At 51.2% G+C, this 115343-nt stretch carries 100 protein-coding genes and 1 pseudogene; 35 read left to right on the top strand and 66 right to left on the bottom strand.

Going from position 1 to position 115343, the window contains the following annotated elements; all coding sequences use genetic code 11:
* Positions 1 to 22: 22 nt before the first annotated feature.
* On the top strand, positions 23 to 3259 hold the full coding sequence (locus tag LPW40_RS12075; protein WP_230822505.1) for a DEAD/DEAH box helicase: 3237 nt from the start codon (positions 23 to 25) through the stop codon (positions 3257 to 3259).
* A 579-nt stretch (positions 3260 to 3838) separates the two neighbouring features.
* On the opposite strand, the gene LPW40_RS12070 is transcribed toward LPW40_RS12075, so the two are convergent.
* Positions 3839 to 5524: a DUF2207 domain-containing protein gene (locus LPW40_RS12070; protein ID WP_230822504.1), complete on the bottom strand. Its 1686-nt coding sequence runs from the start codon at positions 5522 to 5524 to the stop codon at positions 3839 to 3841.
* Positions 5525 to 5681: 157 nt separating this feature from the next.
* Here LPW40_RS12070 and LPW40_RS12065 point away from each other — a divergent pair, with 157 nt between their 5' ends.
* Positions 5682 to 5915: a type II toxin-antitoxin system HicB family antitoxin gene (locus LPW40_RS12065; protein WP_230822503.1), complete on the top strand. Its 234-nt coding sequence runs from the start codon at positions 5682 to 5684 to the stop codon at positions 5913 to 5915.
* A gap of 105 nt (positions 5916 to 6020) precedes the next feature.
* On the opposite strand, the gene LPW40_RS12060 is transcribed toward LPW40_RS12065, so the two are convergent.
* On the bottom strand, positions 6021 to 6242 hold the full coding sequence (locus tag LPW40_RS12060; protein ID WP_230822502.1) for a hypothetical protein: 222 nt from the start codon (positions 6240 to 6242) through the stop codon (positions 6021 to 6023).
* 152 nt (positions 6243 to 6394) lie between these two features.
* Here LPW40_RS12060 and LPW40_RS12055 point away from each other — a divergent pair, with 152 nt between their 5' ends.
* Positions 6395 to 6586 (top strand): hypothetical protein, encoded by a 192-nt coding sequence (locus LPW40_RS12055; RefSeq protein WP_230822501.1) that lies wholly within the window; start codon positions 6395 to 6397, stop codon positions 6584 to 6586.
* A gap of 141 nt (positions 6587 to 6727) precedes the next feature.
* On the opposite strand, the gene LPW40_RS12050 is transcribed toward LPW40_RS12055, so the two are convergent.
* The 4 genes from LPW40_RS12050 to LPW40_RS12035 all read right to left on the bottom strand — a co-directional run bounded on the left by LPW40_RS12050 (position 6728) and on the right by LPW40_RS12035 (position 13825).
* Positions 6728 to 7948 (bottom strand): dihydrolipoamide acetyltransferase family protein, encoded by a 1221-nt coding sequence (locus LPW40_RS12050; protein ID WP_230822500.1) that lies wholly within the window; start codon positions 7946 to 7948, stop codon positions 6728 to 6730.
* 16 nt (positions 7949 to 7964) lie between these two features.
* Complete coding sequence (locus tag LPW40_RS12045) at positions 7965 to 8984, bottom strand: alpha-ketoacid dehydrogenase subunit beta (RefSeq protein WP_230822499.1); 1020 nt, start codon at positions 8982 to 8984, stop codon at positions 7965 to 7967.
* 28 nt (positions 8985 to 9012) lie between these two features.
* Positions 9013 to 9999, bottom strand: a complete 987-nt coding sequence (locus tag LPW40_RS12040; protein WP_230822498.1) for a thiamine pyrophosphate-dependent dehydrogenase E1 component subunit alpha — start codon at positions 9997 to 9999, stop codon at positions 9013 to 9015.
* A gap of 193 nt (positions 10000 to 10192) precedes the next feature.
* Positions 10193 to 13825, bottom strand: coding sequence for an LPXTG cell wall anchor domain-containing protein (locus tag LPW40_RS12035; protein ID WP_230822497.1), 3633 nt, complete (start codon positions 13823 to 13825; stop codon positions 10193 to 10195).
* A gap of 172 nt (positions 13826 to 13997) precedes the next feature.
* Between LPW40_RS12035 and LPW40_RS12030 the strand changes: the two genes are divergently transcribed.
* The gene (locus tag LPW40_RS12030) at positions 13998 to 14177 is read left to right on the top strand and encodes a hypothetical protein (protein WP_230822496.1); all 180 of its coding nucleotides are present in this window, start codon (positions 13998 to 14000) and stop codon (positions 14175 to 14177) included.
* A gap of 56 nt (positions 14178 to 14233) precedes the next feature.
* Here LPW40_RS12030 and LPW40_RS12025 read toward each other — a convergent pair whose 3' ends face one another.
* Both LPW40_RS12025 and LPW40_RS12020 read right to left on the bottom strand, forming a co-directional pair.
* Complete coding sequence (locus tag LPW40_RS12025) at positions 14234 to 15166, bottom strand: LLM class oxidoreductase (protein ID WP_230822495.1); 933 nt, start codon at positions 15164 to 15166, stop codon at positions 14234 to 14236.
* Positions 15167 to 15224: 58 nt separating this feature from the next.
* A pseudogene (locus LPW40_RS12020) lies at positions 15225 to 15967 on the bottom strand (tyrosine-protein phosphatase).
* Between the two features lie 168 nt (positions 15968 to 16135).
* On the opposite strand from LPW40_RS12020, the gene LPW40_RS12015 reads away from it, so the two are divergent.
* Positions 16136 to 16567 carry a GNAT family N-acetyltransferase gene (locus LPW40_RS12015; RefSeq protein ID WP_230822494.1) on the top strand — a complete coding sequence of 144 codons (432 nt, stop codon included), beginning with the start codon at positions 16136 to 16138 and terminating at the stop codon, positions 16565 to 16567.
* 73 nt (positions 16568 to 16640) lie between these two features.
* Here the strand turns inward: LPW40_RS12015 and LPW40_RS12010 are convergent, their stop codons facing one another.
* From LPW40_RS12010 to LPW40_RS11985, 6 genes are all read right to left on the bottom strand, one after another.
* On the bottom strand, positions 16641 to 18353 hold the full coding sequence (locus LPW40_RS12010) for a hypothetical protein (protein ID WP_230822493.1): 1713 nt from the start codon (positions 18351 to 18353) through the stop codon (positions 16641 to 16643).
* A gap of 237 nt (positions 18354 to 18590) precedes the next feature.
* A complete protein-coding gene (locus LPW40_RS12005; protein WP_230822492.1) occupies positions 18591 to 19337 on the bottom strand; it encodes a sulfite exporter TauE/SafE family protein in 747 nt (248 codons plus the stop codon).
* 113 nt (positions 19338 to 19450) lie between these two features.
* A complete protein-coding gene (locus tag LPW40_RS12000; RefSeq protein WP_230822491.1) occupies positions 19451 to 19885 on the bottom strand; it encodes a pyridoxamine 5'-phosphate oxidase family protein in 435 nt (144 codons plus the stop codon).
* 572 nt (positions 19886 to 20457) lie between these two features.
* Positions 20458 to 21465, bottom strand: a complete 1008-nt coding sequence (locus LPW40_RS11995) for an LLM class flavin-dependent oxidoreductase (protein ID WP_230822490.1) — start codon at positions 21463 to 21465, stop codon at positions 20458 to 20460.
* A 190-nt stretch (positions 21466 to 21655) separates the two neighbouring features.
* Positions 21656 to 21793, bottom strand: a complete 138-nt coding sequence (locus LPW40_RS11990) for a hypothetical protein (protein WP_230822489.1) — start codon at positions 21791 to 21793, stop codon at positions 21656 to 21658.
* A gap of 62 nt (positions 21794 to 21855) precedes the next feature.
* Positions 21856 to 22272 (bottom strand): hypothetical protein, encoded by a 417-nt coding sequence (locus LPW40_RS11985; protein WP_230822488.1) that lies wholly within the window; start codon positions 22270 to 22272, stop codon positions 21856 to 21858.
* Between the two features lie 285 nt (positions 22273 to 22557).
* On the opposite strand from LPW40_RS11985, the gene LPW40_RS11980 reads away from it, so the two are divergent.
* Both LPW40_RS11980 and LPW40_RS11975 read left to right on the top strand, forming a co-directional pair.
* Positions 22558 to 23985, top strand: coding sequence for a sodium:solute symporter family protein (locus LPW40_RS11980; RefSeq protein WP_230822487.1), 1428 nt, complete (start codon positions 22558 to 22560; stop codon positions 23983 to 23985).
* 2 nt (positions 23986 to 23987) lie between these two features.
* Positions 23988 to 25607: an amidohydrolase gene (locus LPW40_RS11975; RefSeq protein WP_230822486.1), complete on the top strand. Its 1620-nt coding sequence runs from the start codon at positions 23988 to 23990 to the stop codon at positions 25605 to 25607.
* Between the two features lie 48 nt (positions 25608 to 25655).
* Here LPW40_RS11975 and LPW40_RS11970 read toward each other — a convergent pair whose 3' ends face one another.
* Genes LPW40_RS11970 through LPW40_RS11960 form a run of 3 tightly spaced genes read right to left on the bottom strand, consistent with a single transcriptional unit; the run spans position 25656 to position 27856 of the window.
* Positions 25656 to 26456: a tyrosine-protein phosphatase gene (locus LPW40_RS11970; RefSeq protein ID WP_230822485.1), complete on the bottom strand. Its 801-nt coding sequence runs from the start codon at positions 26454 to 26456 to the stop codon at positions 25656 to 25658.
* 2 nt (positions 26457 to 26458) lie between these two features.
* Positions 26459 to 27166, bottom strand: coding sequence for a CpsD/CapB family tyrosine-protein kinase (locus tag LPW40_RS11965; RefSeq protein ID WP_230822484.1), 708 nt, complete (start codon positions 27164 to 27166; stop codon positions 26459 to 26461).
* 15 nt (positions 27167 to 27181) lie between these two features.
* Entirely contained in the window at positions 27182 to 27856 is a 675-nt protein-coding gene (locus LPW40_RS11960) for a YveK family protein (RefSeq protein WP_230822483.1), read from the bottom strand.
* 369 nt (positions 27857 to 28225) lie between these two features.
* On the opposite strand from LPW40_RS11960, the gene LPW40_RS11955 reads away from it, so the two are divergent.
* From LPW40_RS11955 to LPW40_RS11945, 3 genes are read left to right on the top strand one after another with little or no spacing between them, the layout of a single operon-like run.
* Positions 28226 to 29704, top strand: a complete 1479-nt coding sequence (locus tag LPW40_RS11955) for an LCP family protein (RefSeq protein ID WP_230822482.1) — start codon at positions 28226 to 28228, stop codon at positions 29702 to 29704.
* Between the two features lie 20 nt (positions 29705 to 29724).
* Complete coding sequence (locus LPW40_RS11950; RefSeq protein WP_230822481.1) at positions 29725 to 30192, top strand: DUF2538 family protein; 468 nt, start codon at positions 29725 to 29727, stop codon at positions 30190 to 30192.
* Positions 30193 to 30200: 8 nt separating this feature from the next.
* Positions 30201 to 30629 carry a GNAT family N-acetyltransferase gene (locus LPW40_RS11945; protein WP_230822480.1) on the top strand — a complete coding sequence of 143 codons (429 nt, stop codon included), beginning with the start codon at positions 30201 to 30203 and terminating at the stop codon, positions 30627 to 30629.
* 71 nt (positions 30630 to 30700) lie between these two features.
* On the opposite strand, the gene LPW40_RS11940 is transcribed toward LPW40_RS11945, so the two are convergent.
* The 3 genes from LPW40_RS11940 to LPW40_RS11930 form a co-directional block, all read right to left on the bottom strand.
* Complete coding sequence (locus tag LPW40_RS11940) at positions 30701 to 31117, bottom strand: MarR family winged helix-turn-helix transcriptional regulator (protein WP_230822479.1); 417 nt, start codon at positions 31115 to 31117, stop codon at positions 30701 to 30703.
* Positions 31118 to 31283: 166 nt separating this feature from the next.
* Positions 31284 to 32849 carry a hypothetical protein gene (locus tag LPW40_RS11935; RefSeq protein ID WP_230822478.1) on the bottom strand — a complete coding sequence of 522 codons (1566 nt, stop codon included), beginning with the start codon at positions 32847 to 32849 and terminating at the stop codon, positions 31284 to 31286.
* Positions 32850 to 32913: 64 nt separating this feature from the next.
* Entirely contained in the window at positions 32914 to 33420 is a 507-nt protein-coding gene (locus LPW40_RS11930) for a competence protein ComK (protein ID WP_230822477.1), read from the bottom strand.
* A gap of 228 nt (positions 33421 to 33648) precedes the next feature.
* Between LPW40_RS11930 and LPW40_RS11925 the strand changes: the two genes are divergently transcribed.
* Both LPW40_RS11925 and LPW40_RS11920 read left to right on the top strand, forming a co-directional pair.
* Entirely contained in the window at positions 33649 to 34158 is a 510-nt protein-coding gene (locus LPW40_RS11925) for a sigma-70 family RNA polymerase sigma factor (protein WP_230822476.1), read from the top strand.
* 100 nt (positions 34159 to 34258) lie between these two features.
* Positions 34259 to 34438, top strand: a complete 180-nt coding sequence (locus LPW40_RS11920) for a YkvS family protein (RefSeq protein ID WP_230822711.1) — start codon at positions 34259 to 34261, stop codon at positions 34436 to 34438.
* 56 nt (positions 34439 to 34494) lie between these two features.
* Here the strand turns inward: LPW40_RS11920 and LPW40_RS11915 are convergent, their stop codons facing one another.
* The 9 genes from LPW40_RS11915 to LPW40_RS11875 form a co-directional block, all read right to left on the bottom strand.
* Positions 34495 to 35361 carry an IS3 family transposase gene (locus LPW40_RS11915; RefSeq protein ID WP_230822710.1) on the bottom strand — a complete coding sequence of 289 codons (867 nt, stop codon included), beginning with the start codon at positions 35359 to 35361 and terminating at the stop codon, positions 34495 to 34497.
* 11 nt (positions 35362 to 35372) lie between these two features.
* Entirely contained in the window at positions 35373 to 35906 is a 534-nt protein-coding gene (locus LPW40_RS11910; RefSeq protein WP_230822475.1) for a transposase, read from the bottom strand.
* 90 nt (positions 35907 to 35996) lie between these two features.
* Entirely contained in the window at positions 35997 to 36920 is a 924-nt protein-coding gene (locus LPW40_RS11905; RefSeq protein ID WP_230822474.1) for a nuclease-related domain-containing protein, read from the bottom strand.
* A gap of 407 nt (positions 36921 to 37327) precedes the next feature.
* Positions 37328 to 38335, bottom strand: coding sequence for a bifunctional UDP-sugar hydrolase/5'-nucleotidase (locus LPW40_RS11900; RefSeq protein WP_230822473.1), 1008 nt, complete (start codon positions 38333 to 38335; stop codon positions 37328 to 37330).
* Positions 38336 to 38354: 19 nt separating this feature from the next.
* A complete protein-coding gene (locus LPW40_RS11895; protein WP_230822472.1) occupies positions 38355 to 39713 on the bottom strand; it encodes a TrkH family potassium uptake protein in 1359 nt (452 codons plus the stop codon).
* A gap of 90 nt (positions 39714 to 39803) precedes the next feature.
* Positions 39804 to 41648 carry a S1C family serine protease gene (locus LPW40_RS11890; protein WP_230822471.1) on the bottom strand — a complete coding sequence of 615 codons (1845 nt, stop codon included), beginning with the start codon at positions 41646 to 41648 and terminating at the stop codon, positions 39804 to 39806.
* Positions 41649 to 41703: 55 nt separating this feature from the next.
* Positions 41704 to 42501 (bottom strand): TerC family protein, encoded by a 798-nt coding sequence (locus LPW40_RS11885; protein WP_230822470.1) that lies wholly within the window; start codon positions 42499 to 42501, stop codon positions 41704 to 41706.
* Positions 42502 to 43419: 918 nt separating this feature from the next.
* A complete protein-coding gene (locus LPW40_RS11880; RefSeq protein ID WP_230822469.1) occupies positions 43420 to 44982 on the bottom strand; it encodes a peptide chain release factor 3 in 1563 nt (520 codons plus the stop codon).
* 19 nt (positions 44983 to 45001) lie between these two features.
* Entirely contained in the window at positions 45002 to 46483 is a 1482-nt protein-coding gene (locus tag LPW40_RS11875; RefSeq protein WP_230822468.1) for a UDP-N-acetylmuramoyl-L-alanyl-D-glutamate--2,6-diaminopimelate ligase, read from the bottom strand.
* Positions 46484 to 46602: 119 nt separating this feature from the next.
* Here LPW40_RS11875 and LPW40_RS11870 point away from each other — a divergent pair, with 119 nt between their 5' ends.
* Complete coding sequence (locus LPW40_RS11870) at positions 46603 to 47802, top strand: MFS transporter (RefSeq protein WP_230822467.1); 1200 nt, start codon at positions 46603 to 46605, stop codon at positions 47800 to 47802.
* A 505-nt stretch (positions 47803 to 48307) separates the two neighbouring features.
* Here LPW40_RS11870 and galU read toward each other — a convergent pair.
* Together galU and tatC are read right to left on the bottom strand one after the other, a co-directional pair.
* Positions 48308 to 49207, bottom strand: coding sequence for a UTP--glucose-1-phosphate uridylyltransferase GalU (gene galU / locus LPW40_RS11865; RefSeq protein ID WP_230822466.1), 900 nt, complete (start codon positions 49205 to 49207; stop codon positions 48308 to 48310).
* 56 nt (positions 49208 to 49263) lie between these two features.
* Positions 49264 to 50064: a twin-arginine translocase subunit TatC gene (gene tatC, locus LPW40_RS11860; RefSeq protein WP_230822465.1), complete on the bottom strand. Its 801-nt coding sequence runs from the start codon at positions 50062 to 50064 to the stop codon at positions 49264 to 49266.
* Positions 50065 to 50139: 75 nt separating this feature from the next.
* Here tatC and LPW40_RS11855 point away from each other — a divergent pair, with 75 nt between their 5' ends.
* Entirely contained in the window at positions 50140 to 50550 is a 411-nt protein-coding gene (locus LPW40_RS11855) for a hypothetical protein (RefSeq protein ID WP_230822464.1), read from the top strand.
* A gap of 219 nt (positions 50551 to 50769) precedes the next feature.
* On the opposite strand, the gene LPW40_RS11850 is transcribed toward LPW40_RS11855, so the two are convergent.
* The 3 genes from LPW40_RS11850 to LPW40_RS11840 form a co-directional block, all read right to left on the bottom strand.
* Complete coding sequence (locus LPW40_RS11850; RefSeq protein WP_230822463.1) at positions 50770 to 52497, bottom strand: GMC family oxidoreductase; 1728 nt, start codon at positions 52495 to 52497, stop codon at positions 50770 to 50772.
* A gap of 17 nt (positions 52498 to 52514) precedes the next feature.
* Positions 52515 to 53285 carry a gluconate 2-dehydrogenase subunit 3 family protein gene (locus tag LPW40_RS11845; protein WP_230822462.1) on the bottom strand — a complete coding sequence of 257 codons (771 nt, stop codon included), beginning with the start codon at positions 53283 to 53285 and terminating at the stop codon, positions 52515 to 52517.
* 97 nt (positions 53286 to 53382) lie between these two features.
* Complete coding sequence (locus LPW40_RS11840; RefSeq protein WP_230822461.1) at positions 53383 to 54120, bottom strand: M23 family metallopeptidase; 738 nt, start codon at positions 54118 to 54120, stop codon at positions 53383 to 53385.
* Positions 54121 to 54243: 123 nt separating this feature from the next.
* Between LPW40_RS11840 and LPW40_RS11835 the strand changes: the two genes are divergently transcribed.
* The 3 genes from LPW40_RS11835 to LPW40_RS11825 are packed head-to-tail and all read left to right on the top strand — an operon-like array spanning position 54244 to position 57310.
* On the top strand, positions 54244 to 54861 hold the full coding sequence (locus LPW40_RS11835) for a TetR/AcrR family transcriptional regulator (protein WP_230822460.1): 618 nt from the start codon (positions 54244 to 54246) through the stop codon (positions 54859 to 54861).
* Positions 54858 to 55739, top strand: coding sequence for an ABC transporter ATP-binding protein (locus LPW40_RS11830; RefSeq protein WP_230822459.1), 882 nt, complete (start codon positions 54858 to 54860; stop codon positions 55737 to 55739). The genes LPW40_RS11835 and LPW40_RS11830 overlap by 4 nt, the downstream gene beginning before the upstream one ends.
* On the top strand, positions 55736 to 57310 hold the full coding sequence (locus LPW40_RS11825; protein ID WP_230822458.1) for an ABC transporter permease: 1575 nt from the start codon (positions 55736 to 55738) through the stop codon (positions 57308 to 57310). The genes LPW40_RS11830 and LPW40_RS11825 overlap by 4 nt, the downstream gene beginning before the upstream one ends.
* A gap of 50 nt (positions 57311 to 57360) precedes the next feature.
* On the opposite strand, the gene LPW40_RS11820 is transcribed toward LPW40_RS11825, so the two are convergent.
* On the bottom strand, positions 57361 to 58470 hold the full coding sequence (locus tag LPW40_RS11820; protein WP_230822457.1) for an AI-2E family transporter: 1110 nt from the start codon (positions 58468 to 58470) through the stop codon (positions 57361 to 57363).
* 182 nt (positions 58471 to 58652) lie between these two features.
* Between LPW40_RS11820 and LPW40_RS11815 the strand changes: the two genes are divergently transcribed.
* Positions 58653 to 59378, top strand: coding sequence for an alpha/beta hydrolase (locus LPW40_RS11815; RefSeq protein WP_230822456.1), 726 nt, complete (start codon positions 58653 to 58655; stop codon positions 59376 to 59378).
* Between the two features lie 72 nt (positions 59379 to 59450).
* Entirely contained in the window at positions 59451 to 59963 is a 513-nt protein-coding gene (locus LPW40_RS11810; RefSeq protein ID WP_230822455.1) for a YjcG family protein, read from the top strand.
* A 748-nt stretch (positions 59964 to 60711) separates the two neighbouring features.
* Here the strand turns inward: LPW40_RS11810 and fabI are convergent.
* From fabI to LPW40_RS11790, 4 genes are all read right to left on the bottom strand, one after another.
* On the bottom strand, positions 60712 to 61479 hold the full coding sequence (fabI, locus tag LPW40_RS11805) for an enoyl-ACP reductase FabI (protein ID WP_230822454.1): 768 nt from the start codon (positions 61477 to 61479) through the stop codon (positions 60712 to 60714).
* Between the two features lie 143 nt (positions 61480 to 61622).
* The gene (gene mgtE, locus LPW40_RS11800; RefSeq protein WP_230822453.1) at positions 61623 to 62999 is read right to left on the bottom strand and encodes a magnesium transporter; all 1377 of its coding nucleotides are present in this window, start codon (positions 62997 to 62999) and stop codon (positions 61623 to 61625) included.
* An 18-nt stretch (positions 63000 to 63017) separates the two neighbouring features.
* Positions 63018 to 63821 carry an NAD kinase gene (locus LPW40_RS11795; RefSeq protein ID WP_097042702.1) on the bottom strand — a complete coding sequence of 268 codons (804 nt, stop codon included), beginning with the start codon at positions 63819 to 63821 and terminating at the stop codon, positions 63018 to 63020.
* 21 nt (positions 63822 to 63842) lie between these two features.
* Positions 63843 to 64463, bottom strand: coding sequence for a GTP pyrophosphokinase (locus tag LPW40_RS11790; protein ID WP_230822452.1), 621 nt, complete (start codon positions 64461 to 64463; stop codon positions 63843 to 63845).
* A gap of 230 nt (positions 64464 to 64693) precedes the next feature.
* Between LPW40_RS11790 and LPW40_RS11785 the strand changes: the two genes are divergently transcribed.
* From LPW40_RS11785 to LPW40_RS11770, 4 genes are all read left to right on the top strand, one after another.
* A complete protein-coding gene (locus LPW40_RS11785) occupies positions 64694 to 65284 on the top strand; it encodes a CYTH domain-containing protein (protein WP_230822451.1) in 591 nt (196 codons plus the stop codon).
* Positions 65278 to 65664: a globin domain-containing protein gene (locus tag LPW40_RS11780; RefSeq protein ID WP_230822450.1), complete on the top strand. Its 387-nt coding sequence runs from the start codon at positions 65278 to 65280 to the stop codon at positions 65662 to 65664. Before LPW40_RS11785 ends, LPW40_RS11780 begins: the two co-directional genes overlap by 7 nt.
* Before the next feature lie 35 nt (positions 65665 to 65699).
* On the top strand, positions 65700 to 66494 hold the full coding sequence (locus tag LPW40_RS11775; protein WP_230822449.1) for a DsbA family protein: 795 nt from the start codon (positions 65700 to 65702) through the stop codon (positions 66492 to 66494).
* Between the two features lie 106 nt (positions 66495 to 66600).
* Positions 66601 to 67278 (top strand): Crp/Fnr family transcriptional regulator, encoded by a 678-nt coding sequence (locus LPW40_RS11770; protein WP_230822448.1) that lies wholly within the window; start codon positions 66601 to 66603, stop codon positions 67276 to 67278.
* Between the two features lie 591 nt (positions 67279 to 67869).
* Here LPW40_RS11770 and LPW40_RS11765 read toward each other — a convergent pair.
* The 9 genes from LPW40_RS11765 to spxA form a co-directional block, all read right to left on the bottom strand.
* Positions 67870 to 68448 (bottom strand): hypothetical protein, encoded by a 579-nt coding sequence (locus tag LPW40_RS11765; protein ID WP_230822447.1) that lies wholly within the window; start codon positions 68446 to 68448, stop codon positions 67870 to 67872.
* On the bottom strand, positions 68445 to 69077 hold the full coding sequence (locus LPW40_RS11760) for an SCO family protein (protein ID WP_230822446.1): 633 nt from the start codon (positions 69075 to 69077) through the stop codon (positions 68445 to 68447). The genes LPW40_RS11765 and LPW40_RS11760 overlap by 4 nt, the downstream gene beginning before the upstream one ends.
* Before the next feature lie 28 nt (positions 69078 to 69105).
* Positions 69106 to 70749 carry a cbb3-type cytochrome c oxidase subunit I gene (locus LPW40_RS11755; RefSeq protein WP_230822445.1) on the bottom strand — a complete coding sequence of 548 codons (1644 nt, stop codon included), beginning with the start codon at positions 70747 to 70749 and terminating at the stop codon, positions 69106 to 69108.
* Positions 70750 to 70754: 5 nt separating this feature from the next.
* Complete coding sequence (locus LPW40_RS11750) at positions 70755 to 71225, bottom strand: cytochrome c oxidase subunit II (protein WP_230822444.1); 471 nt, start codon at positions 71223 to 71225, stop codon at positions 70755 to 70757.
* Positions 71226 to 71252: 27 nt separating this feature from the next.
* The gene (locus tag LPW40_RS11745; protein ID WP_230822443.1) at positions 71253 to 71411 is read right to left on the bottom strand and encodes a hypothetical protein; all 159 of its coding nucleotides are present in this window, start codon (positions 71409 to 71411) and stop codon (positions 71253 to 71255) included.
* A gap of 382 nt (positions 71412 to 71793) precedes the next feature.
* Entirely contained in the window at positions 71794 to 73593 is a 1800-nt protein-coding gene (pepF, locus tag LPW40_RS11740; protein ID WP_230822442.1) for an oligoendopeptidase F, read from the bottom strand.
* Between the two features lie 35 nt (positions 73594 to 73628).
* Positions 73629 to 74621, bottom strand: coding sequence for a competence protein CoiA (locus LPW40_RS11735; protein ID WP_230822441.1), 993 nt, complete (start codon positions 74619 to 74621; stop codon positions 73629 to 73631).
* Between the two features lie 67 nt (positions 74622 to 74688).
* Entirely contained in the window at positions 74689 to 75348 is a 660-nt protein-coding gene (locus LPW40_RS11730; RefSeq protein WP_230822440.1) for an adaptor protein MecA, read from the bottom strand.
* Between the two features lie 197 nt (positions 75349 to 75545).
* Complete coding sequence (gene spxA, locus LPW40_RS11725; RefSeq protein WP_097042729.1) at positions 75546 to 75944, bottom strand: transcriptional regulator SpxA; 399 nt, start codon at positions 75942 to 75944, stop codon at positions 75546 to 75548.
* Between the two features lie 289 nt (positions 75945 to 76233).
* Here spxA and trpS point away from each other — a divergent pair, with 289 nt between their 5' ends.
* Positions 76234 to 77232 carry a tryptophan--tRNA ligase gene (trpS, locus tag LPW40_RS11720; protein WP_230822439.1) on the top strand — a complete coding sequence of 333 codons (999 nt, stop codon included), beginning with the start codon at positions 76234 to 76236 and terminating at the stop codon, positions 77230 to 77232.
* 431 nt (positions 77233 to 77663) lie between these two features.
* Here the strand turns inward: trpS and fabF are convergent, their stop codons facing one another.
* From fabF to LPW40_RS11685, 7 genes are all read right to left on the bottom strand, one after another.
* On the bottom strand, positions 77664 to 78902 hold the full coding sequence (gene fabF / locus LPW40_RS11715) for a beta-ketoacyl-ACP synthase II (protein WP_230822438.1): 1239 nt from the start codon (positions 78900 to 78902) through the stop codon (positions 77664 to 77666).
* Positions 78895 to 79860, bottom strand: coding sequence for a beta-ketoacyl-ACP synthase III (locus LPW40_RS11710; protein ID WP_230822437.1), 966 nt, complete (start codon positions 79858 to 79860; stop codon positions 78895 to 78897). The genes fabF and LPW40_RS11710 overlap by 8 nt, the downstream gene beginning before the upstream one ends.
* A 114-nt stretch (positions 79861 to 79974) precedes the next feature.
* A complete protein-coding gene (locus LPW40_RS11705; protein WP_230822436.1) occupies positions 79975 to 81873 on the bottom strand; it encodes an oligopeptide ABC transporter substrate-binding protein in 1899 nt (632 codons plus the stop codon).
* Positions 81874 to 82333: 460 nt separating this feature from the next.
* Positions 82334 to 83245 (bottom strand): ABC transporter permease, encoded by a 912-nt coding sequence (locus tag LPW40_RS11700; protein WP_413776011.1) that lies wholly within the window; start codon positions 83243 to 83245, stop codon positions 82334 to 82336.
* 219 nt (positions 83246 to 83464) lie between these two features.
* Positions 83465 to 84427: an ABC transporter permease gene (locus LPW40_RS11695; protein ID WP_230822434.1), complete on the bottom strand. Its 963-nt coding sequence runs from the start codon at positions 84425 to 84427 to the stop codon at positions 83465 to 83467.
* A 6-nt stretch (positions 84428 to 84433) separates the two neighbouring features.
* Positions 84434 to 85369, bottom strand: coding sequence for an ATP-binding cassette domain-containing protein (locus LPW40_RS11690; protein WP_230822433.1), 936 nt, complete (start codon positions 85367 to 85369; stop codon positions 84434 to 84436).
* The gene (locus LPW40_RS11685; protein WP_230822432.1) at positions 85366 to 86415 is read right to left on the bottom strand and encodes an ABC transporter ATP-binding protein; all 1050 of its coding nucleotides are present in this window, start codon (positions 86413 to 86415) and stop codon (positions 85366 to 85368) included. Before LPW40_RS11685 ends, LPW40_RS11690 begins: the two co-directional genes overlap by 4 nt.
* Positions 86416 to 86885: 470 nt before the next feature.
* Here LPW40_RS11685 and LPW40_RS11680 point away from each other — a divergent pair, with 470 nt between their 5' ends.
* From LPW40_RS11680 to LPW40_RS11655, 6 genes are all read left to right on the top strand, one after another.
* On the top strand, positions 86886 to 87071 hold the full coding sequence (locus LPW40_RS11680; protein ID WP_230822431.1) for a DUF2929 family protein: 186 nt from the start codon (positions 86886 to 86888) through the stop codon (positions 87069 to 87071).
* A gap of 71 nt (positions 87072 to 87142) precedes the next feature.
* Positions 87143 to 87679, top strand: coding sequence for a glycerol-3-phosphate responsive antiterminator (locus tag LPW40_RS11675; protein WP_413776009.1), 537 nt, complete (start codon positions 87143 to 87145; stop codon positions 87677 to 87679).
* Positions 87680 to 87823: 144 nt separating this feature from the next.
* Positions 87824 to 88642 carry an MIP/aquaporin family protein gene (locus LPW40_RS11670; RefSeq protein ID WP_230822429.1) on the top strand — a complete coding sequence of 273 codons (819 nt, stop codon included), beginning with the start codon at positions 87824 to 87826 and terminating at the stop codon, positions 88640 to 88642.
* A gap of 22 nt (positions 88643 to 88664) precedes the next feature.
* Complete coding sequence (gene glpK, locus LPW40_RS11665) at positions 88665 to 90176, top strand: glycerol kinase GlpK (RefSeq protein ID WP_230822428.1); 1512 nt, start codon at positions 88665 to 88667, stop codon at positions 90174 to 90176.
* A gap of 46 nt (positions 90177 to 90222) precedes the next feature.
* Entirely contained in the window at positions 90223 to 91884 is a 1662-nt protein-coding gene (locus tag LPW40_RS11660; protein WP_230822427.1) for a glycerol-3-phosphate dehydrogenase/oxidase, read from the top strand.
* A gap of 143 nt (positions 91885 to 92027) precedes the next feature.
* Positions 92028 to 93023: an NAD(P)/FAD-dependent oxidoreductase gene (locus tag LPW40_RS11655; RefSeq protein ID WP_230822426.1), complete on the top strand. Its 996-nt coding sequence runs from the start codon at positions 92028 to 92030 to the stop codon at positions 93021 to 93023.
* 308 nt (positions 93024 to 93331) lie between these two features.
* On the opposite strand, the gene clpB is transcribed toward LPW40_RS11655, so the two are convergent.
* The gene (gene clpB, locus LPW40_RS11650; RefSeq protein ID WP_230822425.1) at positions 93332 to 95923 is read right to left on the bottom strand and encodes an ATP-dependent chaperone ClpB; all 2592 of its coding nucleotides are present in this window, start codon (positions 95921 to 95923) and stop codon (positions 93332 to 93334) included.
* A 145-nt stretch (positions 95924 to 96068) separates the two neighbouring features.
* Between clpB and LPW40_RS11645 the strand changes: the two genes are divergently transcribed.
* Both LPW40_RS11645 and pcp read left to right on the top strand, forming a co-directional pair.
* Complete coding sequence (locus LPW40_RS11645; protein WP_230822424.1) at positions 96069 to 96893, top strand: undecaprenyl-diphosphate phosphatase; 825 nt, start codon at positions 96069 to 96071, stop codon at positions 96891 to 96893.
* A gap of 14 nt (positions 96894 to 96907) precedes the next feature.
* On the top strand, positions 96908 to 97549 hold the full coding sequence (gene pcp / locus LPW40_RS11640; RefSeq protein WP_230822423.1) for a pyroglutamyl-peptidase I: 642 nt from the start codon (positions 96908 to 96910) through the stop codon (positions 97547 to 97549).
* A gap of 192 nt (positions 97550 to 97741) precedes the next feature.
* Here pcp and LPW40_RS11635 read toward each other — a convergent pair whose 3' ends face one another.
* Positions 97742 to 98050: a metal-sulfur cluster assembly factor gene (locus LPW40_RS11635; RefSeq protein WP_230822422.1), complete on the bottom strand. Its 309-nt coding sequence runs from the start codon at positions 98048 to 98050 to the stop codon at positions 97742 to 97744.
* Positions 98051 to 98159: 109 nt separating this feature from the next.
* Between LPW40_RS11635 and LPW40_RS11630 the strand changes: the two genes are divergently transcribed.
* The 3 genes from LPW40_RS11630 to LPW40_RS11620 are packed head-to-tail and all read left to right on the top strand — an operon-like array spanning position 98160 to position 101185.
* The gene (locus LPW40_RS11630) at positions 98160 to 98972 is read left to right on the top strand and encodes a Cof-type HAD-IIB family hydrolase (RefSeq protein WP_230822421.1); all 813 of its coding nucleotides are present in this window, start codon (positions 98160 to 98162) and stop codon (positions 98970 to 98972) included.
* 20 nt (positions 98973 to 98992) lie between these two features.
* Positions 98993 to 99835 (top strand): DegV family protein, encoded by an 843-nt coding sequence (locus LPW40_RS11625; protein WP_230822420.1) that lies wholly within the window; start codon positions 98993 to 98995, stop codon positions 99833 to 99835.
* 3 nt (positions 99836 to 99838) lie between these two features.
* Positions 99839 to 101185, top strand: coding sequence for a CoA-disulfide reductase (locus tag LPW40_RS11620; RefSeq protein ID WP_230822419.1), 1347 nt, complete (start codon positions 99839 to 99841; stop codon positions 101183 to 101185).
* Between the two features lie 206 nt (positions 101186 to 101391).
* On the opposite strand, the gene LPW40_RS11615 is transcribed toward LPW40_RS11620, so the two are convergent.
* From LPW40_RS11615 to LPW40_RS11575, 9 genes are all read right to left on the bottom strand, one after another.
* Complete coding sequence (locus LPW40_RS11615; RefSeq protein WP_230822418.1) at positions 101392 to 102801, bottom strand: alpha-amylase family glycosyl hydrolase; 1410 nt, start codon at positions 102799 to 102801, stop codon at positions 101392 to 101394.
* A 157-nt stretch (positions 102802 to 102958) separates the two neighbouring features.
* Positions 102959 to 103330: a DUF1516 family protein gene (locus LPW40_RS11610; RefSeq protein WP_230822417.1), complete on the bottom strand. Its 372-nt coding sequence runs from the start codon at positions 103328 to 103330 to the stop codon at positions 102959 to 102961.
* A gap of 91 nt (positions 103331 to 103421) precedes the next feature.
* Positions 103422 to 104324, bottom strand: coding sequence for a fumarylacetoacetate hydrolase family protein (locus tag LPW40_RS11605; RefSeq protein WP_230822416.1), 903 nt, complete (start codon positions 104322 to 104324; stop codon positions 103422 to 103424).
* Between the two features lie 60 nt (positions 104325 to 104384).
* A complete protein-coding gene (locus LPW40_RS11600) occupies positions 104385 to 105485 on the bottom strand; it encodes a DUF418 domain-containing protein (RefSeq protein ID WP_230822415.1) in 1101 nt (366 codons plus the stop codon).
* The gene (gene addA, locus LPW40_RS11595) at positions 105475 to 108927 is read right to left on the bottom strand and encodes a helicase-exonuclease AddAB subunit AddA (RefSeq protein WP_230822414.1); all 3453 of its coding nucleotides are present in this window, start codon (positions 108925 to 108927) and stop codon (positions 105475 to 105477) included. Before addA ends, LPW40_RS11600 begins: the two co-directional genes overlap by 11 nt.
* Positions 108908 to 112399 carry a PD-(D/E)XK nuclease family protein gene (locus tag LPW40_RS11590; RefSeq protein ID WP_230822413.1) on the bottom strand — a complete coding sequence of 1164 codons (3492 nt, stop codon included), beginning with the start codon at positions 112397 to 112399 and terminating at the stop codon, positions 108908 to 108910. Before LPW40_RS11590 ends, addA begins: the two co-directional genes overlap by 20 nt.
* A gap of 58 nt (positions 112400 to 112457) precedes the next feature.
* The gene (lepB, locus tag LPW40_RS11585; RefSeq protein WP_230822412.1) at positions 112458 to 112988 is read right to left on the bottom strand and encodes a signal peptidase I; all 531 of its coding nucleotides are present in this window, start codon (positions 112986 to 112988) and stop codon (positions 112458 to 112460) included.
* A 12-nt stretch (positions 112989 to 113000) separates the two neighbouring features.
* Positions 113001 to 113600 (bottom strand): TVP38/TMEM64 family protein, encoded by a 600-nt coding sequence (locus LPW40_RS11580; protein WP_230822411.1) that lies wholly within the window; start codon positions 113598 to 113600, stop codon positions 113001 to 113003.
* 82 nt (positions 113601 to 113682) lie between these two features.
* A complete protein-coding gene (locus tag LPW40_RS11575; protein WP_230822410.1) occupies positions 113683 to 115011 on the bottom strand; it encodes a glucose-6-phosphate isomerase in 1329 nt (442 codons plus the stop codon).
* Between the last annotated feature and the right edge of the window lie 332 nt (positions 115012 to 115343).

The raw sequence follows: 115343 nt of genomic DNA, 5'->3' as shown, positions 1-115343 counted from the left end.
ATTTTAAAACGGAGTGTTGAACATGCAGGTGACTGAGAATTTCATCCGTTATTTACATACGGATACCATATATAAAAGAGGCAGGATGTACTATGTGGAGGGCCGGGTGAAGCACCTTACGCATGATGCCAAGACGGATACATGGCGGGCGCAGGTGACGGGCAGCCGGACGTACAATACGCGCATCGTAATCCACAGTTCGTATGTGAGGAACCACTGCGACTGCCCGGCGTATGCGGGTCACAATAAATGCAAGCATACATGCGCGACGCTGTTTGCGGTGTCTGTGGCGCAGCACCGGGCGGCCCATCCCGAAACGCCGCCCCGCCCTGTTATGAGTGCAGAGACGAACGGGCCGAAGTACACCCATGCTGATAACCTGATGCGGTTTTTGGGCGGCATCCGGACAGAGGCACCGGAGGGCTCCGGTAGTAAGGGGCTGCTTAAGGTGGAATTCACGCTCAGGACGTATATGCCGGGGTACTATTTCCGGCTGAAGGAGACGTTCAATATACAGATGCGGGTCGGTGAGGAAAGGTTGTATGTGGTGAAGGACATCCGCGATTTCCTGCATGCCATCACCAATAACAATGCCCTGATGTTCGGGAAGAACTTCACCTTCGATCCGGAAATTCATCACTTTTCCCCGGAAGACCAAGCGGTGATCGATAAACTGCTTGAAATCAGAAAGACTGAAATCTTCTATGAAAACAGTGCCGACTATACCCCTGCGCGCAAAAAGGGAAAAGAGATGCTGATTCCTGCGAATATGGCGGATGACTTGATCATGAAGCTCCAGCATGTCGACTGCAAGTTCGAAAACGAGGACTTTAAATACGGGCAGCTGAAGGTTGATGACGGCGATTTGCCGTTCACGTTCGCCCTGGACGGCGGGGAGGATGACCACTACCTGTTGAAGATCGCGGATCATTCGGCGGGTTTTCACTATGATGCCTACAGCTGGTATGTGTCGGACGGGACAATGTATAAATTGACTGAAGCCCAGAACCGGGCACTGAAGCCCTTCACCGAATATCTGGAGGAAGGCATGTCGCCGGATATCCCGATATCATCCGAGCAGATCGGTGATTTCATCTCGGGCACCCTGCCGAAACTGAAGGCGATCAGCAACGTCAGGTTATCGGAAAGCATCTCTGAAAACGTGGCGGACCCGGAACTGGAACCGCGTGTGTATGTGGACGGGACGGACTACAGCCTTGAAGTGCGGCTTGAGTATCATTATGATGCTGTCATCATCAACCCTTTCGCGGGTACGGTGGAAAACCATGATCCCGACGATAAAATACTGATCCGCGACTCCGAACAGGAAGACCGCATTATGGCGATACTCGAAAACTCCGGGCTCAAAGTGAGCGACGGCAGGCTGTATACGGATTATGACGATGAACTGTTCGAATTCCTGCATGAGACACTGCCGGTGCTGGAGGGGCTTGCCGAGATCTTTATCGCACCTGCCGTGAAATCCATGATACTGCCTGAAGCGCCGAAAGGCTCGGTCGAGGTGAACGCACCCGGCGGGAACTTCCTTGAAGTGAACTTCAATCTGGAAGGCATCAGTGCCGATGACATCACGGCGGTGCTTGAGGCGGTCAATGAGAAAAGGAAATATGTCCGTCTGCCGGGCGGCTCCTTTGTGTCCCTTGAGGATGAAAGCCTTGAGGAAGTGGCAGAAGTCCACCGTTCAATCAAGGATAAATCGACTGTGGATGACGACGGCATGATGACGCTGCCGCTCTACCACGGCATGTTCGTGGAAAACCAGATGGCGGACCTTCAGTTCAATACGCCCGAATTCGGGAAGAATTTCAGGAACTTCATCGAAGCGGTGAAGCGGCCGGAGGAACAGCAGCTTTCGGTGCCTTCGGGGCTGCAGGCGGACCTCAGGGATTATCAGGAGACCGGCTTCAAATGGATGAAATCATTGTCACGGTACGGCCTCGGCGGCATTTTGGCCGATGACATGGGGCTCGGGAAGACCGTCCAGTGCATCGCCTACATCATGTCGGAGATTGATGAGGATGTTGGTGAGGATGTGCCCTTCCTGATCGTTGCGCCCGCGTCGCTTGTCTACAACTGGCGGAATGAGTTCCAAAAGTTTGCGCCCGGCTTGAATGTGGCGGTTGCTGCGGGGACGAAGCTTGAGCGCCGGGAAGTGCTTGAAGGCGATGTGCCGGATGTGTATATCACTTCATATCATACATTGCGTCAGGATTTGGAGTGGTATGCGGAGCGCACGTTCCATACGCTGATTTTAGATGAAGCCCAGGCCATCAAGAACTATCAGACCAAGATTTCAAAAGCGGTCAGGCAAATCCAGGCGCCGAAGCGTTTTGCGCTCTCCGGCACGCCTGTCGAGAATTCGATGGATGAACTGTGGGCCGTGTTCCAGTCGGTGATGCCGGGGTTTTTATTCGACCAGAAGACGTTCCGGGCACAGGAACCGGAGACAATTGCGCGGCTGGTGAAGCCCTTTATTCTAAGAAGGTTGAAGGAAGATGTGCTCACCGAACTGCCGGACAGGATCGAGAGCATCCATTATTCCGAGATGAATAAGGAGCAGAAGAAGCTGTATCTTGCGTATCTGAACAGGATTCAGGCGGAGGCGGCGGATGCTCTGGCGACGGAGGGGCTGCAGAAGGGCCGGCTGAAGATTTTGGCGGGGCTTACACGGCTGAGGCAGCTGTGCTGCCACCCTTCCCTGTTTGTGGATGATTATACGGGGGATTCGGGCAAGCTAGAAGCGCTGCGTGAAATCATCGAAAATGCGCGGGAGAACGGGCAGCGGATGCTGATCTTCTCGCAGTTCCCGAGCATGCTTCGGATCATCCGTGAGAAATTGGAGGCTGCCGGACGGAGCAGCTATTATCTGGACGGGCAGACGCCGGGTGCCGAGCGTGTGCGTCTGGTCGAGGCGTTCAATGAAGGTGCTGAGGATATATTTTTGATTTCGCTGAAGGCCGGCGGTACGGGGCTGAACCTGACTGGTGCCGATACGGTTGTGCTGTATGATTTGTGGTGGAACCCGGCGATCGAGGAGCAGGCCATCGGGCGCGCGCACCGCATGGGACAGAAGAATGTGGTGCAGGTCATCCGGATGATCGCCCAGGGTACGATCGAGGAGAAGATCAACGAGATGCAGCAGGAGAAGAAGGAAATGATCGACAGCATCATCCAGCCAGGTGAGGCTAAATTGTCCTCCATGTCTGAAGAGGATATCCGGGAGATACTGTCGATATAGGTGGTTGAGGGGTGCCTATCGGCCGAACCGGCTCTCATTTGGCTGATGGGGACGGTCTATCGATCAAACTAGCTCTCGTTTGGCCGATGGGGGCGTTCTATCGGCCGAACCAGCGTTCACTTGGCCGATGGGGGCCGTTTATCGGCCGAACCGACGCTCACTTGGTCGATAGAGGTCGTCTATCGGCCGAACCCGCTCTCATTTGACTGATGGGAGCAATCTATCGGTCGAACCAGCGCTCACTTGGTCGATGGCGGTTGTCTATCGCTCAGTCAGCTTTCCTAGTGAGCGATAGACGGGTTCTATCACTCAATTAGCATTCCCAGTGAGTGATGGGCGGCTTCTATCACTCAATCAGTATTCCCAGTGAGCGATGGGCGGGTTCTACCGCTCAGTCAGAGTTCTCAGTGAGCGATGGGCAGGTTCTACCGCTCAGTCAGAGTTCTCAGTGAGCGATGGGCAGGTTCTACCGCTCAGTCAGCGTTCTCAGTGAGCGATGGAGTTAATATAAATTGAAAGAAACTCAAAAAAGTTCCGGGACTCAGTTTGAAGTCCCGGAACTTTTTATTTTCATCTTTTTTAGCGGGCACCGCCGCCTGAAGCGGCGGCTGAGGAGTTGGAGGATTGGAAGCCGCCCTGGCCGAGCCCTTTCGACCAGGAATCGGATGCGAGGTGTGGGCCGTAGTAATAATACATCATGCCCCGGTGCATCGCGATGTTGTCGTCCGGGGTGAGTTTTGAGAGGTGCTTCCGCACCTCGTCGCCCTCCCCGACGAGCACACTCCAGATCATGTGCGACCGGTACATGTGGTCATCCTGGTAAATGCGGGTGTAATCGGTCTTCAGGTAGTTCTTGTACTGTGCGAGCTGGTCGATCAGCGCTTCACCCTTTTCCGTCGGTGCATCAATCGAAACTGGTATACCCCACACTTTATCTTCTGTAAAAGTGAAATAGCCGTTTGCTTCCAGCCAGCGTTTCGAGTAGTCCTCGAGCTCATCTGCGAGCGTGCTGACTTCCTTCGCATGCTTCTTCGACCATTTCCTAAGCTGCTTTTCATCGATATAACCACCCTCATCCGCTGCATCAATCAACATACGCCAAAGCAATGCGTCATAACCGGTGTCGAGGTCTTCATCATCGAGATGTTCGACCGTCTCCTTGAATGTGTAGGAATATCGCTGCTTCAATGCAGCATGGTCATGGATGATGATTTCCGGCTTGCCCTTGGAGAGTTTCTCACCCTGCCGTCGGTGGATTTCAATCGTTATCCTGCCCTCATCCGTCCACTTCATCAGGTAGGCCTGGAAGATTTCTTCGAAGTAGCTCATCCCCTGGTGCATCAGTACATATGAGATGCCCGCATAATCATCTACAGACGGTGGCGTCCCTGTTTCGAGACCTTTATTCCGCCGTTTGATGGTGGGTTTTGAATCCACATGGCCACCTTTTGCCTGCCTGCTGGAATACTGGGTGAAAAAGATGAGGACAGCTGCGATCACCGCACCGATGCCGCCGACGATTGCAGCAATCCAGCCGGCACCGAGGCTGCCGTCGTCATAAATCGAGCCGTCCATCGCTGCGGCCGCTTCCTCTTCCAGAGTCCCGTCGCCGGTGACATCGGTGTTGTATGTGCCTTGTGGGAAGTGCATCAGCAGCACAACATCATTGCCGCTGGTGAGCGTATCCGCGGCCGTCCAGCGGATTGCGTCACCGACCGACACGATATCCCCCTCGAAACCGAAGCCCCAGAAGCGGATCGCCTCATTATCGAGCGGAACGTCGGAAGTCACTTCCATTACGAAACTCTCCGTTGGGATGCCGGTGAACGTATCAAAATTCCAATATAGTGACTGGCCGTCCTCGAGGTTGCGCACAACGTTCTCCAAAGTATAATTCACGACATACGTCTGCTCGCCGTACTCGCCGATGCCCCATACAAGCTCCGTACCCTCATCCGTATCAAGCACGCCGTAACGTCCCGCCTTCTCTTCAAGCTCTGCGTCCGTGTCCCAGTCCGGCTCCTCCGTGAACCCCTCGACTGAGAAGTCGGAGACCTCCACTTCCCCCATGTCCGAATCGTTGAATACGATATAATTCTCGGTGCCCTCAGACATATCCGCCTGCCGCGTCTCCGTCACGGTCACAGAACCGTCCTCATTGATCACCACATCCATCTGCATGCTGGTGATTTCGTTCGCCTGCACGTCCAAACTGAGCATCAAAAACGCTGCGACAGTGACCATCATCCCCAAAATTTGTTTCATCATTCTTCCCCTTTCATGAGGCATCTCTTTGGTTTACATTTTACCATGAAGTGGGATATATATAGAAAGAGAGTTACAAAAAAATTAAGATAATTTAAAAGAAAAGGTGTAATGTAAAGAGACTATAAAAGATTTCTGGATATCGGGGAAGTGATAAATGATGAAAACAGTCGATGATTACATGAACCTCAACTATAAACTGAGCGTCAGCCCAAGGATAGATTTTGACGGCACGAAATATTATGTTGCGATGTATGAAGAATTGAAAGGTCTGGAAGGCGTAGGCGGGGATAAAATAGAAGCTGTTGAGGACTTGGAGATCGGAAAAGAAATCTGGTTGCAAACTATGTTGGAAAATGGAGAGGAGATACCTTTGCCTAAAAATCATTAAAAAACAAACTATAAAATAATTTAAATCTCTGCAGGTGGAAGACTGCAGAGATTTTCTCTTTTATCGAGCTTCAATTTGGACTTATATGGAAACTCAGCCTTACTTCTATCCTTTATCATTTGCGTCTTCCAACATGTCTCCAAACGACTCATATGACTTTGAGGCCCGTGCTTCTTCAATAAGGTTGTCAACAGCCACTGCCATCATTGCTTTTCTCTCTGCAAATTTCCTCTTCAACTCCTCACCATGATAACCTTCACCGATGAGATCTGAGAGTATCTCTTCAGAAAAATCCTCGAACATTGATTCTGGTATTTCTCCTGCCATGAAGTTCATCCCCTTTTAGCATTTAAAGTTCTATAAAGTAATTTTACAATAATTATTAAATGACTTAAAGCTCTAGCATGACAACTTGAAAATATGGTGTCTCATTAAATGCATACTGATAAAGGGTATAACTTAACAGAGAGGTGATTAAAATGAAGGTCTATAAATATAAAGAATTGAAAAAAGAAAATCAAAAAAGACGCCACATAGCTCTCAAAGCCGCCCGTAAAGTCGACCCTGATTTTTATATCGGCAAAAGAAAGTTTGATGTTCCAAGAAAGACCGAAGGTAAACAGGAAATCTTAGATAGATTGGACAACGAGGAAAATGAACTCCTCCCCTAAACAAGTCAACAAGGATTCGGACAAAATAAATATTTAGAATCACTTGAAATCGTAATCAATTATTACTAATTAAATAACCCTCTAAAATTTGTGTTTTAGAGGGTTATTCAGTCTTGTTATAGAATTTAGCTCCTATATCTATCAATACGCCAACAGTTTCCCGGGTTCCTCAAGCAGCCGCTTCAACTCATTCATCGCTTCTTGTGCCATGACGCCGTCTATCACCCTGTGGTCATAGCTGAGTGACAAAGCCATCCTCGGCTGGATTTCAATCTCGTCATCATCTGTTGCGATGACTTTTTTCTCGATTCTTCCTATTCCGAGTATCGAGGATTGCGGTGGGTTGATGATTGGGGTGAAGAAGGACCCCTGCGCCGATCCCACATTTGAAATCGTTGCAGTACCATCAGTCATATCTTCGAGAGTGATACTACCGTTTCTTGCTTTTTTCGCAAGCTCCTGAACTTTCTTTGCCACTTTAAATAATGACTGCTGGTCAGTGTCTTTAATCACCGGTACAAGCAAACCCTCATCAGTATCTGCTGCAAAACCTATATGATATTGATTTTTCAATATGATTTCTTCGTTTTTCTCATCGAAAGATGCATTTAAATATGGATATTCCCTGAGTACATTCGTGAATGCTTTAATGACGAATGACATATATGTCAGCTTTACGCCTTCTGAATCAAAATCTTTTTTCAGAATCTCCCTGAGCTCGACCAGTTTGCTCACATTTGCTTCATCAAAATGGGTTACATGTGGAATGGAACTCTTGGAATGTGTCATCGTATTCGCAACCATTTTCCTGATACCGGTCAATGGTATGCGCCGGATTCCATCTTCTGCTTCAGTTGAAACTTGATGTTTTGTTTCCTCTTCCTCTTTCGTATCATGAGCAGTTTCCGAAGACCCGCTTTCTTCAGCAAACCTTCTTATATCCTCTTCCGTCACTTTTCCATCATCTCTGGAGGGTGTTACTTCTTTCCAGTCCACATCAAGTTCCCTGGCAATCTTCTTGACCCTGGGTGTTGCTCTATTTTCAGTCACAGGCTTGCTCTGCTGTTTGCTTGCTTCCTTTTCTTCGCCGCCGCTGTCCGCTTCATTCGACTCGGACTGTTGTCCGCCTTCATCCAGAACTGCGAGAACTTCTCCGACCTTGACCGTATCCCCGCGATTTTTATTAATTTTATTAATCGTTCCAGATTCCGGTGCATGCACTTCCGTCACGGCTTTTTCAGTTTGAACTTCAACGATTGTTTCGCCCTTTTCCACCGCATCTCCTTCTGAAACATGCCAGAAAGTGATCAGGCTTTCATCCAGTTTCTCAGATTGGCGGGGTAATGTAATTTCTAAAGTCACGATGATGTCCTCCTTGTTATTGATCCCTCAGCTCAAGCGCTGCCTTAACAATTTTATCCGCCGTCGGTATGATGAACTGCTCCATCGGTCTGCTGTAAGGAATCGGCACATCCGGCAAAGCGAGTCTTTTGACCGGTGCTTCCAAATCGAATAAACCTTCTTCTGCAACGATTGCTGCAATTTCTGCAGATACACCGAACGATTTGTAGTCCTCATCAACGATCATTATACGGCCGGTCTTTTTGAGAGAATTTAAAATCGTTTCCTTATCCAGCGGGACAATCGAGCGGAGGTCAATCAGTTCTGCATCCACACCCTGTTCTTCCAGCTCTTTGACGGCCTGCATGCCGTAGTGGGTGGTCATCTGCATACCGACGATTGTCATATCGCTGCCTTCTTTTACGATATTTGCTTTCCCCAAGGGCACTGTATATGCTTCTTCAGGAACATGGCCTTGCGAAGTATCCAACTGCTCCATCCAGCCGAGGCCCTGCAGCGTTTTATGGAACATGAAGACCACCGGATTATCATCCCGTATGGCAGAAATCATCATGCCTTTCAGATCATAAGGCGTCGTCGGTGCGACCACCTTCATCCCGGGCATGTGGCCGAATGTCGCATAAAGCGTCTGGGAATGCTGTGCCGCATCATTATAGCCGCCACCCACAGCAGTCATCAGCACCATCGGCACCTTCACATTTCCTCCTGACATATATGGAATCTTCGCCATCTGGTTATAAATCTGATCCATCGCAACGCCGAAGAAATCGACGAACATCAGCTCCGCAATCGGCCGCATACCTTCAGTTGCTGCGCCCACTGCCGCACCAATCAAAGCTGTTTCTGAAATCGGTGTATCCATGATGCGTTCTGGACCGAATTCTTCAAGCAACCCTTCCGTTGAGCCGAATATACCTCCGTATGCACCGATATCCTCCCCGAGCACAAATACTTCCTCATTATTTTCCATTTCCTGACGAATGCCTTCCGCCATCGCTTTGTTACCTGTCAATAAACGTTTTTTAACTTCCTGCATAATTAATGCCGCCCCTTTTTAATGATTTTTAAACGAATACATCTTCCAAAGCTTCTGACTCATCAGGATATTCGCTGTCTCTTGCAAATTGATAAGCTGCATCCACTTCCTCGCGTACTTTTCCCTCTATTTCTTCAAGCTCATTTTCGCTGACATCATATTCTTTGATGATCATATCACGATAAATGTTGACTTGGTCTTTGGCTCTGAGCTCCTTCACTTCATCTTCCGGCCGGTATTGTTCAGCATCCCCCTGGAAATGGCCGAGGTAACGGTATGTCTCGATTTCGATGATGGAAGGTCCTTCCCCTTTACGTCCGCGTTCCACAGCCTGTTTGGAAACGCGGTACATTTCCATCAGGTTGTTCCCTTCCACATAATGACCTTCAATGCCGTATGCACCTGCCCTCAAGTCGTTTGATGGCACGGCGGTGGAGTTGTCCCTTGGTACGGAAATGCCGTACTTATTGTTCTCAACCACAACTATGACAGGCAGGTCCCAAAGTGCCGCCAGGTTTAAGGATTCATGGAAGGAGCCCTGGTTCGCAGCGCCCTCACCAATGTAAGCCACTGCAACGGAGTCCTTCCCTCTTTTCTTCGCGGCAAGTGCTGCACCGACTGCATGCGGCATACCAGCACCGACGATTCCACTGCATGAAAAATGAACATCCGGGTCAAATAAATGCATATGCCCGCCCTTCCCCTTGCTGAGGCCGGTCTTCTTACCAAAGATTTCTGCAGTCATACGCTTCAGATCCACACCCTTTGCGATGGCATGATGATGCGGACGATGCGGTGAAGTGACAATATCGTCCTGTCTCAAATGCACACTGATACCCACCGCAGCCGGTTCCTGTCCGGTGGATAAATGCATTTCACCGGGCACCGTCCCCGCCCCGATGTTAAACACAGGTTGCTTCCCTTCCATATAAACCTCTTCCAGCTTGTCCTCGTAATAGCGAATTTTGTACATGTGCTCATACATCCAGCGCAGCTCTTCGTTGGAAATTGACATCATTACTCCCCCTTGTAATATTCAGTCGCTTAAAGCATTTAAAGCCAGTTTATAAAAGCGCTTACAATTATACTTTATCAATGAAAGAATATTCAGACAAGAGGAATGTCTCGAATATAAGATATTATCGGATACCCACATTTAAAATAAAAAGAACCCTGGATTTTAAGTTCCAGGGTTCAATCTAAATCATTTATTTCTCTGTCGGTTTTCTTCTCTTCACAAGGAAGCCAAGACCGAGTGCTGCAAGGATTGTAGCGAAAATCGTGGTGCTCTGTTCCGCCACTCCTGTGTTCGGCAGCATTTCAGATTCTGATTCCTTCTGCTTTTCAGGATCAGCCTGCTCTGTCGCTTCAGCTTGCTCGTCTGCCTTATCTGCTGCAACCGTCTCTTCTTCCGTGTCTACAGACGGATATTCCTCTGCTGTTTCTGTCTCGGTTTTTACAACTGAATGCTCTTTTGCATCATCCGCGGATTCTTCCCCGGTTACAATGACTTTATTCCCTGAAGCCGCTGTTTCAGAAGTGACCGCTTCAGTTTCAGCAACATTACCGGAGGCATCAGTTTCATTTTCAGAAACGCTTCCCTCGCCTGCATCCGCATCTCCGGAAACAGGTGCCACAGTCGTGTTATCTTCGCCTTCAACACCGTAGACGACCGCATACTGGCTGAAATCCGCGACTTCAAATACCGCGTAGCCGCCCTCGACCGTGAACTCGACCGCTTCAAGCGTCTCACCGATATCGCCCAGGTAGTAGACGTTGGAAACGAAACCGTTCGCCGGCAGGTAGACCGTGACCGGATTTTCAAGGCTGTAGAGCGAACCGTCCTCATCGAGGATCTGGATGTCGTACAGATCATGATCCGCATCAATCGCATCGGACGGATTGAGCACAGCCACAACTGCGGATTTGCCTTCAAGCTCATCCGTTGCGCTGACGATCCTCACACCCGTTGCCGGATCTTCAAGGGTCGAATAAACTTCTTCAACTTCAGTGATATCCTCTTCCGGCGTCACGTCACCTTCGTCAGTTCCGACGTCCGGTGTGTCTGCATCGGAGGTTTCATCTGTTGCTTGTTCTTCTGATTCAGTGTCTGTTTCCTCAGGATTTTCTACGGAATCCTCAGAGCCATCTTCTAGATCCTCTTCAGGCAGTTCCGGCTCTTCAGGTTCAGTTGGTTCTTCCGGAGTTTCTGGCTGCTGAGGTTCTGTTGGTTCTTCTTCAGGCTGTTCAGAATCATCTTCTACTGGTTCATCTTCGTCAACTTCGTCGGAATCTTGGTCAGAGTCCTCTTCTTCTTGTTCATCTGAGTCATCTTCAATATCTTCTTCACGTGCATCTTCATCAGATTCTGTCGGCTCGTCTTCCGGCTCGTCAGAGTCATCTTCTACTGGTGTCTCGTCATCACCTTCAGTGTCCCCGGCTTCTTCATCAGAACCTTCATCTGTATCATCTTCTTCCGGTTCAGTTGGCTCTTCCGGATCTATCGGTTCTTCAGGCTCTTGATCGGGATCCTCGGAATCTTGATCGGAGTCCTCGTCTTCTTGTTCGTCGGACTCATCTTCTGTATCTTCCCCAGGTTCTTCGTCATCTGAACCATCTTCTACAGGTTCATCTACATCATCTTCGTCGGAATCTTGATCAGAGTCCTCATCTTCCTGTTCATCCGGATCGTCTTGAGTATCTTCAGATTCGTCATCAGAACCGTCGTCTGTGTCATCTTCTTCTGGCTCAGTCGGCTCTTCAGGCTCTGTAGGCTCTTCAGGAAGTTCCGGTTCTTCAGGTTCGTCCGGCTCCGGTATAAAGTCCGAAATCACCAGGTCGCCTTCATGCATCCAACCGAGAGCGATGCCGTCCTCCGTCTGAAGCAGGTAGTAGTCATCATAGTTGTATGTCGCGAGTCTGTTGACGTGGAACGTCTGACCAACCAGGTTGCTCGCATCCGATGTTCTTACATCAGTGACGCTTGCATACAGACCTCTGTTGTTTTCATCAACTTGTGCCAGTACATCAGTTGTGCCTTCTTCAATCGGCATGACGATGCTTGGTGTAGTGCGGTGATAATACATATCGTCATAACGCTGGCCGATCAGGTCGATGACATCATCATACTCGTAGCCGAATCGGGCAAAGTATTCATACGGATCCGGGGAATTTGTTCCACCTAGATGTTCCGACACAGCAACGTGGGACCACAGCGTGCCTTCTCCCGTTTCTTCTGCACTGATTACAGGGAGCTTGTATTTATACAGCAGATTTGCGATGTAATCTGCATAGTTGTTGATGGAGCGTGCAAAGTCATGGGCGTTATCATGACGTACCAGCTCCACATGCATATGAATTTGGTTGGAGACAGGGCCGCCGCCGTACACCAGATAATCTGTATCAGCTATCTGGATGATATTATCTGCATCCACAAAAGCATGGACAAATGCATTCTCCCAGTTACGTGACATATAACTGATTTCACCGTGAATCGTCGAATTGTCGTTACCTACATCGTGGAGCACGACACCTTCCGGTTTACCTACCCTGCCATTTTCAGGCTCCCAACCGTAATTGGAATGGTAAGCATATTGCGGCAGATGTTCTAAGATGTTGTATTGTATCGGAGCAACCTCAAAGTTATTCGCAGCGATATATGCATTGATGTCATCAATCGCGTGGGAGAGTGACATCGTGCTCATCGTGCTTGCTGAAAAAACTTCCGATGTTTCAGCTTCAATGCCATAATCTTCAGCAATCGCGGCAGTCAGCTCATTCATCGTCTCTTCGTCGACCTTGATGTCATCTGCATTCTCTTCTAAAAATGCTGAACGTTCCTCATCGGAAAGGCCCTCAAGTTCCTGTTGCACGGAGTCGGAATCATATGCGTATGTAGACTCCTCAGGTTCTGTCTCTTCAGCTGCAGATTCATTTTCTGCCACAACATCTTCTTCAGAAGCGGTATCTTCAGAAACGACTTCTTCCTCGACTTCATTCAACTCTTCAGCTTCTTCTGCCGGTTCAGAAATTTCCTGCTCTTCCTCATCTGCTTCAGCAGCTATATCTTCAACTGCTTCTTCAGCTTGTACATCTGCCGGTTCTTCAACTTCAGTCTCTTCTACTGATTCATCTTCAGCAGGTTCCTCATCGAGGACTTCTTCGTCAATGTCATCTTCTTCATCTTCCTGTTCTGCTTCCTCTTCAGATACAGAAGTCTCTTCTGCGGTTTCCTCTTGAGTTTCAGCTGTTTCGATTTCTTCAGTGACTGCTTCATTGTCTTCTGATTCTTCAACCTCTTCCTCAGGAGCTTCTGATTCTTCTACTTCAACTGCAGAATCTTCATCTTCTGTCTCTTCTTCAGTTTCCTCTTGTGCTTCTTCCTCAACAGCTTCCTGATCTTCTGCGGTTTCTTCAGAAGCTGCTTCCTCATTCTCCCCAGCTTCCTCTTCAGCTTCAGGATCTTCTTCGACAGCTTCTTCTTCCTGAACTTCAGGTGCTTCGTCCGCTTCTTCATCGTCTGCGGCCTCTTCTTCAACATCACCTTCAGTTTCCGGGTCTTCTTCTGCATTTTCAACTTCGTCTTCTATGTCTTCTTCAGATTCTTCTTCATCAGTTGCTTCGTCTTCGCCGTCTTTCTCATCTTCCGGAGGTTCTGTTTCGTCTTCTTCATCGATGAAATCCAGTTCTGTATCCGGTGTTTCATCCGCTGAGTATTCTTCCGTGTTCTGGGTTGAATATTGTTCATCCTGCTCGATTTCTTCTGCATTCACCACAATCGTCGATGCAAGGAGTCCCGTCGAAACGAGTGTCGGAACGATTAAACGATTTTTGTATTTCATAGTTGACCTCCATTAAAAATTTATCCAGTTTCATTGTAGTAGTTTTGAATAGAAAATTGTTGGAATTTACTAAATTTAATCTGATTGTAATATTTAATGGAGATGCACATGTTTAATCTGTTCTATAATGTATATATGGTTAATAAGGGCACTTTTTAAAGGAGGTTTTCCGGTGAGTACTAGAGGCATATTGAACCTGAGCCTTATACTGTTGCTGATTGCAGCTGTGGGTCTCTTCATCATGTACTTCTACGTTCCTGTATTCCAGACGGCAGGTTCTCTGGTCTCAATTTCTTTAGGTGTGGTCGTCATACTAATTATGCTGATATTGAACAATTGGAAAAGAAGTTGAATAATTCAACAATAAAAAAAGATGCTGCATATTGACTTTAATATGCAACATCCTTTTTAATTTTTGATGATTTCCTCACCGATTTCCTGTATGACTTCATCCACTGGGCGCTTCGAAAATTTAAGGCCGAGCATGACGTGGTCGACACCCATCTCTTCCAGTTCCTGAAGATAACTTTTCAAATAATTGATGCCGGTCCTGAAACCGAGGTGGATCTGCTGGGGCTTGTAATCCGGATCTTCATGGAGGTCCAAGGACAGCGACTGGATGAACGGCTTATGGACCTCACTCCCCTGCCGCCACCTGCCGATGAATATTTCCTGCATATCACGGGCCCTCGGATAGGTCATCCAGCCGTCGCCGTTCTCCGCAATCCATTCATGCGTCTGGCTGCTGCTCCCCGTGACGAACACCGGTATGTCATAGAGTGCCGGCTTCGGCAGCATGTCCCCGGTCCATATATTCACGTGTTCCGTAGAAATCCTCGGCTCATCATCATGCCACAGCCGTTTGATGACATGGAACGTCTCCCTAAAGATCTCCGCACGCCTCGATTTATCCACCCTGTATGCATCGAACTCGATCGGCCGGTCACCCGTGGCGAGCCCGAGCAAAAGCCGCTCGCCTGAAATCCTGTCGAGTGATGCCGCAGACTTCGCAATATCGATCGGATGCCGGAACGTCGTGATGATGCTCCCCATGCCGAGCGCAATCTCCTCCGTATGTGCCGCAATATAACTCTGAAAAATCCACGGGTCGTACATCTGCCCGGCATCGCCGAAATTGACCGTATCATTCAGCGGGATGTCGCGCGCCCAGAGTGCTGCGAATCCCATCTCCTCGGCGAGCTTTGCCCGCTCGACCTGGGTTGCGAGATCCATCTTTGGCACACTCTTCCTGTAATCTTCGAGCGGAAAAGAAAGGCCGAGCGTCATCTTCCCACGTTTAAGCACTTTATTGAACCCATGATGTTTTTTGAATTTATGCATGCAAGACCTCCTTGGGGAAATAAAAACCGGTGGATGATGATCCCCACCGGATGTACGTTTAATGTCCTTCCTTTGCTGCGACCATGGATGTGATTTTCTCATCATTGAATATCTTCCGGGCGTTCTCCTGCATTGCCTCGGCCTGCACTTCGCCGAATTCGCTCCTTATGATATCGAGTGCTGCGGGCATTCGGAACGGGCGGCTCTCTGCGTGATGGGCATCACTCGCCACCACGTGGATCAGGTTTTCCTCGATCATTTTAAGGCCTGTCCTTTGGAGTTCCGGGCCGAAATCGCCGGTGATGGAACCTGCGGTTACCTGTGTGACGATGCCCTTTTGGACAAGCGGGTGCAGTATCGCCGGGTCCTCTGCGATCGGCCTGCAGCGCTCCGGATGGGCGATGATCGGCCTGTAGCCGTTATCCATCAGCTCATCCAGCACCGTTTCATAGTACGGCGGCAGCGCATCGAACGGCAGCTCAATCAGTATATAGTCCGTATCGTTCAAAGTCGTGCTGAGCCCGTCGCGCAGTTCTTCCATGATATGTTCATTGATGCGGATCTCCTGTCCGTGATGGACGTTGATGTTGATGTCTTCCTCTTCAATGATTTCGTGAAGTGTTTCGATTTTAGAAAATACTTTGCCCTTCGGGGTGTAATGGAAGCCTGCATGGTGGTGCGGGGTATCATGACATCCGTGATCCCCTGCCCTTCCGCCTGTTTGAGCAGGTCGCGCGCTTCCGTCTTTGAAGTGGGGCCGTCATCAGTGTTGATCAACAGATGGTTATGAATATCGATCATTAAATTCAGCTCCAATTTATTTTTTGACTCTCCTCCATGCTACCATGAAAGGTGAAATATTTCCTACGGCACCCCTTCAATATAGTATATATTCTGTATAATAATTCAAAATTTAGAGATAACTATGTTAAAATGGGAATTGTGTATTTCAAAAATGGAGGTCTTTATATGTGGCATGTGAAAAAGTACGATGAATTGGAACTTGATGAACTGGAGGAAATCCTGAGCTTGAGGCAGGATACTTTTATTCTGGAACAGGAAAGTTTCTTCCGGGACATAGACGGCAGGGACCAGGATGCACTGCACGTCTTCAAGAAAGAGGACAGCACCATCAAAGCATACTGCAGGATGGAAGACGAGGATGACCATACATACATCAGCCGTGTAATCGTCAATCCGGCATACAGGGGCCAGGGCTTCGGCAGGGAGATCTTCCGCTACGGCACGGAACTCGCCAAGGAAAGGCACCCGGGCAAAATTGTGCGCATAACAGCCATGTCCTACCTGCTCGATTTCTATAAGTCATTCGACTATGAACCCATCTCCGAAGAATACGACATCGCAGGACACAATCACATCGACATGGAACTCACTCCGTAAAATGAAAATAACAAGAACCGATGAAGTGAATTGTTGACACTTACGGCTCTTGTTATTTTTATTATATATAGAATCACTTTTTGTTCTGCATTATTTCGTAATCAAATTTATTTTCTATATTTTCGAAAGTGCCGCCTAATCCAATTCTTTTAACTGTATCTATTTCATTGATGATGTAAGATAAAGTTTCTCTTACATAAAAATCTAAGTGCCCGTTTAAATGATCAATTTGTTGGTTTGTTTTAGCTGAATGAATCAAGTTATTCCTCAGACGATATATTCTATATATATGCCATTCTATTCGTTCTCTGTGCTTTTTAACAAGGCTAATACTGTAAGATATGTCGTTAACTACTTTAGATAATTCTTCAACACGATGATAGAGTAACGAATAATCTTCCAACTTAACCTTTAATAACTTCTTCATTTCTTTATCTTTTAAAATCTCTCCGATATCATCTTCAATTTCTAAACTATTACCATCACATTCCAGTGTTTTAATCGATAGCCTTTCCAGCTCTTCTACGAAATTTTTAACTAAATTGTTTTTGTAGTTATTAGACAAAAGTTTGGGGACAATTTTAATAATATGTTCAATATTATTATTATAATGACCTAATTTAAGCAACGACTCTAAGCTGCTCCATAGCATCAGTAAAGTTGTTTCCTGAGAATTTGGGCGGGAACCAATACTATAATTTCTTAAAGAACTAAAAATCCTATCCCTATCATTTTGATGATTTCTTCCCAAATCTTCCAATTCCTCTAATATAGTACTGTATTCTTTATGTAGGAAGCTCCGTTCTTTATTTCCATTGGAAGTGTAGAAATTATTCACTGAAATTAGCTTGTATCTTTTACTAGAAGGCTCTTCTAATAAGAAAATGATATTCTCTTTATTAAGTCTGACTGTATCTCTATTGAAAGCGTGAAGTGATGTCTCCCGTTCAATCTTCTCCATCTCGTCGGAAATACTTAAATAAATATTATCTTTAAAGACTTCAAAATCACGTTCTAAATATATTCCCTTCTTAACGTTAGCATTTTTACTACCTCCTACTAACTGTAAAATATCTTTATTATTATATATATTTTCAGTGAAATTCCATTGGCTCTTGTTATAATTTGATATTTCTATAAATAACTTGCCTTTCGAGGTAATTCTATATTCTTTTTTTAATAAGAAATCACTAAAAAGATCATACCTCCTCTCAAAACTTAAATCGTTTTTATCAAATATTTCATGAAACTTTGCTGTAATGCTCCTTGTCCGTACTCCATTATTTAAGAACTCAGAAACTAATTGAGTAGTCAACTTGCTTATAATGTCATAATTATTTTCATTAATCGCTTTTTTTAAATCGTTAATTATAAAATTTGTGTAGCCTTCTTCTTCTAATCTATCAATCACGAAATCTACTCTATATTTTAAATGGAGAATATTCTCGTTCTTACCTTCAGAAAAATGTTTCTTATTAAACTCGAAAATATCCTGTTTAATTTTAGAAAAATGTGCATTATAAACAGGGTCGTTCTTTATACTATCTTTTAATTCATTTATTAGAGTAGATAAATTCGAAGGATTGAGGTCCCCTCTTAAAACCAGTGGAATAACTTCCCTTATTTCATATAATAATGATTTACTATTATGTAATTTATATTGGTAGGAGTTAAAAGTTTTATAGAACAATAACTCTTTAATTCTTTGGACAAAAAAACATTCAGCTTTAGAAACGATATTAAATTTTTCAATCAACACACTATCTTTCAAATCTTTAGTAGCCATAGGACACCCCAAACACTTCCAATATTAATTTGTTGAATATTATTGTCTATAATAGTATACTAGGTATGTAGATAATAACAAACAGTGATTACTCACGATGTGCTGAGTCTTAGTACCCACATCGGAGGTCACTGTTTTTTTTTTAATTTTCCAATCTGTTTTAGAAACTAAGTCTTATTATGACAATAAGAAGAGCCGTAAGTGTCAATTCACTTCATCGGCTCTTGTTATTTTTATTTATCTCACCAAAAGCAGTACCGCAAAGAAGATGATCGCGATAATCAGGAACCTCTCCAGCAGCTTGTCCGGCATAACGCTTGCGTACTTCCCGCCGAGGAAGCCGCCGGTGGCGGATCCGATGGATAAGGCGATCGCGAAATCCCAGCTGATGAGGCCGTTCGCTATAAAGACGAATGTGGAAATTGATATGTAGATTGTTACAACGAGCACTTTAAGGCCGTGCATCTCGGCCATCGGGATCTGCGGGACGAGTGCCAGAAGCGTCAGCATGATGAAGAATCCGACGCCCGCCTGGAGCGCCCCGCCGTATATGCCGATGAAGACGAAGGCGATGAACAGCAGTACGAGTGCGACTTTCGAATTGAACATGCCTTTCAGGTACCGCTGAGGCTTGATGATCAAAAGCACCGCAAAAATGATCATGAAGGTCGCAAGCAAGTTGTCGAACGTGCGGTCGGCGATATCCACGGCAAGCTGTGCGCCGTATATTGAAGCAATCGTCGTCGGCACCGCAAGTGCGAGCCCGAGCTTCCAGTTCAGGTGCCCGTTCTTGTGGAACTGGTACATCGCGAAGAGGTTCTGGAACATGATTGCGATCCTGTTCGTGCCATTTGCGACCGTCGACGGCAGCCCGAAGAATATGAGCAGCGGCAGCGTCAGCATCGATCCGCCGGCGGAGATGATGTTAATGAAGCCGACCCCGATGCCGACACAGAGCACCGCGAGTAAAGGTATGAAGTCCATATGATTACTTCTTTCTATAATGTTTGTACTTAATCATACCAGTTTGATGTGCCGATTTCATCAGGATTTTGAAATGGAAAAACCCCGGCGGATCGCCGGGGCTGCCATGGTATTTATTTTGTGAAGTCCACAGTTTCTGCTGGAGTATCCAGGTTCTCCTTGTCGTTCATCACCTTGATGGATTCCGGTTCGATCTTCAATACGATGAAATCCGGATCGTCCTTCGAATCGAAGTACGTCTTGTCCTGATTCTCCCACAAATGGTCAAGTGTCTCCTGATCTTCTACGATTTCGACTTTGCCGTCGACTTCGAGGAAGCTGTCGTTCGACGTCTCCTCATAGCCGAGCAGCACATGCGTGTTCGGATTCTTCTCGATTTCATCCACTTTCAAAGTATCCTTCGACGTCTTCGTGTAAAGCGTATGGCCGTCATTGTAGAAAATCATGTAACGGCTGTTCGGCTTGTCGCCGGAAATCGTCGACATCACGCCGACCCTGGATACTTCCAGTATATTTTCAATTTCTTCAATCACTTTTTCTTGTTCCATCCAAAATCACCTCAACCGTAGTATTCCACTGAAGTAAGGATGGTAAACATGTGGGGTGGCAGGTGTAATAAAGACGGCAGGGCCGCATAAGTCCCCGCAGATTTCCATAGTTATACGAATATCGGGGCGAGATTCGTACAAGTCTGCCGAGGATTAGCAGTTATACGAATTCCGTCTTCATATTCGTATAAGTCCCCTTGAAGCAGGAAGTAATACGAATTTCGATCTCCTAATCGTATAAGTCTCCTGGAAATAGAAAGTAATACGAATCGCGTACGCCCCTTGCCTCACTACAGTATTTGCCGCAATAAAAATCTGCAAAATAAAAGCCGCTGAGAATCCTGATGAGGATATCCCGGCGGCTGTTAGCTGTTATTTTTCAGGGGTTCTTATCAATCCGATTTCAAGGGCATATTCACAGGTCTTCAAATCGGAATTTTATTAAGAATCCGAGCTCAACGGCTGGCTCCCTCATTAAAATCCGATTTCATGACATATTTCGAAGTCTCAAGATCGGATACAGCTCCCCACCTACATCAAAGGCGGATAAAGATAAGGCGTACTTTATTCAATTAATCTTCAAACCACAAATCGGCAAGCATCTTCATAGACTGCTTACGCTTCTCAGGGTCATGCGTGTATGTGACGACGATCAGTTCATCCACGTCGGTCTCTTCAACGAAGTCTTCAAGCTTTTGCTTCACCGTCTCCGGGGAGCCGACGGCTTTAAGGCTGAACATGCCGTCCATCATGGCGCGTTCTGCCTCCGTGCCGAGTTCTTCCGGATCCACAGGCGGTTGCAGCGGACGCTGCTTGCCGGTCTGCATATCCATGAGCATCTGTTGGGAGGTCGTCCAAAGCTTTTCCGCTTCCTCGTCCGTCGGCGCAACGATCACGTTGATGCCGGCCATGACGTAAGGTGCCTCAATCTGTGCCGTCGGTGATTCGGTTGAGAACGCCGAGCGGTAGATGTCGATTTTCTCCTTGTAGTTGTCCGGCGTGAAATGCGTCGCAATGGAGTAAGGCAGGCCGAGCTGGCCGGCGATGGATGCACCGTTCACGCTTGAGCCGAGCACCCAGATCGGGATGTGTGTCCCCGTGCCGACAGTGGAAGTGACCGGGACGCTCTTGCCCATGCCCTCATCGCTGAACCAGCCGATCATATCGTAAATCGAGTTTGCGAAGTTCTGCGCATCACTGCTCGAACGCGTGATGAGCTGGGATGTGCGGCTATCCGTCCCCGGTGCACGCCCGAGTCCAAGGTCTACCCTGTCCGGATGCATCTGTGCGATGGTGCCGAAGTTCTCCGCCACCTGAAGCGGTGAATGGTTCGGCAGCATGATGCCGCCGGAGCCAACACGGATATTTTCCGTACGGTCGGCCGCCATGCCGATCAGCTGTGCCGTCGCCGCGGATGCGAGGCTCTTCGTATTATGGTGCTCTGCAAACCAGAGCCTTTTGAACCCGAGCTGATCCACGAGTTCCGCATTTTCCATCGCAGACTCGATAGATTCCCTCACCGTCTGGCCTTCGGATATCCCGACAAGCTCCAGTAGATTGATTGGTACATGTTTCGTCATTTGATCCGTACTCCTTCATATATAATTACATTCAATCACGATTGATATAAAAGTTTTCCATAGAACACCGTACCATTATCAGGAAACTGCCTCAAATGATTGAGCCTCGTAACATCCTGGACAAGAAAAAATCGGCTGACAGATGTTTAATAGCCATCCGTCACCGATTCAATATAAAAATTAAAATGATCTACTTTTTGCTATTAAAGTATTCCTCTGTCACTTTCAACTGTTTCTTCAAAATCTCTTTCCATAAATGCCCTCTGACTTCTCCTGTCCCTCTGGAAACTCTAGTTCTTTTCACTTCCCCATCTTCCATTTGTTTCATGAAATATTTGTGATGGGTTTTAGTCTTATACTCTTCCCTTCCGTCTCTTCAGCAAAATCTTTCTATCTCTTTCCAGGTTGGCATCGGATAAGCGATCTTAAACTTTCTTTATTATCTTGAGATAGAATATTCATGATATATGGGAAGTGGGATTGTCGGTTGGGAGAATTGAAATACATATTAAAATTATCCATATAATCTTCTGCATACTCCAGCAATTCATCTGTCAATAAGTCCAACGCAGTCTCTTCTGTTTCACCATTCTCCACGAGGTCGAATTCTCTCAAGGAAACAGTTACAGAACCATCATCCTCTAAAAATGTTTCTGCATTGAAAGTAAATGGTTCCAGAATCACTTCTAAATGATCGGTGTTAAGAGCAACCCATTCATCTCTATTTCTTTGAACAAAGCGAGGTCCCGCATGTACGACGTCATCGTTAAACTGGCTCCAATGCTTTCTGACATCTGTAGCTTTCATGGTATTTCGCACGAAAACCCTCCTCTCTTGATTTAATTATATCTTAAAGCGTACGTAACGTACGTTTATTATGTGTTGATTTAAATTTAATAAGTATGAATTGATGGTTCATAAGAGTGAATTCATTTTCACCATTTTTCCTGACTTTCGAAAGTTAATCAGTAATAAAAACCACCATTAATATTGTAATTTCACCCAAATCCAACTCCCCATTCCTCAATTTTTCTGTATAATATATGAAATAATCAACTATATTATCGCAGGAAACATAAAAGGGGTTAACTTATGGCTTGGTACATCTTATATTTCACTCTTTACTTCGGTGCCATGATTGGAGTGGCCTGGTACTACTTCTTTAAGATAAAGACTTACGAAGATTATATGATTTCGTCCTGGTCCACAGGGTTCTGGCGAATTACCGGAACAATTATCAGCACGAATGCGGGAGCTGCCGTGTTCATCGGCTGGGTGGGACTCGGCTTTACTGTAGGATTATCCGGTTTCGTCCAATTTGCGATGGTGGCCTACATATTCAGCCTCATACTGGTCATCTTTTTCGCAAAACCGCTCAGACGCCAGAAACTTTTTACACTAGCTGATTTATTCACATCACGTTTTGGCGGAAAGGCCGGTATCATCCCCTCAATATTATCCGCCTTCATCTATTCCGTTCCGACGCTTGCACTTCAGCTGATCGGTATGTCAACGGTGTTCACTATCGCATTTGACTGGAACCAGGCGACAGGTATGATTGTCGGTACAGTGTTGATTCTTGCTTTTTCCATACTCGGAGGCCTGCCTGCGACGATCATCACCGATGCGGTCCAGTCAATTTTAATACTGTTGGGACTGATTGTACTGTCTGTGACTATCGTAATGCATGTTGGTGGCTTCGGTGCACTGATTGAAAATACAGAGTGGGAATTTTTGAGCCCCATTAATGTGGACGGTATTTCCGGTACACTGTTATATGCTTTATCTGTGGGTCCATTCTATCTCGTCTGGCAATCCACATGGCAGAGGATTTTTGCAGCAAAAGACGAAAAGACGGCACTTCGTGCCGGTATTACAGGTCATGTGATCGTTATGGTTATTTCATTCCTGCCATTTTTGATTGGGGTATCAGCGCGTCAGTTCGTCGATCTCTCGATGGAGCAGGATCTGGTATTCTCTTACGTCACTAATGAGCTTCTGCCTGCACCCGTCGCAGGTTTGATATTCGTCGCTCTCCTTGCAGCACTAATGACCGGTGCGACATCTTTCAACTTGCAGGGTGCGAGCAACCTGACCCGTGATATGTACCAGGTGTTGTTCAATCCGAAAGCCTCTAATAAACAGCTCTTGCGCGTTTCGAGGATTACGGTGATATTCATCACTTTGCTTGGACTGGGAGCAGCATTTTTCATCACAAATATTAATGATGCGTACCGCTGGGCACTTATGGTTAACGGTGTCATGCTAGTCTTCCCATTCCTGGCAATTATGTTCTGGCCGAGGGTGACGAAAAAAGGAGCGATTACGAGTATGCTCGGTTCACTGATTGTCGTTCTGATCTACCCTTATCTTGGACTCCCATTCGACCAGGCACTGGTCGGTTATACATTGTCATTTCTTTTAGTCGTCATCGTCAGTCTTCTGACTAAACACGATGCCAGTGAAGTACCGATGGCGGCGATTAAATATAAACTTGATGATTACAGGAAAGGAGAATAATAATGGACAATATCAAGCTGATCATAAATGCAAAAGTACTTGACGTCATCAACGGCACACATGAATTATCGTCAGTGGAAATAAAGGACGGAAGGATTGCGGCAATCGAACCGCAGAAGAATTACCGTGTGGATGAGGGGGAAGGGATACTGGACCTCTCCGGTAAGTTCCTCTCACCAGGATTCATCGACACGCACAGCCACCTTGTGATGTACTCGAACTTCAGGCGCCAGCTGAACTGTTCGCCTGAAAACGTCTCGAGCATTGAAGAAATAATTGAAAAATTCAAAGCGGAACAGGACGTCATACTCCGCGACGGCTGGCTCAGGGGGTACGGGTACAATGAGTTTGAACTGGCTGAACAACGCCACCCGAACCGCTTCGACCTGGACAAGGTCTCAACGGAGATTCCAATCTATGTACAGCACAGTTCCGCCCATATGGGTGCGGTCAATACGAAGGCGCTCGAGCTGATGGGTGTGGGGCTGGATGACCCGGACCCGGAAGGCGGCAGATTCGAGCGCGATGAGAACGGCCAGGTGAACGGGGTTTTATTCGAATTCCCGGCACTGGATAAGGCGAAGGCCGTACTGCCTGAGATCGACGCGGGCGACCTTGCCAACGATATCGAGGGCGGCATCGCGGACTACCAGTCACGCGGCATCACGAGTGCAACCGAAATGTGCGCGGGTCTCCTGAACGGCATCAACGACTGGCATGCGACAATTGAATATTTGAAGCGCCCGCAGCACTTCAGGACACGCTTTGCGATCGACTATAAACTTCTTTTGAATGACCCGACGTTTGAAGGCGAGACCGGAGATTCACTAAAAGAGAAACTGGAAAGCTTGAGTGAAGGATTTGCCACACTCGGCGGCGCGAAGTTCTTCAATGACGGTTCGATCCAGATCCATACAGCAGCACTGCGTGAAGATTACTATGACGGCACGAAGTCGGATGATACGCAGTTTACGGACGAAGAGCTCATAGAACTCTTCACCCATTTCCAGAAGCTTGGCTATCCGCTCATCACCCATGCGAACGGTGACAAGGCGGCGGAAGCGGTCATCGATGCCTATGTGAAGACTCGGGATCATAAGAGGACGAAGATTCAGAACCGTGTGGAGCACCTCCAGACAGTGAACAAGAAAGATATCAAAAAAATGGTCAAAAATGACATCGGCGGCTCGTTCTTTATGAACCATATCTACTACTTCGGAGATGTGCACAAGGCGAAGTTCCTGGGGCCTGAACGTGCGGAAAACCTTGAGCCCGTCCGCTGGGCGGAAGATGCCGGCATGACGTTCACGATTCATTCCGACTGCCCGGTGACCGACATCTCCCCGCTTCACTCCATCGGCATCGCAGTCGACAGGAAGACGCGGAACGGTGATATCCTCGGTGAGAAACAGAAGCTCACGAGGGTGGAAGCCTACCGCAAGATGACGTTGGATGCAGCCAAGCTGAACGGCACGGACGATGTCGAAGGGACAGTTGAAGTCGGCAAATACGCAGACTTTGCTGTACTCAGCCACAACCCATTCAAGCAATCCAATACGCTCTCTGATGAACTCGTCCAGATGACGATTGTGGACGGCAGGATTGTGTACAAGAGATTTTAATAAATAAAGAAAGGACCAGGTCAAATGACCTGGTCCTTTTCATATGGCTTAAAACAACCCGAGAAATTTCTTTTTCTTCTTTTTTCTCTTCCTGTTTTCTGTGTAGTGCGATTCCATCGGTTTTGGCAGCTTCAGGATCATCTCTTCATCCTTCAGAAGCTTTTCAGCGTTCTTCTTTAAGCGTTCCGTATATTCCTCACCGAGTTCTTCAGTGATGACATCATATGCCTCTTTCAAGGCAAACGGCCGGGTTTCTGCGTTGTGTGCATCACTCGCGATGATATGTGCGAGGTTGTTCTCGATCATTTTAAGGCTCGTCTTCTGCAGGTTTTCACCGAGGTCGCCGGTGACGCATGTTGCGGTCACCTGCGAGATGGCACCCTTTTCGATGAGGTTGTGCAGTTTTTCCGGATTCCTGATGATCGGCTTGCACCGCTCGGGATGTGCAATCAATGGTATGTAGCCGTTCATCTGGATATCGAACAGCAGCTGCTCCGTATAATGTGGAAGGTCCGTGAACGGAAATTCCACAAGTACGTACCGGCTCTGGTTCAATGTCAGGTTTTCACCCGTTTTCAGGTGATTGATCATCTCGCCGTAGATGCGGATTTCCTGGCCGGGATGGACATTGATGTCGATTCCCTCTTCCTCTATGATACGGTGCAGTTCTTTGAGCTTATCCGCCACCGTGCCTGCCGGGTTCGTGTAATGGGTCGTCTGGTGATGTGGTGTTGCGATGATGTCCGTAATACCGCCGGCGACTGCCTGTTTCAAAAGAGCGACTGCGTCTTCCCGTGTCCCGGGTCCGTCATCCACGCCGATCAAGACGTGGTTATGGACATCAATCATCATCATTCACTCCCGTAGTAGTAATAATACTCGTCCTTGCTTTTGCCCATGTTCTTGTTGTTCATCACGACACCTAAAATGTTCGCATCCACTTTTTCAAGCAGTGCCTTGGCATCCTGCAGGCGTTCCCTGTTGTTTGCTTCCACATTTGTAACCAGTATGACGCCGTCCACGATCTTGCTCAGCACCTGGGCATCTGTTACGGCCAGAAGCGGCGGCGTATCGATGATGACCATATCGTAATCCATCGAGAATGTCTTCAGGAGCAGGCTGGTTTTCCTGGAAGCCAGAAGTTCTGACGGGTTCGGCGGGACCGGACCGGAAGTCAGTATCTCGAGGTTTTCAATATCCGTCTCCTTGACGACATCGGCTGCAGGCATATCATTTATGATGACCGTCGACAGGCCGCGCTGATTGCCTGACTCGAAAGTATAATGCGTCGTCGGACGGCGGAGGTCCGCATCGATCAGCAGCGTGCGTTTGCCCGACTGCGCGTAGGCAATCGCCACATTTGCAGCCATCGTGGACTTGCCTGCTCCCGGGGAAGCTGAAGTGAAGGCCACTGTCTTTATCTCTGTATCGATGCTTGAATACATGATGTTCGTCCTGATCGTACGGAATTGTTCACTGATCGGTGATTTCGGTTCTTTTTCAACTATGAGTTCTCTCGGTCCTGATGAGTAAGTATGTTTTTTATTTTTGCCAAACATGATTCAGTATCCTTCCTACTTTTCGAATTTCGCGATCGTACCCAGTACAGGCAGATCCAGATGCTTCTCTATCTCTTCTTCGGTCGTGATACGTTTATCAAGGAACGCCCTTAAAAATGCGATGCCCACGCCAAGCAATGCGCCCAAAATCAGACCGATCGCAATATTGACAAGCGGCTGCGGTGATACAGGTGATGGATTCTCGCCCATATCCGCTTCTGCAAGAATGGAGACGTTGTCCACATTCATCACTTCTGTAATCCTGTCCTGGAACACCAGTGCCACTTCATTGGCGATGATTTCCGCGTTCTCCGGATTTTCATCGCTGACGGTCACTGTAATGACCTGCGACTGATCCTGGTTGTTCACTGTAATCTGGTTGGCCAGTGCCCCTGTGGTCTGTTCCAGCCCCAGATTATCCACGACATCATCCAGCACCGTCGGGCTCAGTATGATGTCCCTGTATGTATTGATCAACTGCAGACTCGCCTGTATGTCCTGATTGTTCACAGTGTCTGCATTTTCCGACTGACTGACCAGTATTTGCGTATTCGCTTCATATTGCGGTGTCATCAAAAGTGCTGTCGCAAATGCGGCAATTGCTCCGAAAAGCAGCATCAGACTGATGATCATCCACAGATTCTTCTTGATGACTTCCAGAATATCCTCCAAATTCAACGTCTCTTCCATAAAGACCTCCAAAAATTATATGTATACTTTTTTAATTATTGCTTAAGTTTATACTATATCATTAAATCAAGTATTTGAGGATAGTATATTTAAATATTAACAATGCTTTTACAATTTTTCAGAACTTTCTACTTTACTTGTATCTCGGTTCCGTGATATATTATTCCGTCAATATTTCAGAGCCGCATCAGCCCTGCTCCATGATAGATGTTCACTTTATTGGTAGAAATTATATCTATACATTGTATTTACATCCAAAAGATTATAAAATAAATGATTGGTATACTAAATATAAGCATTCATACTGTATTATAATTTATAATACACATTATGTCATTCCCGATAAAATTCATTTAAAGAAGGTTAATCATGAAAAAATTCCTTATTATTCTGTTCTCTGTGCTCCTCGTCATCCTGATCGGTGTCGGGCTGTACATCTACAGCGTCTTCAACACTTTCGAGCGGGGGGTGTCGGATTCCTACGAGGCGACGGACCGTGAACGTTCGGAGCTCAGGATCGAGGAGGTCGACCCGAATCTCGACAGCTTCACGGTGCTGATCCTCGGCGTCGATGAATCCGAGACGCGGAGCGAGCGGGAGAACCTCGATACGGAAGGTTTCCGTACGGACACGGTGATCCTCGCCACATTCGACAAGGATGAGGACGATGTGAAGCTCGTCAGCATCCCGAGGGATACGCTCACGTACTTCCCGGATGAAAATTACTATGATAAAATCACGCACGCGCACCGGAACGGCGGGCCGGAGAGCTCGATGCTCGCAGTGGAGAGCCTGTTGAACGTGCCGGTCGACTACTACGTCCGCGTCAGCATGCCGGCGGTCGTCGATGTCGTGGATGCGCTCGGCGGCGTCGAATTCGATGTGCCGTTCGATATGGAGTCGCCGACTTCCATCGATCGGGGCACAATCGAAGTCGAGGAAGGCGAACAGGTGCTGAACGGTGAAGAGGCGCTTGCGGTCGTCCGTAACCGTGACGTCGACACCGATCTCGGGCGCGGCAACCGCCAGCTCGAGATGGTCCAGGCAATCATGCAGAGGGCGAAATCCACAGGGGCCCTCACACGGATCGATGATCTGATCGAAGTGGTCGCAGAAAATGTGCGCCATGACATGACATCGGAAACCGTCCGTGACCTTGCGACTTATTATGCATTCAACTCGATCGAGTTCGACAATACGCAGATCGTCGGCACCGATTTCTGGTATGAACCGAACGGCGCCTACTTCTACCTGGCGGATCCGGAGCACCTGCTTGCGATCTCCAATACATTGCGCGAGATCCTCGATCTTGAGCCGACCGAGCCGAACGATCTGATCAACCTGAGGCTGCACGGCATTTATGAGCCTTATCAGTATCTGGATGACTACCTCCTTGAGGAGTTCACGCCTGAAACGGCGCATCCGGCGTATATGGATGATTATGAAAATCCATACGGTGACGGCTTCGACATCCCTGAATTCGACCATGAGGACCTCGGCGTCGAAGGCGAGGATGATCTGGAAGAGAAAAACGGAAACGGCGATAATAGCAACGGCGATAACGGCAACAACGACAACGGTAATGGCAACGGCGATAACGGCGAAGATTCCCGGCAGGTGCCGGTCGAGCCGGAGTACAACGAACCTTACGAGGAGCCTGCATACGAGGAACCGGTATATAATGAACCGGCGTATGAAGAGCCAAATTACAACAATCCGGAGTATAATGAGAACGAAGGATTCAACGAGCCTGCTGTGGATGAGTTCAACCAGGGGTATAATGAGAACTACATCGAGCCGGACCCTTACTATAATCAAAACGCAGCACCCGCAGAAGGTTACTACTGATCATTCGAGGAGGTTGTACCATGAGGAAGACTTATGACAAGGAGACGAACATCAATGAGATGTTCGACTTCCTGGAAGCGCAGATCAAAGACGGCCTGAAGCCGAAGATCGAAGATTCGTACCACTACTACAACCACACGCACAAAGAGTATTACCTCTCCATCCGGGGCTACTTCAGCGAGGCGCTGACGAACCCCGAAGTGGACGCGGCATGTTATATCATCGCCCTGCCGCAGATCTTCAACCAGGTGGATATATTCGAACTGATCCACCCGATCGAATGGGTGCGTAACGAGGACGGTCGGCTGAGCGATGCGTTCAAGAACCTGAAGCCGCATTACCAGTACATCGCACTCGCTGCGGCGGAAGCCTCGAACATCCGCTTCAACACACAGCCGGCACTCTCACTCGGCCTGGAATACTGGAGCATCGAGCACTTGAAGATATTCTGGCAGTTTACGGCCATCCGGCGCAAAAATCAAATGTAGGTGATGTTATGGAAATAAAGACAGCAGACACAAAAGACCTGTACGACTACTGCCTCGACATACGCATGAAAGTGTTCGTCGAGGAGCAGGATGTCCCCGCCGACATCGAAGTCGATGAGCATGAGGACATATGCACGCATTTCGTGCTTTTCGATGATTCCGGGGAGCCGGTCGGCACGGTCAGATACCGCCCGCTTGAAGACGGCATGATCAAAATCGAGCGGATGGCCGTTTTGAAGCCGCACCGCGGCAAAGGCTACGGCTATGACCTGATGGAAGGCGTGCACCGCCACGCTAAAAGTGCCGGGTACAAGAGCGCCAAGCTCGGCGCCCAGGTCCACGCGATCCCCTTCTATGAGAAGCTCGGCTATTCGGTGGCATCGGATGAGTTTGATGATGCCGGAATCCCGCATAAATATATGATAAGAGAATTATAAAGACCTCCGGGGACCCATGGGTTTCCGGTTTTTATTTGAACAAAAAAAGACCCATGCGGGTCTATGCACAATCAACGATGGAGTTTTTCGAGAATGTGGGTCAGATGCTTCACTTCATCCATGGATAAGTCTTTCAGCAGTTCATCCGTGATCTCGCATATTTCATCATGAAGTTCATCGATCAACCGGAGGCCTTTCTCGCTGATCTTCAGATAGAAGGCACGGAGGTCTTCACGGCTCTGGGTTTTACTTATCAGGTTACTGTCGGCCATCCTTTGGATTGCCCGGGAGATGGCCGTCTGCTCCTTCTTCATCCTCGCTATCAGTTGTTTTTGTGTGATATTGGGCTCTTCTGCAATGGTTTCAAGCATATACACCTGTTCCCTCGACATGCGTCCTTCACTTGTCTCGAAAGACGTCAGATGGTCGATTTTGGCGTTCAGCAAGTATATATGTCTGCAGACATGCCTTGTATTGACATCGCTCATTTATACCACCCTGTTTCTATATATTAGGATAATTTCATTATACACTGAAATGCTTAGTGCACAATGTTTATCTTCAATTTATTATAAATAATTCACAACATTTTAGGAAATAAAATCCCTGGCATTTCGCTATGATTTCGGGGCTTTGGGCCTGTTCTCCGCCGGATCAACCCCCGGCCCGCTCGAGTGTGAGCAGGTTATCGAGAATCTCCGTCCGCAGGGCGACGTGTTCCGGATCTTCATACATCGCCCTCACTTTCGTGTCCCTGAGGAGGCCGGTTTCCTCCGGAATTTCGCGGGTCACGAACATCGTGAATGCCACGGCATAGTCCTCTTTCGGGTTCACGGCCTGGTACGGCACATGGAAGTCCGTGATGTTGTTCGCAAAGAACGCATCCCGTTCCGCCTGCGACTTATAGCGGTTTTCAAGCCACTCCCCGCCATAGCCGTCCCAGAACCTGTTGATGTAGTCATGCATCAGGGTGTCCTCCTTCAGGCAGTCGAGCTCGGTGGTCCCGGCGCATCCGTCCGTGAAGTCCTCCGCCGGGAGGGAGTAGATGTGTGCAAACTCATGGATGTGCGTCCTGTAGCGCGCTGCCTTGTGAGTATTGTCCCTGAAGTCCATTGCGAGTATCGTCTCTTCCTCGCTGATGTCGACATAGGCGAGCGTGTTCCCCTCCCCGTCCGAGAACAGCCTGAAGATGTCGATCTGGTCCGTGTACGCATCCGGGAACAGCGCCTCGAATTCATCGTAATAGCGGAGGTAGTCCTCCACCTCCCCCGGCAGCTCCCGCACTTCCTCGATCAGCTCAAGGTTTCCATCGTCCACCGCATAGTCATGGTACGTCCGCCGCGGCCGGTTTTCAAAGAAGACGTAAGGCTCCTGTGAAATATCGATGTATTCGCCGAGTGCTTCCAGGTAGGCATCACCGAGGGCGGTGCATTCTTCGACCGTGCTGCAGTCCGGATGGTCCACCGTCTGCTGCCAGTCGATGTCCGCCTCCTGTGATTCGGGGCCTGAGAACCATTCGAACAGGCTCATGATGAGGAATATTGCGAGTGCTAAGCCGGTTGCGAAGATGACGAGCTGTGTGAGGAGCTTTGCGGGCTTTTTGAACGTCCCCTCATCCACCGGGTCTTTATTCTGCAGCCGGTTTGTGATGAGCGGCCGTTGATCCACCTTCACTTCAAGGAGCGCCTTGTGGATTTCGTGCAGTTGCATATGGTACAGCGGGAGCCCGTCCGTCTCTTCAAGCGGGATGATGACGTCGTCCGGATGGCTCGGCGCAAGCCTGTACTCCCCCGCGGTGATGATGATGAGCGGGATGTTGTTATTGTGGGCGTAACTCCTGAGATACCTGAAATCCCTTTCATTGATGTCGGTCGTCAAAATGAAGGCGCCGAAGTCCCGGAAGAACTTGTCGTTCCGCCTGTGCAGCCGCGCGCTTTCGAACACATTGGAGAACGCCTCGATGCCGTCATCGGTCAGTATGCCGAACGGCGCCGGCACTTTCTCGATGTACTCCGTGCTGATGAAATCTTTTCTCAATGATTCACGCAGGTTTTTCATGAGCGTCTGTTCTTCACTGCTCAAATTCGTGTGGAGGTGGATATCGTGTTCTGAATAACGGCCGAGGAGCCGTGCGATGACATGGCCGCCGACCATCGAGAACTGCTTGTCAATCCTGGTCTTTTGATTTTTATATGTGCCGCCGGCAACCAGTATGTTCACGCTGCACCCCTCCCTCCCCCAATTATGCTAGAGATTCCGTAATTTTAAAAGCGAATTGTTTAAATCATTTGAACTTTCCCTGCGCTGTGAAATAAAGTTCCGGATGCCGCCTGATCTTCTGGACTTTATCGAGCACCGTCAGCGTCTTTTCGTACTGCTTTTCGCAAAATTTTGTGTCGACGTCGATATCTTTGAATGTGCCGTCGCTGAAATGGATGCGGGTTGCGCGGCCGCTTTCCGTCTTCGGTGCGCTGAAGCACAGGAGGCTGTGCGCGTTCAGCCAGAGAGCGTTCTTGTGGACGCTCGATGTGAGCGGGAACATCACGAAGTTTGTATGTTCATCGATGATGATCGGGCCGAGCCGATGGATCCCGTGGACGTATTTCAGATGGTCGCGCCTGGCTTTTAAGTTCGTGCCGTACTGGTGGATCAGCAGCCGGTCGAGCCAGGCGTCCGTCGTGAGTGTGGAAGGTTCGTGCCGGTCGGGATAGACTGCCTGGGAGAGGTGCTCCCGGTGGTAGAGCGGTTCCAGATACTTGATGTCGTGCAGCAGATAAGCGAATGTTTTCAAATGCCGTACCCCTTTGATGTGTATTTTGTCAAACGTGTTTGATGCTTTTATTATACAACAACTTAAGGTTATATTACATATTTTTAACATTGATAACTTGATGTTAACTTTAAATGCAGGTTAGTGGTGTTTTTTGCGTGTTGTGGTGTTTTTTATTTACAGCTGGATGGTGTAGATTGAGGGCATCCGGAAAAACATGATTTATCGGTAAATCGATTGGGACAGTGTATGGAAAAACCAGATTTGAGTGCGGAAGCTTTGGTCGAGGCGAAGATACGGCAGTATGAGCCGATGGTGCATGCCGTCATGAATAAACTGAACACCCTCTATGATAAGGACGATTTCCTGCAGATCGGGCGCATTGCGGTGTTCCAGGCGCTTGCGAGCTATGATCCGGCGCGGGCGCGCGGGGCGACGGAGTCCCAGTTCGTCTACACCCGGATCTACCAGCGGCTGATCGATGAGATACGGAAGTGCGTGCGGGTGTCGAAGGGGCTGGAGGTCACCGAGTGGCTGGAGGATGACGGTGTGTGTGCGGTGCGGGAATCGTATGTGGATCTGTTGAATGCGGAGCTCGTTGCGCTGTTGAGTGAGCGTGAGATGAAGTGGCTGGAATTGATGACGGACGGCTACTCGACTGCGGAGATTGCAAGGATACTCGGGGTCAGTGTGTCGACGGTGAAGGCGGTTCGCGTGAAGGTGCGGGCGAAAGTGCGGGATTTTGTCGGCGGCATGTAAGTTTTCAGGTTTAAATGGTTACATTTATATGATTTTCTTGTATAATATATCTCAATGATTGTAGGAGGTTTATTCAATGGCAGATGAGAAAGAAGTGGAAATCATTCCGGCAAACGTCGGCGACATCGTAGAGTTCAACGATATGAAAGGCAAAGTCGAGAAGGTGAATGAAAACTCGGTAATAGTCGACATCACCATCAATGATGATTTTGACGAACACGAAATGTTTGAAAAAACAGTCGTTAACCATAAACGCTACAAAATCATATCAGAGTCCTGAGTTTGATGCAGACCCCCGTTCCTTGTGAGGTGAACCCAAAAAGTTGAACTTTTTGTTTAAATGATGTGATTCGAGGCATGTCTCCTGTAATTGACAGGAGACATGCCTTTTAATTTTGTTTTAATTCTATCATGATTATAAAAATCGATATACTGATGAATCGCTGATTCCAGCTCTGCATAGGTCTTAAACTGCTGGCCATAGAACATTTCCTGTTTAAGCAGGCCAAAGAAGTTCTCCATCGGAGAATTATCCAAACAGTTGCCTTTTCTGGACATACTTTGAAACGTCTTGTTCTTTTTGAGGTGCCTGACCCATTTTTTATGCTGATAATTCCAGCCCTGATCCGAGTGGACCGTCATCCGATAGTCCAATGTCGGTCTCTGGCGGATTAACTCCTCTAAAGGGGTGACGGCGATATCGAGGGTCGGGGCACGGCCGATCTTATACGACAAAATTTCCCCGTTGAACACATCCATGAACGGTGACAGGTAAAGTTTTTCCCCGGAAGCTGAAATATTGAATTGCGTGACATCGGTCAATACTTTTTGATACGGCCGATCGGCTTTGAACCGGCGGCGCAGTGTGTTCCGGGCAATTTTACCAACTTTACCCTTATAGGATTTGTACTGCCGGTTTCTGTGTTTGAATTTGACGCAAAGCAGTTTGTATTGTCGCATCAGGCGCAGCACTTTCTTATGATTCACAACGAACCCTTTCTCTTTCAACGCCAGGCGCACCCGGCGATAGCCGTATCTGCCCTGACTTTCCGCCACAATCTCCTGGATGGATTGAATGACCTCACGATCTTTATGATCCTCTTCGGGTAATCGGTCATTCCAGTACTTAAATACACTCTTGGCGATACCTGCGGCTGCAAGCAGCTCTTTCAGCATATAGCGGCCGGTGCTCCTTAACTCTATGATCGCTCTGACTATTTCTTTGTTCTTTTGTCTCGAGCTAAGGATTGTAACTTTTTTTCGAGCGCGATGGCGACCTCCAGCTGACGGTTTTCCACTCTTAAACGTTCCAGTTCTTCCCGTTCCGTTTCATTCAATGGCGCCGGCTGTTCTTGTTTCTTTTTGGATGGTTTCTTCTGATTCATCTGGGCCCGCCTGCCTTCCGGTTTAGTGTCTGACTCCAGAATACCATATTGATTGTATTTACCCTGCCACTGGGCAATGATGGACGGATTCGGGATGTCAAAGGCATTCGCCGTCTCCCTGTAAGAGAGCTGATGTTCTAAACGGTACTGTAGGACATTGAGTTTAAATTCATTGGAATAAGTGGATTTTGTCATACCGGCAGTCAATCCCTGGACGCCGTTTTGGTTGAATTGGTTCACCCATGTTCTGAGCAATTTAGTATCGATCTTATGCTTGGCCGATAAGGAATGATACCCTAAATCACCATTCAAGTATTCCTGGATGACACTCAGTTTAAAATCGATCGAATGCTTTCTACGCATATAAAAGCCCCCATAAAGTTGAATTTTGGAGTTCAACTTTATGGGGGCACCCCATTGATGGAATGGGGGTTTTGTTTTGATTGGGGCGGGTCAGCTGGTGTGCGGGTGGCGGAGGGAGTAAGTCCTGAAGCGGCCGTTGTTTGCGGGGGTGCAGTACTGCCTTAAATACCGTTTTACCGTTGTATTCGATATTTCATGATTCAACATTTTTTGTATGGCAGTCGTGGTGACATTTTGTTCATTGAACAATATTTGAAAATCCCGGACTGCTGCAAGGACATGCGCTTTATTGTCAGACTTATGATGGCAGTCCCTGCAGATGGTGAAACTCCGGTGACTCTGCAGATTGAATGATGTACAACTTGGACAATATCTGCCGAATGTCAATCGATTGTCATCCGCCTGCTGCGGATGGGCGGGCTCTGCGACAGTATAGGATTTGAGTAATTCGATGATTTTTTCATGCCTGCTCCAGCTGGGAAGCTGGTTGAAAGTGCGGAAGTAATACTTGAGCCGGTCACGTTTGACGATTGAGGCCCTGCACTGCTCGTCATTCGTGTCCAGTATGAAATACGGATTCGGGAAAATCACTTTATTTTCAACATGGATGCTCATATTGTTTTCCCTGAAGATTTTTATGAGCTTTGAAGCGGCACGTCTGGATTGAATCAGCGGATCATCTGAAATCTGGGCTTTGCCGATGTACCAATTATTATTATCATATTTGTACTGCCCGCTGTAATTCTTGATTTCATTGATGATCACAGTTTCGTCGCTGATGATCAGACTGTCTATCTGGGTCAGCGATTTATCGGCCTTTATCCATATGTCCCTGAAAATATTTACTTGCTCATGCCCGACTTCATCCAATATCCGGTCATACAACTGCTCCCCTGCATATCCTTTCCGGAGACGCTCCAAAGTTTTCCTCTCCTGATCTGTCAGTTCCGCTCTGATTGATAGTACTTCTAAATAATTCAGCTCATTTGATTTGTTTCGCTTGTTTAAAAACAAAATAAAAACCCCCTTTACTATTATTAGGAGGAAAATGGCGATTTTGATTTTTTTAGTTTTGTTTTTTTTGGAACTTATTATACTTTTTGGGTGATATGTTTATTATTTTTGAATTGTGGTGGGTGAAGGGGCAATTTTATCGGCCAAACCGGCACTCACTTGGTCGATGGCGGTGTTCTATCGGCCAAACCAACACTCACTTGGCCGATGGGGAGCGTCTATCGGCCAAACGAAACTCCACTTGGCCGATGGGGGCGTCCTAGCGGCCAAACGAAACTCCACTTGGCCGATGGGGAGCGTCTATCGGCCAAACCAACACTCACTTGGCCGATGGGAGACGTCTATCGGTCAAACGAAACCCCACTTGGCCGATAGAGGGCAGATATCACTTAACCACCACCCACCCCCTACAGATGGTAGTAAATCAGATCATTCAAATGAATATCATCGGTCAGCTCGGATATTTCCTTATCCAGGTAGCTGATCGTGTGGCCGAGGTATTCGAAAGTGGTGGTGCGGCGCTTGAAGCGCAGGTCGATGGACATGACGAAGCCCTCGTGATGGTGGTGGTACATGGAAATCGCTTCGGAATCCCCGGCCGTGTACACTTCCTTACCCGACAGGAGGCGGGGACTCGATGATGTGCCGGACGCTTCCGGATGCCGGTCGCCAATGTTCCGGGCGAACTGGCCGGGGCTGATGCTCGCGGCGAGGTCTTCGGCGGATTCTGCCGAGAAGCTGGCCGCGAGCGCCGAGGCGGCGTCGGCATCATGCCGCGGGTTGAACGCACCGCCGTACACTTCCGATGCGCCGGTGACGACGATGCCGACGCCTTCCAGTTCATCGATCATCTCCTGCATCGACTCATCCCAGTCGGACACCGCGACGATCACATAATCGGGGTCTTTATTGTCATAGATGTAACGCAAAGTGCGGCGGAGCGCCTCACCAATGTCCGCCACCTCGAACAGGTCATCATCCTCCGCTTCGAAAGGCCCGGCGTACCCGCTGACGTACGCGAGCCGCATGCCGTTGATGTCGATCATCTCGTACGGCTCCCCGAAGAACGGCTCCTTCGTGTTTGGATGGCCGATGTTGCAGTTCAAAAACGGGTACCGCGCAAAGCCGACCGCGCGCCGCAGCTTCGAAATGTTAGAGAGATCGCGGTGGTTCAGCACCGCAAAATCGTACCCCATGTAGTTCATCGCGGTGACCGCGGGGTTCCGCCGCCCCCGCAGTTCCTGGTCGATGCCGAGCGTGCCGCCCAGATCCCCCAGCAGCACATGGAAATTATCGTCCGCATTGATGCTTGTCGCATAACGCGACACTTTCGACAATGACACATCATCGCTCATGCCGAGCTTGCCGCCGAGATGCTGGGTCAAAATCAACTTCACTGTAAAAAACTCCTGCATGATGAATCCCTCCTTGAATTTAACCTACCATGATCCGCTCTTCCGGAAATTCATAGGAATGCGTATGCTGCCTGCCGCCGATGAATAATATGAAGGAAATAAAACCGATCCGCCCGATGAACATGAATGCGATGATGATCAGCTTGCTCGCCTCGGAAAGTTCACTCGTGATGCCGGTCGATATCCCCGCCGTCCCGAACGCACTCGTCACTTCAAATAATATATCAGCCACCTCGAATTTTCCATTTTCCAGGAACACGATGGACGTGACGCCCGCGAAGACGAGGAAGACCGCGAGTGCGATGACGGCGAATGCGCGGTCGATATCCGCACGCGCGATATTGCGGTTGAATGCATGGATGTGCGCACGTCCCCGGCTGAATGCGATCAGAAACAACAGAAGTATCGCAAACGTCGTCGTCCGGATCCCGCCGCCCGCTGAACTCGGGCTCGCCCCGATGAACATGAGCGCACTCATGAACAGCTGCGTCGACTCATCCAGCATATCGATCGGCACGGTCGTCAGTCCCCCGCTCCGCGATGTGACCGAGAGGAACATGCTGTTGAAGAGCGTGCCGATCACGCCGTATTCATTAAAGTAATCCTTCCACTCCATGATGAATATAATCAGCGTGCCGACCACGAACAGCCCGCCGTAAGTCGCAGTAGTCACTTTTGTGAATAAAGAAAACCGGAAATGATGCCGGCGCCTCGACAGGAAGTTGCGCACCTCTATCAGGACGGGGTAGCCGATCGAGCCTAGGACGATCTGCATCATCACCGGCACCTGCAGATGGTACGCCGTATCATATCCTGTAAGCGACCCGGAAAACAGGTCGAGCCCGCCGTTCGTCGTCGCGGAGATTGATAAGAACGTGCTGTGGAGGAGCGCATAATTCCAGTCGCCCGTCTCAGCTAAAAAGACGAAGAAATAATAGACGGCACCGACGAGTTCGATCAGGAGCATCAGGCCGATGATGTCGATGACCATCCGGACGCCGCCGGATATCTTATACTGGTTCGTATCCACCCGGATCTGCATGCGTTCACGGAGGCCGATCTTCTGGCCGAGCAGGAGCCATATCATCGTGCCCATCGCCATGATCCCGACGCCGCCGAGGTTCATGATGAACATGATGACGACGTACCCCCAGAGGTTGAACGTCGAGGCAATGTCCACACTGCTGAGGCCGGTGACGCTGAGCGCCGACGATGCGACGAACAGGATGTCGATGAATGCCATCTCGGAATAGTCCATCCGGTAGAACACCGGCAGTGACAAAAGTAGCGTCGCCACCACGATGGCTGCGAAGTAGTATATGAATATCAGCCGCTCGGGGCTGTTTTGCCTGAATTTCGCCAGCTGTTTTCTGAACACGCTGCAGGACTCCTCTCAATCGTTGTGATGGTTTTTATTGTACTATAAATTTAAAAAAAGACCGACTCAAAATTTGAGCCGGTCCGATATTTACTGCAGGGTGACGGTGACGGACTGTGGTTCGCCATTGCGGTAGAAGTCGATCGTCATTTCGTCGCCCGGTTGTTTTTCGTAATACAGGTACTGCCTGAGTTCCATCATGTTCGCGACTTCATTGCCGTCGAGTGCGGTCACGAGGTCGAGCTGCTGGAGGCCTGCGGATTCCGCAGGGGACCCCGGCTGGACGCTCGAGATGACGACGCCTGAGTCGACGTCTTCAGGCAGGTTCATCTCGCTCTGGATGATTTCAGGCGGGATGGTGTAGAGGTCCTGCAGTGTCACGCCGAGGAACGGGCGCTGCACTTCGCCGTTCTCTTCGATCTGTGTGACGACCTGCTGCACTTCGTTTGCCGGAATCGCAAATCCGATGCCCTCGACCATCGGCATGCTGATCTTCATCGAGTTGATGCCGATCAGGTTGCCGTTCGAGTCGATCAATGCACCGCCGGAGTTGCCCGGGTTGATGGCGGCATCGGTCTGGATGACGTTCGCCTCCCAGTCGTAACTGCCGTCGCCGTCGAGGTCCACCGGCACCGAACGGTCGAGTCCGGAGACGATGCCCTGGGACACGGAGCCCGAGAATACCTCGCCGAGCGGTGAGCCGATGGCGATCGCCATCTGGCCGACCGTGAGCTCGTCGCTGTCCGCGAAGTCGAGCGTGCCGTCGACCTGGTCGCTCGGGATCGTGAGCACCGCAAGGTCGGTCCAGATGTCGGTGCCGACGATGTCCGCGTTGACGGATTCACCGTTCTGCATGTTGATCTGAATTTCCTCGGCACCTTCGACGACGTGCTGGTTGGTGACGATGTAGGCCGTCTCGCCGTCCACCCTGTAGATCACGCCGGAACCGATGCCCGCTTCTTCAGGCTCTTCCTGCTGGACTTCGGGCATTTCCCCGAAGATGCCCGGCAGGAGCGAATCGACGCGCTGCAGGTTGATCACCGACACGACGGAATCACGCGAGGCATCGATTGCCGCGGTGATCTCATTCTCCGTCGGATCATCCACTGCAGGGTCTTCCGCTTCAAGTTCCTCACCGGCCTCTTCCTCGTTGAGTGCCTCCCCGGTGCTGCCGTCATTAGCGTCGAATGCATTGAACAATAAAAGTGCGATTGCGGCACCCAACAGTCCTGCGAGAAGCGGCAGGAGGAATGAACGGAAGAATCCGCCGCCCCCGCCGCGCCTGTTACGGCGGTTGCTGCCGCCGTTGTTGTTCCCGCCGCCATCGCCGCCCGGCGGTACGGCACCGTAATAAACAGCATCCTCACTTCTGTGATCGCTGCTGTCCCGGGTTTCCGGGGCCTGCGCTGATGCAGGTGCGGTGCGGACAGGCTCCCTGTCCACCGCCTCTTCAGTCTTACGGTCGCCCGGGTAGCTGTAGGCGGCACCCGCGGTCATTGATGCGGCATATGCCGCGCCGTCTGCTTCGCGGGTGCGGCCGTTGACGGCGGTGTCTTCCTGTGTGCTGCCTTCAGTGCGCTCAGCCGGCGCCTCCCCTGCTTCACTCTCGGGTTTGGATATTTTTTCATCGGAAGCCGGTCCTGATGTATAGACATCCTGGTAGCCGGATTCATCAATCTCCTCTTCCGTCAGATCATCGTAGCCGTAGACCGGTTCATGGGAACGCCCGCGGGACGCTTCGATCGAATCCCTTCTCGACTCCGCTGCCGATTTATCAGGCTGTTCTGTTTCATTATCGATGTCTGCGTCTGCGGTGCCTTCAGGCTCCGACGGCCCCTCGTAAGGTGCGATCGGCTCCTGGCCTTCTTCTGTGAAGACGCGGCGCCGGCGTCTGTAACGGTCTCTAGGAATGACGTGCTTTTTATCTTTTTCCAATTGACTTCCTCCCAGCATCTCAAATTACTTAAACTTCATTATAAGATGTATCCGTTCAGACTTCCAATGATTCGCCGTCATACGGGGCTTTATTCTTGCTGCTGAACCAGCCCGTGACGATGATGATGAGCATTACAGACCAGAATATGAGCTTCCATGTCGTCGAATGCGGGAACTCATGCGGGATGATGCCGATCGCGTCATGTGCGAGCGAGAGGATGGCGAGCTTCACGCCGACCCAGCCGACGATGAGGAATGCCGCGACTTCAAGCCCCGGGCGCCGTGCGAGCACGCCGACGAACCATGTGGCGAAGAAACGCATGATGATGACACCGATGAGGCCGCCGATCACCATGACCGTGTACTGGCCTGCGTTGACGCCGAAGAAATCCCCGCCGATTTCAGGCAGTGCGAGCGCGATCGCCGCCGCTGCAAGGATCGAGTCGATGGCGAATGCGATATCTGCAAGTTCCACTTTGAACACGGTCATCCAGAAGCCGGAACCCTTTTTAGGACCCGCTTCCGCCGCTGCCTCGACTTTTTTCTGCTTCGGGTCTTTTTTATTCTCCTTGAAGAGCGAGTAGAGGTGCGAGCCGGACACCCAGAAGAGGTATAGCGCACCAAGCGCCTGCATCCACCACCACTGGACGAGCCAGACGAGCAGTAAAATTGCGATCATACGGAAGACGAATGCGCCGACCAGACCGTAGAATAATGCTTTTTTCCGTTCCTTCGGTTCGAGGTGCCGGACGAGGACCGCGAGCACGACGGCGTTATCCGCCGCGAGCAGGCCTTCCAGGACGACCAGGACGATCAGCACCCAGCCATATTCCAAAATAATAGCCATATCCATAACTTTGTACCTCCAGGGTTTCATTTTCAAATCGACCAACAAAAAAAGAGACCCATCGCAGAACGTACAGAAGTATTCTTCTGTACGTTTTGCCAAAGGTCTCACGGTACAGCGGATGTGGATGGCTGAAGCCGGTTGTCCGCCGTTCATTACACCGGGTCCGATCGTGAAGTGGTGATTCAATCTGGAGCCGTCATGACGATGTAATGATAGTCGATCCTCTCGATGCCCGGTGGTGTTCAACGGGTGAGCGATCACTATTGTTACTCCCCTTTTTCAAAACTAAATTTTAGTTATTGATAAGGATCTATTCAGTTGTGGTTTCATTGATAAATATAATATATCCGATTGGAAGCCCGTTGTAAAGCGGTTTTATCCATGAAAACGTTTTACAAATAAATTTCATGATTTTTGTGGGTGGCGGGGGTGAGGGGGGGTGAAGGGTCTATCGGCCAAACCAACTCTCACTTGGCCGATGGGGAGCATCTATCGGCCAAACCAACGCCCACTTGGCCGATGGGGAGCGTCTATCGGCCAAACCAACGCCCACTTGGCCGATGAGGAGCATCTATCGGCCAAACCAACCCTCACTTGGCCGATGGGGAGCCTCTACCGGCCAAACCAACTCTCACTTGGCCGATGGGGAGCGTCTATCGGCCAAACCAACTCTCACTTGGCCGATGGGGAGCATCTATCGGCCAAACCAACTCTCACTTGGCCGATGGGGAGCGTTTACCGGCCAAACCAACTCTCACTTGGCCGATTGAAAGCCCAATGGACCATCCCGACCCGCGCGATGAGCCGTTAAACTCCCAACAGACCATCCCACTCCAAGCGACGAGCTGTTAAACCTCCAACAGATTGTCCCGCCAACAACACAAAAAGCCCATCCCCAAAAAAGGGACGGGCTGCCGCGCATTAAAGCAGGCTGTATAATTTTATTTCCGGGAATTTCTCGCTGAACCAGCGGGTTGCGAATTCATTTTCGAACAGGAAGACCTGGTTGTCGTAGCGGTCGAGCACGAGGTTGGAGCGCGGGGAGTTCATGCTCTCCTTGATGTCCTCCTCGTTTTCAATCCATCTGGCGATTTTCTTGCCGATCGGCTCCATCACCACATCGGTGTTGTACTCGTTCTTCATGCGGTGTTCGAATACTTCGAACTGCAGCTGGCCGACCGCGCCCAAAATCGGCTGGTTGGTGTGCATCGTCTTGTAGTACTGGATCGCGCCCTCCTGGACGAGCTGCTCGATGCCCTTGTAGAAGTGCTTCTGCTTCATGACGTTCTTCGCGGACACTTTCATGAACAGCTCCGGTGTGAACTGCGGCAGGTTTTCGAATTCGATCTTGCCGCGGCCCCCGCCGTACAGCGTGTCGCCGATCTGGTAGTTGCCGGTGTCGTAGAGGCCGATGATGTCGCCCGCATAGGCTTCCTCAACGGTCTCGGTGTCATCGGCCATGAACATCGTCGCCCGGGTCACCTTCTGCTTCTTCCCGGTGCGCGCGAGGACGGCATCCATGCCGCGGGTGAATTTGCCGCTGACGACCCGCATGAACGCGAGTCGATCACGGTGTTTCGGGTCCATATTGGCCTGTATTTTGAAAATAAAGCCCGTGAATGCCTCGTCTGTCGGGTCGACCGGGTCGCCGGCCTCCGTTTTCCGGGGCGTCGGCATCGGCGCGAAATCGACGTAAGTATCCAAAAATTCCTCGATGCCGAACGTAGATAACGCGGAGCCGAAGAATACAGGGGTGAGTTCACCGCCGGCGATCTTCTCCTCATCGAATGCATCGCCCGCTTCCTCGACGAGCATGAATTCTTCGACTGCCGTCTGGAAGGCTTCGTCATCGCTGATCGGATGCGGCGTCTCCAGTTCGTAGTCATCATTCAGCTTCAGCATCTCCTCTTCGCGGAAGGGGTTGATCTCTTTATTCTTCCGGTTGATGATGCCGAAGAAGCTCTGGCCCATGCCGACCGGCCATGTCATCGGATACGTCTCGATCTCGAGCGTCGATTCGATCTCCTCAAGCAGCTCGAACGGCTCCTTGCCCATGCGGTCGAGCTTGTTGATGAACGTGAATATCGGGATGCCGCGCATGCGGCACACTTTGAAGAGCTTCAGCGTCTGCGGCTCGATGCCTTTTGCCGCATCGATCACCATGACGGCGGAGTCCACCGCCATCAGCGTCCGGTACGTATCTTCCGAGAAATCCTCGTGTCCCGGCGTATCCAGTATGTTGATCTTATAGCCGTCGAAGTCAAACTGCATGACCGAGCTCGTCACACTGATGCCACGCTCCTGCTCGACCTTCATCCAGTCACTCGTCGCGAACTTGCCGCTCTTCTTGCCCTTGACCGTCCCTGCGGAACGGATCGCACCGCCGAATAATAACAGCTTCTCCGTGAGCGTCGTCTTGCCGGCATCGGGGTGCGAGATGATGGCAAACGTCTTGCGTCTTTTTATTTCATTTTCTAAAGTCATTGAAAATCTCCTTAATACATCATAAATATTCGTCCGGGCGGTACTTGCGGTAGGCGGCGTCGAGTGCGATCAAATCATCGCGGTGCGGCACTTTGACGTAGTTCTCCATGATCTGGTACGGCTCGCGGCCCTTGCATGCGAGTACGATCGTATCCCCCGGCTCGCTGATATCGACCGCGTAGCGTATGCCTTCCTCGCGGTCGGTGAATGAACGGTAGTTGTCGGCACCCGCACCCGCTTCAAGCAGTTCGACGAGCATGGCGGGGTCGTCGTTCGCCGGATTGTCCGGGGTGTAGATTGCGATATCGGCACGCGAGGCAATCTCGCCCATCGCGTGCGCCTTCGTCGTGTCGCGCTCGCCGGTCATGCCGACGAGGAAGATCAGTCGGCCTTCCGCAAAAGGCTTCACCGTATCCATGATCTTCTCGAGCGCATCCGGCGTATGGGCGAAATCGATGATCAGGTTGACCGGCAACGTCTTGTCGAGCACTTCCAGCCGGCCCTCGACCGGATCCATGATCTTCACCGCTTCAATCACCTTTTCAAGGTCGTATCCCTGCACCCATTCGCTGATGATCGCCGCCATCAGGTTCTGGATGTTGAATTCGCCGATGAACGGTGAATCCACATGGTACGCCCCTTCCGGTGTGTTCAGCGTGAAGTTGAACCCTTCGAGGCTCCCGTCGATGTCCGTCGGATAAAAATCGCTCGACTCATCCATCCCGTAGGTGATCACTTCATGCGGCGTCATGCGCTGGTACTTTCCGCTCCAAGGGTCGTCGTTGTTCAGGATGACGTATTTCCGCTCCTTCATGTTCTGCCCGAGCTGTGAGAATAAAAGCCCCTTCGTGAAGCCGTAATCCTCCATCGTCGGATGGAAGTCCAGGTGATCCTGCGAGAGGTTCGTGAAAATCGCGATATCGAAGTTGATGCCGGCGACACGGCCGAGCTTCAGTCCGTGGGACGACACTTCCATCGCGAACACTTCTGCACCCGCCCCTGCCGCTTCATCCATCCTGTGGTGCAGGCGGACCGATTCCGGCGTCGTATTGAGGCTCGCTTGGCGGTCTTCATTGATCAGGAATCCGTTCGTGCCGAGGTATGCGCTGTTCTTGCCCATCGCACGGCTCAAGGAGTGGATCATCGTCGAGACGGTCGTCTTGCCGTTCGTCCCGGTGACCCCGACCATCGTCATCGCCTCGTGCGGGAAGTCATATATATATTCGGCGAACAGTGATCCGACTTTCTCCGGATCCTTCACAATCACTATCCCGGCATCGTCGCCGGTATCATAATATCTGTCGCTCACGATGAACCCGCATCCGGCATGGAGTGCATCCGGGATGAAGTCGTAACCGTCGGCCTGATGGCCCTTTATTGCCACAAAGATGCTGTTGCGGTCGACTTCCCGGGAGTCTGTGGAAATATGTTCGACGGCGTCCGGGAAGTTGCCGTATGTTTTTTTAACTTTCAATAAAGAGAGCAGCGTTTTCGTATTCAAGTACCGTCCCACCTTTCAACCTTTATATTATACAATATATTCCCCTGTGCATAAAGGAAAGTATACACATATTTCATGTGGTTGTGATAAAATCATTTTTCAGATGGATAAGTGAGATGGTGAGTTTATTGACAAGGGAACACAGGAATTTATTCTGGAAATATGCAATCATATTATTTTTGACGGAACTGGTGCGGGGGATGTATGTACTGAGCTATCTGCCCGCCCTGCCGTCGATCGAGGCGATCTCGCTGACGCTTGCGTCAATCGTGATCACCGTGCATTTCGTCTTTGATGCGGCGACGAACGCGTGGCTCGGCTTCGTCATGCGGAAGATCGGTGCCAGGTGGACGATGGCGGCGACATACGTTTTGATGGCCGCTGCGATGGGGATCATTTTATTCTCGCAGGACTTCTTCGTGCTGCTGCTCGCCTCGGCGCTGCTCGGCATCGCGGTGTGCCCGATCTGGATATTTGCGCTTGCAAATGTGGAGGATGCGACGCGCGGCAAGGACATGGGGTTCATCTTCTTCAGCTGGCTTGCGGGGCTCGGCACCGGCATGGTGAGCATGAACTTCGTCATCGGGGCGATCGGGGATGATGCGGTCTATGTGATGATCGGTGCGGTCGCGGTGAACATCCTCGGCTACCTGTTCATTCCGGGGAAATTCAGTGTGGGCGTGCGGAACGGCTCTTCAAGGAACCCGCGCCTGCCTTTGAAGGAAATTTTCGTGATTTTAAGGCGGCATATGCGGAACATCCCGGGGATCATGCTGCAGGCGCTCGGCATCGGCATGCTGCTGCCTGTGCTGCCGACGTACATCACGGGGCTGCTCGAACTCAGTTTCTTCGAGTATACGATCTTTATTCTCGTGATTTTCGCGCTCGTCGGCTTCAGCATGACGATGCTCTCACGCGGGCTCGACGAATATTCGGCGCGGTTCACGATGGTGATTATCTGTACCGGATTCTTCGTCTATGCGGCGGGGATCATCTGGTTCTCGACGCTCGAGACGGTGTGGGTGATCTTCCTGATTGCGTGCTTCATCGGGCTGAGCTACGGCATCATGCTGCCCGCGTGGAATAAATACCTCGCCGGCACGATCTTGAAGGCGAAGAAAGAGGAGTCATGGGGGCTCATCAGCAGCCTCCAGGGCATGGGCGCCATGATCGGCCCCGTCGTGGGCGGGCTCACTGCCGACATCTTCGGCAACGTGAAGGCCACCCTCATCGCGAGCGGACTGATCTTCCTGGTCCTCACGATCTACTACATCGTGATGTTCATGCGTGCGCGGCGTGCGGGATCGCGGACGAATTGAAGATGAATAAAGCTCACCCTCCGGCGGTTGTGCCGGGGAGTGAGCTTTTTTGTTGGGATTATAATGATTGGCGAGCTTCTATCGCTCAAACGTGATGCCCAGTGAGCGGTGGGAAGCGTCTATCGCTCAAACGCAGCGCCCAGTGAGCGATGGACGGGTTCTATCGATCAAACGAGACGCCCGGTGAGCGATTGAGCGGAATCTATCGGCCAAATCAGTACCCACTTGGCCGATGGGAAGCGTCTACCGGCCAAACCAATACCCACTTGGCCGATGGGAGTCGTCTATCGGCCAAACCAACACTCACTTGGCCGATGGGAAGCGTCTACCGGCCAAACCAGCACTCACTTGGCCGATGGGAAGCGTCTACCGGCCAAACGAGCACCCACTTGGCCGATGGGGGTCGTCTATCGGCCAAACCAGCACCCACTTGGCCGATAGAAGTTCCCCGAAAACAAAAAGGAGCCTGACGGATATTCAATCCGCCTGCCCCTTTCAATTAAAATCACTTCAACTCTTCACGCTTCAACCGCTCGAGCGTATTCTCCATGTATTCGATGACCTCATCGCGGTGCTCCGAGCGCAGGGCGTATTCGATCGTCGTCTTGACGAAGCCGCGCATGTGGCCGACGTCGTAGCGGTCGCCGGCAAAGTCGCATGCGTAGACGTCTTTTCCCTTATGGATCAGACCGGCGATGGCGTCGGTCAGCTGGATCTCGCCGCCGGCACCGATGACGCCTTTCCCGAGTTCGTCAAAAATATCGGGCGTGAGGACATATCTCCCCATCACCGCGAGGCGTGAATCGGTTTCGGACGCGTCCGGCTTCTCATACAGGTCCGTCAGATGATAAAGATCATCCGAACAGCCGTCATACTCGACGATGCCGTACCTTGACACGTCTGCCTCGGGCACGGTCTTCACGCCGATGATGCTCGAATCCGTCCGCTCGAACTCCTCGATCAGCTGGCCGATCGCAGGCGTGCCCCCGCCGTGGTCCACGATGTCATCGCCGAGCAGCACCGCAAACGGCTCATCGCCGATGAACTGCCGCGCGGTGTTTATTGCGTGACCGAGCCCCTTCGGCGCCTTCTGCCTGACATAGAATATGTTGGCAAGTCCCGTCGAATGTTCGACTTTTTCAAGTAATTCATATTTCCCTTTTTCCTTCAGTGCGAGCTCGAGCTCGACCTGATGATCGAAATGGTCCTCGATCGCACGCTTGTGACGTCCCGTGACGATGATGATGTCCTCGATGCCTGCGGCCACCGCTTCTTCCACAATGTACTGGATGGTCGGCTTATCGAGGATCGGGATCATCTCCTTCGGCATCGCCTTGGTCGCCGGCAAAAACCTCGTCCCGAGGCCCGCCGCCGGTATGACTGCTTTTCTGACTTTCTGACTCAAAATACACGCCTCCTGCAATTCGCAAACTTTATTTTAAATATTAACATAGTATACCTCTAAACTTCCTCTTTCAAACGGTCCCGCTTCTCCTTGCGCTTAACGAGCAGGATGCTGAACTCATACAGGAGGATCATCGGCGTCAGTGTGAGGAGGTGTGAGAAAATGTCCGGCGGCGCGATCAGCGCCGTGATCACGAGCAGCCCGAAGTACGCAAACTTCCTGATACTCCGCATCAGCTCCGAGTCCAGCAGCTCAAGATAATTCAGGAATAAAACCACCAGCGGCAATTGGAACACGAGTCCGAGCGGGATCGTCGTCACCAGCAGGAACGACATGTACTCATCCGCCGTGATCAGCACATCGAAATTCTGCTCACCCATATTGATGAGCGCAAAATAGCTGATCGGATGGACGACGAAATAGCCGAACAGCAGCCCGACCAAAAACAGCACGATCATCAGCGGGAGCATCGTATGCATGATCCGCGCATCCTTCGGGATCAGCCGCGGCTGCACGAACTGCCATAAGTAGTAGAGCATGAACGGTATCGAGAGGCCGATGCTGATTGCCCCTGAGGTGCGGAAATAAAACCGGATCACTTCGAACGGCCCCATGACGACGATGTCCGCACCCTTTCCGATGAAGCCGAACCACCAGCTGACGGTCATGAAGATGATGATGAATACGACTGCGATGGTGATGGCGGACTTGATCAGCACCGCACGGAGCGCTTCGAGATGCCCTGAGAAGGTGTCGACCGAATCGACGATGGCGTCTTCGGCCGGCTTCCGGTCTTTATTCTCAATTTTGTTTTCCTGTACGATACGATCACCCGCCTTTGATATCGAAATTTTCAAACTATTGGTTTTGTAATATGTTTTTATATAGTCTATAATAAGTATAAAATATATTCTATATTGAGGTGCATGGGAATGTCATTTTTTAAAATGTTGACATGGGACAACGGACATATGGACTTGCGCTACACTGAAGATTCCTACGACGGTTCTGTGAAAATCACGAATGTCTACCGCGACAACAGAGCTTTGGATTACGAAGAAGTTAATGATAAGTACGCCCCGCAGATCAAATCGGCACAGGGGACGATCAGGACATACCGCATCGCGATGCTCATCCTTTTCATCGGGCTGGTGCTGCTTCCCGCCATCGTCATCGGCGTCGTCCAGAGCAATATCCTGCTCGTCGGCGTCATCATCGTCTACTCCATCGTCGCCTATTTCCTGGTCGAGGCTTATATCCAGACCATCATCAACAGTTTACTATATGAGATGGATAAAGACCTGACCGGCGGACAGGGGACACCGCGGCAGAGGAAAAAATGATCTATACGCGTCTGCAGGCTCCGGCTTGCAGGCGTTTTTTTATTTAACAGATGCTCGTTTTACCGACGAGCATCCGTTGGAAGTCTATCACCTGCTCGTTTCCCGGACGAGCATCCGTTGGAAGTCTATCACCTGCTCGTTTACCCGGCGAGCATCCGTTAACCCGGCCCCGTCCCGCAAAAAACCGGCTGCACTCATGCAGCCGGCCTTCATCAGTCATCAATCTTCAAGTCTTCCACCGTCTTCGCTGTATGTTATGACGCCTTCGGCACAGCGGTATGCTAGTGCGCCGACTGTGGATGTCGGGTTGTAGCCGCTGTTGTGCGGGAAGTTGCCCGCACCGACGACGAACAGGTTGTCGCGGTCCCAGTGCTGCAGCCAGTTGTTGACGACGCTCGTCTCCGGATCATCACCCATCACGGTGCCGCCGGTGTTGTGCGTCGACTGGTACGGCACGATGTCATAATCGCCGATCTCCTCATCGACCACGACTTCATTGGCACCCATCTCCTCCAGTATTTCACCGCACCTGTCGGCGAGGTACTTCGTCCTCGTCCGGTCGGAGTCCGTGAAGTTGTAGGTCAGCTGGACGAGCGGCAGCCCGTATGCGTCGGTGTACTCTTCATCGAGGTCGAGGTAGTTGTCCTTGTGCGGCGTCGTCGCGCACTGGCCCTGCACACGGATCGTCCGCGTGTAGTTCTCTATCGTCTCCTTCTTGAATTCAGCGCCCCAGCTCGGTGTGTCCGGGCGGGTGATGTTTGTCGCGATCGGGCGTGAACCCGTCTGCGTCACCGCGATGTTCCCGCCGTGCAGGAAATCAAGATCCGAATGATCGAACTCATCCCCGTTGTAATCATCAAGTCCCGCACCGAGTGCACCTGCGCCCATGAACGTATTGAACTGGGTGTCAAAGAAGCCCCTTGCACCGCCGAACGTCTGGTAGCCGTAATTCCTGCCGAGCGTGCCTTCCTCGGTCTCCGGATCGTACTGCTCGCCGATATCGGAAACTCGCAGCAATTTATAGTTGTTGAATACATAACTGTTCAGGACGACGATATCCGCCGGCTGGATGAATTCCTCACCGCTCAGCGTATCGATGTAGCGCACGCCGCTGACCAGGCTGTCGTCATCCTCATCCGTCAGCACTTCCACGACGTTCGCATGCGTCCTGATATCGAAATTCCCCGTCTCAAGCGCCGTCGGGATGACGGTCGTCTCCGGTGAGGATTTGGCGTCGTACTCACATGCGAACCTTTCGCAGAACGCACAGTACTGGCACGGCTGCAGCGTCTGTCCGTCCGGGTTGGTGTACTGCTGGGTCATGTTCGCGGACGGCATCATATGGGCATGCAGCCCCATCCCCTTCGCCGCGTCGTTGAAGAGCTTGAGCATCGGTGTCTCGATCATCGGCGGCGTCGGGAACGGTTCCGAACGGTGGCCGCCGAGCGGGTTTTCCTCGCCTGCAAGGCCGATCGTCAAGTCGAATTGGGTGAAGTATGGCTCCAGTTCATCGTATGTAATGCCCCAGTCCTGCCATCTGTACCCTTTGTCATCCCCAAGCTTGTCCTCCCCGTAGCGCTCCTCCGTCATCGAACGGATTTCAAAATCATACGGCAAAAAACGCCACGTCTGCCCGTTCCAGTGCGTCCCCGCACCGCCGACGTTCTCACCGAGCAGGAAGGAGCCCATGCGCCGCATCGGCAGCGCGCGTTCATCCCGCGTGTTCCTGAAAGTGATCGTCTCCTTCGAAGTGTCCTGCATCAGTTCATATCTGATCGCATACCTGTACTCATCATGCACATGCTGATAATCTTCCGTGCCACGGTTCTTACCGCGCTCCAGGCCGACGACCGACAAACCCGCCTTTGCCGCTTCCGCCGCGACGATGCCGCCGGTCCAGCCGACCCCGACTGTCACGACATCCACTTTATCCAATGTTTCTGCCATAATTTTCTCCCCCGTCCTTAATGTCCTGCAGCGACCGACTGCGGATCTATTTCATGGAACTCCCCGTCGTCGATCTGTTCGATGTATGCCATCTGGTGCCCCGGGAAGTTCTTCATCTTCCAGCCTTCCATGCCGCGGTTGCCGCGGTAGATCGGGTCGGAATAAACCCCCTCGAGCGTCGCCGTCCTGAGCAGCCCGAAAAATTCCGGCGCCGTCGCTGTATGGGCCGGCACCCCCATGTCCACATCCCCTTCCTGGAAAAGGGTCAATATCTCGTCCATCTGTTCCGGCTCGAGTGCCCTGAAGTCCGCATCGAATTCCTCGTTCGCCACCTCATTCAGCTTCAGTATGCCGAGCGTGAAATACTCCCGCCGGTTCAGCCTCGACTGGTACCCCTGTGTCGCAGACCCTTCATAGAAGGGACCCTGCATATATTCCTTTGTGTTGCTGCCGTAGTCGCCCGCAAGCTGGCCGTCCAGGAAATATGCCGCACCGAGTGCCGCCGCACCCGGCCCGAGGTCATCCTCCGGGAATATGCGCTCCATCGCCGCTTCGATCGTCTCCCTGTCGGAGTGCTTCGTGAAGAACATATAACCGGTGTGGTGGTTATCGCCGCCCGATGCCTCCTCCCCGTGTTCAGCCGTCTCCGGCTCGGTCGCCGGCGGACTCTGGTCGAAGTTGTAGCCGATGAACCCGCCGAGCAGCGAGCCGCCGAGGATGCCGCCGGTCGCAACGCCCGTCGTCTTCAGAAAATCACGCCTGGAAAAACGCTTCTCATCATTGCTCATTTACCCCACTCCCCTGCATGTTTTATTATTCTGATAAATATAACTTCATTGTACACCATCTCCATATATTTTAAAGAGATAAATCGAAAGAATATTACTAATTTTTCAACAAACTTCCCCAAAGCGGTGTTTTCCTGAAAGCGCTACCCTTTTTCGGCCCCACCGCCATGAACCGGACCGCTTTTTTGTACCGCATCCTCACCCACCAGTAGCTGTCTGCGGCATACAGCCGGTCGAAGGCGACCTCGGACCCTGCCGGCAGCACACCCGCACGCGCTGCACACACGTTCGGGAAGGTGCGCATGTTGATCCGCCGGTCCGTAACAATCTTTCCATTTTCAGGCCATACATCATGGAGCACCAGCTTCAGCGGATCGATGCCCGTGCAGACGAAATTCCGCTCACCCCGGATGAAGCCGTAGTTCTGGAATTGGATATGGAGGTGCGAGTTCATATGGACGCCCTGGTTGTTCGTATTGGACTGGCGGCCGATCGTCTCACCGGCCCTCACCTTCTGTCCGACCCTGACGGGTAAGTTCCGTGCCAGATGGCCGTAGATCACCTGGATGCCGAGGTCTTTATTCGCAACGACGACGGTGCCGCCGAAGTTGCCGTAGGCTTTCGTACCGGCTGAAACGATGCCGTCGCACACCGAAGGCACAGGCGCTAAGTGACGTTTCGACAAATCATAGGCGCGGTGGTAGCCGCCGCAGTAGCCGTCATAGTTGTGGCCGTTCACGGTGTAATCCCGCTTCCCCCAGATTTTCGACGCATATTTCGTCGGATCGGACGTGATCCTGAAACCTTTTGAAACAAGATAGTCTATCGGATTCATATAATCTCCCCTTTAAAAGTCATATTCCATATATCGTGGAAAATGTGAATAAAGTTATTGACCACACTGGTCAACATGGAGTAATATGTAATTGACCACACCGGTCAATGAAGGAGGTCCGGTATGAAGGAAGCGTTTAGGAAACTGGATCCCGCAAGGCAGGCGGAGATTTTGAATGCGGCGCTGAACGAGTTCGCGAACTACGGCTACAAGGATGCCTCGACCAACAGGATCGTAAAAGATGCCGGGATGTCGAAGGGGATGCTGTACTACTATTTCGAGAATAAGGAAGATGTTTATTACACGTGCACTGAGTATACGCTGAAGAAAGTGCAGGAGGAGCTGCTCGACTGGGATCTGCCGCGTCAGGGGTTCATCGAGCGCTCGGCGGCGATTGCGGAGCGGAAGCATGCATATTATGAGAAGCATCCGGAAATTTCGATGTTCCTGTCACATGTCTATCTTGAGGACACCGTGCCGGAAAAATACCGCGAGCTGCAGCAGAAGCTCGTCACAGAAGGCTACAAGGCCGCCTATGCGGACATCGACTACAGCTACTTCAGGGAGGACATCGACCATGAGACATTGATGAAGCTCATCATGTGGACGTTCGACGGCTATTCGAAGTACATCGAGGACGATTCGACGCGCAGCGCCGGGGATTTCGAAAAATATTTCGAGGAGTTCGAAGTCTACCTCGATGCGATGAAGAAACTCTATTACAAGGAGGAATACCAATGAGCATACTGACACTGGAGAACGTCTCCAAACATTTCGGGAAGGTCCGTGCGGCGGAGAACGTGTCCATCGACATACGGGAAGGCGAAGTCTTCGGCTTCATCGGGCCGAACGGCGCCGGCAAGTCGACGACGATCCGGATGATCATCGGCGCCTTGAAGGAGACGTCGGGGACGATCTACTTCAAGGGCGAGGATATAAAGAAAAGCAGGCGCTACATCGAAAACATCAGCTATGTGCCTGGGGACGTCAATCTGTGGCCCAACCTGACCGGGATGGAAGTGATCAACTTCTTCATGAAGATGCGCGGGTTCAAGGATGTTGAGATGCGTGATGCGCTCATCGAAAAGTTCCGGCTGGATGCCAGGAAAAAGTGCAAGACCTACTCAAAGGGCAACCGCCAGAAAGTGGCACTGATCAGCGCGCTGTTATCGGATGCGGACCTTTTAATATTCGATGAACCGACGACCGGTCTCGACCCGCTGATGGAGCGCGTGTTCCACCAGGAGATCCTTGCCGCACGCGATGCCGGCAAGAGCGTGCTGCTGTCGAGTCATATACTGTCAGAAGTCGAGAAGCTCGCGGACAGGATCGCCATCATACGCGAAGGGAAGATCATCGAGACCGGGAAGCTCGCAGACCTCAGCCATATCACGCGGATCGAATATATACTGTCTTCGGAGGACGACCTCTCCTTCCTTGAAGGGAAAAGCTATGCCCATGATTTCAGGACCGAGGGCGGCAATACGCATCTCATGGTCGACAACGACAAGGTCGCGGACTTCATGTCGGACATCAGCAGTAAGAGGATCACCTACCTAGTCACCGAGCCACCCAAACTTGAGGACATATTCATGCGCTATTATGAGGATAAATCATGACCCACTTCAGACTTCTGGCAAAGCAGGTCCGCTTCAGGGTGATCATGTGGCTCATCATCCTATGCGGCATGTCTGTGGGCTTTGCCCCGGTCTTCGACGACCTGTACTCAACAGAGGAGGAACTGCGCTCGATCGAAGCGACGCTTGACAACCCGGCGATGGTCGCACTCATCGGCCCCCTCCCGGATGCGGCGTATACGACCGCCGTTTCATTCAGCCATCAGATGCTGCTCTTCATGGCGCTCCTCCACGGAATCTTCGGCATACTGATCGCAAATTCCGTCGGGAGGAAGGCAGAAGATGACGGCCTCACCGAATACCTCATCAGCGGCGGCGTCAGCAAACGTACGCTCTACGTCAACCAGGTGATGCTCGGGGTGCTGATCAACCTGATTGCTTTTGTCATCAACTATGCAGGGCTCTCCCTCCTCGGCCTGGAGTCGTTCAATAATGAGGGGAACCTGCTCTACAGTGCAGGGCTTGCACTGTTCGGCATGCTGTTCTACATGCTGACACTGTTCTTCGGTGCACTTCTTTCATCCGCCGACCTGACGTTCGGGATCACGCTTTCGATACTTGTCATCATGTTCCTGTACCGGGCGGTCACGGATGTCGCGGATATGGCCTATTCCGTCATCTCGCCGTACAACTGGCTGACGCGGATGTACCCGTATGCCGAGAATGATTTCACATGGCTGCTTCCGTTCCTGCTGGTCGCCGTCTTCGCTTTGGCCGGATGGTTTTTATTCTCCCGGAGGGACCTCGGCGGCGCATACCTGAAGGGGCGCGGCGACAGGCGGACGCGGAACATCGGATCGTATCCGGGGCTTGCGCTCCGCAACATGCGGACGATGATCATTTCGTGGCTCGCCGGCATGTTCGTGATCGGGCTGACGTACGGTTCGATTTTCGGGGATCTCGAGGAGATGATTTCCGGGAATGAAATGCTTTCGGCCGCCGTTGAAGCGGGTGCCATCGATGATCCTGTGATGTTCTTCATCAATATGATACTGATCATCACGACGGTGATCACGGCGATACCCGCTGTGATGATCATCGGCAGGGTGCTGCGCGAGGAGAATACGGCCCGGCTTGAAGTGGTGGATTCCGGGACGCTTGAAAGCAGGTTTTCACGCACCCTGGTGCTCGTCACGCACTGGATCCTGAGCCTGCTGGTCGCGCTCATCGGTATGGTGCTCACGACGCTCGGCATGCATCTTGCGAGCATGAATGTCGATGACATCGGCGTGACGCTCGGTGATTATATGCTTGCGAGCCTGAACTACTTCACCGCCATCGCGGCGGCCGTCGGCATCGGTGTACTGCTGCTCGGGCTGTCGAACGGTTTGTTCAAGTTGATCTGGCTCTATGTCGGCTATATGTTCTTCGTGGCATACCTCGGGAACCTGGTCGAGCTGCCGGAGATGCTCCATATGGCGACGCCGTTCCATTATCTGGAGAATGTGACGGTCAATGAGATGGACTGGGTGGCTGCGGGCGGTGTCTTCATCGCAGCGGTGGTTTTATTTGCCGCAGGGCTGTTTCTTTACAGGAAACGTGACCTCGGCTGATTTTGGACATGAAAAACCCGGACCGCTGCTGCGGCCCGGGTTCCTTTTTATCAGTCATGTTTTTTCAGATGCGGCTGGACGTCGGTCAGCAGCGTATTCTGGAGCGCCTTGCGGTAGCGCCAGATGTTCTGGATGCTTGTCTTGATCACGGCGTATGTCGGGATCGCGACGAGCATGCCGATGAATCCGGCGATGTTCCCTGCTGCGAGCACCACGACGATGACTGTGAGCGGATGCAGTTTCAGTGACTGCCCCATGACGTTCGGTGTGATCAGGTTGCTTTCGATCTGCTGGGCGATCAATGTGATGATCGCGACCCAGACGAACATGATCGGACTCTGTATCAGGGCGAGTATCCCCGCCGGTGCGAATGCAAGCCACGGTCCGATGAACGGTATGACGTTCAGGAAGAGTGCGAGCATCCCGAGGAGCAGTGCGTATTCAAGGCCGATGATCGTATAGCCGATGTAGAGTATGACGCCGAGTATGAAGCTGACCAGCACCTGCCCCTGTATGAATGAACGGAGCGTGCGGTCGACGTCGTAGAGCCACTCGGTCAGGAACTGCTTTACAGTGCCGGAGAACGGTGACACCATCGCCGGGACGAATTTCTCATGGTCCTTCAGCATGAAGAAATAAAAGAACGGCACAAGGACCAGTGTCAGTATCACGCTGACCGTGCTCGTCAGGATGGAGATGGCGTTGCTCGCGATGTTGCTGACGATTTCACCACTCTGGTCGAGCAGGTTTTCGGTGAATCCTTCGATATCGACATCGAATGGCAGTTCCTCCCTCTGGGATGACAGGAATGCGAGTATGTTCTGGAAATCACGCTGCAGTGCCGGCATGCGCTGGACCAGGTTCTGGATCTGATCAGAAATGACCGGGACGATGACCATCACGAGTATGTTGATCACGATCAGGATGATCAGGAATACGGCGAGGATCGCCGTCAGCCTCTTGGCTTTCCTTTTTTCCAAAAAGCTCTGGATCGGCTGTGTGATGTAATACAGCAGCCCGCCAAGCAATACAGGGATGAAGATCGTTGCAATAATTGTGAACAGCGGCTCGAACACCACCTGCACCTGTATGACCAGCATTATGATCAACAGTGTGATGATGATCGCCACGCCTGACTGAAACCATGCTTTATTCGCCATCTGCACTTCTCCTTAAAAATTAGTAAGTATTTTTATAAAGTGTATCATAAAATTTCGGTATTCAAAAAACATTTCTCCCCCTTTTCCGTTTTGTTTCATGAAATAAAGGGGATAATCAATATTGTACCCCTATGTTCATCCGGGGCCGGAATTGTTACAATATTACATAAGGAGGGGTTAGCATGGATATGACTGCAGGAAAGATCCACACCGCGGAAGTGGAGTCCGAAGTGTGCGGGGAAACGTTCGAAGTGCAATATTATCTGCCGAAGAATTTCAGTGATCTGTACAGGTATAATGTGATCATCACATTCGATTCCCAGGATTTCTTCAGGTACGGCCAGATCGAGCGGCTCTATCAGAAGCTTCGTGAAAATGAGGAGATCGACCGGGCGATCATCGTCGGGGTGCCCTACCCGGACGTCGAATGGCGGAACCACTATTTCAGTCCGAACGGAAAACATCATGAAAACATGGTGACCTTCGTCGGCCGCGAGCTGATCAAATGGATCGACAGCAATTTCAAGACTTTGGAGATGGCCAATTCGCGTGTGCTCATGGGGGAATCCCTCGCCGGCACTTTCGCCTTCAGCGTGGCACTCCAGTATCCGACCACATTCCCGAATGCGGTGGCTTTCAGCCCGTTTGTGGATGATGACTTCATCAAGCGGTTTGAAAATCAGCCGAACCTGATGCAGCTCAATCTCTATCACACCATCGGGCTCGAGGAAGATGATTTTGAGACGATCATGGGGGAGCAGGCCGATTTCCTCACACCGAACCGGAAATTGAATGAATTCCTTGAAACCGAGCCGCTTGAATACGAATACCGTGAACTCGAGGGCGGCCATATATGGAAGACCTGGAAGCCGGAGCTTGAGCAGGTGCTCAGGCATTATCTGGCCTAACTTCTGTATGAAATTTTTGAACAATCTGATATAATCGAAATAATCGAAGAAATGACATTGGGAGGAATTACCATGATATTTGGTGTAGCTTTATTTCCATCAAAAGAATTGCAGGACAAAGTGAACAGTTACAGAAAAAGATATGACCCGCACTATGCGCTCATCCCGCCGCATATTACGCTGAAGGAGAAATTCGAAGCGGATGCAAGCGAGAAGGAAGAGATCGTCAAATATTTGAAGCAGGTCGCAAAAGAACATCAGCCGACTGAAATAGAAATCAAAAAAGTTTCAAGCTTCGCCCCGACTTCACCGGTGATTTATTTCAAAGTCGAGCCGAACGAAACTTTGACTTCAATACATGATGCCCTGAACAGCGGCGACTTCTACGGCGAGAGTAAACACAGCTTCGTCCCGCACTTCACACTCGCACAGGGTACGACTTCGCAGGAATTCGAAGACACATTCAGCCACCTGAGCATGGCCGGCATCCATCACAAGGAAACGGTGAATAAAATCAGCCTCGCCTACCAGCTCGAAAACGGCATGTGGCAGGTTTCCGAGACATTCAGACTCGGCGAAGGATAAATAGCGATCAGTTACGCCCGCAATCATGGAGATTGTGGGTTTTTTGCTTTTGTGAGGGGGGTGCGGGGTGCGCGGCGGTGTGTCGGTCGGTGGTTATCGGACCGTCCCGGCGCGTGCGATGAGCTGTTGGGCGCTTAACGGACCGTCCCGGCGCGTGCGATGAGCTGTTGGGCGCTTAACGGACCGTCCCGGCGCGTGCGATGAGCTGTTGCACGTTTAACGGACCGTCCCGGCGCGCGCGATGAGCTGTTGGGCGCTTAATGGACCGTCCCGGCGCGTGCGATGAGCGGTTGGAGGATCTTATCGGCCAAACCAGCTTCCACTTGGCCGATGGGGACCGTCTATCGGCCAAACCAGACTCGACTTGGCCGATGGGGGACTTCTATCAGCCAAACCAGCGCCCACTTGGCCGATGGGGGCCGTCTATCGGCCAAACCAATATCCACTTGGCCGATGGGGGCCGTCTATCGGCCAAACCAATATCCACTTGGCCGATGGGGAGCGTTTACCGGCCGAACCAGACTCGACTTGGCCGATGGGAGTCGTCCATCGGCCAAACCAACGCCCACTTGGCCGATATGGGGACCCCATCTCACTCACACAACTCAATGAGCGGTAGACAGCCCCCATCGCTCACTCAACCCACTCAATAAGTGATGGAGGACCCACGCACGCACACCTTACCCCCTGCAAAATCAAAAAAACCGGTCCCCCGCTTCTTGCGAGGGTACCGGTTTTATTTTCACTATTATGCCATGATGTTTGCGCCGGAATCGACGTGGACGATTTCGCCCGTGATGCCGGAAGCGAGGTCGCTCAAGAGGAAGGCGACGGCGTTGCCGACTTCAAGCTGGTCGACGTTGCGCTTCAATGGTGCACGCTGTTCGATTTCTTTCAAAATCGTCTTGAACTCGCCGACTGCGGAAGAGCTCAGTGTACGGATCGGTCCCGCGGACACCGCGTTCACGCGGTAGCCGTCTTCACCGAGGTCGAGCGCCAGGTAGCGTACGCTCGCATCGAGCGCCGCCTTCGCAACGCCCATGACGTTGTAGTTCGGCATTGCGCGTTCGCCGCCGAGGTAAGTCATCGTCACAAGGCTCGCGCCCGGATTGAATGCCTTCTTCGCATGCTTCGCAACGATCGCAAGTGAGTATGCACTGATATCGAGTGCCAGCGCGAATCCTTCACGTGAAGTTTCGCTGTAGCCGCCCTGCAGCTCATCCTTGTTCGCATACGCGATCGCGTGGAGGACACCGTCGACGCCGCCGGTCTTCTCCTTGATTTCGTCGAACGCACGCTCGACTTCCTCATCCTTCGACACATCGCACTCGACGATGATGTCATGGTCGCCCTGAAGGTCGCCGAGAAGCTTGTCGAGCTCCCTGCGGAAACGCTCGTTCAGTATCGTGAATACGAGTTTTGCACCCATGCTGTCCAGTGCACGTGCTGCGCCCCATGCGATGCTGCGCTTGTTCGCAACACCCATGATGACATAAGTTTTGCCTTCTAAATTCATGGTCAAGTCTCCTTTATTGAAACGAATGTTTTTATCGCTTGTTATTAGTACCTACTACTAATTTACTAATAATGACACCAAAATGCAACACTTATCATAATGCATCACTGAAAAATAAAACCATCACAACCGTGATCGCCCACTTACATCAATGCTGCCATGAATGTATTCGCCAGGGCGAAATAAATCATCAGGCTCACGATGTCATTACCCGTCGTGATGAACGGACCGCTCGCGACTGCCGGGTCTATGCCCACTTTGTTCATGAACATAGGCACGACGGTGCCGATGAATGTCGCAACAGTCATGGCGACAAACAGGCTGAAGGCGACGATCATCCCGAGGACCGGCTCCTGGTAGAGCACCACGATGATGAGGTAGATCAGTACACCGCAGGTCAGGCCGGTGATCACGCCGGAACCGACTTCCCGGAATACGAGCTTCACCTTGGATGAGGCACTCACTTCACCGGTCGCGATGCCCCGCACCACGACGGCGAGCGACTGGGTCCCGGTGTTGCCCGCCATGCCTGCAATCAACGGGATGAAGGCGCCGAGCAGGACGACCTGCGCCAGCGTGTCTTCGAAGAATGACAGCATCCCCGCTGTGATCATGCCCATGAAAGTCAGGCCGACCAGCCAGGGCAGGCGTTTTTTCGCCGTTTGCCACGAGGTGTCCGAAGTGCTTTCGGATTCACTCATACCCGCAAGGCGGGAGTAGTCTTCGCTTGCCTCTTCATCGATGACGTCCATGATGTCATCGGCGGTGATGATGCCGACGAGGTGGTCCTGGTAATCCAGCACCGGCAGTGCCAGGAAGTCGTAGTCACGCATGATCTGCGCCACTTCCTCCTGGTCGTCCGATACGAGGACCGAAACGACACGTTCGTTCATGATGTCGCCGATGTACTCATCATCATCGGCGACGATCAGTTCCCGGAGGGACATGATGCCTGCGAGCTTCCGGCGCTCGTCGACGATGAATACATAATAGATCGTCTCCGAGAACTGGGCGACTTCCTTCAGATGGCGCATGGCCTCCCGGACGGTCATCGTCGAATCGAGGCTCACGAATTCCGTCGTCATGATACCGCCGGCTGTGTCCTCCTCGTAGTTCAGGAGGCTGCGGATCTGTGACGCATCCTCCCTGTCCATCAATGTAAGGAATGTCGTGACTTTCGACTTCGGCAATTCGTTTAAGATGTCGGCCGCGTTGTCATACTGCATCTTCCCGATCATTTCCGCGGCATAGTGGGAATCCATCGTCTCGAACAGTTCATCGTAGCTCTCGTCATCATCGATCTCCATCGTATCGAAGAACATAGAGACTTCTTCCGGTGAGAGCATCTCGTACAGGAGGTTCCTGTCCGCTTCATCGAGGCCCAGGTAAAACTCGCTCTGCTCATAAGTGTGCAGATCGAGGAAGGCTTCCCTGAAGCCGTCTATATCATTGTCCCGAAGCTGGGTGAGCAATGCATCGTATTCAATTTCTATCTCTGTCATCTCTTCGATCTCCGGCATCAAGCCCACCCCCTAAAGTTAGTTTCTGTCTGAAATGAATGAATCATGCACCCGTTTCCAGAACGGGAACGGCCTGAACCTTGCGAACTTCACCTTTTCATCCGCCACCCTGAACTGGATCTGCCGCACACCTTTATGTACCAGGTTGATGTGGTCGACGGTCATCTTGTACACTTCGCTGTTGACCGGGTGGACCTGGGTCGTATGGTGTTTCGGCAGCACGAGCGGCGAGCCGACGGTCCTGAACACGCTGTTGTTGATCGAGGCGATCTCGGTCAGCTGCAGCGCCTCGATCGACGGATGTATGATCGCACCGCCGAGGGCTTTATTGTATGCGGTCGAGCCCGAAGGGGTCGATACACATATGCCGTCCCCGCGGAAGCGTTCGAAGTGCTGGTTGCGGATGTCGATGTCGCTGACGAGCGTCGTGCCGTCTTCGGTGCGGAGCGTCGACTCGTTCAGCGCAAGGTACCTCGATTCCGTCCCGAAGTTTTCGTATGTGATGATGATCTCGAGCAGCGGATACTCGATCAGCTGGTATTCGTCGTTCTGTATCGATATGACCAGCCGCTCCACCTCATGCGGCAGCCAGTCCGCGTAGAATCCGAGGTGCCCGGTGTGCACGCCGACGAAGGACGCCGTATCGAGCAGGTGCTGGAAGCGGTGAAAGGCCTGCAGCAGGGTGCCGTCCCCGCCGACCGAGATCACCATTTCCGGATCCTTCTCATCATGCTCCATCCCCATATCCGCCATATAATGGAGCATCCGGTCTTTCAAGGCGTTCGACTTCGTGTCCCCTTTGGAGACGATGACAAATCTCATGGAATGCCCTCCTTTCATCCTCTAAATGTTGCGTTTCTTGGAATAGTATTTTTGTGCATCCTGTATCTCTTCCCTGATCTCGGACATTTCCTGGTCCAAAAGATACGCCGCTTCCGCAGCGTTCTGCAGGCGCCTCTTGATCTCGGGCGGGTACTCCCCGGAATATTTATAGTTCAGTGTATGCTCGATCGTCGCCCAGAAATTCATGGCGAGCGTCCTGATCTGGATCTCTGCGAGTATATGGACCGGCCCGTCGATACTTTCGACGCGGTACCTTATGATCAGGTGGTAGGAGCGGTAGCCGCTCTCCTTCGTGTTTTCCACGTAATCCCTTTCTTCGACGACTTCCATATCCTCGCGCAGACGGATCTGGCTGCAGATCATCTCAATGTCGTCGACGAACTGGCACATGATGCGGATGCCTGCAATGTCGTACATCTCTTCACGCAGCCTGTCGTAAGGGATGTTGCGTGTGTTCGCTTTTTCAATGATGCTCTGCACCGGCTTTACACGGGCGGTCACGAACTCGACCGGTGAGTATTGGCGGTTCAGCTGATAATCTTTGCGGATCCCCTTGAGCTTGATTTTGAGCTCTTCCACAGCTTGTTGATAGGGCGCAAGAAATTTATCCCATCCATCCATCTAAACGCCTCCATTTATATCTGGTCCGGATATTTGAATTTCAATGCTTCCAATATCGGACATGCCGGCAAAGGCATGCCCGGATCAAATCCAGTATAACATTTTGCAGTGCATGCGCACTGTCGACGCTTTTAATTTTACCATATCGCCATCCTTTTGATAATGTCTTAAATCTGTTTGCTTTACAGCCGTTTTTAAATTTCGGATAATACTATATAAGGAGTGAGAGAATGCCGGAACTTGAGATTGAATTTAAAAATTTGCTGAACGAAAACGAATATAGTACGCTGTATCATACTTTCTTTGAAAATACAGAAGGCCATTCGCTGGTCAACTATTACATAGATACCCCGGATCTTGAACTGAGGCGCAACATACTGCTGCTCAGGGTGCGCCTCACCTCCGGGAAGCAGGTCATGACACTGAAGGCGCCGACGATAAAAGGCGTGCTCGAGTTCCACGCGGAAGTGGATTATGACCTGGACAACATGAAACATATCGGTGAGGCGGAAATCCCGGAAGTCATCGCCCATGAAATCGAAAAGCGCGGCATCCGGGTGGAAGACTTGAGAATCTACGGGCGCCTCGCCACCGAACGCCGTGAAACGGAGTATAAGGGCGGGCTGCTCGTCCTTGATAAATGCGCATATCTCGACACGACCGACTATGAAATCGAATATGAAGTCAGCGATTACGATAAAGGTGAAACGATATTCAACCGGCTGATGGCAGAGCATGACATCGACCGCCGGGATGAAGTGACGAAAAGCGAACGTTTCTACCGTGTTTTAAGAAAAGAGAAGGATGATGCAAAATGGTGAAAAAGAACCCGCTCTCGAACCCATATAAAGCGATCGGCACGGAAAAGCTCTATGCCATGGTCGACCGCTTCTACTACTACGTCGAACGCGACGACCGCATCAACCACCTGTTCCCCGGTGATTTCAAGGAGACCGCCTTCAAGCAGAAATTATTCCAGGTGCAGTTCCTCGGCGGGCCGAACCTCTACATCCAGGAGTACGGCCATCCGATGATGAAGGCGCGCCATATGCCTTTCGTCATCACGCCCGCGGCCCGGGATGCGTGGCTTGAAAACATATACCAGGCCATGCTTGATGTGGAGATCCCTGAAGATTTGAGGGAATTTTTATTCAAAAGGTATACGATGACTGCCAACCATATGGTCAATACACCCGACTGAGTTTTCGTATTAGTGAGATTTAAGGAGGAGCTTAGATGGACCGTGTGATACACCAATGGCCGGCGGTTGAGCCGCTCGACCAGAAGGTTGAAATCTTCTACTTTTTCGACCCGTTTTCCGACGTCTGCCGCGAGATGGAACCCATCATCAATAAGCTGATTATTGAATACAGGGGATATGTCACCATCCAGAAAATACTCGCACCGTCGCTCACAGTTTTAACGAAGTGTCAGGCCCAGTCCACCTCTGATCAGGATAATCTTGCACTTGCCTACAAAGCTGCGGAAATACAAGGTCGAAATAAAGCCCGCGCATTCATGCGCTATATACTGAACCGCATCGTCCCGACGAAGAGCGTGTGCACATACGACCATATGCTGAAAAGTGCAGAGCTTGCCGGACTCGATGTACAGAGCTTCTTTGAGGAAATAAACTCCAGCAACGTCAAGAGCATGCTGAAGCGGGACCTTGCGGTGTACCGTGAAATGGACATCCAGGAACTCCCGGCGATGGTCTTCTTCAGCGGCGACATCCATGAGGAAGGCATCAAAGTCGAAGGGGCTTACCCCTACCACATATTCACTTACATCATCAATGAACTGCTTGAATTCGAAGTGGAGAAGAAACCGCTGCCCGGCATCTATGATTACATCGAATCATTTGAAGTCGTCAGCTTCCATGAGCTGAAGACCGTCTTCGAATGGCGCACAGGGCTGCTTCTGAACGAGCTGAAGAAGCTGAAGCTGAAGCGCCTGATTGAGGAGATCGAGATCGATGAGACCACCTACTACCAGATCCGCGGCGGTACCGAAGTATTGAGCGCCAATTGAATTACATTCTTATTAATCATTTTTTCTTGCAGGGTACATTTCGCACTCTGCAGGATTTTTTTATTCTGCTGGGATGGTATAGTGGATGATGAAGGAGGTGAGCCTTTTGCTGAAAGAATACTTATCCTCAATGAAGATATTTGAAGCGCTGGATGATGAAGAAATATCCGCCGTCGCGGGAATCGCCCATCACAGGAACGTCGAGAGGGGGTCTCATCTGTTCCATATGGGTGAGGAGATGGTCAACTTCTACTTCGTGGTGAGCGGAAATGTGAAGATATACCGGATTGATGAGGAGGGACGCGAGCAGATCATCAACTTCTTCGGTAAAGGTGAAATGTTCCCCCACCACGCGGTCTTCAGGAAGGACCCGTACCCCGCCAGTGCCGTCACGACTGAGGATTCCGAAGTGATCTTCATAAGCAAGAAGGATTTCGAAGACGTCATACGGCGCGAGCCCGAGATTGCGGTGAAGCTGTTTCATTACATAGGTGAACTCATCATCGACCTGCAGCACCGGCTCCAGGAGAAGATACTGAAGCCGACCGATGAACAGGTCCTCCTGCTGATCCGCAGGCTTGCATACGCACATGGGCTTGTACTTGACGACGGGCGGCGTGAAATTACTTTGAAACTGACGAAGCAGGAGATGGCGAGCATGATCGGGCTCACCCGCGAAACGGTGAGCCGCAACCTCTCCATATTCCGGAAGCTCGGCATACTGGAAATCGGCAGCACGGGCCTGATGATCGTCGATCTTGAAGAGCTGGAATCTTATCTTTAGGCTTTTAATACGAGACGCGCCGGGGCAGGCGCGTTTTTGTGGTTAACGGACCGTCCCAGGATGCGGGATGAGCTGTTGGGCGTTTAACGGACCGTCCCGGCGTACGCGATGAGCTGTTGGAGGCAATTTATCGGCCAAACCAATCTCCACTTGGCCGATGGCGGCGGTCTATCGGCCAAACCAACTCCCACTTGGCCGATGGGGGCAGTCTATCGGCCAAACCAACTCCCACTTGGCCGATGGGGGCAATCTATCGACCAAACCACACCCCACTTGGCCGATGGCGGCAATCTATCGACCAAACCAACTCCCACTTGGCCGATGGCGGCAATCTATCGGCCAAACCACACCCCACTTGGCCGATGGCGGCAGTCTATCGGCCAAACCAATCCCCACTTGGCCGATGGGAAGGGTCTATCGCGCAATCAGCGACCCCAGTGAGCGATGGGAGCCGTCTATCGCTCAAGCAGCGATCCCGGTGAGCGATGGGAGCCGTCTATCGCTCAAGCAGCGATCCCGGTGAGCGATGGAGACGATCCATCAGCAAAACGAAAAATCCCCGCACACCATCCAAGGTATGCGGGGTTTATTTCATGAAGTTTCGGAATCGTCGCCAAAGTACTGGCTCTGGTCGGTGAACAGGACGAGCAGTATATACATGATGATGCACAGTGTGAAGAAGGCAAAGCCCCAGCCGACGGTCTGCTGGTCGATTATCAGGTAGTTGTTGCATAATGTGCTTTCTGCGAATATATACAAGTACGCCATCACCGAGAATACCGTCATCAGCACCAGAAAGAGCATGACTTCGAAAGTTTTCGAGATCTTCTTCCAGCTGTCGCGGAGCGGCACGCCGGCAAGGAACGGCAGTGATATGAATTTCCACAGCTCCACATACCAGATTTCAAGTGCCTCATCCATCGCCCGCGGCATCATCCAGTAGACCACGATGACGAGGAAGATCACAACGCCCGGGAGGCCGGTTTTATTGAAACCGTCGAATATATGGCCGAATCGTTTCTGGAAGAATGGGGCCATCAGCAATCCGGAGACGAATAAAAGCATCATCTGCATATGCATGTGGAAGGCCATCACCGATTCGAGCAACTCCCGGACCGGGGGCAGCGCGAGGAACACGAGGAGCGCAAGGCCGTACCAGAACTGTTTCATCTCAGCCCCACCTCCCCGTCTGTTTCAACCGCTCGCACGACGGTTTCCGCAGCATGGTCGACATCGCGGTAATCGAGCACCTCGCCGAGCCTGCCGTCCGGCTCTATCAGATAAAACGATGTGTTGTGCTGATAATCCGTATCACCTTCCGGGATGACCGTGACTCCGTACATCTCAAGGATTCCGGACAAATCGTCCTCATCCGGCACACGGAGCATCCGCCACGTTTCGCCGTCCGCCTCGAAGTATCCGGCATAGCGGTCCAGCACTTCAACCGTATCCCTTTCCGTATCGAATGAGATGCTGAGGAACACCAAATCATCCTGATACTGCCCTGCATCGATCATATCGTAGATATATTTCATATTCGATGACATCTCAGGGCAAGCGGTGGCACATGAAGTGTAGATGAACGTCATCAGCATATGCTTACCTTCGAATTCATCGAAATTGTAGGCGCGTCCTTTATTGTCGACGACTTCAATGTTCGGAAATTCAGGCGGCCGCTCTTTCAGTTCATTCAGCCTCTGCTGCTCGATCGTGAATGCCGAGAAACCGCTTGTCGAGAAAAATATGAGGAGGCCGCCCAGGAATAAAATGACTCCGCTGATTATGAGTTCTTTTTTCATCCATCATGACCTCCCTTGATATTAATCATTAAAACGTCCGGATCGGCGGGGAGCCCGGCGGCGCATTGCCGATCAGATCGACAAGCGGCACGAGATAACCCATGGAGATGATCAGCACAGCAACGATGACCCAGAGTCCCCAATTTTCCGTCCATTTCGGTGTTTTATGCGCATCTTCCTCCTCCTCTTCGACGACCATGAACGGTGTATAGCCTTTCGGAGAGAGGAACATCAGGTGATAGACGATATAGACCATCAATACGACACCGGCAAAAAGTAGTATGCCTCCGGCCCCGACGAAAAGCAGGTACGGGTCCCATTCGAGCGCCGTGGCATTGCCGCCGTAAGTCGTGTATTCCGTACGGCGCGGGGAGCCGATCAGACCGACGTAGGACATCGACAGTGTCATGAACAGCATGCCGACAGTCCAGAGCATCGTCTGCCAGATGCCGAGGTTATGGATCTTTTTGGTCAGCACCCTGCCCGACAGATGCGGGATGAGCCAGTAAACCAGGCCGAAGAATGTCAGCACGACCGCGACACCGACGGTTACATGGAAGTGCCCGACCACCCACAGGGTGTTGTGGACGACCTGGTTCAGCTGGTTGTTGGTCTGCGCGATCCCGCCGGCACCGCCGAAGATGAATGAAATCATCGCAAGCATGATGGTGAGGAACCGCACGTCATGCCACGGCAGTGTCCAGAACCAGCCGAGCAGGCCTTTACCGCCGCGACGGCGGCCCGTCCGTTCAAGCATGGCGAACAATGCGAAAGCAGTCAGAAGCGACGGTACGGCGATCGCAAGGCTCATGAACAGATGCATGAACTTCAATCCTTCCGAGAAGCCCGGATCCACGATCTGATGGTGGAAACCGCCGGGCACGTTCAGGACGACGATCAGTATGACGACGGCCCTCGCGAGCGAATCGCTGAACAGCTTGCCGCCGATGACTTTCGGTGTGACCATGTACCATGCCGAGACCGCGACCAGGTACCAGACGTTGACGAGTGTATGACCGAATGCCCAGAATAAAGTACGCGTCAGCATGACATTTATTGTATCGATCCAGCCGAACGTCCATGGGATGATGTAGAACACTTCCGCCGCGACGAACAACGTCGCAAAAGTTATGAGGATATATACGCCGACCGCGAAGAATGCGAACAGCGGCAGGTGCTTACCCTTATTCCGCCGCTTCCAGCGGAATGCGCTGATGAACACGCCGAGGCCTGAGAGCCAGATGTTCAGTACGACGAAGACCAGTCCGATATAGAACCACGGATTTGCAGCCATCGGTGCATAAAACGTGTACAGCACCGTCGCTTCACCCGCGAGCACCATGATGGTGACGAGGAGTGCACCGAACATGAACAGCCCGTATGCGACCCACCCCATCATCCGTATGCCCCTGGTCAGTCCGCCGAGGACATAGTCCGTCGCCGACCATAAGTAGCCGTTCATGAAAAGCGTCGTGAAAGCGAGTATCAGGAAAATTCCGTGAAGCGTCAGCACTTCGTAGTAGTTGATGCCGCCGACGATTTCAAGTACACCGGCACGGTTCAGCCCCTGGATGAGGCCGAGGAATCCCCCGACTAGGAGGAGCACGAAAGCTGTTGCGAAGTTCGTCAATGCAAGCTTGTTTGCTGTGACGATTTTAAGTGGTCTATTCATTCTCTTCACTCCTCCACCGTGATCGTTGCGGACATCGTCTGGTGGCCGACGCCGCAGTATTCGTTGCATACCATGATGTACTCGCCCGCTTCGTGGAATGTCTGTGTGATCTCCTGGATATACCCCGGCACGACCATCGTGTTCAAGTTCGTATGCGGCACATTGACACCATGCACGACATCTTTCGTCGCCATCCTGAATGTCACTTCCGCACCTTCCGGCACCGTGATTTCACCGGGCTCGAATTGGAACGCCTGCAACGTCATGATTACCTCATACTGGTTCTCCCCCGTCTCATAAACACCGGGCTCGGAGAATTCCGGATGTTCCTCGACCGTCTGGGGATCGATGTGTTCCTGGTGTGAAGGCGGCGCCATGCCGAGTGCGAAAGCCTGGTAGCCTGTGATGCCCATCGCGATGATGATGATGCCGATTGCGATGATCATCCATATTTCTTCCATCCTGTTCATTTTCATGTTTTGTAAACCCCTTTCCCATCCTTTTTAAAAGCGCATGATGAATAAAACGAGCAGTACACCGGTCCACAGGACGATCGATCCGCCCACGAAGAATATTGTGGAGAACAGTGTGCCCTTCAGGGACAACTGCTCCTCCGTGCTTCTTTCAACCGGCTTTTCCTCTTCTCTCAGTCTCTTTTTCATGGATATCCCTCCCGTCGATTCATTTCCGTTCTTTGATCTGATTCAAGTATATAACCAATACGGGAGCGCCATTGTGATCCTGGTCACATCATGAAGGGATTTTTCAGGAGTTTTATAACTGAATTTTCAGTTAAATGAAGGCATAAAAAAAGCAGCACACCTTCTATAGTGTGCTGCTCAAACAAAGGGGATGGGAGAAATTTTTCACTGTTTTAACAAAGGGGTATGTTTTTCAGTGATAAAATTTTCATGTATAAAATATAACATCCCGCAAGGCTTCAAGCAACATTTTGAACAGCTTTTCACAATTTGTTCATAATGTAAACGTATTCACATACTTACTTGTCTATAAATTATAGACAAGTAGTGATTTTAGCCTGTTTTACGCCTCTTCCAGCAGTTTTTCAAATTCGTCCAGCTGGCTTTCAAAGACTTTCATCGCGTTTGAAATCGGCTCAGGAGTTGTCATATCGACGCCTGCATTCTTCAGAATCTCGATTGGATAATTCGAGGAGCCTTTCTTCAGGAATTCGTTGATGTAACGGTCCCGCACGTCTTCCCCGCCTTCAAGCACCTGCTTCGACAGCGTCGCCGCCGCAGCATAGCCCGTGGCGTACTGGTAGACGTAATAATTCATATAGAAGTGCGGGATGCGCGCCCACTCGACTTCGATATGCTCATCGTAATCCACGGCCGGCCCGTAATACTTCTTGTTCAGTTCCCCGTACACTTCACTCAGCTTTGATGCCGTGAGTGGCACGCCGCTTTCTTTCAATGTGTGGATTTCATGTTCGAATTCCGCGAACATCGTCTGGCGGAACACGGTGCCCCTGAAACCTTCGAGCTGCTCGTTCAAGAGGTACAGCTTCTTCTTCGTGTCATCCAGGTTTTCATACATATAGTCCGCAAGCAGCGCCTCATTGAATGTGCTCGCAACTTCGGCGACGAAGATCGAATAGCCCGCCTGGTTTGAAGTCTGGTGCTTCCGGCTGTAGTAGCTGTGGACCGAATGACCGAACTCATGCGCAAGCGTGAACAGGTTGTCCACGTTGTCCTGCCAGTTCATCAGAATAAAAGGATTGGTGCCGTAAGTGCCGGAGGAATACGCGCCGCTGCGCTTCCCTTTATTCTCGTAGACGTCCACCCAGCGGTTGTTCAGGCCTTCATCGAGTATGGACAGATAGTCCTCACCCATCGGGGAGAGCCCGGATTTCAGCCAGTCCTTCGCCTCTTCGTAAGTCACTTCAAAATCCACGTCCCCGACGAGCGGTGTGTAGATGTCGTACATCTTCAATTCATCGAGCCCGAGGACCTTTTTGCGCAGTTCAGTGTAGCGGTGCAGCAGGTGCAGATTGTCATTGACCGTCTCCACAAGCTGGTCGTACACACTTTCAGGGATGTGGTTGTTCGACAGCGCCTGGTGGCGGCTCGACTCGTAGCCCCTCACGTTCGCACTGAAGATGTGTGTGTTGACGACGCCGGAGAGTGTCTGGCTCAAGGTGTTCTTATATGCCTCATATGCCGTATACAAATTTTCGTAGGCAGATTTTCTGAGGGTGCGGTCTGTTGATTTCAACAGATCCACATACGTCCCCTGCGTGAGCGTGTGGGTATTGCCTTCGGAGTCGACTGCCGGTTCGAATTCAAGGTCTGCGTTGTTGAACATGCCGAATACCGATGACGGCGTCGACATGACCTCCCCCGCCTGGGCGATCAGCTTCTCCTCTTTATCGCTCAAGACATGAGGGCGTTCATTGTTCAGTATTTCAAGGTCGAACTTGAACTCTTTCAGGCGCTCGTCTTCCATGTATGCCTTTAAAGTCTCTTCGTCGAGCTTCAATATTTCAGGGACAAGGAAGCTCCATGCCGAGTTGAATTTCACCGCAAGCGTGCGGGCACGGCTTTCCAGTGCACTGTAAGTATCATTCGATGTATCCTGGTCATGTTTCAGATGCGCATAGACGAACAGCCGGCCGAGTCGTTCACCGAGCGCGCGTTCCGTCTCGAGCGCTTCCAGCAGCGATTCCGCTGAATTTATATTGCCTTTGAATTTCTCTTCATCGCCGAGATGTGCCTCAAGCTTTTCATACTCTGCCTCGAACGCCTCATCGCTTTCGAAGATCGTCGTGAGATCCCAAGTATTTTCAAGCTTCTGCTCATCTCTTGTAATAAGTTCCGCCATGTAAACCCCTCCAAATGTTTGATAGTCCAATTTTCTCAATTCTTATTGGAAATTTCAAGTTTCGAACCTTTATGTGAATTATATAACATTAAATAGTCTTTGATCAGATCTTTCGCAAGCTGCGCCTTTGCGGGCGCACCGTAAATCTGCCTGGCCTTCAGCATCTCCTTGAACAGCTCCATATTGAACGTCCCCCGGTCAAGGTGGTAGTAAATGAACAGCTTCCACTCGAGCGGCGGGTTCATGATCAGGCGCTCGGCCGGCGTTGTATATTTCAAATACCCGGGCAGCGTTTCGACAGTGAGGCCTGTATGATAGAGGAAAGTCAACGTCAGGTTCTGCACCGTGCGCCTGCTGCGCTCCCGGCTGACGATGGCTTCAAGTTCATGGTTGGAAAGCCTGTGCGGAACGAGATTCTCCACCGGGATACGTCCGGCCAGCGATTTCACATCCAGCCGCTCTTTTTTGAAATAAAACCTGTCTCCGCCTGCGTGGTGGCGGATATGCAGAATGAACACCTGCTTCGATTTCATGTCGATCGTGAATAGCTTCCCTTCCTTCTGTGTCGAAAGCTGGAAATGTGTCGGCCGGATGTAAGGGCCGGCCCTCCTGATTGCGGCATCATCAAGCAGCCAGATCACATCGATGCCGATCGAGGCATATCCTTCGGTTCGGTCGATGATCAGCTGCGGGGAAATTGTGGACAGCTGGATTTCGAGTGCGAGACTTTTCCCGATCAGAAGATCCGCAATCTGCTCTATGTCCCGAAGGTAATATTCCATAGCAACCGGGTAATGCGGCGAGAGTGCAAGATAAAGATCATGTTTCAGTTCGAGATGCTCCACCGACTCCCTCTTGTAGAGGTACCTCATGCAGTCGAGTATATGATGGTGCGAAAAATGCGCAGTCTTCACCGGGCCCTGCTTCAAAGTGACACGTGAATCACAGACCGGACAGAAATATTGCCGGCCCTTTTCGGCGTTTTCGGCAAGCACCTGGCCGCCGTTTTCATCTACAGCTAATATCAAAATAAAAACCCCCTTTCCTATATATGCCGGAAAAGGGGGTTTTTCATTTATTTTATTGTCAGATAAATTATTTTTCCTGAAAAAATCTTCTTACTTGTGCGCGTACGTTATGACTCATGATGATTTCACCATATTCTTCAATCAATGCCGGCGCGACTTCCGCCGGATTGCTGTACTCTGTCAATGATGCCATCACGCCCTGGACTTCGTCCCTCGTCAGGCGGTGGTCGAAAATGATTTCATAGTAGTACTCACCGCTGTATACATGCAGCAGATCTTCATACACTGTCTCATCCTGTTCGATCTGGTGAGCATATTCGATCAATGTTTCAAAATCATCAAACTTCACCATAGCGGATTCCACTACAGGCTCACGCTTTTCTGTCCCGGTGGCGCCTTCGACCGCATCGTTTAAGAATGATTCAATGTCGTTATCATTAATGTTCATGTTGGATTGGTCCATAGCATAATCTTCCTCACCGTTTTGAGATTTTGATACAATCACTTCTATGCCCCGGTCATATGCATGAACCTGAATCCACAGCGGACCTTCCATTCCAAAGCCTTCCCCGTGCTCCACATTGACTTCATCCATTACAGACCAGAAAAACTCTTCGCCGCGCTTCCTGTTCATCCAGAGTTCATCTCTGTCAAAACCCCGCTTCTCGATGTCGGCGTAAGTCATAAAGAATTTTATCGTCGATTCGTTGACACGTTCTATCCTCATTGATTTCACTTCCTCTCACAAGAGACTTATTACTTATAGTATACCTTCATTTACGAAAATAAAACAAATACATTGTTTCGTTCAATAAAGTATAGTCAAAAAGCCTGTGGATTTCAAGAAATCCGCAGGCTCGTGTAGAATATATCAGTTTATATAAGGGGGGAACAAACTGAATTTAAAAGTTATTGAATGGTTGATTACATCTCTGCAAGTCTTTTTGCTTCAAGAAGATGGAAGTTTCTCACTTTACGTGGAAGGAAACGACGGATCTCATCTTCGTTATAACCAACCTGCAGACGTTTTTCGTCCATTATGATCGGCCTTCTCAAAAGACCTGGATTTTCCATGATTAATGTGTATAATTCTTTCATAGGTAAAGATTCGATATCCACATTCAACTTTTGAAAAGTTTTTGAACGGGTTGAGATGATTTCATCCGTGCCATCTTCAGTCATTCTTAAGATTGCCTTGACCTCTTCCAGAGTCAGCGGCTCGGAGAATATATTTCTTTCAGTATAAGGAATTTCATTTTCTTGCAACCACGCTTTAGCTTTCCGGCAAGACGTGCAACTTGGAGAAGTAAACAGTGTTACCATACAACTCACACTCCAATACTCAATAGATTTGTATCATTAGTATACCCCATGTGGGACACTTTGTAACCATCCTCAGGGATGATTCGAGTGCTTCTACTAACTTACAAATCATATTATATAGGTCGAACATTAAAATAAAATGAGAAAACGTTAATAATCACACAAAAATTTAGAAAATTTTATTTTTGTCAAATTTGACAGAAATGCGACTGTATTGCAGTTATCGGTGTTTTTTATTATCATTGCAGTAATGGATCAGATTGATTAGTCAATAAGGAAGGTAGCTAAAATGAAAACATTATTCTCAGGCGTACAACCGAGCGGCATACCGACGATCGGAAATTACTTAGGTGCATACAAGCAGTTCACCGAACTCCAGCATGAATACGACTCCTACTTCTGCATCGTCGACCAGCACGCGATCACCGTGCCGCAGGACAGGTTGAAATTAAGGGAGAACACCAAGACACTCGCAGCGATTTACCTCGCATCAGGCCTCGATCCGGATAAGATCACTCTTTTCGTCCAGAGTGAGGTTTCCGCACATGCGAAAGCCGCATGGATGCTGCAGTGCGTCACTTATATCGGCGAACTCGAGCGCATGACGCAGTACAAGGATAAGGCCAGGAAACAGAGCGCCAAGGAAGGCATTAATGCCGGGCTCCTCACCTACCCGACCCTGATGGCTGCAGATATTCTGCTTTACGGTGCAAGCATCGTGCCGGTCGGCGACGACCAGAACCAGCATCTGGAGCTTACGCGCACATTGGCCGAGCGATTCAACAACCGCTACAACGATATTTTCACGGTTCCGGAAGTGAAGCTCCCTGAAGTCGGCGGCAGAATCATGAGCCTGAACGAACCGACGAAGAAGATGAGCAAAAGTGATGATAATGCGAAATCATACATCTCACTCCTCGACAATCCGAAGACCGCTGCGAAGAAAATCCGCAGTGCCGTCACCGATTCCGGCTCGGAAATCATTTTCGACAAGGAAAACAAGCCGGGGATTTCAAACCTCCTTGTGATTTACAGCGGCCTGACCGGCAGGAGCATCAAGGATCTCGAAGCCGAGTTTGAAGGCAGAAGCTACGGTGAATTCAAGACCGCCCTCGGCGAAGTGGTCGAGTCGTTCCTGACCGACTTCCAGGAACGCGTCAATGAATACGTCGAATCCGGACGCATCGACGACATCCTGGATGAAGGACGCGAGCGCGCGTCGCGGAAAGCCGATAAGATGGTCGAAAAGATGGAGCGCGCGATGGGGCTCGGCAGGAAGAAAAGATAAGTTTCTACTATATTATATATGTGGGGGCCGCACACCGGATGGTGTGCGGTTTTTTATGCGTTGTGGGAGTGTGATGCTGGTTAACGGACCGTCCAGGGATGTGCGATGAGCTGTTGGGGGTTCTATCGGCCAAACCAGCTATCACTTGGCTGATAGGGTCGGTCTACCGGTCAAACCAGCTATCACTTGGCCGATAGGGTCGGTCTACCGGCCAAACCAGCGCACACTTGGCCGATAGGGTCGGTCTACCGGCCAAACCAGCGCACACTTGGCCGATAGGGGCAGTCTATCGGCCGAACCAGCGCACACTTGGCCGATAGGGGCAACCTACCGGCCAAACCACGCACTCAGTGAGCGATGGGGCACTTTATTCACCCAAATAAAAAACCTCCTCCCGCAAAAACGGGAGGAGGCCCTCATCTATCAATCAATTACTCGTACTTTTTGAAAAGCAGTGATGCGTTGTGGCCGCCGAAGCCTAGGTTGTTGCTCAGTGCGTATTTGAAGTCGCCTTCCGCGACACCGTCCGGTAAGTAGTTCAGATCACATTCCGGATCCGGGTTGCGCAGGTTGATCGTCGGGTGCACTTTGCCGTGCTGCAGGCTCAGTGACGAGATGATCGCTTCGACTGCGCCGGTTGCACCGAGCAGGTGGCCGGTCATGGATTTAGTCGAGTTGACGAGCAGCTTGTGCGCATGATCGCCGAACACCGTCTTCAATGCCAGTGTCTCGTAAAGGTCATTGTACGCCGTGCTTGTACCGTGGGCGTTGACGTAGTCGACCTCTTCAGGCTCGACGCCTGCATCTTTCAGTGCTTCCTGTATCGCACGGGCACCGCCTTCGCCGTTTTCAGCCGGTGCGGTGATGTGGTATGCATCTCCCGTCATGCCGTAGCCGACGATTTCTGCATAGATGTTTGCACCGCGTGCGAGTGCGTGCTCCAATTCTTCAATCACAACAACGCCTGCACCTTCGCCCATGACGAAACCGTCACGGTCTTTTGAGAAAGGTACGGATGCGTTATCCCGGTCTTCTGAAGTGGAGAGCGCCCTGCTCGACTGGAATCCAGCCATGCCCATTTCAGTGATCGGCGCTTCTGTACCGCCTGTGATCATTGCGTCGGCCTGGCCGCGCTCAATGATTTTAAAAGCATCGCCGATCGAGTTCGTGCCTGTGGCACAAGCCGTCACCGTTGCACCGTTCGGGCCTTTTGCACCGTGGCGGATGGATACCTGGCCGCTTGCCATATCCGGTATCATCATCGGTACGAAGAACGGGCTCACCCTTCTTGGTCCTCTTTCGTACAATACTTTAAAACCGTCCTGCAGAGCCTGGATGCCGCCGATGCCGGATCCGATCCATACACCGATGCGTTCTGCATTCTCATCATTTATTTCAAGTCCGGAATCCTTGACCGCTTCGTCGGATGCCACGACCGCATACTGTGTGAAGCGGTCCATCCTCCTGGATTCTTTTTTATCGATGTAATCCTCGATATTGAAATCCTTCAACTCACCGGCAACATGAACGTTGAACTCACTGTTGTCGAATCGGGTGAGCTTATCAATCCCGTTAACACCTTTCAGTGCATTTTCCCATGTCTCTTTTGCTGTATTTCCAATCGGCGTCAACGCACCGATACCTGTTATTACGACTCTTCGCTTAGTCATGTGTCTCCTCCTTATTCTTACCCCAAGTTAAGCAAATTGCCCCCCATGTCAGTCCGCCGCCAAAACCGACCAGCACGAGGTTGTCTCCTGCCTTTATTTTACCATTTTTCAGCTCATGTTGAATACTGAGAGGTATGGAAGCTGCAGAAGTATTTCCATATTTATCTATTGTACAGCTCATCCGCTCTTTCGGCATCTTCATCCGTTCCCTTGCAGCGTCCATGATGCGGATGTTTGCCTGATGCGGTACGAGCATATCGATGTCTTCATTCGTAAAGCCTGCTTTTTCGGTGACGTTCACGCTGGATTCGCCCATCTGGCGCACCGCGAACTTGAACACTTCACGGCCGTTCATGCGCAGCTTACCGTCATCCTTATGGTCGTAAAGATACTGTCCGCCGCTGCCTTTGCTGCCGAGTTCAAAGGACTTGATGCCAAATCCTTCAGCCACTTCGCCCAGTACGGCAGCACCTGCCCCGTCACCGAAGAGGACTGCCGTCGAACGGTCCGTGAAATCCGTGATTTTAGAGAGTTTATCGACGCCTACCACCAGTACGTTCTTATAAGTGCCTGCCTGGATGAACTGGCTCGCCGTCACCATGCTGTAAATGAACCCGGTGCATGCTGCCAGCTGATCCATGGACGGTACATTGTTCAATCCGAGCCTGTCCTGGATGATATTGGCAACTGCCGGGAAACGGTGGTCGCCTGTGGATGTCGCGACGATGACCAGGTCTATGTCCTCTTTGCCGACGCCGGAATCTTCAAGTGCACGTTCTGCCGCAATCACCGCCATATCGGAAGTGTCCATATCATCTTCAGCAAACCTGCGCTCTTTTATGCCGGTCATTTCAGTAATCCATTCATCTGAAGTATCCAGAATTTTTTCGAAATCAAAGTTCGTGAACACTTTATCAGGGACATAAGTGCCCAGTCCCAACACGCCTACATTCTTCATTTGACCACACCTTATTTATAATCTCATATTATCACTAGGTACTAATTTATCATAAATTCACATTTTCCACAATAAAAAAAGCACCCACATTTCTGTGGATGCTCATGTATTCCGTTATTCAGAGAGACCTACCTGGTACAGTCCGCCACTGGATTTAGGGTTGAAGCCTTCAGGATCATGTCCGAATTCTTCACTCCAGCCGACGACGTTTTCACGTACAGGTGTGACATATGCACGGTAAAGTGTCGGTGCAACCGGGATTTCCTCGACCATCAGTTCCTGCCACTCGTGGTAAATTTCTGTACGGGTATCAGTATCGAGTGCTTCCTCGGAGTTGCCTCTTTCAATCAGCTCAGTGCTCTCCTCAGTTTCGTAACGTGGATAGTTGAATGGTGCCTCAGGGCCGTACAGGCCGGCAGGATCAACATCCGTTCCTACGCCCCATGCACCCTGGTAGATATCGATTGCAGGGTCGTCATTTTCAACCATGTCATAGAATGTGTTGAACTCGATCAGGCGGCCGTTCGTTTTGACAACATTCAGGCCGACTTCTCTCCATGACTGGATGTAGTAGTTTGCGAGCGGTTCAGCAACGTCGCCGCCGCTCATTGATGCCATCTGGATTTCAAGCGGCTCGCCGTTTGGATCTTCGCGGAGTCCGTCGCCATCGACATCTTCATAACCTGCTTCATCGAGAATCCGCTCCGCTTCTTCCGGATCATATTCAGGCACGTCGAGATCGTCCTTATGGAATGCTGCATGATATGGCGTGATCAGTGAAGTCGCTTTCCAGCGCAGACCGTTGTAGAACTGCTCGCCGACTGCGTCATTGTCCATTGCATGCCACATTGCGCGGCGGAGTTCAACATCGCCCATCTTCATATCTTCAGGCATGTAGTTCACCCTGTTTTCTTCTGCATCCCATTCACCGAGTTTGAACCCGATGTAAGTGTAAGCTGCATCAAGCTGTGCCAGCCATTCCACACCGTCCATATCCGCAACATCCGGATACTGGTCAGTCGGGAATGAAAGTGCCACATCGATATTGCCGGATTCCACAGCATTGGCAATTGATGAAGGTGGAACAACTTCTACATTGATGCCGTCCAGTTGAGGCTCGCCTCTCCAGTAATCTTCAAACTTCGTCAGGACAATCGCCTCACCCGGTGTGATGGATTCGACCTGGTATGCACCGATTCCGATCGGGTTTTCACGTGTCTGCTCTGCGTTTGGCATATCCGCCACTTCCACACCTTCATAGTGATGTTCCGGGAATGCATAGAACCAGAAACCACCGTTTGTCAGTGAAGGTGCAAGTTCTGTATAAGTGAATACCGCCGTCTGATCGTCGATGATCTCGATGCCCGAGATTTCATCCGCTTCACCGGCTTTGTATTCGTTGTAGCCTTCGATCAGTGTGAAGCCGTCCGTCGTACCGCGGACACCTTCATAATCCGGGTGACCGATCACTTCATAGGAAGCGACATAGTCGGAGATCTTCAAAGGCTCCCCGTCATGCCATGTCACGCCGTCGCGCACTGTGAATGTGACTGTATTGTCCTCTTCGTTCATCTCGTATGTGATCGCGCCGTCATTCGTCGCAATCTGGTTCTCATCGAATGTGAAGACCGACTCGTCAAAGAACTCGATCATTTCAGCATCCGGTGCACCTGAGTAGAATGCCCAGTTCAATGTACCTTCAAAAGGTGTATCGGAACTGTAACCGACGTTAAGCGTACCTTCCCCTGTCGGTTCGGAATCATTGGATACAACCTGTGGGAAATCTTCATAGTTGTAGACCTGGCTGCCGTCCGCCGATCCTTCATCCGCAGACTCACCGTCCTCCCCTTCTTCAGTTCCTTCTTCAGCACCCTCTTCGGTGCCTTCTTCAGTCGATGTATCAGAGTCCCCGGAATCTTCCCCCGAGTCCCCTCCGTTGCCGCAGGCCGCAAGAGCCAGGACGAAAACCAGCATCGTTAGAAACATTAATCTTGACCACGAAAGTTTCGCCATCATATTTCCTCCCCATTATAAGATTAAACTGAATATATACTAAAAGTTCAGTCCCCTGAATCTCAGTACCAGAAATCGGTTAATAATTTCATGTTGATTTTCTGATTATGAAACCTTTGTAAAAATAATGTTATCACAATTATCTGAAAAAACAATATGCCATTCACCATTTTTGCCTTATAAATATAATATTACACCATTATGTAGGCGGTCATTTATGCCATTGGCAAGCATGACCATCCGGATGCGATCTAAATTTTTGTAAAATTATATTTGTGCACCGTGATTGATTGAATTCAGATTTTTTGAACTTTCAGTGGATACAGCTTATAACCATTATAAATTGTTATAATTTGTATGTAAAGCGCTTTCAATGTTTTTACTTAAATAATTTTCAAAATAATGGAACATCCGGCATGATGCGGAAAATGGCGGGAAGCCGCCGCCATTTCCCAATTGATCAGGCCTGCCTCTGCCTTGCATCCCCTGCACGTCTCAGTGCTTCACCGATGTTGCGTACGCACAGCATCAGCAGCAAAATCATCAGTGCCGCAGGCAGCCAGATCCACCATCTGTTCTGCAGTGTCTGCGTCTGCGTGGCATAGGCGAGCAGTGTGCCGAGCGATGGATAGTCTTCCGGGAAGCCGAAGCCGAGGAACGACAGACCCGATTCGATGCCGATGTTTGCTGCAAGTGATAGCGTGGCGTTCACGATGATGATCCCCACCAGGTTAGGCATGAGCTGGCTGAAGATGATTTTGACAGGTGAACTGCCGAGCGTCTTCGATGCATTGATGTAATCCAATTCCTTTTCCTGCAGTGCCAGTGAACGGATCAGCCTTGCCGTACCCATCCACAGGAATGCCGCCATGATCGCACTGAACGTCCAGATGTCATAGGACGGCACGATCGTGACAAATACGATGACGATCATCAGGAACGGCAGTACCAGGAAGAAGTCGACGACACGCATCAGGGCGTTGTCGAGCTGGCCGCCGAAGTATCCTGAAACGAGGCCGTAGACGATCCCGAAGCCGACGCTCATGAGTGTCACGAGGAATCCTATGGCAAGCGAGTTCCTGGTGCCGATGATCAGCTGTCCGAATATATCACGGCCGCCGTAGTCGGTCCCCAGCCTGAATTCTTCATTCGGCGGCTGGTTGATTGCAAACAGGTCGACGAATACGATCTGCGCCTGGTCGAGGAACATCGTCAGGCCGAATACATAAGCCGTGATTGCAGTGAACAGGATCAGTGAAAATAGAGCGAGCTTGTCCGCTATCATCTCCTGGACAATCACTTTCCATCCGGGCGTACTCTTCGGCAGCGTCTTGTAATCCAGACCACCGTGATCCCCCGCGCCCGGCGGCATATCGGATTTCATATGCGTCGACATTTCCGTTCCGCCGTATATCCTGTCATCCCGTCTGTTTCCATAAGGATCGGCGCTGCCCGAATCGCGGCTCGTGCTCTGTTCGGCACTGGCCGCACGGTTCCTCCGGGCATCCTCTTTGCGAGATGCTTCAGTCTGAGCTTCGTGTTCTTCTTTATTCAAATCTTGATCTTTCCGACTCATTTTACATCCCCCTCCCTACTTAATCCTGATCCTTGGATCGACGATGCTCAAAATGATATCAGACAGCAATGCACCGAGGATTGTCAAAAATCCGTAAAATAAGATCAATACGTTTGCGACACTGAAGTCACGCGTCGATATCGACTCGAGGAACAATGCGCCCATTCCCGGATACGCATAGACCCACTCGATGAAGATCGAACCCCCGAGCAGTCCGACGAGTTCATACCCGAAAAATGCAGCGATCGGGATGATGGCATTCCTGAAAATGTGCTTCAGGTACAATGCAGTCGATTTCACGCCTTTGGCGCGGGCGAGCATGACATAGTCCTTCTGCTGCGCTTCGATGACGCCGCTTCTGAGATACTGCACGGTGCCGACGAGGCCGATCAGGGCGATCGAGAAGCTCGGCAGTATCAGGTGGTTTATTTTGCTGAGTATATAATCGATGGAGCCGGGTTCAAGCCCCGCCCCGACGCTGCCATTGGTCGGAAACACCCCGAAATGGTAGCCGAAGATCCACAGCAGCACGAGGCCGAAGACGAACGTCGGCGTCGCGAAGCCCAAATATGTGTAGCCTGTGATCACGGAATCCAGAAGGGAGTCTTTGTAGCGGCCGGAAATGAGGCCGAGAGGAATCCCGATCAGATAGATGATGATCACAGAGAACAATGACAGCCAGACCGTGTTCATCAGACGGTCGCCGATGACATCGAGCACCGGCCGCTGGTGGAAGATCGAGTTGCCGAAATCCCCCTGGAACATCGCTACGACCCAGTCCCTGTATTGTATGTACCATGGGTTATCAAGCCCGAGTGCTTCCCGGCGCGCCTGGATGGCCTCTGCAGGAATTGATGGATCGATCAGTCCGGACAATGCATCTCCCGGCATCAGCGAGCCCAGGAAAAAGACAAGGATGCTCAGCAGGACGAGCTGCGGAAAAGTGATCAGTAATCTTCTCAAAGTAAATTTAATCATGGCTCATCAACCTTTCACCGGCAACGCAACTTTATGCGTTTCGGAAATTGCCCTAAGCGGAAAAACACGGCCGTCTTCATCCAGATATTCGGCGAAATGCTGGTCGTACTCCTCTTTGATCTGCCTGCGGAGCTGCATGTTACGCTCCACCTTGTCAACATTCGTATCTGGAATCGCGGCGATCAGGCGCTTGGTGTAAATGTGCTGCGGATTGTTGAATATCTCTTCGGCGGTGCCCTCCTCGACGAGGCGCCCCTGGTACATGATGCCGATATGCTGGCACATATGCCGCACAACCCCGAGGTCATGTGCAATAAAGAGCATCGTCAAATCCATGTCCTGCTGGATCTCCTGCATGAAGTTCAGTACCTGTGCCTGGACGGAGACGTCGAGCGCCGATACGGGCTCATCGGCGATGATCAGTTTCGGGTTCAGTGCAATCGCACGTGCGACCCCGATTCTCTGGCGCTGGCCGCCCGAGAACTCATGCGGGAATTTATACAGCGATCCCGGCGGGAGCCCCACCCTGTCCAGCAGCTTCAGCACTTCTTCAATCAAATCGCTCTTCGATAATTTCCCATAGTTCTTCAAGGGCTCGGCGACGATGTCGAACACCCGCTTCCGCACATTCAATGAAGAGTACGGATCCTGGAATATCATCTGTATGTCCCTGTGGACCCCGATTTTCTTCCCCTTGCCGCTCAATTTCTCCCCCTGGAAATAAATATCCCCTTCAGTGATTTCGTTCAGCCCCATTACGGCCTTGCCCGTCGTCGTCTTGCCCGATCCGGACTCGCCGACCAGTCCATAAGTCGTTCCTCTTGGTATTGCGATGCTTACCCCGTCGACGGCTTTCACATAATCCTTCACCGTGTTGAAGAAGCCGCCCTTGATCGGGAAATGCACTTTCAAATCATTGATTTCCAGCAGATTGCCGTTCATCGTCCGACGCCCCCTTCTTCCATCTGATGTGCTTCGACCCGTTTCTCCATCTCCCCGTGGTCCATGGACGTATCAAGGTAGAAATCCTGATAGCATGTGCACCTCACGAGGTGCCCGGGCTCGACTTCACGGAGTTTCGGCTGATGTTCATGCGCTTCCTCCGGTATCCACGGGATCCTCGGTGCAAATCTGCAGCCGTCCCGGTCCATCTTGTTCAGCGCCGGAACCACCCCCTGGATCACATGCAGCTTGCTGCCGAGCTGTTCTTCCGACGGCAGCGAGTTCAACAGCGAGCGTGTGTACGGATGTTTCGGGTTCTTGAACAGTTCCCTCACAGGCGCGACTTCCACGATCTGCCCGGCATACATCACTGCAACCCTGTCCGCCATTTCAGCGACGACGCCGAGGTCGTGGGTGATGAGCAAAACACCGGAGCCGAGGTCATCCTGCAGTTCGCGGATCAAATCCAGTATCTGTGCCTGGATCGTCACATCGAGTGCCGTCGTCGGTTCATCCGCGATGAGGAGCTTCGGCCGGTTGGCGATGGCGATGGCGATCACCACACGCTGGCGCATCCCGCCTGAAAGTTCATGCGGATAGTTTTCAGCGACCCTCTCCGGGCGCGGGATGCCGACTTTTTCCAATAGTTCGATCGTGTACGGCTCTCGCTCGCTTTTCCTGACCGTGCCGTGGATCTTCAGCGTCTCCTGGATCTGATGCTTGATCTTCATCAACGGGTTCAGTGCGGTCATGGGATCCTGGAAAATCATCGCAATATCCCCGCCGCGGATTTTGTTCATCTGGCGCTCATTGTTTTTCAGTATATCTTTTCCCTGGAATAAAACCTCCCCGGTCACCCGGGCATGGCGGTGCAGCCCCATCAGGGAAAAGGCTGTCGCACTTTTTCCCGATCCGGATTCCCCGACAAGCGCGAGCACTTCATTTTCCCTGATCCTTATGCTGACATCATCCACGGCCGGATAATATTCGCCATCTATTTTGAATGAAGTCGTTAAATTGTTCGCTTCCAACAGATATTCAGACATTCCTCATCCCTCTTTCAACATTACTTGGTTCGGGCATTTAAAAATTGGAATATTCCAATAATTTCCCCTGTATTATTTTACAGTATTTCATACTTGAACACACCCTTATCCCGCATTTCACAATGTTCCTGGAACTATGTGATTTTGGAATTGGCCGATTATTCTAAAATCATCTGGTTTATGTATAGCATAGTGGTTCGAATCCATATTTTCAACGCCGCCCGCTGGCGCTGTTTGTATATACATCCGACTCCAATATACACCACCGTATATTTATTTTCAATCTCTTATTCACGCTGGAAGTTCAGCTGTTGAAAACGGTTGCATGAATACGCCTGTATTTCAACGTTTCACAAAGATATTGTGAAATTAATATTTATCTGAAGTTTTTACATTGCGGCATGTATACTTTTCAGCCGTTTTATATTATGATATAAACTAGCTAAATATGTTTAGGAGTTGTCACTTCCATGAAATATATCGTTACATTCGTCTGGGCACTCATGCTGACACAAATGATCAACTTCATACTGAACAGTCTTGCCGGCGGCGGCCCGTACAGCTTCATGAGCGGAATCCTGCTTGCCGTACTGATCACATTGACTGTCTTCATACTTGATTTCATGATGAAAGACCCCAACGAGACTGCTGAATGACAGCAGTGGATGATCCCCTGCCCTCTTCGGCAGGGGATTTTATTTAAAAATAAACTAAACAGAGGTTGAACATGACAAACATTCTGCCGGCGGTACGTTCACTTAAAGATTTCGAGAAACTCATAGACAGTCCCTACAAGGAGCTCGTGCTGCTCGACATCCATATCGGCCATCTTGAAAGCCATATGAAGACGATGCATGACCACGGCTTCAAAGTATACATCCATCTGGACCTGATCAGAGGGCTTTCCGTCAGCACCGAAGCGCTTGAATTCATCCAGCAGAAATTCAAGCCGTACGGCATCATCACCACCCGTGGGAAGATGATCAGCAAGGCGAAATCACTTAAGATGAAGACGATACTACGCGTATTCCTGATCGATTCCGCTTCGGTTGAAAAAAGCATCGATCTGATCAGACAGACGGAGCCCGATCTGATAGAGGTTCTCCCCGGCACCGTACCGAAGATGATCCATTTCTTCAGCAATGTACAAAATGTCGACGTAATTGCAGGCGGACTGATAGAAACCACCCAGGAAGTGGAGCATGCCCTCCAGGCAGGTGCGAAGTTTGTGACGACATCGAAAAAGGATCTCTGGTTCAGGTAAGCTCGGGTTTGACATTTTACGGCAGCGAGGTTATATTTTAAACAAGTTAATAGTTACGGAGAAGCAGAGCCCGCATTTATAGTGTTCCTACTATAAGTGCGGGCTTTTTTAGTAACTGTTGGCAAAAACAAAGGGGGAAAAGTAATGAATGTTTATGTTGCAGAGTTTGTCGGCACCGCGATACTGATACTGTTCGGGGCCGGCGTGGTTGCGAACGTCAATCTGAAGGGGTCGCTTGCCAAAGGCGCGGGATGGGTCGTCGTCGCATTCGGATGGGGGTTTGCGGTGACGTTCGCCATCTACGCCGTCGGCCAGTTTTCCGGTGCGCACATCAATCCGGCCGTCACGCTCGGATTTGCATTTGCAGGAGAGTTCCCATGGGCGGATGTCGTGCCTTACATCATCGCACAGGTGCTCGGGGCCATGCTCGGGGCGTTCCTTGTATGGCTGCACTTCATGCCGCATTTCAAGGCTGAGGAGGACGAAGGGACGAAGCTTGGCGTCTACGCGACCGGGCCGGCCTACCCGAACTACGTTGCGAACTTCGCGAGTGAGATGATCGGTACGTTCATCCTGATACTCGGACTTTTATTCATCGGGGCGAATGATTTCACGGACGGTCTGAATCCGTTGATCGTCGGCTTCCTGATCACCGCGATCGGCCTGTCGCTCGGCGGCACGACCGGATATGCGATCAATCCGGCACGTGATTTCGGCCCGAGGCTTGCGCATTTCCTTATGCCGATACCGGGCAAGGGCGCCTCGAACTTCAAGTATGCACCCGTACCGATACTCGGACCGCTTTCCGGAGGTGCACTCGGGGCTGCGGTGTACAATTCGGTGTTCCTGAACGCGACGGACATGTACCTGTTCATCGCCATCGTCTTCGTGATTGCAGTATTGGCATTGGGGGTATTCTTAAATAAGTCGGTTTTGAAGGAAGAGACATCAAAATTAATGTAATGATTACAAGGGGGATTTAAAGATGGAAAAATATATCATGTCCATAGACCAGGGTACGACAAGTTCAAGAGCGATCCTTTTCAATAAAAAATCCGAAATCGTGGCGACGCATCAGCGTGAGTTCAAGCAGTACTTCCCTCAGTCGGGCTGGGTGGAGCATAACGCCAATGAAATCTGGAGCTCGGTGCTCGCCTGTGTGGCAGGCGTTTTGACGGAGAACGACATCAAGCCGGAGCAGGTGGAAGCCATCGGCATCACGAACCAGCGTGAAACGACGGTCGTCTGGGATAAGAACACCGGCCGGCCGATCCATAATGCCATCGTCTGGCAGTCGCGCCAGACGATGGATATATGCGATGAGATGAAAGCCCGGGACCTTGAGCCTATGTTCAAGGACCGGACCGGGCTGCTGCTCGACCCGTATTTCTCGGGCACCAAAGTGAAATGGATCCTCGATAATGTCGAGGGCGCCCGGGAGAAGGCCGAGAGCGGCGATCTTCTCTTCGGCACGATCGATTCATGGCTGATATGGCGCTTCACCGAAGGCGTCCATGTCACGGACTATACGAATGCAAGCCGTACACTGATGTACAACATCCACGATTTGAAATGGGATCCGGAGCTTCTCGAGCATCTGACGGTGCCGGAGTCCATGCTGCCGGAAGTGAAATCGTCGAGTGAGGTATACGGCGAGACGACGAAGGCGCATTTCTTCGGTTATAACGTACCGATCGCAGGCATCGCCGGCGACCAGCAGGCGGCCCTGTTCGGACAGCTGTGCCACAGCAAAGGCGAGACCAAAAACACATACGGCACGGGCTGTTTCATGCTCATGAACACGGGGACCGAAGCGAAAAAGAGTGAAAACGGGCTGTTGACCACGATCGCCTACGGCATCGACGGTGAAGTCCACTATGCGCTTGAAGGTTCGATATTCGTCGCCGGAAGCGCCATCCAGTGGCTGCGGGACGGCCTCAGGATGTTCAGCGATTCCGCACAGACGGAGGAATATGCCACGCGCGTCGATGATTCCGGCGGCGTATATGTCGTCCCTGCATTCACAGGGCTCGGCGCGCCATACTGGGATTCAGAGGCCCGCGGTGCGATATTCGGCCTGTCGCGCGGTACTGAAAAGGAACATTTCATCCGCGCGACACTCGAGTCGCTCGCCTATCAGACAAAGGACGTGCTCGATGCCATGCAGAAAGATGCTGACACAAGCCTCGACCTGCTCAGGGTCGACGGCGGCGCCGCGGCGAATGATTTCCTGATGCAGTTCCAGTCCGATCTGCTCGGCACACGGGTGGAACGTCCAGAAATCCTCGAAACGACGGCGCTCGGCTCCGCTTATCTTGCGGGGCTCGCCACAGGTTTCTGGTCTTCGGTCGATGAGATCGAGCAGGTCAGCGAGACGGATTCCGTATTCGAACCTGAAATGGAAAAAGAAAAAGTCGATGAATTATACGGCGGCTGGCAGGCTGCGGTCAAGGCGACACAGGCCTTCAAGCCGAAGCAGCCCGCCGATGATGAATAGATGATGTGATTCAAAGAGACAGACCGATCATTTAGGAGGAGTAGTAATGTTAAATACGTTAACGAGAAAAGATCAGCTGGAACATATGGAGAAAGTCGATTATGACCTCGTTGTCGTCGGCGGTGGGATCACCGGCGCCGGAGTCGCACTGGATGCGGCAAAACGCGGCATGAAAGTCGCTTTGGTGGAAATGCAGGATTTTGCTGCAGGCACTTCCAGCCGGAGCACGAAGCTCGTGCACGGCGGACTGCGTTATTTGAAGCAGATGCAGATCGGTGTCGTCAGGGCCACGGGGGTCGAGCGCGCCATCGTCTATGAAAACGGACCGCATGTGACCACACCGGAATGGATGCTGCTGCCGTTCCATAAAGGCGGCACATACGGCGAGATGATGACGAGCATCGGCCTGAAAGCATACGATTTCCTCGCCCGGGTGAAAAAAGGCGAGCGCCGGCAGATGCTCTCCGTCGACGACGTCAAGGAAAAGGAGCCCCTCGTCAAAACCGACGGGCTGCTCGGCGGCGGGTATTACGTTGAATACAAGACCGATGATGCACGTCTTACAATCGAGGTCATGAAGAAAGCGGCCGAGTTCGGTGCCGATCCGGTCAATTATATGAAGGCCACCGGCTTCGTCTATGATAAGGGCCAGGTCGTCGGCATACGTGCACATGACCTGCTCGATGACAGAGAATACCAGATACTCGGCCGCCGCGTCGTCAATGCGACCGGGCCTTGGGTCGATGAAGTGCGTGAGAACGATCCGGCCTCTAAGGAGATCAAAAAGAACATCGTCCTCTCCAAAGGCGTTCATATCGTCTTCGACGGTGAGGACTTCCCGCTCCGCCAGGCCGTTTATTTCGATACGGAAAACGACGGGCGCATGATGTTCGCCATACCGCGTAACGGCAAGACGTACGTGGGTACGACCGATACGTTCTATGACGAAAACATCGCAAAACCGATCGCCACACAGGAGGACCGGGATTACCTCCTTGCCAACGTCAATTATATGTTCCCGGGGCTAGACCTGAAGGATGAGGATATAGAATCCAGCTGGGCGGGGATCCGGCCGCTCATACAGGAGCCGGGCAAGGGGCCGTCGGAGCTCTCCCGGAAAGATGAGATATGGGTCTCCGACAGCAAGCTGATCAACATCGCAGGCGGGAAACTGACCGGGTACCGCCATATGGCCGAAGAGATCGTCGACCTCGTCGCAGATGAACTGAAGAAAGAATATGGCTTGAAATTCAAGCCGAGCGATACGGAAAATCAGGTGATTTCCGGCGGTGATGTCGGCGGCAGCGACAACTTCGAAACATTCGTGGAAACCACTGCAGCCAAAGCTGGTGCATTCGGCCTGAGCTACGAGGAAGGCCGGGAAATCGCCCGGACTTACGGTAGCAATGCAGAGGAGATCTATAAGCTCGCGAGCGTCGTAACGGATGAGAACCCTTACGGCCTCCCTCCCGTCGAGTACGCCAAAGTCATCTACAGCATACAGAATGAGATGGTCGCAAAACCGACCGACTACTTCGTCCGCCGCACGGGGGATCTTTATTTCAACGTCCGTGAAGTCGAAAAACACAAAGACGGTGTGCTTGCACTCATGCAGCATACACTCGGCTGGAGTGACAGTGTGAGGGATGAGATGGCAGAAGAGCTTGACCTCGCCCTCCGGAATGCAGTCGGATATTTAGTAAAATAAACGCCACCCCGCCTCCGGGCGGGGTTTTTTCATGGCCGGATTGCGTGTATCCGGCGCGGGATGGATGACAGGAGTGCCTGTATTTGATTATGATGAAGGGAGACCTTTATTTACGATGATCATCATTAACAGGAGTGGAGATAATGAACGATACAGAAGAAATGTACGATATCACCATCATCGGCGGCGGCCCGACCGGACTGTTCACAGCCTTCTACGGCGGAATGCGCCAGGCGAAAGTGAAAATCATGGACAGCCTGCCGGAACTCGGCGGCCAGCTGACCGCACTTTACCCCGAGAAATATATTTACGACGTCGCGGGTTTTCCGAAGATCCGGGCGCAGGCACTCATAGATAACCTGACGGAGCAGATGAATATGTTCGATCCGACCGTCGTGCTCGGCCAGTCCGTCGAACAGCTGGAAAAGCAGGCGGACGGGACTTTCCGCATCGTCACCGATTCCGAGGTCCATCATTCCAAAACCATCATCATCACCGCCGGCAACGGGGCATTCCAGCCGCGCCGCCTGAAACTTGAAAATGCGGAGGAATATGAAGGGAAAAACCTCCATTACTTCATAGATGATATCAATACGTTCGCCGGAAAGCGGGTCGCACTGTTCGGAGGCGGGGATTCCGCTGTGGACTGGGCGCTCATGCTTGAGGAAATCGCAGAGGAAGTGACAATCATCCACCGCCGGGACAAATTCCGGGCACACGAACACAGCGTGGAGATGCTGAAACAATCGGATGTCACCATGAAGACATCCTTCGTCCCCGAATCGCTCATCGGGGACGGCGAGGCAATCAGTCAAGTCGTCATTGAAGAATCGAAGACCGAGAGGCAGGAAGTGCTCGATGTCGATGCTGTCATCTGCAACTATGGCTTCGTGTCCTCCCTCGGCGCAATCGCTGACTGGGGGCTTGAAATCGAAAAGAACTCCATCGTCGTGAATACAAAGCAGGAGACGAACATCCCCGGTGTGTACGCCGCAGGTGACATATGCACATATGACGGCAAAGTCGACCTGATCGTCACAGGCTTCGGCGAAGGGCCGACCGCAGTCAATAACGCCAAAGTCTACATGGATCCGGACGCCCGCGTCCAGCCGCGCCACAGCACGGCAATGTTCCCTTAAAGTGAAGGAAGCCTGTTGCCGGGCTTCCTTCCTTTTTTGCCGTTTTCGATTTTGTGCTGTTCAGATAAGGGGATTTTCGGCGTCATCTAAACAGTAAGGAGCTTCAAACGTTTAGTTAGGGAGATTTTTGGCGTTATCTAAACAGTAAGGTCCTTTGGCTGTTTAGTTACGGTGATTTCAGCAGCTATCTAAACGGCAGGACCCCCAAAACGTTTAGTTGGGAGGATTTTTATTGCCATCTGCACACTCAGACGCCGGCCAACAGAAAGAGGCTGGGACATCTGTCCCAGCCTCTTCTTCATTTCATTTTAAACCGTTTCGAATTTCAGTTCGCCGTCCGCAAAGTCGACTTTGAAGTTCTGCCCTTCAACGAGGTCGCTTTCGATCATTTTACGTGCGAGCGGCGTTTCAATATGACGCTGTATGAAGCGTTTGAGCGGCCTTGCGCCGAATTGCGGCTCATACGATTCATCGGCGATCCATTTTTTGGCGGCCTCCGTCACTTCCACGCTCATGTGCTGTGATTCGAGCCTGCGGTTCAGTTCAGAGACGAGCTTATCGACGATCATCGTCATATTGTCCCGTGACAGCGGGCTGAACATCACGATGTCATCCATACGGTTGATGATTTCAGGCTTGAAATGCATATGCACTTCGCCCATCACCGTATTTTTGACGTCCTCCGTCAGCTCGCCTTCGTTTTCGACGGCGTCAAGCAGATGGCCGGAGCCGATGTTCGACGTCATGATGATGATCGTATTCCTGAAATCGACCGAGCGGCCCTTCGAATCCGTGAGGCGCCCTTCGTCCAGCAGCTGCAGGAGGATGTTGAACACATCGCTGTGCGCCTTCTCCACCTCATCCAGCAGGATGACCGAATACGGCTGGCGGCGGATGGCTTCCGTCAGCTGTCCGCCCTCCTCATGGCCGACGTATCCCGGCGGCGCACCGATCAAGCGTGACACCGCATGCTTCTCCATGTATTCACTCATATCGATGCGGATCATATGCTTCTCGGAGTCGAACATCGTCGCGGCAAGCGTCTTCGCAAGTTCCGTCTTGCCGACACCCGTCGGTCCGAGGAATAAAAAGCTCCCGATTGGACGGTCCGGATCCTTGATGCCAGCCCGTGCACGGATGACTGCATCGGCAACGAGGTCGACGGCCTCATCCTGGCCGACCACCCGTTCATGCAGAATATCCGAGAGTTTCAGCAGCTTATCTTTTTCAGTCTCGACCAGCTTGCTCACCGGTATGCCGGTCCACTGGCTGACGATATAGCCGATCTCATCCTCGGTCACCACTTCACGGATGATGCGGTTCTCACCGGCGCTCGCCTCCTGAAGGTTCGCTTCATACTCGGCGAGCTCCTTTTCAAGCTGCGGCAGGCGGCCGTGCCTGAGCTCGGCTGCACGCTCTAGTTCATAGTTGTTCTCCGCTTCTTCGAGCTCCTGGCGTGCCTTGTCCACTTCGGCACGCTTTTCGTTCACACGGTTGATCTGCTCTTTTTCCTTTTCGACGCGCTGGGCCAGGCTGCCCTGCGCTTCACGCGCTTCCGCAAGCTCCTTCTGCAGTTCGTCAAGGCGCAGGCGCGATACTGAATCCTCTTCATTCTTCAATGCCTGCTCCTCGATTTCAAGCTGCATGACGCGGCGGTTGATCTGGTCCAGTTCAGTCGGGTTCGAGCCCATCTCCGTGCGGATCGTCGCGCTCGCCTGGTCCATCAGGTCGATCGCCTTGTCCGGCAGGAACCTGTCCGTGATGTAACGGTCCGATAATTCCGCAGCGGCAACGAGTGCACGGTCGGTGATCCTCACACCATGGTGCACTTCGTAGCGCTCCTTCAGTCCGCGCAGTATGGAGATCGTATCCTCGACATCCGGCTCGGGCACCTGCACCTTCTGGAAGCGGCGCTCGAGTGCGGAGTCCTTCTCGATATATTCACGGTATTCATTCAATGTCGTTGCACCGATGCAGTGCAGCTCACCGCGTGCAAGCATCGGCTTCAGCATGTTGCCTGCATCCATGGCACCTTCCGTCTTGCCGGCACCGACAAGCATATGGATCTCATCGATGAACAGGATGATCTGCCCGTCCGACTCCTTCACTTCCTTCAGCACCGCCTTCAGGCGCTCCTCGAATTCCCCGCGGTATTTCGCCCCTGCGACGAGTGCGGAGAGGTCCAGTTCGAATAAAGTCTTATCCTTCAGGCTGTCCGGCACGTCACGCCGCACGATCCGCTGCGCCAGGCCTTCGACGATCGCCGTCTTCCCGACACCCGGCTCCCCGATCAGGACGGGGTTGTTCTTCCTTTTACGGCTGAGTATCCGCACCGCGTTCCTGATTTCCTCATCACGGCCTATGACAGGGTCGACATTCCCCTGCCTGACCTCCTCGACCAGATCGCGGCCGTATTTTTCCAAAACTTCATACTGCACTTCAGGATTTTGTGTTGTCACATTATTCCCTCCTCTGACTTTATCGATCACTTCTTTGACGATGTCTTTTTTATTTCCGACGGCTTCTTTCATGATTGTTTCATTTTCAATTGCGGCAAGCAGCATATGCTCCTGGGAGATGAAGGCATCCCCCATTTCGGACATGTACTTCTCGGCACGGTTCACGATTGCCGTGAAGCCGTTCGACATATACTGCCCGTACTGCACATTTTCGCCGGTCACCACGTTATATTTTTCAAGTTTTTCATCATATTCCCGGATCAGTGCATCCACATCGACATTGACGCGCTCCAATATATCGCGGGCCATGCTGTCGTCGATTGAAAGCATCGCCTTCACCACCGCTTCGGCCTCTATCGACTGAAGCTTGAGGTCGATCGATATGCTCTGGGCACGTTCGATGATCGACTGCACCTGATAGGTCATCTTGTTGATATCCATTACCGTCACCTCGCATGATTTTTAGAGTTTGACCTTTTTTGACCATAGTTCAATTATACTACTTTTTACCCTTATTTCAAGTTATTTATCGCATTTGGAAGACTTTTATTTTATACTGAAGTTTAGATTTTAGGAGGCTTGGAGAATGGAAATATGGGAACTCATCAAATACTTGTTTTTAGGTCTGCTTCAGGGGTTCACTGAACCGATTCCGGTATCATCCAGCGGTCACCTTGTGATTGTCCGGGAGATTTTCGGGATTGAAGCGCAGGGATTGTCTTTTGAAATATTTTTGAACACTGCTTCACTGCTTGCTGTCTTATTCATTTACAGATATGATATTTTATCCATTCTTGGAAACTTGAGCCGGTTTTTATTCCGGGGCTCAAGGGACGCGGATGCGGTAGATGACGCGAAGTATACGATGTACCTGCTCATCGCGACGATTCCGGTCGGCATTATGGGAATTCTGCTCAAGGATGTGATCGGGGACAATATCTCTGTCGGATTCGTCGGGCTGATGCTCCTTGTGACGGGTCTTGCACTGTGGTTCATCAAAAATAAACGCGGCGAGAAGCGCGACGGGGAACTCACCGTCAAGGATTCGATCATCGTCGGACTCGCCCAGGTGGTCGCACTCACGCCGGGCGTCAGCCGGAGCGGTGCCGCACTCGTCGGTGCGATGGCCGTCGGGCTGAACCAGAAGAACGCACTCCGGTTCGTCTTCCTGCTGTACATACCCGTATCACTCGGTACTGCGCTGATCGGCATACCCGACATCGTGAACGACCCGAACATTGATACGCTGTGGATCGGCTATCTGCTCGCATTCGTTGCGTCGGTCATTGCGACTTATTTTGCGCTGAGATGGCTGCAGGGCGTCATGGAGCGCGGCAACCTGGTCATATTCTCGTACTATTGCTTTACGATCGGGTCGCTCTCGATCCTTTACCAGCTGTTCATCGCATAAGGAAGTGAATTTGTATGAAGATACTCATCACCGGTTTTGAACCGTTCGGCGGGGAGTCCATCAACCCGGCGCTTGAAGCCGTGAAGCGGCTGCCGGATGAAATTGAAGGTATGGAAATAAAGAAAACCGAAATACCGACGATCTTCCACCGGTCGGCTGAAGTCATGCGCAGTTTGTTGGTTGATGGCGCGTTCGACTGCGTGATCGCGGTCGGCCAGGCCGGCGGGCGCAGTGAAATCTGCGTCGAGCGGGTCGGCATCAACATTGATGATGCCCGGATCCCTGATAATGCCGGCAGGCAGCCCATCGATGAAACGATACAGCCCGGCGGTGCTGCGGCGTATTTTTCTAATCTGCCGGTGAAGCGGATGGTTGCTGCGGTGGCGGATGCGGGCGTGCCCGCCCGGCTGTCGAACACCGCCGGTACATTCGTCTGCAACCATGTCCTGTATCAGCTCGGATTCATGGCGGAGGAAGAATTTCCCGGATTGAAGTATGGCTTCATCCACGTGCCGTTTATTCCGGAGCAGGTTGATGATAGAGAGGGTGTGCCGTCGATGCCGCTTGAAGATATCGTTACGGGTTTGAGCGCTGCAGTCCGCGCGCTTTCTGAAGGTGATGAAGATATCACCCGCCCGATGGGCGAGCTGCATTGATCTTGAAACAGGCGACTGATGTCGCCTGTTTTTTTATGTATGTATCAACTTCTGTTTGGCCGATGGGAGCCGTCTATCGCTCAATCAACCAATCCAGTGAGCGATAGAACCGCTCCCCGCTTAATCACACCCGCCAATAATTACTCCACAAAACAAAAAACCGCCCTCCCGGGCGGTTCATAAATCCATTATTTAGCTGACGCCGAGTGCAATTTTTGCATAGCGGCTCATTTTATCTTTGTCCCAAGGCGGGTTCCAGACGATGTTCACTTCAGTATCCTTAACTTCCGGCAGTTCTGCCAGTGCCTGCTTAACGCTGTCCACGATCTGCGGTCCCATCGGGCAGCCCATTGAAGTCAATGTCATTTCAACACCTGCGTTGCCGTCTTCGTCAAGGTGCACACCGTAGACGAGGCCGAGGTTGACGATATCTATGCCGAGTTCAGGGTCAATCACGTTTTCCAACGCGCCCATCATGCTTTCTTCCATTTCTTTATCCATTCATCTCACTCCTTTAGAGTTTTAGTTACGTATATCATAACAAATTATTAACAAGGTTTAAATATAAATGCTATCATGGAATTGTGAACTTTTATAGAGGAGCAGAATTATGGAGAAGCATTTGATATGTTTGGATTTAGACGGCACACTACTTACGGATGATAAAAGCATCAGTCCGTATACAAAAGAAGTTTTAAATACATTGAAAAATAAAGGGCATGAGCTGATGATCTCGACCGGCAGACCTTACCGTGCGAGCGAGCCCTATTATACAGAACTCGGCATGGACACACCGATCGTCAATTTCAACGGTGCTTTCGTCCACCATCCGCATGATTTCAATTTCAGGACGGTGCATGAGGAACTCGACCTTGAAGTCGCGATTGAAATCGCAAGGAGGATCCCGGCCCTCAATATACAAAACGTCATCGCGGAAATAAAGGACACGGTCTACCTTCATTATCATGACGAAGTTTTATTTGACGCGTTCAGCATGGGGGAGCCGGTCGTCAAGGTCGGTGAGCTGACCCAGACGATGGAGGAAGGGCCGACGACGATCCTGATACAGGCGGAGGAAAAAGAGATACCCGCAATCAGGCAGGAACTCGACGACCTGTTCGCCGAGGCGATCGAGCACAGGCGCTGGGGTGCACCCTACCCGGTTCTTGAGATCATCAAAAAAGGGATCAACAAGGCGGTCGGCGTGGATTATGCGCGCGGCTACCTGGGAATCGACCGCAGGAATACCATCGCCTTCGGGGATGAGGACAATGATACGGAGATGCTCCAGTATGTGGCACATGGTGTTGCCATGAACAATGCCATCGACGACATCAAAAGTGTGGCGGATTACGTCACAGATTCAAATAATGATGATGGAGTCGGAAAATTTCTGGCTGATTATTTCAGCCTGAAGATATAAATCCAGGAGGTTGATACATTATGAAACTATTTGCCGACAGCTGTTCGGACATGACACTCGAGGAAACAAAACGGAGAGGGATCGAAGTGCTGCCGCTGACGATCACCATCGATGACGAAAACTACAGGGACCAGCTCGACATCTCAAGCGAAGAAGTGCTGCAGGCGATCAGGGACGGTAAAAGACCGACGACTTCCCAGGCGAACCCTGAAAATTTCGTGGAAAAATTCACGCCTTATGTGGAAAAGGGGGAATCGATATTATATATCGCCTTTTCAAGTGAATTATCCGGCACTTACCAGAGTGCGGTCATCGCTAAGGATACCATCATGGATGAATATCCCGAGGCGGACATCACACTGATCGATACGAAAGCGGCGAGCTACGGCCTCGGCATGATCGTCGAGCGGGCAAGCGATGATATCCAGAACGGCTTATCGAAAGAGGATGTCATTGAAAATGTCAAAAAGAATGTCAGGAACATCCGTCATTTCTTCACTGTAAATGACCTGGATTATCTTGCTCAGGGCGGCAGGCTTTCCAAGGGGAGTGCCTTCCTCGGCGGGCTCCTGAACATCAAGCCGCTGCTTCATATGGAAGACGGGAAACTGGTGCCGCTCGAGAAACACCGCGGCATAAAAAAGGTCTTCAGCAGCATGGTCAATCACCTGAATGAAGACAACGTCAAAGGCAGGGCGCACATCGTCCATGCGAATGCGCTCGAAAGTGCAGAACAGTTGAAAGAGAAGCTGCTCGCCGAGACCGGGCTTGAAGAAGTCAACATCAGCATGATCGGCCCGACGATTTCAAGCCATACCGGCAACGGTACAGTGGCGTTGTTTTATTTCAACGAAGGGGTGTAGGAAATGGGTAAAACCGTTGTTGTGGGCGGCGTTGCAGGAGGCGCCACGGCCGCATCACAGCTGAGGCGCCTCAATCCGGAGTGTGAGATTGTCATCTTTGAAAAAGACCGCGATATCAGTTTTGCCAACTGCGGCCTGCCCTACCACATCGGCGGTGAAGTGGCAAAACGCAGCCAGCTGATTGCGGCCACTCCCGAAAGCTTCGGCAAAAAGGATGTCACTGTCCGTACTTATCATGAAGTCATTGAAGTGAATACTTCCGAAAACTTCGTCACCGTCAAAAATCTGAAGTCCGGTGAGATTTTCGAAGAATCATATGACCATCTGGTCCTCTCCCCGGGCGGCAGGCCGCGGATCGTCCCGGCGCTTGCCGGCGTCCCGGAAAACCATGTCCTCCACACGCTTGAAGATATGGATAAAATCATGAAGTATATCGATGATGAAGGTATACAGGAAGTGGTCGTCGTCGGTTCCGGGTTCATCGGCATGGAAGTGACGGAAAACTTGAGGATGCGTGACATCGATGTCACACTCGTCCACAGGAACGGCCACCTTTACGGCCATATCGAAGAGGAGATGGCCGCCGTCCTACAGCAGACGCTTGAAGACCACGGGGTCACTTTGAAGATGAATTCCGAAATCGACCGCGTCGCCGATGGATATGCCCATCTGACGACGAATGAAAAAATACCGGCCCCGATGATCATCCAGGGCATCGGCCTGACGCTGAATACCGAGTTTTTAAGGGATTCCGGGGTGGACGTCACCGACCGCGGCCTCATCCCGGTGAATGAATACGGGCAGACCAATATTGAGAATGTCTACGCCCTCGGTGACATCATGGAGACGAACTACCTGCACGCACCGGAAATACGTGCCAACATCAAGCTTGCATGGCCCGCACACCGCATGGCCTACACGATTGCAAACCATATCCACGGTGAGTATGACGTGAAGTTTGAAGGCCTGCTCGGCACGAACATCATGCGGCTCTTCGAATATGAAATCGGCGCAATAGGACTCGAGCGGAAAGACGTCCGTGGCATTGAGCATTTCGTCATCGATAACCAGCAGAATTTCAAGGCAGGTTATATGGAAGGCGCATCGAAGATCCGGATTAAAATGTATGTCGGTAACGACGGCACGATCTTAAGGGCAGCGATGATTTCAAAGAGCGGCGTCGACAAGCGGCTCGATACCCTCGCCGCCCACATCCGGGCCGGCGGAAAAGCGCAGGACCTCATCAATATCGAAGTCGCATATTCCCCGCCGTTCTCGAGCCCGAAAAGCGACTTGAACATGGTCGGTTACAAAGCGATCGAAGAGATGAAAAAGCGCGGATTATACTGAGAATAAAGGACCACGGCCCTGGATGGGTCGTGGTTTTTTGTGCGCCCGGGTGCTTTTCCGATTTGCGCCGCTTTTTATTCCCCTGCAAATCGGATTCGGAATACTTTTCCGATCTGCGCCGCTTTTTATCCCTCTTCAAATCGGATTCCGCGAACATCCTCCCCCTACAAATCAAAAAGAACCCCGGTCCCCCGGGGTTCAGTCATTTATTTGTTCTGACTCTCTCTGTATTTTTTGTTTTTCCGTCCTGCAAGGAAGATGAAGAGTGCAAATCCGCCGAAGATGATGACGCTCGCAATGACGTAGCCGTTGTTGAAGCCGCTCTCCTCCACGATCGCATAGAGTTCGGTCTCTTCACGGTCGAGCACCACAATGTATTCGCCGGGCGCTGTGGCGCGGATCATATCGCCGATCAGCATGCCGCTCAGCACTTTACCTTCATCCACGTCATCGAGGTTCAGGTTCACGCCGTTCGTCTCGCTTGTATCATTGACATTGAGAATAAAGTCCACGTCGTTCGTATGATACCGGGTGATGTAATGGCCGTCGCTCTGATGCAGCGTTTCAAGGTCGCCGGTGAAGGCGTTCTTATGGTCATTGTAGACCCTGCTGATGTGTTCGATGTACTCGACCACTTCCTGGTCGGTCCACAGGTCCATCTGCGGATGGATTTCCGGTATCGTCTCACCGTTCAATGCGACTTCCGTCCCGTACAGCATGCTGATCGGTCCGGTGTGGCTGTACAGGTAGGTCATAAGCTGTTTGACGCGTGTGCCGGGGAACATGTTCTCCTCCACGGCATGCGATGTGAACCGCTCGCTGAACCAGTGGTCCGCAAGCAGCATATGCTCCGATTCCGGGATTTCCGGGATTTCACGGTTCACCGTGGCATAGGCTTCGGCGAGCGTCTGCCGCATCGTCTCATCCGCGATATGGTCGAACCCTTCCGCCGTCAGACCTTCCGTCGTGGCGAAACCATATGTCTTCACATCTTCAGGCAGCACTTCGCCTGCATCGACGCCATCCTGTGCAATCATCATGGACAGCCCGTCTATATTGAACTCATCCACGAAATTCCCGATGACTTCCTGATATTCACTCTGGATCTCCGCATCAGTCAAGTCCAGCATCGCAAGGTCTTTATCATCGATGTAATCACCGTATATGCTGTTCACGGTCAATTCATCCGCTGCGCCTGCGCCGTCGACGGATACCGCAGGGACATCGACGATGACCTCAAGGCCGATATCATGTGCCGCTTCGACGAGGCTCTCCAGTCCTTCGGCCCCGCCGAGGCCCGCGTCGATTTCTTCATAGCTTTCAACATCATAGCCGAGGTAGTCATCCGGTGCAAATGCGAACACCGGTGATAAGTGGATGGCTGTAAAGCCCATGTCACTGATGTATTCGAGGTTCTGCTCGATTCCGGTGAAGTCCCCGCCGAAACGAAGCTCAGGGTTTTCATCCTCCGGCACCGATTCATCCGTTGAAGTGTCCGCATTCAGGAAGCGGTCCACCACGATGCTGTAGATCCGGTCCGTATCGTTCACTGTTGTATTCGCCGATATATATGTAGAAGGTGTATATAGTGCCATGCCGAGAATCAGCGCTGACATTACTGTTTTAAATATTTTCATTGTCTATGCCTGCCTTTAGTTTCATATCTTCACCAGTATACTAGATTAGTGAATCGTTCGGTCGGTTTTCGTCAAAAGTTCATAAATTCGATAAAAAAACTGCAGATCTCAGATGATCTGCAGTATGGATTGCAAATTAAAACATTGAGCTTAAAGGTCCAAGCGGCAAATAGATGCCGAGGCCGATAGTGATGATGACGATTACGACCGCTGCGATCGTCAGGCCTTTTGCGGCCGGTGCACTTCTGTTCGCCCTGACGAGGCTGATTTCCATCAGTGCCACCGCTGCAAGGCCGAACAATACTTTAAGGCCGTACATCATATGGCCGTCGGATGCGCTGATGCCTTCCATATTCTGAATGTAGACGAGCAATCCGCTGAATATCAGAAAGATGTAGTCCGCCCTGAGGATCATATGCGTCATCTTCCCTGCATTATTCGGGCTGTCCCTCAAATAAAGTACGAGGGCGATGACATACAGGATCACTGCCAGGATAATGGTTGTCAAATGTAAGTGTATCATCCGTTCTTTCCTTTCCTGTTCAGTTTAAAATCATACGCATCAATTATAACACCGATTGCGACAAGATTTTAAGGGTCTATTTTTCAATATATGTCGTTAATGTGCCGATTCCGTTGACGGAAACCCGGATTTCATCACCCGGCTTGAGGAACTGCGGCGGGTTCATGCCTGCCCCGACACCGCTCGGCGTCCCCGTTGCGATCACGTCGCCCGGCTGCAGCGTGATGTACTTTGAAATTTCCGCGATGAGTTCGTCCAGTTTCAGCACCATGTCGCTCGTCGAACCGTCCTGCCTGATTTCCCCGTTCACTTTAGTCACGATGGAAGTCGATTCCGGATTCGGAAGCTCATCCTTCGTTACGATGAACGGCCCCATCGGTGCCGAGCCTTTCAGGTTTTTGGCAAGGAACGCCTGTGCATGCTCCCTCTGCAACTCACGTGCGGTGATGTCGTTTAAAATCGTGTAGCCGTATATATAGTCGAGCGCCATGCTGCTGTCTATCTTCCATGCCTCTTTACCGATGACCACGGCGAGCTCACCTTCGTAGTCCAGCTCCTTCGTGATGTCCTGGTGGTTCGGGATCACCGCCCCGTCACCTTCCAGGCTTGAAGCGGCCTTTGTGAAGACGTAGAGGCTCTCCACCTTGCTCTTCATCTCTTCGGCGTGAGCCTTGTAGTTGCGGCCGAGCGCGATGACATTGTTCGGCGGCGTGACCGGCGCCAGGAATTTTATTTCGTTGAATGGTGCTTTGTATTTGTCCGGATCTGACGATCCTCTTGCTTTTTCAACCAGTTTTCTCACGATTTCCTGAAAATCGAGTGTATGATAAGTCGAGATCCCCTCGAGCAAAGTTTTCGGATAGTTTTCCTCTTCCCCAAAATCTGCAAACAATTTCGGCAAGATCCATGCACTTTCCTCACGTTTCACTTTTACCCCATAATAAGTGCTGTCCTGATATTCAAAAGTCAAAAATTTCATGGAATTCTCTCCTTAAATTGTATTTGAATATATTATATCAAACATCGATGCTTAATTCTTTCATTTCTTAATATTCACAACACTCAATTGTTCCAGGGTTTTTATTTCATAACGTTTCAAAATGACGCCGAGCACGAGCAGTGCTGCGTACACCGCAAGCACTATGAGCACCGTCGTCATGATCGATACTTCACCGAACAGGCCGAAGCCCGGACCGTAGAATAAAACCACCATCACGAAATTGAAGACGATGTACAGTGTGAGCCCCTTCTCCCCTGCGGCGGCAAATAATGCACGCACTTTGCCCGGCAGGTACAGGCCCGCGAGCAAGAGTGCCATGAAGTAACCGGCACCGAGCAGCGGCCCGCCGAAGTAAACCGCGAACGTCGTCGCTGCAAATGAGCCGAGTGAGAGGATCTCGATGATCTTTATCATGATGCCGCCCGTGATGAGCGCCGCCGCCACCGCAATCATCATGCCCGTATTGTCTTGGATGAGCCTGCCGATATCGAAATGATGGAGCACCATGCCGAGGAAGATCCACGGCAGGATGGTCAATGTCCACATGAACCAACTGCCCAGCTGGTAAGTCATGAACACCTCGATGTTCAGCCCGATGATCGCGAAGTAATCCGACCCGCCGAAGACGCTGCTGAAGCGGTTCACCTGCTGGATGCTCGAGTAGATGATGTCACCCGGCGAGCCGAATCCGCTCCACAATATGATCAGGCCGTTGAAGAGCAGATGCAGGGCGAATAAAAAACCGAATGATGCAAGTATGATCTTCCAATCGAGCCTGAGGAAAAGTGCTGCGATGATGCTCATGATGATGATCCCCGGCAGCACGTCGAATCCGAAGAAAAACACCGTCGATATCAAGATGAAGAACAGCATGACGACGAGCGTCAGGATGACGTCCGCCGGCCGGTGCGTCCTGAATGTCATCAGCAGATAGCCTGCAGCGATTGCTATGAGCGGGACCACCGCCCCGCCGATGAACATGTTCATGATCTGGTAGTTCGTCCTTTCCGAGCCGTGGAAATACTCATAAGGGTTGATGACATCAAGCGGCACTGAAAACCTCATCCCGTTATAAATTGCCAGCAGAAAGATTGCGGCACCGATTACAAAAAATATGTGTTGTCTATTGTCAGTCTTCAACTTTTATCGCTCCATATAAAAAGAAATACAGATATACTTCCACTTCCCTGCCGAGTGCTTTTTCAGCCGAGCGGCGGTAAATATCCATCTGTGTCCTGTAACGTTCCGCAAGTTCCCGCTTATCCGCACCGGGCGGCACCCAGTCCGTCTTATAGTCTATGATCGTGTAATGCCCGTCGATTTCCAGAAGACAGTCCATGATCCCCTGGACGATCTGGGCTTCATGCTCCGAGTAGCCGATCGCCCGCTGGTTCATTATGAAGGGGATCTCCGTATGGATCTGCTTCTGGTTTTCAAGCAGGTCCATCATGACCGGATCATTGAAGAACCTCGAGATGTTGTCCTTTATCCTGTACACATGGACGTCGGTCAAAAACGTCTCCCTCTCGCGGATCGTTGAGATCAGCCGGTCGATGTACGCTTCCGCTTCGGCGGCGCCGAGTGCGGAGAGTGTGGCCCAGTCATTCATCAGGTGCATCATCACTTCGTGCATGACCGTACCGAAGATCGGTGCTTCAACACCCCGGTTCAGGAATTCCGGCTCCCGCAGGTTGACGTTCCTCGTATGCCGGACGATTTTGGCATCATCCGGATGCGTACTGTTTTTGCGCTTGATTTCCGTGACGGACTCTTTATGGACGAGGTCCGTGAGCCCCGGACTGTGGTAGCGGTGGCTGAACTTCTCATACAGGGATTCCCCCCGTCCCGCTTCCACATTCAAAAGCGTCTCCGGAGACAGATGATACATCTTCTCCTCTTCAGCCACATCCTTGATTTCAACATCGATGAGTTCAAGGAAATCATACTCCGAATCGATCAAGTATTTCAGGACCGGAAAGATCAGTTCCTGCACGCTGTTGATGTTCAGCCTGTAATCGGCGAGCACCATACCGCCGTTGTAGAGGTATTTCTCCTTCTGTTCCTTCTTGAAGACGACGGGGATCGTCAGCTGCTCCACCGCCCGCGTCATCGCCACATAGATCAGGCGCATCTCCTCTGAAATCGTCTCCTTCTTGATGTATTCCTGCATGACGATTGAATGGATGCTCGGCAGGATCGTATTGTCACGGCTGTTGAAACGCTTGAAGCCGATGCCGTAGTCCGCATGGACGATCACCCTGGCATGCAGGTCCCTGAAGTTCAGGTTCCTGTGTATGCCGGCATAGATGACATGGTCGAACTCGAGCCCCTTCGATGCATGGATCGTCATCACCCGGAGGATGTCGTCATCCGGCGACACGGTGTTCTCTTCGCCGAAGTCCTGACCGTCCGCGATCATCCTTGTGATCGTCGTGATGAACTGGTAGAGGGAGATATGCGACATCTCCTCGAATTCCATCGCCTTCTCGACGAGCCCGTTCAGGTTCGCCCGCCTGTTCTGCCCGCCCGGCAGCCCTGAGAAATATTCCAGAAGATTGAACTGGTAATAAATTTCATCGATCAGTTCGGGTACGCTCAAATACCGCTCCTGTGTGCGCAGTTCATCGAGCACCGTGAAGAAGCCGTCCAGCCGCTTCTTAAGATCGTCCTCCGCCTCATATTCCCGGGCGGTCTCATACATATAGACCGCATCCGAACAGGCACGGATCTTCGCGATATCCTCCTCGTTGAAATCGAACTGTGGCAGGCGCATCGTGCCGGTGAAGTGATCGTCCTGCAGCGGGTTGTCGATGATCGACAGTATGCTCAGGAGCGAACGCACCTCAAGGGTGTCGAGGTACCCGGTGCGGTTGTTGACGTAAACCGGCAGACCCGCTTCACTCAGCATTTTCCGGTAGTCTTCATTATCCGTCGTATTGCGTGTCAGGATGACGATGTCCCTGTAATCCGCCCCGCGTGACACTTTATCCTTGATGACATCGATGATGTGCCTGATTTCGGCATTCCCTTCGATCTCATCGGCTTCTTCGATCACATGGAGCTCCTGTCTGATTTCCGGTGCATCCAAGTAGTTGCCCTGGACGAGCTTCTGGGTGTCATCATATTCGATTTCACCGACCGTTTCGTCCATGATCCTTTCAAACAGGCTGTTGGTCAGATCCAGCACTTCACCCCTCGACCTGAAGTTGTGGTTCAGATTGATGATCTTCCCGCTGCCCGGTCCCTTGAAGCGGTTCGCTTTTTCGATGAAGAGCGACGGGTCCGCCTGCCTGAATTTATAGATGGACTGCTTCACATCCCCCACCATGAACAAATTGCCGTCCTTCTCATCCCCGGTCTTGATCAGCGAGATGATCGCCTCCTGCACCCGGTTGATGTCCTGATATTCGTCTATCATGATCTCCTTGAACTGTTCCCGGTAAATTTCAGCCACTTCCTGGTCATTCGCATTCAGTATCGCGAGGGCATAGTGCTCATAATCGGAGAAATCCATTTCATTCCGGAGGTTCTTCTGATGTCTGAAACTCTCCAGCACATTGATGGCGATGCGGATGAGGGTGTTGTTCATCTCATTCATCGGCGACAGTTCATCCGCCGCATCCTCCACGGTGTAGGCAGGGAGTGACAGCAGTTCATTATAGGACTGCTTGACTTTATTCTGGGTGTCGGTCAGGTGTTTCTTCTCATAGGGATCCGCGATCTTTTTGAAGAATGCCGTTCGCCCGTCCTTCAGGGCAAAGGGCGGCAGATCGACGGCTTCGCCCCGGAGGTTCGCCTCCCGGGCCCGCTCCACCGCACGCATCAGGTCGGAAAGCGCATCAAATGCATCGCGCTTCTGCGTCTCCTTGATGTCTTCATGGTAGACGGCGTTGTACCCCTTATGCAGTTCATCGAGCGACGTTTCGAGTGCAATCAGCTTATGCCTGATGATTTCATTATATGAATCGACGATGGCCTCAAGATGCGATGCGTCCTCGTACTGGTCAAGCCGGCTTTCGAGAAAACTGAGCGGATCGGGGCTCGCCACCGCGGTGAAATAGAGGTTTTTGATGATTTCAACCAGGCCGCTGTTGTTCTTATCCGAAGATGTCATGAACGTCAAGTCCGTGAAGACATCCGTCCCCTCCGCATAGTAGTCCTCAAGCACCCGGTCGATGACCCCGTCCAGCCTGATCTGGCCTTCTATATCCGACAGCGTCCGCATATCCGGCGGGATGCCGATGACGTTGTAGTGCATCCGTATAAGGTAGAGGCAGAAGCTGTGGAGCGTCGAGATATGCGCCCCGTTCAGCTTCAGTATCTCCTCGTTCAGCCTCGGGTCCCCCGTCTCCGCATGCTTTTTGCGCAGCTCTTTTTCGATCTTTTCCTTCATGTCCCTTGCACTCATGTTCGTGAAGGTGGAGACGAGCAGTTCGTCCACAGAATACCTGCCGCCCACGATGTTCTGTATGATCCGCTCGACGAGCACGGTCGTCTTTCCGCTGCCTGCTGCGGCGGAAATCAGTATGTCCGAGCCCGTGTAATGGATCGCTTCATATTGTTCATCCGTCCAGGTCACCATCAGAGGCCACCTCCCTTTCAAACGCTTCAATTTCCGATTCTTCCACTTTGTTCTCCCGCATCTCGCGGGCATTCATCAAATAGTCCACCCGGCAGGCGAATTTGAAGTCGCAGAAGCTGCACGGCAGCACATCCCCCGTCGACATCGGGTTGACTTCATTCGCCCCTGAATAAATTTCATCCGTCACTTTCTTATACATTTCAATCACATAATCCGCATAATGGCGGAACAGTGCCGGGCTGAAATACCGCCCTTTCGTCATGCCGTTGATCTTGCCTTTGGCGCTCACCGTGATCGGGTAGAATTCGCTGTAGTCCTTATACTCCTCCACCGATGACAGCAGTCCCGTCAGGCCGATCGAGGACTCGTCCATATATTCATCGTACTCGGGATGTTCATTGATGAAGGCGCCGTCGGGCTTGAGCTGTTTATTCTGCTCCTTCAGTATTTCGGCGGGTTCGGCCTCCGCTTTCAGATTGAGTACGGGGTCCTTCACCGGGAAGAAGAGCATGCTGTTCGGCCGCACTTCGCCTTCGAACAGATCGGTGCCGTTCGTTGTCAGCACATGCATGTAAGTGATCATCTGCAGCTCGAGGCCGTTCAGTATCCCTGCACGCGAAATCTTCCTCGTGCTCGATTTGTAGTCGATCAGGTTGACATAGGCATTGCCGCCGCTCTCATATACATCGATGCGGTCGATCTTACCCCTCAAGGAAATCTTCCTGCCGGCATCGCTTTCGAAGGTGACTTCGCCGAGGGAATCACGTGATTTGCCGAATCCGAGTTCGACATGGGCAATTTTGTACTCGCCGAGACGCTCGATGTCCCGCATGAAATAAATCAGCCGGGTCAGCGCATCTTTTGCCCTCCGCTTAAGCGAGGCATTGTAATATGAATCATTGAAGATGCCGTGCTGTATCGCTTGTGCTTCCTCGTCGATCGCCGTCTCCGTGACTGTTTCGATGTGTGCATCCTCATGCTGGAATGTGAAATCCAGCTTGCGCGTCACATTTTCAAGCACATGGTGGTAGAGGTTACCGAGGTCGAGCGGCGCCACCTTGTAAGGCTGCCTGACGTTCAGCTTGAGGCCGTAATTCGCAAAGTGCTGGAACTGGCAGCGGTTGAACGACTCGAACCTCGAGACGCTGGCATGCATCGATTCGCCGTAAAGTGCTTCGGCGGTGGCCGGGGTGATCGGGGTCGCGCGGTTGTCATCGGTGAGGCTCAGGTTCAGCCTCTTGTACATGCCGGTCGTATCATGGCTTTTGATGATCTGGTACAGCCGGATCCATGTCGCATACTCCGGATAGCGCGCGAGTTCACTGATCGGAACGTTGTGTATGCCGAGCAGCTCCCTGAGCTTCAGATGGATCAGCGCCTCCATGCTGCGTGCCGATGACACCAGTTTTTCAGGCTCGAACTTCCCGTACAGGGACGTCCGGCGGTACACCAGATCCCTCTGGTAGTCATGCTGCGGGATGATCTCTTCGACGAAGGGGCTGATCTTGGTCGGCTCCCCGCCCTGCAGCATGTTGGAAAAGCTGATGTGGAGCCCCTCGCTTGCCCGGGTCGCCCCGTGGTAGAAGACGAACCGCTCATCCTGTGCGAGCACTTTGGCGCTCGGCGAAAGGATGATGTCGTGGGCTTCGAAGAGTTCTTTTTCCTCTTCCCTGATGAGCGCGTTGCTCCGCGTCTCCCTCGGCATCACATTGCGGTTCATGCCGATGATGAAGACATGCTTCTTATTTTCGACTTTGGCGAGGTCGAGGTTGCCGATGATGACCTGGTCGATCGTCGACGGGAGCAGGCTGAATTCCGCATTCAAAAGGCCGTCCTTGAACGTTTCATGGAAGATTTCAAATGAGACGGGCTCCTCTTTGAAGACGATGTATGCATCATCCAGCATCTTCACGAAATGGTTGAATGCCTGCTCCGTCTCATCACGCTTCACGATGTCGCCGGTCTCCTCAAGCGCATGGATTTCCGCTTCGACCTTCTCCATGATGCCCTCTTCTGCAAGGAACTCATGGATGATCGTAATGTACTGTAGGACGTTCTCCGCTTCGTCGAACCGGTCGAACAGGCGGGACAGCCGGCCCAGCACGTCATTTTTGAAGTCGAGGAGGTCCGCCACCTCATCACTTACATCGATCTCCCTGATCTCACCTTCGCCGTCCCTGAACCGCCTCACGGTGAAGAGCTCATCTTTGAAAAGTGCACTTCTTGTCAGTCCGCGCTCCAGTGCGAAGTTTTCAAACTGGAATATGAAGTCACGCTCTTCGGGTCCTGTCATATATTCCGCCTTCAGCACATCCATCAGGGCGGTGAATTCGAACCTGCGCATGTAGCATTCCAGCACCGAGATGATGAACTGGACGAACGGGTGGGAGTGCATCGGCACCTTCTGGTCCACATGGTAGGAGATGTCGAACCTCCGGAATATCGATTCGATATGACGGATATAGGACTCGTCGCGGTAAAGTATCCCGATCTCCCTGTAATGGATGCCGTCTGCTGTCAGCCGCTCGATTTCACGTGCGACATTCGTCACCTCATCGATGATGTTCGGTGCTTCCGTGATGGTGATGCCGTCATAGAGGGTCATGGGTTTTCCTTTCGAGAAGTATTCCTCGAGCTGGATCAGCCCCATCTTCCCGGAGCGCCTGAACTCGTCCTCGAAATGGACGATGTTGACCGCGCTGCCGAGCAGCTCCTGAAGGCGTGTGATGCTCGCATCCGTCTTTCTGAAGAGGGTTTTATTCTCACCCTTGTGGGTGAGGAGTATATTGATCGCCTTAACCCGCTTCGCCAGTGCCGCAATCAGCTGGAACTCGCTTTCCGTGAAGTTGTGGAAACCGTCGATGTAGATCACGGCGTCCTTCAGCACTTTGATGTCGGGATTCATATCCAGTGCCGTCATGAATGTATTGATGATGTTCAGATCTTCTATATTAAGCTCTCCGATGAGCTCGAGCCAGTTCTCATAAATCCGCGTCAGGTCGTAAAGTTTGTCCTGGTAGCGCTCCTTTTCGGATCTGACGCTGCCGATGTCGTCGACCGACACCTGGTATGTCCTAAATTCCTTCAGCATATCGAGCACCTTTTTGGAGAATCTGATGTACTGGCTCGAATCCTGATAATATTTGAAGCTGTCCTTCATATCATCCATCAGCTTATGCAGGAGCATCACCTGGCCGCTTTCACTCAGCGTCTCACGGCTGTTCCCGCCGATTTCGTTGAATATATGCCAGATGAACCTCTGGAAGCTGAACACGCCGGCCCGGAGGCTGCCGGTGAGGTTTTCATTCCTGCCGGCGGTGAGTATGCGTTCATACTGCAGTGTGTTCTGGGTCGGCGTGATGATGTAGATGCTCGATCCGAGCGGCTCATCCAGCGTTATCGCTTCGATCTCCTTGAACATCTGGTCCGTCTTGCCCGTACCGCTGACGCCCGTCCAAATATTGACTCTCATGGTCCCACTCCTTTATAAGTAAATAAAAGACACCCTGAAAAAAGGTGTCTTAATATGGTTAAAAATTGACTGTGATCTCGTTCAGCGGCCAGAATCTGAGCTGGACTTCGCCGACGATGCTGTCTTCATGGATCAGCCCGAAGTCGCGGCCATCCCTTGAAACCGGACGGTTGTCGCCGAGCACCAGATAATGGTCTTCCGGGATCACATCCCCTTCCACCCCGAGGTCACTCAGTGTGAAGTTGTCCATGTACGATTCCCCGGTGTGCACCACGTAATCCTCTTCGAGCGGCTCCCCGTTGACGTAGACCTGCTGATCCCGCATCTCGACCTCATCACCCGGCGTGCCGATGACACGCTTCACATACGCCGGACCCATATCAGAATCGAATACGACGACTTCCGGGTATTCATAATCGGTGAAGTTATCCATGAATTTGTTGACGACGACGCGGTCGCCGTCCTGCAGTGTCGGATCCATGCTGAGTCCGTCGACCGTATAGGTGACGAAGAAGAAGGTCCTGATCACCACGATTAACATTATGGCGATGGCAATCGCCATCACCCATTCCAGAATTTCTTTTTTCACTGGGATGCACCTCTATTTTTTCAATTTCTTATTCAAATAACGCTGATACCATTTCGAGAAAAAGTATAATAACGCCAATAATATAAGGGAGACGGCAAGCCGCACCGGCGAGTTGAAGAATTCCGTGATGTCATAGCCGACCAGCGCCATCGAGCCGATCATGATCAGTTTGGCGGCGACCAGTATCAGCAGATACACTTCACTCCTCATATTTGACAGGGCCGCAATCACGTTCACGACGGAGGTCGGGGTGAAGGGCAGCGCCAGCATGATGAATGCGAATGTGAACCCGCGTTCATCGACGAAGCGGAGCAGTTTTTCAAGGTTCTCCCTTTTGTGGATGTACCGCTGTGCTGCATTCCGGAACAGGAACCTGACCGTCAGGAAGACAAGGAAACTGCCTGTCACCGTTGCCGAGTAGCTCATTATGAAGCCGACGATGAAGCCGTAGGAATTGATATTTAAAATGACGATGGCAAACAGCGGCAATACCGGAATGAAAGCTTCCAATATGACCAGAAGAAAGCCCGCCAGCAGGCCGAATTGCTCGAACTGTTCGAAGATCGATCGTATCCCTTCCTCGGTTGTGAATAATTCTATCCAACGCTCCAATGAAATGACCCCGCAAAAAAAGATTATAGGCTATATTGCAATAATATAGCCTATTCCAAGATTACATTTAATTATATAATTTTTAACGGAGTCTGTCATTCAATTCCTTCTGCAATGCTTCGAACCCGGGTTTGCCGAGCAGTGCGAACATGTTCTTCTTGTATGCCTCGACACCCGGCTGGTCGAAGGGGTTGACCCCGAGCAGGTAACCGCTCATCGCACAGGCGAGCTCAAAGAAGTACACAAGGCTGCCGAATGTCCGCGCCGAGAGGTCCGGGACGGTGATGAGGATATTCGGCACACCGCCGTCCACATGGGCGAGCATCGTGCCTTCGACCGCTTTCTTATTGACGGCATCAATCGTCATGCCGGAGAGGTAATTCAGGCCGTCGAGATTTTCTTTATCCTCCTCGATTGTGATGTCGCTCATCGGTGCCTCGACGGAGAGCACCGTCTCGAACAGGCCGCGCTGTCCGTCCTGGATATACTGGCCCAGTGAATGGAGGTCGGTCGTGAAATTCGCGCTGTGCGGCAGGATGCCTTTATTGTCCTTACCTTCACTTTCGCCGAACAGCTGCTTCCACCATTCCGCAAAATATTTCAGGCGTTCGTCATAATTCGCAAAAAGCTCCGTGTGATAGCCTTTTTTGTACAGGATGTTCCTGATTGCCGCATACCGGTAGGCCGGGTTTTCGGAGACGTCTTTATGTGAAAGTTCTTTTTTTGCATCTTGTGCGCCTGCCATCACGGCATCGATGTCGATACCTGAAGCGGCCATCGGCAGAAGGCCCACCGCGGTCAGGACTGAATACCTGCCGCCGATGTCGTCCGGCACTGTGAACGTCGCATAACCTTCCGTATCCGCAAGCTGCTTCAGCGCGCCTTTGCTGCGGTCGGTCGTGACGTATATCCGGTCCCGTACATCGTCATACTTCTCTTCAAGCAGCTGCTTGAAGATGCGGAAGGCGATCGCCGGCTCCGTCGTCGTGCCTGATTTGCTGATGACGTTGATGGAGAAATCCTTGTCCCTGAGGTGATCTTTGAGCTCGTTCATATAATGTGCGGAGAGGTGATGCCCTGCGAAGATCACTTCCGGCCCTTCTTTTTTGAAAGTCGGGTTCAGCATCTCGAGGGCCGCCTTCGCACCGAGGTAGGAACCGCCGATGCCGATCACGACCAGCACATCCGAGTGGCCGTTGATTGCCCGTGCCGCCTCTTTGATCCTTTCGAACTCATCCTTGTCATAAGTTTCCGGCAGGTCCGTCCAGCCGAGGAATTCGCTGCCCGCACCCGTCCTCTTCTCGATTGCTTCGTGCGCCGCTTCTATGTACGGCTCCAGCATGCCGATTTCATGATCGCCCGCAAAATGCCGGGTATGCTCAAGATCCAGCCGGATAAAATTCTCAGTCATCAAACCATCCCTTTACAAATATCTTTTAATTAATTGTAGAAATGTACAGACAGGAAATCAACTGATATCCCTTTGGGGTGGTGTCATGGGCGCGATGCGCCGTGGCGTGACATAAGTCGGTGGTGAGGAGTGAAGTTATGCCGAAAAACGCCTTCCCGTGACACGAAACGGCCGCGAAGAGTGAAGTTATGCCACAAAACGCCTTCCCGTGACATAAGTTGACCGCAAAGAAGGGAGTTATGCCGAAAAACGTGTCAAGTCCAGAATCCTGTGTAATAAGGTATATAGTACCTCATGCGAGTGAGATCACTTTGGGTTTTCCTCCCCCGGCC

The sequence above is a fragment of the Salinicoccus halitifaciens genome, assembly GCF_021026095.1.
Classification (GTDB): Bacteria; Bacillota; Bacilli; order Staphylococcales; family Salinicoccaceae; genus Lacicoccus; species Lacicoccus halitifaciens.
This window is presented reverse-complemented; position numbering and strand designations above follow the sequence as displayed.

Bases quoted from the DNA above. Each gene is read 5' to 3' on its own strand.
- LPW40_RS11680 (WP_230822431.1), top strand. From the start codon at position 86,886: ATGAAATATATCGTTACATTCGTCTGGGCACTCATGCTGACACAAATG.
- LPW40_RS11885 (WP_230822470.1), bottom strand. From the start codon at position 42,501: ATGGATATGGCTATTATTTTGGAATATGGCTGGGTGCTGATCGTCCTG.
- LPW40_RS12015 (WP_230822494.1), top strand. From the start codon at position 16,136: ATGTGGCATGTGAAAAAGTACGATGAATTGGAACTTGATGAACTGGAG.
- LPW40_RS12025 (WP_230822495.1), bottom strand. From the start codon at position 15,166: ATGCATAAATTCAAAAAACATCATGGGTTCAATAAAGTGCTTAAACGT.
- LPW40_RS11625 (WP_230822420.1), top strand. From the start codon at position 98,993: ATGAAACTATTTGCCGACAGCTGTTCGGACATGACACTCGAGGAAACA.
- LPW40_RS11975 (WP_230822486.1), top strand. From the start codon at position 23,988: ATGGACAATATCAAGCTGATCATAAATGCAAAAGTACTTGACGTCATC.
- LPW40_RS11575 (WP_230822410.1), bottom strand. From the start codon at position 115,011: ATGACTGAGAATTTTATCCGGCTGGATCTTGAGCATACCCGGCATTTT.
- LPW40_RS11985 (WP_230822488.1), bottom strand. From the start codon at position 22,272: ATGAAAGCTACAGATGTCAGAAAGCATTGGAGCCAGTTTAACGATGAC.
- LPW40_RS11700 (WP_413776011.1), bottom strand. From the start codon at position 83,245: ATGCCGCCGGGCGCGGGGGATCACGGTGGTCTGGATTACAAGACGCTG.
- LPW40_RS11960 (WP_230822483.1), bottom strand. From the start codon at position 27,856: ATGGAAGAGACGTTGAATTTGGAGGATATTCTGGAAGTCATCAAGAAG.
- LPW40_RS11910 (WP_230822475.1), bottom strand. From the start codon at position 35,906: ATGCGTAGAAAGCATTCGATCGATTTTAAACTGAGTGTCATCCAGGAA.
- pcp (WP_230822423.1), top strand. From the start codon at position 96,908: ATGAAGATACTCATCACCGGTTTTGAACCGTTCGGCGGGGAGTCCATC.
- LPW40_RS11945 (WP_230822480.1), top strand. From the start codon at position 30,201: ATGGAAATAAAGACAGCAGACACAAAAGACCTGTACGACTACTGCCTC.
- LPW40_RS11965 (WP_230822484.1), bottom strand. From the start codon at position 27,166: ATGTTTGGCAAAAATAAAAAACATACTTACTCATCAGGACCGAGAGAA.
- addA (WP_230822414.1), bottom strand. From the start codon at position 108,927: ATGGTGACCTGGACGGATGAACAATATGAAGCGATCCATTACACGGGC.
- LPW40_RS12055 (WP_230822501.1), top strand. From the start codon at position 6,395: ATGAAGGTCTATAAATATAAAGAATTGAAAAAAGAAAATCAAAAAAGA.
- LPW40_RS11820 (WP_230822457.1), bottom strand. From the start codon at position 58,470: ATGGCGAATAAAGCATGGTTTCAGTCAGGCGTGGCGATCATCATCACA.
- LPW40_RS11660 (WP_230822427.1), top strand. From the start codon at position 90,223: ATGTTAAATACGTTAACGAGAAAAGATCAGCTGGAACATATGGAGAAA.
- LPW40_RS11670 (WP_230822429.1), top strand. From the start codon at position 87,824: ATGAATGTTTATGTTGCAGAGTTTGTCGGCACCGCGATACTGATACTG.
- LPW40_RS11825 (WP_230822458.1), top strand. From the start codon at position 55,736: ATGACCCACTTCAGACTTCTGGCAAAGCAGGTCCGCTTCAGGGTGATC.
- LPW40_RS12075 (WP_230822505.1), top strand. From the start codon at position 23: ATGCAGGTGACTGAGAATTTCATCCGTTATTTACATACGGATACCATA.
- LPW40_RS11645 (WP_230822424.1), top strand. From the start codon at position 96,069: ATGGAAATATGGGAACTCATCAAATACTTGTTTTTAGGTCTGCTTCAG.
- LPW40_RS12005 (WP_230822492.1), bottom strand. From the start codon at position 19,337: ATGGACTTCATACCTTTACTCGCGGTGCTCTGTGTCGGCATCGGGGTC.
- pepF (WP_230822442.1), bottom strand. From the start codon at position 73,593: ATGGCGGAACTTATTACAAGAGATGAGCAGAAGCTTGAAAATACTTGG.
- LPW40_RS11675 (WP_413776009.1), top strand. From the start codon at position 87,143: ATGACAAACATTCTGCCGGCGGTACGTTCACTTAAAGATTTCGAGAAA.
- LPW40_RS11615 (WP_230822418.1), bottom strand. From the start codon at position 102,801: ATGTCAGCGCTGATTCTCGGCATGGCACTATATACACCTTCTACATAT.
- LPW40_RS11750 (WP_230822444.1), bottom strand. From the start codon at position 71,225: ATGAAAATGAACAGGATGGAAGAAATATGGATGATCATCGCAATCGGC.
- LPW40_RS11850 (WP_230822463.1), bottom strand. From the start codon at position 52,497: ATGGCAGAAACATTGGATAAAGTGGATGTCGTGACAGTCGGGGTCGGC.
- LPW40_RS11590 (WP_230822413.1), bottom strand. From the start codon at position 112,399: ATGAGAGTCAATATTTGGACGGGCGTCAGCGGTACGGGCAAGACGGAC.
- LPW40_RS11620 (WP_230822419.1), top strand. From the start codon at position 99,839: ATGGGTAAAACCGTTGTTGTGGGCGGCGTTGCAGGAGGCGCCACGGCC.
- LPW40_RS11995 (WP_230822490.1), bottom strand. From the start codon at position 21,465: ATGACGAAACATGTACCAATCAATCTACTGGAGCTTGTCGGGATATCC.
- LPW40_RS11635 (WP_230822422.1), bottom strand. From the start codon at position 98,050: ATGGATAAAGAAATGGAAGAAAGCATGATGGGCGCGTTGGAAAACGTG.
- LPW40_RS11815 (WP_230822456.1), top strand. From the start codon at position 58,653: ATGGATATGACTGCAGGAAAGATCCACACCGCGGAAGTGGAGTCCGAA.
- LPW40_RS11970 (WP_230822485.1), bottom strand. From the start codon at position 26,456: ATGATTGATGTCCATAACCACGTCTTGATCGGCGTGGATGACGGACCC.
- LPW40_RS12070 (WP_230822504.1), bottom strand. From the start codon at position 5,524: ATGAAACAAATTTTGGGGATGATGGTCACTGTCGCAGCGTTTTTGATG.
- LPW40_RS12010 (WP_230822493.1), bottom strand. From the start codon at position 18,353: ATGGCTACTAAAGATTTGAAAGATAGTGTGTTGATTGAAAAATTTAAT.
- LPW40_RS11795 (WP_097042702.1), bottom strand. From the start codon at position 63,821: ATGAGATTTGTCATCGTCTCCAAAGGGGACACGAAGTCGAACGCCTTG.
- trpS (WP_230822439.1), top strand. From the start codon at position 76,234: ATGAAAACATTATTCTCAGGCGTACAACCGAGCGGCATACCGACGATC.
- LPW40_RS11855 (WP_230822464.1), top strand. From the start codon at position 50,140: ATGTCATTTTTTAAAATGTTGACATGGGACAACGGACATATGGACTTG.
- fabI (WP_230822454.1), bottom strand. From the start codon at position 61,479: ATGAATTTAGAAGGCAAAACTTATGTCATCATGGGTGTTGCGAACAAG.
- fabF (WP_230822438.1), bottom strand. From the start codon at position 78,902: ATGACTAAGCGAAGAGTCGTAATAACAGGTATCGGTGCGTTGACGCCG.
- LPW40_RS11845 (WP_230822462.1), bottom strand. From the start codon at position 53,285: ATGAGCAATGATGAGAAGCGTTTTTCCAGGCGTGATTTTCTGAAGACG.
- LPW40_RS11950 (WP_230822481.1), top strand. From the start codon at position 29,725: ATGAGGAAGACTTATGACAAGGAGACGAACATCAATGAGATGTTCGAC.
- glpK (WP_230822428.1), top strand. From the start codon at position 88,665: ATGGAAAAATATATCATGTCCATAGACCAGGGTACGACAAGTTCAAGA.
- LPW40_RS12045 (WP_230822499.1), bottom strand. From the start codon at position 8,984: ATGCAGGAAGTTAAAAAACGTTTATTGACAGGTAACAAAGCGATGGCG.
- LPW40_RS12065 (WP_230822503.1), top strand. From the start codon at position 5,682: ATGATGAAAACAGTCGATGATTACATGAACCTCAACTATAAACTGAGC.
- LPW40_RS11775 (WP_230822449.1), top strand. From the start codon at position 65,700: ATGGACCGTGTGATACACCAATGGCCGGCGGTTGAGCCGCTCGACCAG.
- LPW40_RS11900 (WP_230822473.1), bottom strand. From the start codon at position 38,335: ATGCAGGAGTTTTTTACAGTGAAGTTGATTTTGACCCAGCATCTCGGC.
- LPW40_RS11925 (WP_230822476.1), top strand. From the start codon at position 33,649: ATGGAAAAACCAGATTTGAGTGCGGAAGCTTTGGTCGAGGCGAAGATA.
- LPW40_RS11655 (WP_230822426.1), top strand. From the start codon at position 92,028: ATGAACGATACAGAAGAAATGTACGATATCACCATCATCGGCGGCGGC.
- LPW40_RS11710 (WP_230822437.1), bottom strand. From the start codon at position 79,860: ATGAAGAATGTAGGCGTGTTGGGACTGGGCACTTATGTCCCTGATAAA.
- LPW40_RS11840 (WP_230822461.1), bottom strand. From the start codon at position 54,120: ATGAATCCGATAGACTATCTTGTTTCAAAAGGTTTCAGGATCACGTCC.
- LPW40_RS11790 (WP_230822452.1), bottom strand. From the start codon at position 64,463: ATGGATGGATGGGATAAATTTCTTGCGCCCTATCAACAAGCTGTGGAA.
- LPW40_RS11780 (WP_230822450.1), top strand. From the start codon at position 65,278: ATGGTGAAAAAGAACCCGCTCTCGAACCCATATAAAGCGATCGGCACG.
- mgtE (WP_230822453.1), bottom strand. From the start codon at position 62,999: ATGCCGGAGATCGAAGAGATGACAGAGATAGAAATTGAATACGATGCA.
- LPW40_RS11630 (WP_230822421.1), top strand. From the start codon at position 98,160: ATGGAGAAGCATTTGATATGTTTGGATTTAGACGGCACACTACTTACG.
- LPW40_RS11705 (WP_230822436.1), bottom strand. From the start codon at position 81,873: ATGGCGAAACTTTCGTGGTCAAGATTAATGTTTCTAACGATGCTGGTT.
- LPW40_RS11605 (WP_230822416.1), bottom strand. From the start codon at position 104,324: ATGAAATTTTTGACTTTTGAATATCAGGACAGCACTTATTATGGGGTA.
- LPW40_RS11880 (WP_230822469.1), bottom strand. From the start codon at position 44,982: ATGACTTTAGAAAATGAAATAAAAAGACGCAAGACGTTTGCCATCATC.
- LPW40_RS11810 (WP_230822455.1), top strand. From the start codon at position 59,451: ATGATATTTGGTGTAGCTTTATTTCCATCAAAAGAATTGCAGGACAAA.
- LPW40_RS11785 (WP_230822451.1), top strand. From the start codon at position 64,694: ATGCCGGAACTTGAGATTGAATTTAAAAATTTGCTGAACGAAAACGAA.
- LPW40_RS12035 (WP_230822497.1), bottom strand. From the start codon at position 13,825: ATGAAATACAAAAATCGTTTAATCGTTCCGACACTCGTTTCGACGGGA.
- LPW40_RS11745 (WP_230822443.1), bottom strand. From the start codon at position 71,411: ATGAAAAAGAGACTGAGAGAAGAGGAAAAGCCGGTTGAAAGAAGCACG.
- LPW40_RS11990 (WP_230822489.1), bottom strand. From the start codon at position 21,793: ATGAAACAAATGGAAGATGGGGAAGTGAAAAGAACTAGAGTTTCCAGA.
- clpB (WP_230822425.1), bottom strand. From the start codon at position 95,923: ATGGATATCAACAAGATGACCTATCAGGTGCAGTCGATCATCGAACGT.
- LPW40_RS11955 (WP_230822482.1), top strand. From the start codon at position 28,226: ATGAAAAAATTCCTTATTATTCTGTTCTCTGTGCTCCTCGTCATCCTG.
- LPW40_RS11765 (WP_230822447.1), bottom strand. From the start codon at position 68,448: ATGAAACAGTTCTGGTACGGCCTTGCGCTCCTCGTGTTCCTCGCGCTG.
- LPW40_RS11940 (WP_230822479.1), bottom strand. From the start codon at position 31,117: ATGAGCGATGTCAATACAAGGCATGTCTGCAGACATATATACTTGCTG.
- LPW40_RS11685 (WP_230822432.1), bottom strand. From the start codon at position 86,415: ATGTCTGAATATCTGTTGGAAGCGAACAATTTAACGACTTCATTCAAA.
- spxA (WP_097042729.1), bottom strand. From the start codon at position 75,944: ATGGTAACACTGTTTACTTCTCCAAGTTGCACGTCTTGCCGGAAAGCT.
- LPW40_RS12040 (WP_230822498.1), bottom strand. From the start codon at position 9,999: ATGTCAATTTCCAACGAAGAGCTGCGCTGGATGTATGAGCACATGTAC.
- LPW40_RS11835 (WP_230822460.1), top strand. From the start codon at position 54,244: ATGAAGGAAGCGTTTAGGAAACTGGATCCCGCAAGGCAGGCGGAGATT.
- LPW40_RS11830 (WP_230822459.1), top strand. From the start codon at position 54,858: ATGAGCATACTGACACTGGAGAACGTCTCCAAACATTTCGGGAAGGTC.
- LPW40_RS11755 (WP_230822445.1), bottom strand. From the start codon at position 70,749: ATGAATAGACCACTTAAAATCGTCACAGCAAACAAGCTTGCATTGACG.
- LPW40_RS11760 (WP_230822446.1), bottom strand. From the start codon at position 69,077: ATGAAAAAAGAACTCATAATCAGCGGAGTCATTTTATTCCTGGGCGGC.
- LPW40_RS12000 (WP_230822491.1), bottom strand. From the start codon at position 19,885: ATGGAACAAGAAAAAGTGATTGAAGAAATTGAAAATATACTGGAAGTA.
- LPW40_RS11730 (WP_230822440.1), bottom strand. From the start codon at position 75,348: ATGAGGATAGAACGTGTCAACGAATCGACGATAAAATTCTTTATGACT.
- LPW40_RS11980 (WP_230822487.1), top strand. From the start codon at position 22,558: ATGGCTTGGTACATCTTATATTTCACTCTTTACTTCGGTGCCATGATT.
- LPW40_RS11695 (WP_230822434.1), bottom strand. From the start codon at position 84,427: ATGATTAAATTTACTTTGAGAAGATTACTGATCACTTTTCCGCAGCTC.
- LPW40_RS12060 (WP_230822502.1), bottom strand. From the start codon at position 6,242: ATGGCAGGAGAAATACCAGAATCAATGTTCGAGGATTTTTCTGAAGAG.
- LPW40_RS11690 (WP_230822433.1), bottom strand. From the start codon at position 85,369: ATGAACGGCAATCTGCTGGAAATCAATGATTTGAAAGTGCATTTCCCG.